Annotated in this window: 109 protein-coding genes and 1 tRNA gene (2 of these 110 only partly in view); 42 read left to right on the plus strand and 68 right to left on the minus strand. The window is 72.8% G+C overall.

Features of this window, described 5'->3' with window-relative positions; translation table 11 throughout:
* The 5 genes from O7607_RS10055 to O7607_RS10075 all read right to left on the minus strand — a co-directional run.
* A protein-coding gene (locus tag O7607_RS10055; protein WP_269702664.1) for a bifunctional glycosyltransferase/CDP-glycerol:glycerophosphate glycerophosphotransferase crosses the window boundary here: on the minus strand, positions 1–247 show its start. The gene continues 1,937 nt to the left of window position 1, outside the view; only the first 247 of its 2,184 coding nucleotides appear in the window; the start codon lies at positions 245–247; its stop codon lies beyond the left edge, outside the window.
* Between the two features lie 16 nt (positions 248–263).
* A complete protein-coding gene (locus O7607_RS10060) occupies positions 264–2,243 on the minus strand; it encodes a DUF5941 domain-containing protein (RefSeq protein ID WP_269702665.1) in 1,980 nt (659 codons plus the stop codon).
* The gene (locus O7607_RS10065) at positions 2,240–2,983 is read right to left on the minus strand and encodes an ABC transporter ATP-binding protein (RefSeq protein WP_013283732.1); all 744 of its coding nucleotides are present in this window, start codon (positions 2,981–2,983) and stop codon (positions 2,240–2,242) included. The genes O7607_RS10060 and O7607_RS10065 overlap by 4 nt, the downstream gene beginning before the upstream one ends.
* On the minus strand, positions 2,984–3,811 hold the full coding sequence (locus O7607_RS10070; RefSeq protein ID WP_047893864.1) for an ABC transporter permease: 828 nt from the start codon (positions 3,809–3,811) through the stop codon (positions 2,984–2,986).
* Positions 3,812–3,877: 66 nt separating this feature from the next.
* Positions 3,878–5,248, minus strand: coding sequence for an L-serine ammonia-lyase (locus O7607_RS10075; RefSeq protein WP_269702668.1), 1,371 nt, complete (start codon positions 5,246–5,248; stop codon positions 3,878–3,880).
* 951 nt (positions 5,249–6,199) lie between these two features.
* Here O7607_RS10075 and O7607_RS10080 point away from each other — a divergent pair.
* Positions 6,200–6,403 carry a PspC domain-containing protein gene (locus O7607_RS10080; protein WP_013473752.1) on the plus strand — a complete coding sequence of 68 codons (204 nt, stop codon included), beginning with the start codon at positions 6,200–6,202 and terminating at the stop codon, positions 6,401–6,403.
* Positions 6,404–6,485: 82 nt separating this feature from the next.
* On the opposite strand, the gene O7607_RS10085 is transcribed toward O7607_RS10080, so the two are convergent.
* The 7 genes from O7607_RS10085 to pdxH all read right to left on the minus strand — a co-directional run bounded on the left by O7607_RS10085 (position 6,486) and on the right by pdxH (position 12,390).
* On the minus strand, positions 6,486–7,256 hold the full coding sequence (locus O7607_RS10085; RefSeq protein ID WP_269702670.1) for a DUF4230 domain-containing protein: 771 nt from the start codon (positions 7,254–7,256) through the stop codon (positions 6,486–6,488).
* Positions 7,257–7,372: 116 nt separating this feature from the next.
* Complete coding sequence (locus tag O7607_RS10090) at positions 7,373–8,533, minus strand: acyl-CoA dehydrogenase family protein (protein ID WP_269702672.1); 1,161 nt, start codon at positions 8,531–8,533, stop codon at positions 7,373–7,375.
* A 31-nt stretch (positions 8,534–8,564) separates the two neighbouring features.
* On the minus strand, positions 8,565–8,870 hold the full coding sequence (locus tag O7607_RS10095; protein WP_013283726.1) for a type II toxin-antitoxin system VapB family antitoxin: 306 nt from the start codon (positions 8,868–8,870) through the stop codon (positions 8,565–8,567).
* A 53-nt stretch (positions 8,871–8,923) separates the two neighbouring features.
* Entirely contained in the window at positions 8,924–9,526 is a 603-nt protein-coding gene (locus O7607_RS10100; protein WP_269702674.1) for a nitroreductase family protein, read from the minus strand.
* 2 nt (positions 9,527–9,528) lie between these two features.
* On the minus strand, positions 9,529–10,455 hold the full coding sequence (locus O7607_RS10105; protein ID WP_269702675.1) for an aldose 1-epimerase family protein: 927 nt from the start codon (positions 10,453–10,455) through the stop codon (positions 9,529–9,531).
* 16 nt (positions 10,456–10,471) lie between these two features.
* Positions 10,472–11,764, minus strand: coding sequence for an MFS transporter (locus O7607_RS10110; RefSeq protein ID WP_269702676.1), 1,293 nt, complete (start codon positions 11,762–11,764; stop codon positions 10,472–10,474).
* Positions 11,761–12,390 carry a pyridoxamine 5'-phosphate oxidase gene (gene pdxH, locus O7607_RS10115; protein ID WP_269706934.1) on the minus strand — a complete coding sequence of 210 codons (630 nt, stop codon included), beginning with the start codon at positions 12,388–12,390 and terminating at the stop codon, positions 11,761–11,763. The genes O7607_RS10110 and pdxH overlap by 4 nt, the downstream gene beginning before the upstream one ends.
* Positions 12,391–12,662: 272 nt before the next feature.
* Between pdxH and O7607_RS10120 the strand changes: the two genes are divergently transcribed.
* The gene (locus tag O7607_RS10120) at positions 12,663–13,769 is read left to right on the plus strand and encodes a citrate synthase 2 (protein ID WP_210892938.1); all 1,107 of its coding nucleotides are present in this window, start codon (positions 12,663–12,665) and stop codon (positions 13,767–13,769) included.
* A gap of 66 nt (positions 13,770–13,835) precedes the next feature.
* Here O7607_RS10120 and O7607_RS10125 read toward each other — a convergent pair whose 3' ends face one another.
* Positions 13,836–14,234, minus strand: a complete 399-nt coding sequence (locus tag O7607_RS10125; protein ID WP_269702678.1) for a DUF3592 domain-containing protein — start codon at positions 14,232–14,234, stop codon at positions 13,836–13,838.
* 231 nt (positions 14,235–14,465) lie between these two features.
* Between O7607_RS10125 and serC the strand changes: the two genes are divergently transcribed.
* The 3 genes from serC (at position 14,466) to O7607_RS10140 (ending at position 17,923) form a co-directional block, all read left to right on the plus strand.
* Entirely contained in the window at positions 14,466–15,593 is a 1,128-nt protein-coding gene (gene serC / locus O7607_RS10130) for a phosphoserine transaminase (protein WP_269702680.1), read from the plus strand.
* A 191-nt stretch (positions 15,594–15,784) separates the two neighbouring features.
* Positions 15,785–16,873 (plus strand): septation protein SepH, encoded by a 1,089-nt coding sequence (sepH, locus tag O7607_RS10135; protein ID WP_269702681.1) that lies wholly within the window; start codon positions 15,785–15,787, stop codon positions 16,871–16,873.
* A 63-nt stretch (positions 16,874–16,936) separates the two neighbouring features.
* The gene (locus O7607_RS10140) at positions 16,937–17,923 is read left to right on the plus strand and encodes an aldo/keto reductase (RefSeq protein WP_269702683.1); all 987 of its coding nucleotides are present in this window, start codon (positions 16,937–16,939) and stop codon (positions 17,921–17,923) included.
* Positions 17,924–17,939: 16 nt separating this feature from the next.
* On the opposite strand, the gene thpR is transcribed toward O7607_RS10140, so the two are convergent.
* From thpR to O7607_RS10165, 5 genes are all read right to left on the minus strand, one after another.
* Positions 17,940–18,542, minus strand: coding sequence for an RNA 2',3'-cyclic phosphodiesterase (gene thpR / locus O7607_RS10145; protein WP_269702684.1), 603 nt, complete (start codon positions 18,540–18,542; stop codon positions 17,940–17,942).
* Positions 18,543–18,546: 4 nt separating this feature from the next.
* Entirely contained in the window at positions 18,547–19,056 is a 510-nt protein-coding gene (locus O7607_RS10150; protein ID WP_269702685.1) for a hypothetical protein, read from the minus strand.
* Between the two features lie 76 nt (positions 19,057–19,132).
* On the minus strand, positions 19,133–20,419 hold the full coding sequence (locus O7607_RS10155) for an MFS transporter (RefSeq protein ID WP_269702686.1): 1,287 nt from the start codon (positions 20,417–20,419) through the stop codon (positions 19,133–19,135).
* 68 nt (positions 20,420–20,487) lie between these two features.
* Entirely contained in the window at positions 20,488–20,937 is a 450-nt protein-coding gene (locus tag O7607_RS10160) for a MarR family winged helix-turn-helix transcriptional regulator (RefSeq protein WP_269702687.1), read from the minus strand.
* A 61-nt stretch (positions 20,938–20,998) separates the two neighbouring features.
* On the minus strand, positions 20,999–22,480 hold the full coding sequence (locus O7607_RS10165) for an NCS2 family permease (RefSeq protein ID WP_013283713.1): 1,482 nt from the start codon (positions 22,478–22,480) through the stop codon (positions 20,999–21,001).
* A 94-nt stretch (positions 22,481–22,574) separates the two neighbouring features.
* On the opposite strand from O7607_RS10165, the gene O7607_RS10170 reads away from it, so the two are divergent.
* On the plus strand, positions 22,575–22,838 hold the full coding sequence (locus O7607_RS10170; protein WP_135242968.1) for a DUF2530 domain-containing protein: 264 nt from the start codon (positions 22,575–22,577) through the stop codon (positions 22,836–22,838).
* A 4-nt stretch (positions 22,839–22,842) separates the two neighbouring features.
* Here O7607_RS10170 and O7607_RS10175 read toward each other — a convergent pair whose 3' ends face one another.
* The gene (locus O7607_RS10175) at positions 22,843–23,682 is read right to left on the minus strand and encodes a DUF3027 domain-containing protein (protein ID WP_269702688.1); all 840 of its coding nucleotides are present in this window, start codon (positions 23,680–23,682) and stop codon (positions 22,843–22,845) included.
* Between the two features lie 87 nt (positions 23,683–23,769).
* On the opposite strand from O7607_RS10175, the gene O7607_RS10180 reads away from it, so the two are divergent.
* Entirely contained in the window at positions 23,770–25,383 is a 1,614-nt protein-coding gene (locus O7607_RS10180) for an MFS transporter (protein ID WP_269702689.1), read from the plus strand.
* Complete coding sequence (locus O7607_RS10185; protein WP_269702690.1) at positions 25,380–26,084, plus strand: futalosine hydrolase; 705 nt, start codon at positions 25,380–25,382, stop codon at positions 26,082–26,084. The genes O7607_RS10180 and O7607_RS10185 overlap by 4 nt, the downstream gene beginning before the upstream one ends.
* A 54-nt stretch (positions 26,085–26,138) precedes the next feature.
* Here the strand turns inward: O7607_RS10185 and O7607_RS10190 are convergent, their stop codons facing one another.
* Complete coding sequence (locus O7607_RS10190; RefSeq protein ID WP_269702691.1) at positions 26,139–27,122, minus strand: NAD(P)-dependent alcohol dehydrogenase; 984 nt, start codon at positions 27,120–27,122, stop codon at positions 26,139–26,141.
* 118 nt (positions 27,123–27,240) lie between these two features.
* Here O7607_RS10190 and O7607_RS10195 point away from each other — a divergent pair, with 118 nt between their 5' ends.
* A complete protein-coding gene (locus O7607_RS10195) occupies positions 27,241–27,951 on the plus strand; it encodes a TetR/AcrR family transcriptional regulator (protein ID WP_269702692.1) in 711 nt (236 codons plus the stop codon).
* A 34-nt stretch (positions 27,952–27,985) separates the two neighbouring features.
* Positions 27,986–28,816, plus strand: a complete 831-nt coding sequence (locus tag O7607_RS10200) for a 1,4-dihydroxy-6-naphthoate synthase (protein ID WP_269702693.1) — start codon at positions 27,986–27,988, stop codon at positions 28,814–28,816.
* Here the strand turns inward: O7607_RS10200 and O7607_RS10205 are convergent.
* Positions 28,777–29,163, minus strand: a complete 387-nt coding sequence (locus O7607_RS10205) for a cold-shock protein (protein ID WP_030503574.1) — start codon at positions 29,161–29,163, stop codon at positions 28,777–28,779. The genes O7607_RS10200 and O7607_RS10205 overlap by 40 nt on opposite strands.
* A gap of 28 nt (positions 29,164–29,191) precedes the next feature.
* Entirely contained in the window at positions 29,192–29,815 is a 624-nt protein-coding gene (locus O7607_RS10210) for an HAD family hydrolase (RefSeq protein ID WP_262015387.1), read from the minus strand.
* A gap of 37 nt (positions 29,816–29,852) precedes the next feature.
* Here O7607_RS10210 and O7607_RS10215 point away from each other — a divergent pair, with 37 nt between their 5' ends.
* A complete protein-coding gene (locus O7607_RS10215; RefSeq protein WP_269702694.1) occupies positions 29,853–32,315 on the plus strand; it encodes a helicase-associated domain-containing protein in 2,463 nt (820 codons plus the stop codon).
* Position 32,316: 1 nt separating this feature from the next.
* Here O7607_RS10215 and O7607_RS10220 read toward each other — a convergent pair whose 3' ends face one another.
* Positions 32,317–32,553 carry a hypothetical protein gene (locus O7607_RS10220; RefSeq protein WP_269702695.1) on the minus strand — a complete coding sequence of 79 codons (237 nt, stop codon included), beginning with the start codon at positions 32,551–32,553 and terminating at the stop codon, positions 32,317–32,319.
* A 123-nt stretch (positions 32,554–32,676) separates the two neighbouring features.
* Positions 32,677–33,552, minus strand: coding sequence for a L,D-transpeptidase family protein (locus O7607_RS10225; protein WP_269702696.1), 876 nt, complete (start codon positions 33,550–33,552; stop codon positions 32,677–32,679).
* A 173-nt stretch (positions 33,553–33,725) separates the two neighbouring features.
* Between O7607_RS10225 and O7607_RS10230 the strand changes: the two genes are divergently transcribed.
* Complete coding sequence (locus tag O7607_RS10230; protein WP_269702697.1) at positions 33,726–35,405, plus strand: DNA repair helicase XPB; 1,680 nt, start codon at positions 33,726–33,728, stop codon at positions 35,403–35,405.
* A gap of 48 nt (positions 35,406–35,453) precedes the next feature.
* On the opposite strand, the gene O7607_RS10235 is transcribed toward O7607_RS10230, so the two are convergent.
* From O7607_RS10235 to O7607_RS10265, 7 genes are all read right to left on the minus strand, one after another.
* Positions 35,454–36,407 (minus strand): zinc metalloprotease, encoded by a 954-nt coding sequence (locus tag O7607_RS10235; protein ID WP_269702698.1) that lies wholly within the window; start codon positions 36,405–36,407, stop codon positions 35,454–35,456.
* Positions 36,408–36,550: 143 nt separating this feature from the next.
* Positions 36,551–36,892, minus strand: coding sequence for a type II toxin-antitoxin system HicB family antitoxin (locus O7607_RS10240; protein WP_269702699.1), 342 nt, complete (start codon positions 36,890–36,892; stop codon positions 36,551–36,553).
* Entirely contained in the window at positions 36,892–37,137 is a 246-nt protein-coding gene (locus O7607_RS10245; protein WP_269702700.1) for a toxin HicA, read from the minus strand. The genes O7607_RS10240 and O7607_RS10245 overlap by 1 nt, the downstream gene beginning before the upstream one ends.
* A gap of 27 nt (positions 37,138–37,164) precedes the next feature.
* Complete coding sequence (locus tag O7607_RS10250) at positions 37,165–37,467, minus strand: hypothetical protein (RefSeq protein WP_269702701.1); 303 nt, start codon at positions 37,465–37,467, stop codon at positions 37,165–37,167.
* Complete coding sequence (locus O7607_RS10255) at positions 37,460–38,317, minus strand: GNAT family N-acetyltransferase (protein WP_269702702.1); 858 nt, start codon at positions 38,315–38,317, stop codon at positions 37,460–37,462. Before O7607_RS10255 ends, O7607_RS10250 begins: the two co-directional genes overlap by 8 nt.
* 380 nt (positions 38,318–38,697) lie before the next feature.
* Positions 38,698–39,396: a TIGR03089 family protein gene (locus O7607_RS10260; protein WP_269702704.1), complete on the minus strand. Its 699-nt coding sequence runs from the start codon at positions 39,394–39,396 to the stop codon at positions 38,698–38,700.
* Positions 39,397–39,423: 27 nt separating this feature from the next.
* Positions 39,424–40,002: a TetR/AcrR family transcriptional regulator gene (locus O7607_RS10265; protein WP_269702706.1), complete on the minus strand. Its 579-nt coding sequence runs from the start codon at positions 40,000–40,002 to the stop codon at positions 39,424–39,426.
* A gap of 87 nt (positions 40,003–40,089) precedes the next feature.
* Here O7607_RS10265 and O7607_RS10270 point away from each other — a divergent pair, with 87 nt between their 5' ends.
* Positions 40,090–40,464 carry a DUF4267 domain-containing protein gene (locus O7607_RS10270; protein ID WP_269702707.1) on the plus strand — a complete coding sequence of 125 codons (375 nt, stop codon included), beginning with the start codon at positions 40,090–40,092 and terminating at the stop codon, positions 40,462–40,464.
* A gap of 95 nt (positions 40,465–40,559) precedes the next feature.
* Positions 40,560–41,714, plus strand: a complete 1,155-nt coding sequence (locus tag O7607_RS10275) for a hypothetical protein (RefSeq protein WP_269702708.1) — start codon at positions 40,560–40,562, stop codon at positions 41,712–41,714.
* On the opposite strand, the gene ligD (O7607_RS10280) is transcribed toward O7607_RS10275, so the two are convergent.
* Both ligD (O7607_RS10280) and ligD (O7607_RS10285) read right to left on the minus strand, forming a co-directional pair.
* On the minus strand, positions 41,641–42,555 hold the full coding sequence (gene ligD / locus O7607_RS10280) for a non-homologous end-joining DNA ligase (RefSeq protein WP_269702710.1): 915 nt from the start codon (positions 42,553–42,555) through the stop codon (positions 41,641–41,643). The two genes, O7607_RS10275 and ligD (O7607_RS10280), sit on opposite strands and share 74 nt — an antisense overlap.
* On the minus strand, positions 42,545–43,483 hold the full coding sequence (gene ligD, locus O7607_RS10285; RefSeq protein ID WP_269702712.1) for a non-homologous end-joining DNA ligase: 939 nt from the start codon (positions 43,481–43,483) through the stop codon (positions 42,545–42,547). Before ligD (O7607_RS10285) ends, ligD (O7607_RS10280) begins: the two co-directional genes overlap by 11 nt.
* Positions 43,484–43,570: 87 nt before the next feature.
* On the opposite strand from ligD (O7607_RS10285), the gene ku reads away from it, so the two are divergent.
* On the plus strand, positions 43,571–44,563 hold the full coding sequence (gene ku / locus O7607_RS10290) for a non-homologous end joining protein Ku (RefSeq protein ID WP_269702714.1): 993 nt from the start codon (positions 43,571–43,573) through the stop codon (positions 44,561–44,563).
* Between the two features lie 50 nt (positions 44,564–44,613).
* On the opposite strand, the gene O7607_RS10295 is transcribed toward ku, so the two are convergent.
* Positions 44,614–45,006 (minus strand): PPOX class F420-dependent oxidoreductase, encoded by a 393-nt coding sequence (locus tag O7607_RS10295; RefSeq protein ID WP_269702716.1) that lies wholly within the window; start codon positions 45,004–45,006, stop codon positions 44,614–44,616.
* Positions 45,007–45,069: 63 nt separating this feature from the next.
* On the opposite strand from O7607_RS10295, the gene O7607_RS10300 reads away from it, so the two are divergent.
* The 4 genes from O7607_RS10300 to O7607_RS10315 all read left to right on the plus strand — a co-directional run bounded on the left by O7607_RS10300 (position 45,070) and on the right by O7607_RS10315 (position 48,651).
* The gene (locus O7607_RS10300; RefSeq protein ID WP_269702718.1) at positions 45,070–45,819 is read left to right on the plus strand and encodes an FKBP-type peptidyl-prolyl cis-trans isomerase; all 750 of its coding nucleotides are present in this window, start codon (positions 45,070–45,072) and stop codon (positions 45,817–45,819) included.
* 139 nt (positions 45,820–45,958) lie between these two features.
* Positions 45,959–46,816: an SCO6745 family protein gene (locus O7607_RS10305; RefSeq protein WP_269706935.1), complete on the plus strand. Its 858-nt coding sequence runs from the start codon at positions 45,959–45,961 to the stop codon at positions 46,814–46,816.
* A gap of 106 nt (positions 46,817–46,922) precedes the next feature.
* Positions 46,923–47,573, plus strand: a complete 651-nt coding sequence (locus tag O7607_RS10310; protein ID WP_269702720.1) for an HAD family hydrolase — start codon at positions 46,923–46,925, stop codon at positions 47,571–47,573.
* 64 nt (positions 47,574–47,637) lie between these two features.
* A complete protein-coding gene (locus tag O7607_RS10315) occupies positions 47,638–48,651 on the plus strand; it encodes an NADPH:quinone reductase (protein ID WP_269702722.1) in 1,014 nt (337 codons plus the stop codon).
* A gap of 180 nt (positions 48,652–48,831) precedes the next feature.
* On the opposite strand, the gene O7607_RS10320 is transcribed toward O7607_RS10315, so the two are convergent.
* Entirely contained in the window at positions 48,832–50,481 is a 1,650-nt protein-coding gene (locus tag O7607_RS10320) for a fatty acid--CoA ligase (protein WP_269702724.1), read from the minus strand.
* 85 nt (positions 50,482–50,566) lie between these two features.
* Between O7607_RS10320 and O7607_RS10325 the strand changes: the two genes are divergently transcribed.
* A complete protein-coding gene (locus O7607_RS10325) occupies positions 50,567–51,058 on the plus strand; it encodes an NUDIX domain-containing protein (protein WP_013283681.1) in 492 nt (163 codons plus the stop codon).
* 7 nt (positions 51,059–51,065) lie between these two features.
* Here the strand turns inward: O7607_RS10325 and O7607_RS10330 are convergent, their stop codons facing one another.
* Both O7607_RS10330 and O7607_RS10335 read right to left on the minus strand, forming a co-directional pair.
* Complete coding sequence (locus O7607_RS10330; protein WP_269702726.1) at positions 51,066–52,733, minus strand: MDR family MFS transporter; 1,668 nt, start codon at positions 52,731–52,733, stop codon at positions 51,066–51,068.
* 56 nt (positions 52,734–52,789) lie between these two features.
* The gene (locus O7607_RS10335; protein ID WP_269702727.1) at positions 52,790–53,344 is read right to left on the minus strand and encodes a type 1 glutamine amidotransferase domain-containing protein; all 555 of its coding nucleotides are present in this window, start codon (positions 53,342–53,344) and stop codon (positions 52,790–52,792) included.
* A 118-nt stretch (positions 53,345–53,462) separates the two neighbouring features.
* Here O7607_RS10335 and rfaE2 point away from each other — a divergent pair, with 118 nt between their 5' ends.
* Positions 53,463–55,289, plus strand: coding sequence for a D-glycero-beta-D-manno-heptose 1-phosphate adenylyltransferase (rfaE2, locus tag O7607_RS10340; protein WP_269702728.1), 1,827 nt, complete (start codon positions 53,463–53,465; stop codon positions 55,287–55,289).
* Positions 55,286–56,158 (plus strand): glycosyltransferase family 2 protein, encoded by an 873-nt coding sequence (locus O7607_RS10345; protein ID WP_269702731.1) that lies wholly within the window; start codon positions 55,286–55,288, stop codon positions 56,156–56,158. The genes rfaE2 and O7607_RS10345 overlap by 4 nt, the downstream gene beginning before the upstream one ends.
* On the opposite strand, the gene O7607_RS10350 is transcribed toward O7607_RS10345, so the two are convergent.
* From O7607_RS10350 to O7607_RS10360, 3 genes are read right to left on the minus strand one after another with little or no spacing between them, the layout of a single operon-like run.
* Positions 56,133–57,281, minus strand: a complete 1,149-nt coding sequence (locus O7607_RS10350; protein ID WP_269702733.1) for a glycosyltransferase family 9 protein — start codon at positions 57,279–57,281, stop codon at positions 56,133–56,135. The genes O7607_RS10345 and O7607_RS10350 overlap by 26 nt on opposite strands.
* A gap of 6 nt (positions 57,282–57,287) precedes the next feature.
* Positions 57,288–57,824, minus strand: a complete 537-nt coding sequence (locus tag O7607_RS10355; RefSeq protein ID WP_269702734.1) for an Hsp20/alpha crystallin family protein — start codon at positions 57,822–57,824, stop codon at positions 57,288–57,290.
* Positions 57,821–58,327 (minus strand): DUF2231 domain-containing protein, encoded by a 507-nt coding sequence (locus tag O7607_RS10360; RefSeq protein WP_269702736.1) that lies wholly within the window; start codon positions 58,325–58,327, stop codon positions 57,821–57,823. The genes O7607_RS10355 and O7607_RS10360 overlap by 4 nt, the downstream gene beginning before the upstream one ends.
* Before the next feature lie 165 nt (positions 58,328–58,492).
* Here O7607_RS10360 and O7607_RS10365 point away from each other — a divergent pair, with 165 nt between their 5' ends.
* On the plus strand, positions 58,493–59,113 hold the full coding sequence (locus O7607_RS10365; protein ID WP_269702738.1) for a pyridoxamine 5'-phosphate oxidase family protein: 621 nt from the start codon (positions 58,493–58,495) through the stop codon (positions 59,111–59,113).
* Positions 59,114–59,128: 15 nt separating this feature from the next.
* Here O7607_RS10365 and O7607_RS10370 read toward each other — a convergent pair whose 3' ends face one another.
* Positions 59,129–59,677: a DUF3592 domain-containing protein gene (locus tag O7607_RS10370; RefSeq protein WP_269702739.1), complete on the minus strand. Its 549-nt coding sequence runs from the start codon at positions 59,675–59,677 to the stop codon at positions 59,129–59,131.
* A gap of 37 nt (positions 59,678–59,714) precedes the next feature.
* Positions 59,715–61,889: an acyltransferase family protein gene (locus O7607_RS10375; protein ID WP_269702740.1), complete on the minus strand. Its 2,175-nt coding sequence runs from the start codon at positions 61,887–61,889 to the stop codon at positions 59,715–59,717.
* A 129-nt stretch (positions 61,890–62,018) separates the two neighbouring features.
* Here O7607_RS10375 and O7607_RS10380 point away from each other — a divergent pair, with 129 nt between their 5' ends.
* Positions 62,019–62,846: a TrmH family RNA methyltransferase gene (locus O7607_RS10380; RefSeq protein ID WP_269702741.1), complete on the plus strand. Its 828-nt coding sequence runs from the start codon at positions 62,019–62,021 to the stop codon at positions 62,844–62,846.
* Positions 62,847–62,873: 27 nt separating this feature from the next.
* Here the strand turns inward: O7607_RS10380 and O7607_RS10385 are convergent, their stop codons facing one another.
* Together O7607_RS10385 and O7607_RS10390 are read right to left on the minus strand one after the other, a co-directional pair.
* Positions 62,874–63,296: an Atu4866 domain-containing protein gene (locus tag O7607_RS10385; protein WP_269702743.1), complete on the minus strand. Its 423-nt coding sequence runs from the start codon at positions 63,294–63,296 to the stop codon at positions 62,874–62,876.
* 1 nt (position 63,297) lies between these two features.
* On the minus strand, positions 63,298–64,020 hold the full coding sequence (locus O7607_RS10390; RefSeq protein ID WP_269702744.1) for an SDR family oxidoreductase: 723 nt from the start codon (positions 64,018–64,020) through the stop codon (positions 63,298–63,300).
* A gap of 96 nt (positions 64,021–64,116) precedes the next feature.
* Between O7607_RS10390 and O7607_RS10395 the strand changes: the two genes are divergently transcribed.
* Both O7607_RS10395 and O7607_RS10400 read left to right on the plus strand, forming a co-directional pair.
* Complete coding sequence (locus tag O7607_RS10395; protein WP_332367307.1) at positions 64,117–64,977, plus strand: helix-turn-helix transcriptional regulator; 861 nt, start codon at positions 64,117–64,119, stop codon at positions 64,975–64,977.
* 82 nt (positions 64,978–65,059) lie between these two features.
* Positions 65,060–65,716: a hypothetical protein gene (locus tag O7607_RS10400; RefSeq protein WP_269702748.1), complete on the plus strand. Its 657-nt coding sequence runs from the start codon at positions 65,060–65,062 to the stop codon at positions 65,714–65,716.
* Between the two features lie 52 nt (positions 65,717–65,768).
* Here the strand turns inward: O7607_RS10400 and O7607_RS10405 are convergent.
* Positions 65,769–65,842 (minus strand) — tRNA-Thr (locus tag O7607_RS10405).
* Positions 65,843–65,975: 133 nt separating this feature from the next.
* Here O7607_RS10405 and O7607_RS10410 point away from each other — a divergent pair.
* On the plus strand, positions 65,976–67,706 hold the full coding sequence (locus O7607_RS10410; protein ID WP_269702749.1) for a metallophosphoesterase family protein: 1,731 nt from the start codon (positions 65,976–65,978) through the stop codon (positions 67,704–67,706).
* Positions 67,707–67,822: 116 nt separating this feature from the next.
* Here the strand turns inward: O7607_RS10410 and O7607_RS10415 are convergent, their stop codons facing one another.
* The 6 genes from O7607_RS10415 to tmk all read right to left on the minus strand — a co-directional run bounded on the left by O7607_RS10415 (position 67,823) and on the right by tmk (position 73,846).
* On the minus strand, positions 67,823–68,665 hold the full coding sequence (locus O7607_RS10415) for a PSP1 domain-containing protein (protein ID WP_269702750.1): 843 nt from the start codon (positions 68,663–68,665) through the stop codon (positions 67,823–67,825).
* Between the two features lie 260 nt (positions 68,666–68,925).
* Positions 68,926–69,594, minus strand: coding sequence for a hypothetical protein (locus O7607_RS10420; protein WP_269702752.1), 669 nt, complete (start codon positions 69,592–69,594; stop codon positions 68,926–68,928).
* The gene (locus O7607_RS10425; protein ID WP_269702754.1) at positions 69,594–69,899 is read right to left on the minus strand and encodes a hypothetical protein; all 306 of its coding nucleotides are present in this window, start codon (positions 69,897–69,899) and stop codon (positions 69,594–69,596) included. Before O7607_RS10425 ends, O7607_RS10420 begins: the two co-directional genes overlap by 1 nt.
* 1 nt (position 69,900) lies before the next feature.
* On the minus strand, positions 69,901–70,230 hold the full coding sequence (locus O7607_RS10430; RefSeq protein ID WP_269702756.1) for a YbaB/EbfC family nucleoid-associated protein: 330 nt from the start codon (positions 70,228–70,230) through the stop codon (positions 69,901–69,903).
* A 128-nt stretch (positions 70,231–70,358) separates the two neighbouring features.
* Positions 70,359–71,627, minus strand: coding sequence for a DNA polymerase III subunit delta' (locus O7607_RS10435; protein WP_269702758.1), 1,269 nt, complete (start codon positions 71,625–71,627; stop codon positions 70,359–70,361).
* The gene (gene tmk, locus O7607_RS10440) at positions 71,624–73,846 is read right to left on the minus strand and encodes a dTMP kinase (protein WP_269702760.1); all 2,223 of its coding nucleotides are present in this window, start codon (positions 73,844–73,846) and stop codon (positions 71,624–71,626) included. The genes O7607_RS10435 and tmk overlap by 4 nt, the downstream gene beginning before the upstream one ends.
* Positions 73,847–73,994: 148 nt before the next feature.
* Between tmk and O7607_RS10445 the strand changes: the two genes are divergently transcribed.
* Positions 73,995–75,203, plus strand: a complete 1,209-nt coding sequence (locus O7607_RS10445) for an amino acid deaminase/aldolase (RefSeq protein ID WP_269702761.1) — start codon at positions 73,995–73,997, stop codon at positions 75,201–75,203.
* Positions 75,204–75,282: 79 nt separating this feature from the next.
* On the opposite strand, the gene O7607_RS10450 is transcribed toward O7607_RS10445, so the two are convergent.
* On the minus strand, positions 75,283–75,858 hold the full coding sequence (locus tag O7607_RS10450; RefSeq protein WP_269706936.1) for a TetR family transcriptional regulator: 576 nt from the start codon (positions 75,856–75,858) through the stop codon (positions 75,283–75,285).
* 219 nt (positions 75,859–76,077) lie between these two features.
* Between O7607_RS10450 and O7607_RS10455 the strand changes: the two genes are divergently transcribed.
* Both O7607_RS10455 and O7607_RS10460 read left to right on the plus strand, forming a co-directional pair.
* Positions 76,078–77,394 carry a D-arabinono-1,4-lactone oxidase gene (locus O7607_RS10455; RefSeq protein WP_269702762.1) on the plus strand — a complete coding sequence of 439 codons (1,317 nt, stop codon included), beginning with the start codon at positions 76,078–76,080 and terminating at the stop codon, positions 77,392–77,394.
* 112 nt (positions 77,395–77,506) lie between these two features.
* Positions 77,507–78,427: a DUF559 domain-containing protein gene (locus O7607_RS10460; protein WP_269702764.1), complete on the plus strand. Its 921-nt coding sequence runs from the start codon at positions 77,507–77,509 to the stop codon at positions 78,425–78,427.
* Positions 78,428–78,473: 46 nt separating this feature from the next.
* Here O7607_RS10460 and topA read toward each other — a convergent pair whose 3' ends face one another.
* The 6 genes from topA to O7607_RS10490 form a co-directional block, all read right to left on the minus strand.
* A complete protein-coding gene (gene topA, locus O7607_RS10465; protein ID WP_269702766.1) occupies positions 78,474–81,311 on the minus strand; it encodes a type I DNA topoisomerase in 2,838 nt (945 codons plus the stop codon).
* Between the two features lie 269 nt (positions 81,312–81,580).
* The gene (locus tag O7607_RS10470) at positions 81,581–82,189 is read right to left on the minus strand and encodes a hypothetical protein (RefSeq protein ID WP_269702768.1); all 609 of its coding nucleotides are present in this window, start codon (positions 82,187–82,189) and stop codon (positions 81,581–81,583) included.
* A complete protein-coding gene (locus O7607_RS10475; RefSeq protein WP_269702769.1) occupies positions 82,180–82,722 on the minus strand; it encodes a hypothetical protein in 543 nt (180 codons plus the stop codon). The genes O7607_RS10470 and O7607_RS10475 overlap by 10 nt, the downstream gene beginning before the upstream one ends.
* A gap of 101 nt (positions 82,723–82,823) precedes the next feature.
* Complete coding sequence (locus O7607_RS10480) at positions 82,824–85,172, minus strand: sodium-translocating pyrophosphatase (protein WP_269702770.1); 2,349 nt, start codon at positions 85,170–85,172, stop codon at positions 82,824–82,826.
* 306 nt (positions 85,173–85,478) lie between these two features.
* Positions 85,479–85,916 (minus strand): ATP-binding protein, encoded by a 438-nt coding sequence (locus O7607_RS10485; RefSeq protein WP_013283650.1) that lies wholly within the window; start codon positions 85,914–85,916, stop codon positions 85,479–85,481.
* Positions 85,916–86,266, minus strand: coding sequence for an STAS domain-containing protein (locus tag O7607_RS10490; protein WP_269702772.1), 351 nt, complete (start codon positions 86,264–86,266; stop codon positions 85,916–85,918). The genes O7607_RS10485 and O7607_RS10490 overlap by 1 nt, the downstream gene beginning before the upstream one ends.
* Positions 86,267–86,358: 92 nt before the next feature.
* On the opposite strand from O7607_RS10490, the gene O7607_RS10495 reads away from it, so the two are divergent.
* The 3 genes from O7607_RS10495 to O7607_RS10505 all read left to right on the plus strand — a co-directional run bounded on the left by O7607_RS10495 (position 86,359) and on the right by O7607_RS10505 (position 89,986).
* Positions 86,359–88,887 (plus strand): DEAD/DEAH box helicase, encoded by a 2,529-nt coding sequence (locus O7607_RS10495; RefSeq protein WP_442929523.1) that lies wholly within the window; start codon positions 86,359–86,361, stop codon positions 88,885–88,887.
* Between the two features lie 155 nt (positions 88,888–89,042).
* A complete protein-coding gene (locus O7607_RS10500) occupies positions 89,043–89,249 on the plus strand; it encodes a hypothetical protein (protein ID WP_269702775.1) in 207 nt (68 codons plus the stop codon).
* Positions 89,250–89,407: 158 nt separating this feature from the next.
* Positions 89,408–89,986, plus strand: coding sequence for a hypothetical protein (locus O7607_RS10505; protein WP_091414614.1), 579 nt, complete (start codon positions 89,408–89,410; stop codon positions 89,984–89,986).
* A gap of 71 nt (positions 89,987–90,057) precedes the next feature.
* Here O7607_RS10505 and O7607_RS10510 read toward each other — a convergent pair whose 3' ends face one another.
* The 7 genes from O7607_RS10510 to ssd form a co-directional block, all read right to left on the minus strand.
* Complete coding sequence (locus tag O7607_RS10510) at positions 90,058–90,456, minus strand: Rv3654c family TadE-like protein (RefSeq protein ID WP_332367308.1); 399 nt, start codon at positions 90,454–90,456, stop codon at positions 90,058–90,060.
* 122 nt (positions 90,457–90,578) lie between these two features.
* Positions 90,579–90,953 carry a TadE family type IV pilus minor pilin gene (locus O7607_RS10515; protein ID WP_269706937.1) on the minus strand — a complete coding sequence of 125 codons (375 nt, stop codon included), beginning with the start codon at positions 90,951–90,953 and terminating at the stop codon, positions 90,579–90,581.
* 98 nt (positions 90,954–91,051) lie between these two features.
* A complete protein-coding gene (locus tag O7607_RS10520) occupies positions 91,052–91,219 on the minus strand; it encodes a DUF4244 domain-containing protein (RefSeq protein ID WP_013283643.1) in 168 nt (55 codons plus the stop codon).
* 23 nt (positions 91,220–91,242) lie between these two features.
* Positions 91,243–91,971, minus strand: coding sequence for a type II secretion system F family protein (locus O7607_RS10525; protein WP_269702779.1), 729 nt, complete (start codon positions 91,969–91,971; stop codon positions 91,243–91,245).
* Positions 91,971–92,957, minus strand: coding sequence for a hypothetical protein (locus tag O7607_RS10530; RefSeq protein ID WP_269702781.1), 987 nt, complete (start codon positions 92,955–92,957; stop codon positions 91,971–91,973). Before O7607_RS10530 ends, O7607_RS10525 begins: the two co-directional genes overlap by 1 nt.
* Positions 92,954–94,165 (minus strand): TadA family conjugal transfer-associated ATPase, encoded by a 1,212-nt coding sequence (locus O7607_RS10535; RefSeq protein ID WP_269702783.1) that lies wholly within the window; start codon positions 94,163–94,165, stop codon positions 92,954–92,956. Before O7607_RS10535 ends, O7607_RS10530 begins: the two co-directional genes overlap by 4 nt.
* Positions 94,162–95,265 carry a septum site-determining protein Ssd gene (gene ssd / locus O7607_RS10540; protein ID WP_269702785.1) on the minus strand — a complete coding sequence of 368 codons (1,104 nt, stop codon included), beginning with the start codon at positions 95,263–95,265 and terminating at the stop codon, positions 94,162–94,164. The genes O7607_RS10535 and ssd overlap by 4 nt, the downstream gene beginning before the upstream one ends.
* 325 nt (positions 95,266–95,590) lie before the next feature.
* Between ssd and O7607_RS10545 the strand changes: the two genes are divergently transcribed.
* The 3 genes from O7607_RS10545 (at position 95,591) to O7607_RS10555 (ending at position 98,351) form a co-directional block, all read left to right on the plus strand.
* Positions 95,591–96,208 (plus strand): VHL beta domain-containing protein, encoded by a 618-nt coding sequence (locus O7607_RS10545; RefSeq protein WP_269702787.1) that lies wholly within the window; start codon positions 95,591–95,593, stop codon positions 96,206–96,208.
* 42 nt (positions 96,209–96,250) lie between these two features.
* Entirely contained in the window at positions 96,251–97,210 is a 960-nt protein-coding gene (locus O7607_RS10550) for a phosphotransferase enzyme family protein (protein ID WP_269702788.1), read from the plus strand.
* A 334-nt stretch (positions 97,211–97,544) separates the two neighbouring features.
* Positions 97,545–98,351, plus strand: a complete 807-nt coding sequence (locus O7607_RS10555; RefSeq protein WP_013283636.1) for an HAD family hydrolase — start codon at positions 97,545–97,547, stop codon at positions 98,349–98,351.
* Between the two features lie 15 nt (positions 98,352–98,366).
* On the opposite strand, the gene O7607_RS10560 is transcribed toward O7607_RS10555, so the two are convergent.
* Entirely contained in the window at positions 98,367–99,113 is a 747-nt protein-coding gene (locus O7607_RS10560; RefSeq protein ID WP_269702790.1) for an oxidoreductase, read from the minus strand.
* 222 nt (positions 99,114–99,335) lie between these two features.
* Between O7607_RS10560 and acs the strand changes: the two genes are divergently transcribed.
* The 5 genes from acs to O7607_RS10585 all read left to right on the plus strand — a co-directional run bounded on the left by acs (position 99,336) and on the right by O7607_RS10585 (position 108,676).
* A complete protein-coding gene (gene acs / locus O7607_RS10565; protein WP_269702792.1) occupies positions 99,336–101,324 on the plus strand; it encodes an acetate--CoA ligase in 1,989 nt (662 codons plus the stop codon).
* 231 nt (positions 101,325–101,555) lie between these two features.
* Positions 101,556–104,339, plus strand: a complete 2,784-nt coding sequence (locus O7607_RS10570; RefSeq protein WP_269702794.1) for an immune inhibitor A domain-containing protein — start codon at positions 101,556–101,558, stop codon at positions 104,337–104,339.
* A gap of 356 nt (positions 104,340–104,695) precedes the next feature.
* The gene (locus O7607_RS10575; protein ID WP_269706938.1) at positions 104,696–107,098 is read left to right on the plus strand and encodes an immune inhibitor A domain-containing protein; all 2,403 of its coding nucleotides are present in this window, start codon (positions 104,696–104,698) and stop codon (positions 107,096–107,098) included.
* Positions 107,099–107,273: 175 nt separating this feature from the next.
* Positions 107,274–107,612, plus strand: a complete 339-nt coding sequence (locus O7607_RS10580; protein WP_269702796.1) for a hypothetical protein — start codon at positions 107,274–107,276, stop codon at positions 107,610–107,612.
* A 131-nt stretch (positions 107,613–107,743) separates the two neighbouring features.
* Positions 107,744–108,676 (plus strand): alpha/beta fold hydrolase, encoded by a 933-nt coding sequence (locus O7607_RS10585; protein WP_269702798.1) that lies wholly within the window; start codon positions 107,744–107,746, stop codon positions 108,674–108,676.
* Position 108,677: 1 nt separating this feature from the next.
* Here O7607_RS10585 and O7607_RS10590 read toward each other — a convergent pair whose 3' ends face one another.
* Complete coding sequence (locus tag O7607_RS10590) at positions 108,678–109,043, minus strand: hypothetical protein (RefSeq protein ID WP_269702800.1); 366 nt, start codon at positions 109,041–109,043, stop codon at positions 108,678–108,680.
* Positions 109,040–112,321 carry an SseB family protein gene (locus tag O7607_RS10595; protein WP_269702802.1) on the minus strand — a complete coding sequence of 1,094 codons (3,282 nt, stop codon included), beginning with the start codon at positions 112,319–112,321 and terminating at the stop codon, positions 109,040–109,042. Before O7607_RS10595 ends, O7607_RS10590 begins: the two co-directional genes overlap by 4 nt.
* 152 nt (positions 112,322–112,473) lie before the next feature.
* Here O7607_RS10595 and mycP point away from each other — a divergent pair, with 152 nt between their 5' ends.
* Positions 112,474–113,361 carry the 5' portion of a type VII secretion-associated serine protease mycosin gene (mycP, locus tag O7607_RS10600; protein WP_269702803.1) on the plus strand. It continues 327 nt past the right edge of the window, so 888 of the gene's 1,215 nt are visible here — the first part of the coding sequence; the start codon lies at positions 112,474–112,476; the stop codon falls past the right edge of the window.

The following is a 113,361-nucleotide window of genomic DNA, read 5'->3' on the forward strand; positions in this document are numbered from 1 at the left end:
CGACGGCCCGGTCCAGCCCGATGTTGCGGGCCGGACCGAGCCCGACGTTCTCGGCGAGCCGCACCGGGCGGACCCGGGGGTCGCGCAGCGCGTACTCGGCCAGGATCTCGCCGCTGTCGTCGGGGGAGGCGTCGTCGACACCGATCACCTCGATGTCGCCGAACGGCTGGTCGAGGATCGAGTCGAGGCATTCCCGCAGGTAGCCCTGCACCTTGAAGGCCGGCACGACGAAGCTGATCAAGGTCACCCCGGCCCGCCCTCCGTCAGCCCGGCGAGCGCACACCCCCACGGGCGCGGGCCGGCAGGACCACCCAGGCGAGGACCACGCTCGCGACAAAAACCACGAGAAGGTACGCACCGAGTGTAGCCAGAGCGATACTCGCATATCCGGCGATCAGCCCGATTGCCAGTAACACCGAACGTGCCGGCCAGCCCAGCGTGGCGGCGTGCAGCGGCGGCGCCGACTGCCGCTTCTCCAGCCGGGCGGTCAGGTCGTAGTGGTGCAGCGTCAGCACCAGCACGTACCCGAAGATCAGCCACGCGGGCGCCCGGCCCGCCACCCCGATCGCGATCGCGAACAGGTACTCGGCGGCCCGCAACGCGGCCGGCACCAGCCAGTCCAGCGACCCGTCGTGCGACGCCCGCGAGCCCTGCGCCGCACCGAGCAGCAGCACCAGCGCGAGCACCGGCACCCAGACCGGCAGATCCCCGCCGCCGTGCACCGCGAGCAGCGCCCACACCAGCGTCCCGGCCGCGCCGAGCGCGCCGAACACCGCCAGCAGCAGCGGCCGTCGTGCGACCGGCAGCGTCCGGGCCAGCAGGCCGTCGTCCCGGTGCAGAGCCGCGTCCACGGTGGCCATCACCGGCACCCGCATCCATCGCGCCCGCAAGGTCCGCAACCCCCCGGTGTACGCGAACGCCAGCGTCCCCCAGACCAGCACCGCGACCAGCGCCACCAGCGGCCCGACCAGCGCGGCGGCGATCGCGATCAGTGCCCACCGCTCACCGATCGGGAACACCACCGTGCGCTTCAGCCAGTACGACACCGAGCCGGTGTCCGCCTGCACCCGCGTCGACGCGGCGTTCAGCTTCCCGCCGATACCGCCCGCGTCGGCGCTGACCACCTTCGGCCGCCGGGCCGCCTCGTCGTGCAGCGCGCCGTACCAGGTGTCGGTCATGTGCCGCACGGTCTGCAACGTCATCGCGGCCAGCGCCAGCGCCCAGCCGTACCGGAACCCGGCGTGCGTGGCGCCGTAGCCGAGACCGGCGTAGACCACGTACTCCTTGAAGCGGTCGGCCATCGTGTCCAGCCAGCCGCCCCAGGCGCTGAAGTGCCGGGTGTAGCGGGCGAGCTGCCCGTCCACGCAGTCGAGCACGAATCCCAGGTAGAGCAGGACCGCGCCGGCCACCAGCGCGGGCCGTCCCCCGGCGCCGAACAGCACCGCCGCGGCCACCGCGAACGCCACCGAGACCATGGTGACCCCGGTCGGCCCGATCCCGATCCGGGCCGCCGCCTTCGTGACGAACACCGACCAGGTGCTGACGAAGTACGTGGTGAAGAAGTCGTCCCGCTCCTTCACCGACAGCTTCAACTCGGCGCGGTCCTCGTCGACGGCCGCCACCGCAGCCTCGGCCGCCGCCCGCTGCGCCTCGTCGCCGACCCGGTGCGCCACGAGCAGACGTACCCTCTGGGCGAAGATCAGCGTGCCGCGGGCGGCGAGGTCGGCCACGAGCCGGTCCACCGCGCCCAGCGTCCCGCCCCCGGCGGTGCCGACGGCCGACGCGGTCGCCGGGTCGGTCAGGCGCGCGTCCGGCACGGGCGCCGGGTCGGGCGCGGCTCCTGCGGCGCGGCGGGCGGCCTCGGCGAGCGCCGGCAGGTCGGCCGCGCCCACCCGCAGTGCGCCGCCGAACACGCCGCTCGCGTCGGCGGCGCCGACCTCGACCACCTGGCCGCGCTCCTCGCGCACAGTGGCCTGCCCGGGCGCGGGCGGATCGGTGAGCACCAGCGCCACCGTCGGCCCCACCGGGCTGGTCGCGAGATGCTTGAGTACGGCCGTGTGCGCCACCAGGTCGGCGCCGCTCACCAGCACCGGGCCGGTCGCGGCGGCCACCAGGTCGGCCAGCTCGGTCAGGTCGGCGGCGATACGTACGTCGTCCGCCCCGGCCCGGCGCCACTGCGCGGCCAGGCGCTCGGTGAGCCGGCCCGCCGCCGGGTCGGCGGCGAGCACGATCGCGAGCGTCACCGCTTCGCCGCGTCGGCGTAGGCGGCCAGCGCCTCGTCGATCGTCCCGTCGACGATCAGCCGTCCGGCATCGAGGTAGAGCCCCCGACGGCAGAACCGGGTGAGGTCCTTGTCGTTGTGTGACACCAGCACCAGCGTGCGCCCTTCCGCGAGAAGTCGCTCGATGGTCGCATAGCACTTCGCGCGGAACTCCGCGTCCCCGACCGCTGTCACTTCGTCCACAAGCAGTACGGGGTGCGGCAGGTGCGCGATCACCGCGAAGCCCAGCCGCACCTTCATCCCCGACGAGTAGTGCCGCACCGACGTGTCGATGGCGCGTTCCACCTGCTCACCGGCGAACGAGACGATCTCGTCGAAGTGTTCCCGCAGGTACGCCGACGACAGCCCGTGCAGCCCGCCCACCAGGTAGAGGTTCTCCCGGCCGGTCAGGTCGCCGGAGAACCCGGCGGACAGTTCGAGCAGCGGCGCCACCCGGCCGTGCACCCGGATCGAGCCCTCGTCCGGGATGAGCACACCGGCGATCAGCCGCAACAGCGTGCTCTTACCGGTGCCGTTGCGGCCCACCACGCCCACCGTCTCGCCCGGCTCGACCCGGAACGACAGGTCGCGCAACGGCCAGAACCGGCCCGCGTCCGGGTCGCGGGCGCCCCGGTGCACGATCAGCTCCCGCAGCCGCAGCTGGCGGCGCCGGTTGCGGACGAACCGGATGCCGAGCCCGTCCGCCTCGATGATCGGGGCCATTCAGAGTTCCTTCAGCACTGCCGGTTCGAGGCGGTGGAACGCCCACCAGCCCAGCGCCAGCACCAGCACGCTGCCGGACACCGTGATCGTGAGCAGCCGGGCGTCCGGGAACTCGTCCGGATACCAGACCGCGTGGTGCAGCTGGAAGATCCCGACCAGCGGGTTCAGCTCGTACCCGATCTTGAGCCAGCCCGGCATGCCCGACTCCCGGACCAGGTCGAGCGGATAGATGATCGGCGTCGCGTAGAACAGCAGCCGGATGACCAGCCGCATGGTGCGCTCGATGTCGCGCATCAGCACATTGCCCGCCGACAGCAGCAGCGCCAGGCCCACCAGCAGCACGAACTGCACCGCCACCGCCAGCGGCAGGGCGAGCAGGCTCCAGCCGGGGCGGATCTTCCCCTGGCTCGCGTAGAGCGCCGCGACGGCGGCCAGGATCGGCAACCCGGCCAGGTACTCGGCAAACCGGCCGGCGACCCGCCCGATCGGGAAGATCGGCCGGGGCAGGTTCATCGTGGTGATCAGCCGGGACTGCCCGGTGAGCGCGTTCGCCGCCTCGGTCAGCGCCGAACTCGCCCACATCCAGGCGAAGATCCCGGTGATCAGAAACAGCGGGTACGACCCGGCCGCCTCGCCAAGGTGCCGCCGGGTGGCGCCGGAATAGAGCACGCCGAAGACGAACCAGTAGATCAGGCCCATGCCGAGCGGCTCGATCAGCGACCAGAAGTAGCCCAGCACCGACTGCTGGTACTTCACCGCGAGATCCCGCCGGACCAGGATGCGCAGCGAGGTGCGGGCGGACCAGAGCGCCGCGACGCCTGACGTCACCGCATGATGGTCGCTTTGTCAGTCGCGCTCCCGGGCCGGGTGCGGGCCGGGATCACCCCAACGAGGTCAGCACTCGATCACGTTGACGGCGAGGCCGCCGCGCGCGGTCTCCTTGTACTTGACCTTCATGTCCGCGCCGGTCTCCCGCATGGTCTTGATGACCTTGTCCAGCGACACGTGGTGCACCCCGTCGCCGCGCAACGCCAGCCGGGCCGCCGTGATCGCCTTGATGCTCGCCACCGCGTTGCGCTCGATGCACGGGATCTGCACCAGGCCGCCCACCGGGTCGCAGGTCAGCCCCAGGTTGTGCTCCATGCCGATCTCGGCGGCGTTCTCCACCTGCTCCGGCGTACCGCCGAGCGCCTCGGCCAGCCCGGCCGCCGCCATCGAGCACGCCGAACCGACCTCGCCCTGGCAGCCCACCTCGGCGCCGGAGATCGACGCGTTCTCCTTGAACAGCACGCCGATCGCGCCCGCCGCCAGCAGGAACCGGACCGCGCCCTCCTCGGAGGCGCCGGGTACGAACCGCGTGTAGTAGTGCAGCACGGCCGGGATGATCCCGGCGGCGCCGTTCGTCGGCGCGGTGACCACCCGCCCGCCGGCCGCGTTCTCCTCGTTGACCGCGAGCGCGAACAACGTCACCCAGTCCATCGCGCGCAGCGGGTCCTGGCTGCCGGTCTCCGCCTCCAGGCTGCGCCGCATCTCCGCCGCGCGTCGCCGGACCTTCAACCCGCCCGGGAGTACGCCGTCGCGGGTGCAGCCGCTCTCCACACACTCGCGCATCACGCGCCAGATCTCCAGCAGCCCCGCGCGGACGTCCGCCTCGCTGCGCCACGACAGCTCGTTGGCGAGCATCACCTCGCTGATCGACAGGCCGGTCCCGGAAGTGACGGTCAGCAGTTCCGCGCCGGTGAGGAACGGGTGCCGTACGCGGGTGGTGTCGGCCTTGATCCGGTCCGCCCCGGCGGCCGCCTCGTCCACCACGAACCCGCCGCCGACCGAGTAGTACGTGCGCGTCCGCACCTCGTTCCCGGCCGCGTCGTACGCCGCGAACGTCATCCCGTTCGGGTGGTACGGCAGCGAGCGCCGGCGGTGCAGCACCAGATCCGTGTCCGGGTCGAAGTCGATCCCCTGGCTGCCGAACAGGTCGAGCCGCCGCTGCGTGCGGATCCGCTCGACGCGCGGCCCCACCGAGTCGGTGTCGACGGTCTCCGGGACCTCGCCCTCCAGCCCCAGCAGCACCGCCCGGTCACTGCCGTGCCCGTGGCCGGTCGCGCCGAGCGAGCCGAACAGCTCCGCCCGCACCCGCGCCACGTCGGCGAGCTGTCCGTCGGCCTTCAGGCCCGCCACGAACGTACGGGCGGCCCGCATCGGCCCGACGGTATGCGAGCTGGACGGCCCGATACCGACGCTGAAAAGATCGAAAACACTGATCATGTGCTGCTTCCTCGCCGTCGTCCCCGTTGTGCGGAGCCGAGCCGGTGCGTGGGTGCCGCGCCCGCCGGGCGGGTGGACGGCCGGCGCCCGGGGTGGGGGCGCCCGACCGGCGAGCCTACCTCGCCCCCGTGAATACCCGCCCCCACTCCACGCCATGCCCGCCCTTGTTGCGCGCGGTCCGCCCCACCCTCCGCCGCTCCGTCCGGGCCGGCTTCCGGGGCGGCCACCTCAAGATCGCCCCCACTCACCCGTCGATCTTGGAGTTGTGGCGCCCAGAATCGACGTCTTTGCGGCATACACGAACTGCCACAACTCCAAGATCGCCGCTCCCAGCCCTGCCGGCTCCCGGCTCCCGGCTCCCGGCTCCCGGCTCCCGGCTCCCGGCTCCCGGCTCCCGGCTCCCGGCTCCCGGCTCCCGGCTCCCGGCTCCCGGCGAGATCTTGGTACAAAACGGCCCCCATAGGGGCACTTTCCTACCAAGATCTCCACCAATCCCACTTCGCGGAACGCTTGTCTCATAAGACGGAAGGCGCTCGACGCAGCAGGCAGCCGAACGAGGAGCCCTCGCCCAGCCCACCCCACAACTCCCGCGATCTTGCATTTACGGCCCTCAACAATGGTGCGAATCGGGCACCACGAGGGCCCCAAGTGCAAGATCACGGGGGCGGGGGCGGGGGCGGGGGCGGTGCGGGGCGGGGAGCCGGGAAGCCGGGAGCCGCCCGCGGCGGGGCTGGGTGCGGGCGGGTCGGGGTCGGAGCGGGTGGGCTGGGTGGGCTGGGTGGGCTGGGGAGCCTCTGCGGACAACCAGGTGGGTGCGTCGGTGGGGATGGTCCGGGGTAAGCACCTACGGGTGCCCGGGTCGCCGATCCTCCTCGGGGCTGAGGGCGCGGCGCGTACCCCTTTCTACCGTGGAATCAGCGCGGCGGATCGCCGCAGAAGTGGGAGACGACGATGAGTCGCAAACTGGTCCGGCCCCGCCAGGGGCGCATGATCGCCGGTGTCTGCGCCGGCCTGGGGCAGCGGTTCGGCATGTCGGCCGGGATGGTCCGGCTGCTGTTCCTGCTGTCGCTGCTGCTGCCCGGCACGCAGGTGATCATCTACTTGATCCTGTGGATCCTGATGCCGAACGAGGACCGTTACCTCGCCACCCGCTGACGCGACACGAGCCGGGACGCCGGTACGCGAACGCGCCCGCCCCGGACGATCGGGGCGGGCGCGCGGCGTCAGGGCACGAAGGTCAGGGCGCCGTGTAGGTGACTGTCACCTTCTCGTACCCGAGGGAGCGCAGCAGCCCTTCGAGCATCTTGCGGGTGTTCTCCTCGGCCCGGGCGGTGAGCCCGCTGTCCCGGGCGGCGGCGGTGATCCGGTCCTCGGCGAGCTTGTAGATCTGCTGCTGCCGGTTGGGATCGCCGGCGACCAGGTCGTTGAGCCGGTTGATCAGGCCCCGCTGCTCGGCGAACACGTAGCTCTTGTCCATGTCCAGGTCGGTCTCGCCGAGCTGCGGCGCGGGCAGCTTGATCTCGGCGGACTTGCCGTCCTCGGAGACCACCACGGCCCCGTCGGCGATCTTCGAGAAGTCGACGTACGCCTCGACCCGGCCCGCCCCGACGAACAGGGTGCGCTCGTTGAGCAGGAAGTCGGGCACGTTGCGCCTGTCGTTCTGCACGTCCACCACCACCTGGAAGTTGCCCTCGGCGGCGACGTAACGGCTCAGGTCACGGATCGACTTGAGCAGCGGCGGCTGGCTGCGGTCGGTCTGCTCCTTGGCGAACGGGTTGCGGAAGTCGGGCAGCAGACCGGTGGCCTGCACGCCGAGCAGCACCACCACCGCGAGCGCCGCCGCGCCGAGCACCCAGAGCAGGCCGCGCGCCGCACCGCCGCCCGACGCCGGGGTGCCCGGACCAAGGTCCGGATCGGGCGAGCCCTCCGCCCGGTCGCGAAGGGACTCGCTGGTGGGGTAGTCCGGGAACTCCCGGGTGGGCTCGTTGATGTCACCGTCGCGGGCCATCGCCCTCACCGTCCTAGTCCGACTCATGTCCTCGTCCGACACATCGACTGACAATGACGGTACGGCCACCGTGCGACAGTCGCGCGCCGAGCGACCCGATCGGGTGAACCCGCAGGTCAGGCGAACGCGGACACGCCTGTCAGCCGCTGGCCGATGACGAGCTGGTGGATCTCGGAGGTGCCCTCGTAGGTGAGCACGCTCTCCAGGTTGTTGGCGTGCCGCATCACCGGGTACTCCCCCGACACGCCGTTGGCGCCGAGGATCGTGCGGCACTGCCGGGCGATGGCGAGCGCCTCGCGGACGTTGTTCAGCTTGCCCACGCTCACCTGGTGGGGCTGCAGCGAGCCGGCGTCGGCGAGGCGGCCCAGGTGCAGCGCGAGCAGCATGCCCTTGTTCCACTCCACCGCCATGTCGGCGAGCTTGGCCTGGGTGAGCTGGAAACCGGCGAGCGGGCGGCCGAACTGGGTGCGCGTGGTCGCGTACTCCAGGGCCGTCTCCAGGCAGTCACGGGCCGCGCCGAGCGCGCCCCAGACGATGCCGTGCCGGGCCTCGGTCAGGCACCCCAGCGGCGCCTTGAGCCCGATCGCCTCGGGCAGTCGCGCGTCGGCCGGCAGCCGGACGTCGTCGAGCGCGATCTCGCCGGTCACTGACGCGCGCAGCGACATCTTCTGCCGGATCTCGCGCGCCGTCACCCCCGGCGTGTCCATGGGTACGGCGAAGCCGCGCACCCCGTCGTCGGTACGCGCCCAGATCACGCCCACATCCGCGATCGGCGCGTTGGTGATCCACAGCTTGCTGCCGTTGAGGATCCAGTCGTCGCCGTCGCGGTGGGCCCGGGTCGCCATCGAGGCGGGGTCGGAGCCGTGGTCGGGTTCGGTGAGCCCGAAGCAGCCGATCGCCTCGCCGGCCGCCATGGCGGGCAGCCAGCGCTGCTTCTGCTCCTCGCTGCCGTAGCGCCAGATGGCGTACATGGCCAGCGATCCCTGCACTGAGACCAGGGACCGGACGCCGGAGTCGCCGGCCTCCAGTTCCAGACAGGCCAGCCCGTACGCGACGGCGGAGGAGCCGGCGCAGCCGTACCCGGTCAGGTGCATGCCGAGCAGGCCGAGCTTGCCGAACTCGCGGGCCAGTTCGCGGGCCGGGACCTGGCCGTCCTCGTACCATCCGGCGACGTGCGGGCGTACCCGGTCGGTCACGAGCCGGCGCACGACGGCGCGGATCTGCCGCTCCTCGTCGCTGAGCGACGCATCGATGTCGAGCAGGTCGAGAGGAGTCATGGCGTCACCTTAACCATGACTCAGAAAGGCGTCACTCGCCCTGGTCACCGAGCACGAGCACCCGCGCGTGGATCTGGTTGCGCTGCTGGAGCGCCGCACGCAGCGCCCGGTGCAGGCCGTCCTCCAGGTAGAGGCCGCCGTTCCACTGGACGACGTGCGGGAAGAGGTCGCCGTAGAAGGTGGAGTCCTCCGCGAGAAGCTTGTCCAGCGCGAGTTCGCGCTTGGTGGTGATGAGCTGGTCAAGCCGCAGCGGGCGCGGCGGAATCTCGGCCCACTGCTTCAGCGTGAGGTTGTGCTCCGGGTAGGGACGCCCGTCCCGGACCGCCCTGAAGATCACGGCGTGCTCTCCTCCCCAGGCCAGGCTGACAATGTGGATGTCAGCCTAACCGCTCAGGTCCACCGTCCCCGCCGCACCACATCCTGCACCGGACGCCGCCCTCGGCGCAGCGACGGTGACCGGTGGTCGACGGCTCGATAACCGACAGTGATGGCGCCAATCGGGTGCAGTTCCGGCGGTACCCCGAACGCCTCCCGGTACGCCCCGATGCGCTGCGGCGGGATGCCGAAGAAGCAGGCGCCCAGCCCTTCGTCGACGGCGGTGAGCAGCATCAGCAGCGCCGCGAATCCGGTGTCCACGTACCAGTAGGGCACCGGCCAGCGGTTCTCGTCGCGGTCCGCCCAGCCCTTGTCCGCCTCGGCGTAGCGGTCCAGGTAGGCGTCGCGGTTGGCGTGCGGCACCACGATCAGCGGCGCCCGGCGCATCCCGGCGAGCCAGCGCTCCCGGCCGCCGCCACCGGGAGTGGTGGCGGCCCAGAACCGTTCCCGGTCCTCGGGTTCCTCCAGCACGAGGAAGCCCCAGCCCTGGGAGAACCCGGCCGACGGGGCCCGGACGGCGTGGTCCAGCAGCCGGTCGACGACCTCCGGCGGAACCGGCCGGTCGGGGTCGTAGTTGCGCACCATCCGGCGGCGCCGGACGACCTCGGCGAACTCCACGCTCAGGCCTCCGGGCGGACGCCCCAGGCGCCCCGCCAGGTCTGCCCCGGCTCCAGCATGATCAGGTCCTTGCCGGAGCGGAACGCGTCGGGCGGGCAGGTCATCGGCTCCACCGCCACCGACCGGCGGTGCCGTTCCCCGCCGAGGGTGTCGCCGGTGAAGACCTGCCACCAGCCGAACTCGCGGTCCGCCCAGATCCGCAGGCCGGACGAGCCGTCCGGCGCGCTGAGCACCACCGCCGAGCCGCCGTCGGCGTCCCGCTCGACGTCACCGAACGCGGTGTCGAGCACCAGGTCGCCGATCGGGCGCGGGCTGGTGAAGTCGTACTCGGAGCCGGCCACCTCGGCGGCGGCGACCGGTAGCAGGCGGCTGTCCACCAGCACCCGCCGCCGGGCCGGCAGGTGCAGCCGCAACTCGTCCACGCCGACCTTCGGCAGTTGCAGGTAGGGGTGCACGGAGAAGCCGAACGGCGCGGGCTCGTCGGCGAGGTTCGTCGCCTCGTGCTCGGCCCGAAGGCCGTCCGGGCCGACGCTCCACCGGGCCCGCAGCCGCAGCGCCCACGGGTAGCCGGGGCTCGGCGGCAGGTCGTAGCCGATGGTCACGCTGTCCGCGGACTGCTCGATCGGCTGCCACCGCACCCAGTTGACCAGGCCGTGCAGGGCGTTGTGCCGCTCCGGCTCGGTCAGGTCGAGCTGCAGCGACCGCTCCCCGACCGTGTAGACGCCGTCCCGGATGCGGTTCGGCCAGGGCGCCAGCACCTGGCCGGCCGAGCCGGGGCAGACCTCGTCCTCGGCGTACCCGTCGAGGTGGTCCACGCCGTCGTAGCGGTAGGCCCGCAGCCCGCCGCCCACCTCGACCACGACGGCCTCGTGGCCGTCGGCCGCGATGGTCCACTGTGTACCGGAAGGTGGCTGCACGTCGATCCCCATGTCGGCGACCCTACCGTCAGCGGTCCTCCTCGGCGGGGGTGGTCGAGCGATAGCGCAGCAGCGCCGGGAACGCCACCACCAGCGCCACCGCGAGGACGGCGGCGGCCAGGCCGCCGCCGACCATGGCGAATCCGGTGCCAAAACCGGCAGCCATCGCACCGGCCCGCAGGTCGCCCAGGCGCGGGCCGCCGGCCACCACCACCGTGTTCACGCCCTGGAGACGGCCGCGCATCCGGTCCGGCGCGTAGACGAGCAGCATCGACTGGCGCAGCGTGGCGCTGACCAGGTCGGCGGCACCGGCGACGCCCAGCAGCACCACGGCGACCCACAGCTGACCGGCCAGCCCGGCGAGCGCGATCGCCACACCCCAGCCGACCACCGCCACGGTGAGCGCGAGGCCCTGGCGGCGGACCCGGCCGATCCATCCCGAGGTCAGGCCGCCCAGCATCGCGCCGATGGCGATGGAGCTGTAGAGCCAGCCGACCGCCGAGGCGCCGCCGAAGCGTTCCTGCGCCAGCTCCGGGAACAGCGCCCGCGGCATGGCCAGGATCATCGCGATCAGGTCGATGGCGAAGGAGAGCAGCAGCACCCGCGTGGTGGCCAGGTAGCGGAAGCCGTCGACGATGCTGGCGAACCCGGCCTTGCGGACGCCGCCGTCCGGGTCCGGCGTGGGCGGCATCGCGGGCAGCCGCAGCGTGGCCCAGAGCGCCGCCGTGTACAGCAGCGCGTCCGCCGCGTACGCGATGGGCAGCGCCACCTCGACCTGCCAGGCGGCGAAGATCAGGCCGGCGGCGAGCGGGCCGAAGACGGCGGCGGCGGTGAACGTGGTGAAGTTCAGCGTGGTGGCCGCCGGAACCAGCTCGGCCGGCACGAGCCGGGGCAGGATCGCGCTGCGGGCCGGCGAGGTGATCGCGAAGGCCGTGGACTGGAGGGCGACCAGCAGCAGGAGCAGCAACGGGCTGCGCACACCGGCCAGCGACTGCACCAGCAGCCCGAGCGTGGAGGCCCAGAGCACGCAGCCGCCGACGAGGAGCACGCGGCGGCGGTCCCGGGCGTCTGCGACCGCGCCGCCCCAGAGCCCGAAGACCAGCAGCGGCACGAAGCCGGCGATGCCCAGCAGGCCCACCCAGAGCGAGCCGCCGGTCAGGTCGAACATCTCCACCGGCACCGCCACGGCGGTGAACTGGAAGCCGAACATGGCGATCGCGTTGCCGGTCCACACCCGCCGGTACGCGGGCACCCGCAACGGACGCAGGTCGATCGCCCAGCGGCGCGCTCCCCGCCGCCGTGGTGTTGTGACATCGGTCACGGCGCGAGCCGCTCGACGACGAATACCCCGTTCCCGGTACGCCGGAAGCGCAGCCGGTCGTGCAGCCGGCTGGCCCGGCCCTGCCAGAACTCGACGGTCTCCGGCCGGACCCGGAAACCGCCCCAGTGCGGCGGCGCGGGAATCGGGTCCACGGCGGCGAACCGCTCGGCCGCCGCCCGGTACGCCTCGTCGATCGCGGCCCGGTCCGGCACCACGGTCGACTGGGCGCTGGCCCAGGCGCCCAGCTGCGAACCGCGCGGCCGGCTGGCGAAGTACGCCTGCGTCTCGGCCCGGTCCACCTGCTCGACCCGGCCGGTCACTGTCACCTGCCGCTGCATCGGGAACCAGGGGAACACCAGGCTGGCCCACGGGTTCCCGGTCACCTCGGCGCCCTTGCGCGAGCCGTGGTTGGTGTAGAAGACGAAGCCCTCCGGGTCGTACCCCTTGAGCAGCACGGTGCGCCCGCTGGGCCGGCCCTGCGCGTCGGCGGTGCCGAGCACCATCGCGTTCGGCTCCGGCAGCGGATGGGCCACCGCGTCGGCGAACCAGCCGGCGAACTGGGTGTGCCAGTCCGGCGCCAGGTCGGTCTCGGTCAGGCCCAGGTCGGCGGCGTACTCGTTACGCATACCGGCCGGGGCGGGTGTGTCGCCTGTCACTGTGGCAGTCCCTCTCCCGGGCGTACCGGCGTCCCCCGACGCTGGCCAGGCCCCGGTACCCAGTCTTCTCCTTCCCGAACGGACGTCCAGCGGCGGGGATGTCGCGTGGCGCACAGTGGCTGTGGGTCGCGCAGCTGGTTACCCACCGGGCAAGATGTTCCGAACCACACCCTGAAGGGTCGCCTGAGCTGCGGGGCTCGATCAGCCCGCCCGGGCGCGCCGAGCCGAAGCCAGGAGACGACATGTCCGATTTCAAACCGGGCCTGGAGGGCGTCGTAGCCTTCGAGACCGAGATCGCCGAACCCGACCGCGCGGGGGGATCACTGCGCTACCGGGGCGTGGACATCGAGGACCTGATCGGCCAGGTCTCGTTCGGCAACGTCTGGGCGCTGCTGGTGGACGGCCGCTTCGGCCCCGGCCTGCCGCCGGCCGAGCCGTTCCCGGTGCCGGTGCACTCCGGTGACATCCGCGTCGACGTGCAGTCCGCGGTCGCCATGCTCGCGCCGTACTGGGGGCTCAACCAGCTTCTCGACATCTCCGACGAGCAGGCCCGCGAGGACCTGGCCCGGGTGTCGGTCACCGCGCTGTCCTTCGTCGCCCAGTCGGCGCGCGGCCTGGGCCTGCCGGCCGTCCCGCAGAAGGAGATCGACAAGGCGGAGACCATCGTCGAGCGGTTCATGAAGCGCTGGCGGGGTGAGCCCGACCCGCGGCACGTCAAGGCCGTCGACGCGTACTTCATCTCGGCCGCCGAGCACGGCCTGAACGCCTCCACCTTCACCGCCCGGATCGTCGCCTCCACCGGCGCGGACGCCGCGGCCTGCATCTCCTCCGGCATCGGCGCGCTCTCCGGCCCGCTGCACGGCGGCGCCCCGTCCCGGGTGCTCAGCATGCTGGAGGCGGTCGAGCGCAGCGGCGACGCCGACGGGTACGTCAAGGGCGTGCTCGACCGGGGCGAGCGCCTGATGGGCTTCGGCCACCGGGTCTACCGGGCCGAGGACCCGCGCGCCCGCGTGCTGCGGCGTACCGCCAAGGAGCTGGGCGCGCCCCGCTTCGAGGTCGCCGAGGCGCTGGAGAAGGCCGCGCTGGCCGAACTGCAGGCCCGCCGCCCGGACCGCGTTCTCGCCACGAACGTCGAGTTCTGGTCGGCGGTGGTGCTGGACTTCGCCGAGGTGCCGGCGCACATGTTCACCTCGATGTTCACCTGCGCCCGGATGGGTGGCTGGTCGGCGCACATCCTGGAGCAGAAGAAGCTCCAGCGGCTGGTCCGGCCGTCGGCCACGTACGTCGGCCACGGCTCGCGCAAGCCGCAGCAGGTCGAGGGCTGGGACGCCATCCCGCACGGCGTCTGACGCCTCGCCCGGAGCCCCGTTCCCCTGCCGGTGGAGCGGGGCTCCGGCACGTCCGGGGTGCCTCGGTCAGCGCCGCCAGAGGCCCAAGGTCATCACGCCCATGACCACCGCCCCGGTCAGCGCGATGGCCGGGAGAAGCAACGGCAGAAGGTGCGTGCGGGTGTCCATGGCGTACCGGGACGGGTCGTCCGAGTGGTACCGCAACGGCACCTCGTCGCCGACCCGGGTGCCGGAGTAGACGTCGATCACGGCGACCACCTTTCGGCCCTCGGCGGTGACGAAGGCCACCCGAGCCGAGTCGCCCCTGAACCCTTGCACGACGCCGGTGGCGGTGTGCTCCGCGCGGAGCAGGCGCGCCTCCTGGTCCGTCTTGTCGATGGCGAGCGCCAGGAAGACCACCGCGGCCACGGCGCCGAACGCCAGCGCCAGCCACTCCCCGAACGGGCGGCGGTGTCTTCGGCTCATCCGTCACCTCCGTCACCCATGATCGCGGACGCGGGCAACCCGCCGTCGCCGCCCGTGTGGCGGACGCCTCACCGACCGGGGTGGGACAGCCCGCCGGACGTGCCCGGACAGGTGCGAGGATGGCCGTGGCAGTGTCGCCGGAACGGGCTCGGACGCCCGCCGCCACGCGGCAGCACATCGTCCGCGCCCTGCCAGCTCACCTCTCGCCCATGCGGAAGGATCTTCAAGACCGTGGCTGACGCACCGACCATCCGGATTCCCGACGAGATCAGGCCCGCCGACGGACGATTCGGCTGCGGCCCGTCCAAGGTCCGTCCGGCCGCGGTCTCCGCCCTCGCCGACGTCGCCACCAGCTACCTGGGCACGTCGCACCGGCAGAAGACGGTCCGCGACGAGGTGGCGCGGCTGCGCCGCGGCCTGGCCGAGTTCTTCTCCCTGCCCGAGGGGTACGAGGTGGTGCTCGGCAACGGCGGCACCACCGCGTTCTGGGAGGTCGCCACGTTCGGCCTGATCCGCGACCGGGCCCAGTTCGCCAGCTTCGGCGAGTTCGGCGCCAAGTTCGCCAAGTCGGTCGCCGACGCGCCGTTCCTCGGTGAGCCGACGGTGCGCAAGTCCGACGCGGGCAGCGCCCCGGCGCTGGTGGCCGAGGCCGGCGTGGACGTCTACGCCACCCCGCACAACGAGACCTCCACCGGCGTCGCGGTGCCGATCAGCCGCGTCGCGGGCGCCGACGAGGGCTCGCTGCTGCTCGTCGATGCCACCTCCGGCGCGGGCGGGCTGGACGTGGACGTCGCCCAGACCGACGTCTACTACTTCGCCCCGCAGAAGTGCTTCGGCTCCGACGGCGGGCTCTGGCTGGCCCTGATGTCGCCGGCCGCGCTGGCCCGGGCCACCGAGGTCAAGGCGTCGGGCCGCTACATCCCGGCCTTCCTCGACCTGGTCACCGCGATCGACAACTCGCGGCTGGAGCAGACGTACAACACCCCGGCGCTGGCGACCATCTTCCTGGCCGCCGAGCAGACCGACTGGATGAACTCCCAGGGCGGGCTGGCCTGGGCGGCCAAGCGCACCGCCGAGAGCGCCGGCATCGTGTACGGCTGGGCCGAGCGCTCGTCGTTCGCCACGCCGTTCGTGTCGGACCCGGCGCTGCGGTCCAACGTGGTCGCCACCATCGACTTCGCCGACGGGGTGGACGCCACGGCGATCGCCAAGGCGCTGCGCGCCAACGGCATCGTCGACACCGAGCCGTACCGCAAGCTGGGCCGCAACCAGCTGCGGGTGGCGCTGTTCCCGGCCGTCGAGCCGGCCGACGTCGAGGCGCTGACCGCGTCCATCGACTACGTGGTCGAGCGACTCTGATCACTTGGTCACGGTGCGTGGCCGTCGGGGCTCCGGCGGCCACCCACCGTGATCGTTACCGCAGCTCAGTCACGACATGCCGGGGTGTCGCAGTCCCCATCGGCGGGTAGATGAGCGTACGGTGGTGCGAGACGCCCGGGTGGCCGGCTCCCGTGGCGTGACGGCCAGCGAAGCGGGACGGAGGCAAGCCCATGCGCCCAGTACGCTTCGTCGCCCTCTCCGAGGACGGCCAGGCCCTGGTGCTCGCCGACGAGGTGGGGCGCCTGCTGGCGCTACCCATCGACGAGCGGATCGCGTCGGCGCTGCACGCCGAGCCGGGCGCCCCGCCGCTCGCGGTGGTGCCGAGCGCCACCGACCCGACGCCGTCGCTGTCCCCTCGGGACATCCAGGCCCGGATCCGATCCGGCGAGTCCGCGGAGGACGTCGCCCGCATCGCCGGTGTGCCGGTCGACCGGGTGCTGCGCTACGCCGGCCCGGTGCTCCAGGAGCGGGCCATGCTCGCCCAGCACGCCCGCCGCACCCGGCTCAAGGGCGCGGAGAAGCCGACCCCGCTGGCCGAGGTCGTCAACGGCCGGCTGGCCCAGCACGGCATCGACACCGAGAAGATCTCGTGGGACGCCTACCGCCGCGACGACGGCACCTGGCGGATCATCGCGACCTGGCCGTCCGGCAAGGCCACCGCGCAAGCCGTGTGGGACCTCGACAAGACCCGGCAGCACGTCGCCCCGCACGACGACATGGCGCAATACCTGTGCGCCGAGCGGCCCACGCCGATCCTCGGCCAGGAGCCGGCGCCGGAGCGGGGCGGTCACGCGCTGCCCGGTCCGTCGCGCGGTGAGCCGAGCCGAGGTGGGCACGGCCTGCCGGCCGCCTCCGACCACGCCCGTCCGGGGCGTGACCCGATCCGCGCCGGCCGGGACGCGCTGCTCGCCTCGCTGGACCGGCCGCTCGGCGGCACGTCCGGGCGTGGTCTCGACACCCGCTCCCCGGCCGCGCTGGCCGGGTCGGAGGCGCCCCGTCAGCGGGCCGTCGCCGGTGGTGCCGCCGCGCTGCTCGGTGGTGGGCAGGGCTCGGCCTTCGACGACGACTCGGACGCGCCGAAGGAGATCCCGGCCGTACCCTCGCTTGCCGTGCTGCGGCCCCGCCGCACCGGCCCGGCGGCGGCGACCGGCGGTGCGACCACCGAGTCCACCGATGCCGCCGGCAAGCCGCGCAAGCGGCTTCCGAGCTGGGACGACGTGCTGTTCGGCACCGGCCCGGCGGCCCGCGAATCCTCCTGATCGCAAGCTCCACCCTGGCCCGTTGAGAGGGCACTCGAAGTGCCGGCGTGCCAGGGTGGAGTCATGGAGTACACGAACCTGGGACGCACCGGTCTGTCCGTGAGTCGACTCTGCCTCGGCACGATGAACTTCGGTCCGCAGACCGACGAGCCGGACAGCTTCGCCATCATGGACCGGGCGCTCGAACACGGGATCAACTTCTTCGACACCGCGAACGTCTACGGCTGGAAGCTCGGTGAGGGCGTCACCGAGCAGATCGTCGGCCGCTGGTTCGCGCAGGGCGGTGGGCGCCGCGACAAGGTCGTCCTCGCCACCAAGGTGTACGGCAAGATGGGCGAGTGGCCCAACGAGCAGGGCCTGAGCGCCCGGCACATCATCCGGGCCTGTGAGGACTCGCTGCGCCGCCTCCAGACCGACACGATCGACCTCTACCAGATGCACCACATCTCCCGGAGCACGCCGTGGGAGGAGATCTGGCAGGCGATGGAGACGCTCGTCGCGCAGGGCAAGGTGATCTACGTCGGCTCGTCCAACTTCGCCGGCTGGCACATCGCGCAGGCGCAGGCCGCGGCCGGTAAGCGCAACTTCCTCGGCCTCGTCTCCGAGCAGTGCATCTACAACCTGCTGACCCGGTACGTCGAGCTGGAGGTCGTACCGGCCGCGCAGCACTACGGGCTGGGCATCATCCCCTGGTCGCCGCTGCACGGCGGGTTGCTCTCCGGCATCATCCGCAAGATGGCCGACGGCAGCGCGGCGCGCGGCACCACCGGCCGCTCGGCGGACGCGCTGGCCGAGCACCGGAACACCATCGAGGCGTACGAGAAGCTCTGCGCGGACCTGGGCCACGACCCGGCGGATGTGGCACTGGCGTGGCTGCTGTCCCGGCCGGGGGTGACCGCGCCGATCATCGGTCCGCGCACCATGGACCAGCTCGACCGCAACCTGGGCGCCCTCGACGTCCAGTTGGACGAGTCCACGCTCACGCGCCTCGACGAGCTGTTCCCGCCGGTCGGCAACGGCGGTCCGGGCCCGGAGGCCTGGGCCTGGTGAAAGGAGGGGCCCCTTCTTAACGCCTCCGGTAGAGGAGGGGCCCCTTCTTAACGCCGCGCCGCCCACCCGCAAGCGGCCAGGCGGCGACGCGGGTGTGGCGCGGGGTTCGGCCCGGGTGGCTGCGGATCAGGCGCAGCTCGGTGGCGAACCACTGCGGCCCGGCGTAGTCGTGCAGCGTGTGCAGGTCCGAGCGGATGTCGGCCTCGGGCACCCGGTCGCCGGGGCGGGCGATGGTCAGGTGTGCCCGGAACGGCTTGTCGTCGCAGGGCAGCCCGGCCTCGCCCAGCCCGTCGCGGATCGACAGGGCGAGCGCGTCGAGCGCCTCGACCTCGCCGCGTACGTCGACCCAGAGCACAGTGGATCGGCCCTGGCCGAAGCAGCCTCCGCCCGCGAGGCGCAGCAGTGGCGAGCGTGCCGTCCGGGCGGCCGAGGCGAGCGCGTACTCCACATCGGTCAGCCGGTCGTCCGGCACCTCGCCGAGGAACGCGAGCGTGAGATGCAGGTCGGCCGGGTCGGCGAGCCGGGCGTGGCGAGCGGACGCGACCCGCAGGCCCTTGATGCGGGCGGTCAGGTCCGCGACCGCCACCGCGGGCGGGTAGATCGCCGCGAAGAGACGCACCCGGTCAGCGGTGCCGCTGGTGGTGCGCGGCGCGGGCCGCCGGCAGGGTCAGCCCGGCGGCGTGCAGCAGCCCTTCGACGCGTACCCGTTCGATCTCCCGGTCGACGCCGTCCAGCTCGGTCAGGTGCTCGGCGATGCCGAGCGCGTGGCAGGCGGCGCGCAGCCGTTCGTCGTACGCCTCGATGACCGCGCCGTGCCACACCACGCTGCGGTCGGCGGCGGCGAGCCGGTGGCCGCCGAGCCGGCGCAGGTCGGTGGCGAGCTGTTCCAGCGGACGGCGGCCGTCCCGGTCGAACTCGGTGAGGTCGATGTCGCGGGTCAGCGCCTCGGCCTCGATGGCCCGGTCGAGCCGCGCGATGGTACGGCGTTCCCGCCGCTGCTCCCGCCACTCGGCCCATCCGCAGGCGACCCGATCGATGATCTCGTCGGCGCAGAACAGCAGCGCGAACAGGGCAGGCAGGCAGCAGACGGCGAGGATCGCCAGCGCCAGCAGCAGTCCCTGCCCCACTTCCACACATCGACGCTAAGCCCTGCCGCACCGGCCCGCCACCCGTTTGGGTAATCGGGCCGGTACGACCGGCTATCGAGGGCTACTTCGCCCCGGGCGACACCACGTAGAAGCGGGGCATGGGCAGCACCCGCATGCGCAGCCGGGCGCCGGAGCGGCGCAGCTGCCAGGTGAGCGCGAGCAGCGCGGCGGTCAGCGAGATCAGGCCGCCGGCCCAGATGCTCGCGCCCGCGCCGTACTTCTCGGCGACCCAGCCGATCAGCGGCGCGCCGACCGGGTTGGTGCCCAGGAACACCAGCACCCACAGCGCCATCACCCGTCCCCGGAAGGAGGCGTCGACGCCGAGCTGCACGCGCTGGTTGGCGGCCTGGGCGAAGTAGATCATGAAGAACCCGGCGGGCAACAGCAGCGCTACCACCGCCCAGTAGGCCGGGGCGAGTCCGACCAGCGTGCCGAAGACCGCGCAGCCGATCGCGGCGCCGAGCACGAGCCAGACCGAGGGCCGGCTGCGCCGTCCGGTGCCGGCCAGCGCCCCGACCAGCGCGCCGGCCGCGAGGGCGGTGCTGAACAGGCCGAACGAGGCGGCGCCGGTGTTGAACACGGTCTTCGCGAGCGCGGCGAGGGTGAGCTGGAAGTTGAACAGGCTCATCCCGATCACCGACATGAGGACCATCGGCAGCAGGATGTCGGGGCGGCGTGCCACGTACCGGAGGCCGTCGACCACCCGGGCCTGGTCCCGCTCACCGACCGGCGGCAGGTCGTTGCGGTGCAGCTCCTCGGTACGCATCCGGACCACGTTCACCAGCGGGGCGATCGAGCTGAGCGCGGTGACCAGGAAGACCGGGCCGACGTCGACGACGGCGATGGCCAGACCGGCGACGGCGGGACCGACGATCCGGGCGGAGTTGAACACGGCCGCGTTGAGCGAGAGCGCGTTCGGCAGCAGCGGCATGCCGACCAGTTCGGAGACGAACGCCTGGCGGACCGGCGTCTCGACCGCGTTGGAGACGCCGAGCAGGGCGGCGAACGTGAAGACGTGCCAGAGCTGCACCAGGCCGGTGAGGACCAGGATGCTCATGGCCAGCGCGAGGACGGTCCAGAACGCGTTGGCGACGAAGAGCAGCATCCGCTTGTCGTAGCGGTCGGCGAGCCGGCCGGACAGCAGCGTGAGCAGGAGTACGGGCGTGAACTGCAACGCGGTGACCACGCCGAGCGCGGTCGCGGAGTTGTCGCTGAGCTCGAGGACGAGCCAGTCCTGGGCGATGAACATCATCCAGACGCCGATCAGTTTGATCAGCTGTCCGGTGGCGAAGAGCCGGTAGTTACGGACTCGTAGGGACTGGAACATCGTGCTCAGCTTGGCCTGCACTCTAGGTGCGCCTCCTTGCGTCGGTACGCTTCATCCACAGCTGACGAAGCGAACCGCGGGCGGCGGTGTCAGGCGCGAGCGATGCCCTGGAGGATCTCCGCGGCACGCCGTAGCGTCTCGCGTTCGTCCTCGGTCAGCGCGGCCAGCCGGGTGGCCAGCCACTCGTTGCGGGCCCGCTCGAACTGGTCGAGTACGGCCCGTCCCCCTTCGGTCGCCGCCAGGATGACCTGCCGTCCGTCGGTCGGATGGGGGGTGCGCTGCACGAGGCCGCGCTCCTCCAACTTCGCGACGATCTTCGTCATCGTGGGCGGCTGCACCCGTTCGACATCAGCCAGTTCCCGTGGCGTGAGGGCGCCCGCCAGATTGAGGCTGGTGAGCGCCGACAGCTGGGTGACCGTGAGGTCGCCGACCGGCCGGGCCTGTCGGACCCGCCGGTTGAGCCGGGTGATCGCATCTCGCAGCTGAGGAGCCAGCTGCGCCGGTGGCACGCGTCTCGCCGTCACCGTCCGCTCCGTCACACTAGTTAGCTTAACTAATGAGCCTGGCTAACGACATGCGTTATGACCAGGCTCACCAGCGTCAGAGCAACACGGACTCGACCGGCCCGCGCAGGAAGTACACGATGAACAGCACGGCGACCCCGTACAGGAGCGGGTGGACCTCCCGGGCCTTACCCTTCGCGACCTTCAGCAGCACGAAGCTGATCACGCCGGCCCCGATGCCGTTGGAGATCGAATAGGTGAACGGCATCAGCGCGATGGTGAGGAACGCCGGGATGGCGATCTCGTAATCGGTCCAGTCGATCGTGCGGACCGCCGTCATCATCAGGAAGCCGACCACCACCAGCGCCGTCGAGGCGGCCTCGAACGGCACGATCAGCGACAGCGGCGCCAGGAACATGGCCAGCAGGAACAACGCGCCGGTGACCAGGTTGGCCACGCCGGTCCGGGCACCCTCCGCGACACCTGCGGCGCTCTCGATGTACGACGTGTTGCTGGACACCGAGGCGGCGCCACCCGCGGCGGCGGCGATCGAGTCGACCAGCAGGATCTCCTTGGCCTTCGGCGGGGTGCCCGTCTCGTCGAGCATGTCCCCTTCCTGGCCGATCGCGACCATCGTGCCCATGGTGTCGAAGAAGTCCGTGATGAGCAGCGTGAAGATGAACATCAGCGGCACCAGCCAGCCGACCCGGCTCCACGAGTTCAGCACGTTGAACTGGCCCAGCAACGACAGGTCGGGCAGGTCCACGATCTGTTTGGGCAGCTCGGGCACGTTCAGCGCCCAGCCCTTCGGGTTCGGCTTGCCGTCGACGAAGGACGGGCCGACGTTGGCGATCGCCTCGACCACGATGGCCAGCACGGTGGAGGCCAGGATGCCGATCAGGATCGCGCCGCGGACCCGGCGTACCACCAGGACCAAGGTGATCAGCAGACCGACCACGAAGACGAGCATCGGCCAGCTGACGATCTTGCCGTTGATGCCCAGCCCGACCGGCACCGTGGAGTTCGCGGCGTCCGGCACGCGCCGCACGAAGCCGGCGTCGACCAGGCCGATGATGGTCAGGAACAGACCGATGCCGACGCCGATCGCGGTCTTGAGCTGCGTCGGCACCGAGCGGAACACCGCGGTACGTAGCCCGGTGAGCACCAGGATGCCGATCAGCACACCCTCGATGACCACCAGACCCATCGCGTCCGCCCAGGTCATCTGCGGCGCGATCTCGTACGCGACGAGCGCGTTCACACCCAGGCCGGCCGCGAGCGCGATCGGGAACCGGGCCACCACGCCCATCAGGATGGTCATCAGGCCGGCGACGAGCGCGGTCGCCGCGGCGAGCGCCGGGATGGCCAGCGAACGGCCGTCGCCGTCCTTCCCGCTGCCCAGGATCAGCGGGTTCAACACCACGATGTACGCCATCGTGAAGAACGTGGCGAAGCCGCCTCGCAGCTCCCGGCTCAGCGTCGACCCGCGCGCCGAGATCAGGAAGAAGCGGTCGAAGGCGTTTCGTGGATGCGCGGGATCGGGCGGCGTGCCGTGATCCGGCGGCGGAGCAATTGACATCGGGTCCTCATCTAGGTCATCGGCCGGATTTTGTCGCGCGCATCGTCCCAGATCACCTGGCAGACAGGGAAGAACGATCACGTACGCTGGGCCGGTGTCACAGGAGCAACAGCCGCGGCCGGAGCCGCTCGACCCGCCGATGGTGCCGTTCGCCGTCGCCGGGCTGATCGCCTGGGCGGTGGCCGGCCTGGTGCTACTGATCTTCTTCCGGGACTGGCTCACCGAATCCGGGCGTCAGAACTGGCTCTGGACCTGCCTGGCCGGTTTCCTGTGGGGCTTTCCCGGCTTGGCGGTGATGATGCGCCACGACGCCAACCGGCGTCGACGGCGCGCGGCCGCCGCGCAGCGACAGCGCTGACCGGTCAGGGGTGGCCGTACGGCTCCGCCGGCTCGGCCGTCTCCACCGAACCCGGGGCCCGGCTGACCGTCATGGCCTCGACCGCGCTGTCGTCGTAGACGGTCGGCAGTTCGTCGACGGGCGTCTCCGGCGTCTCCACAAGCGTCTCCGAGTGCGCGCCGCACCCGTGGTCGGCGCTCACCACCCGGCCGTCGTCGGGGGCGTAGAAGTTGCCGCAGGCGCCGAACGCCAGCCGCAGCGAACCGGCGAGCGGCAGGTAGAAGCCGCAGGTGCCGCAGCGGGCGGCGGCCGGCGCGGCGACCGAGATCGCGGCGTCCGGGCCGTGGTCGCCGTCGTACCAGCGCTGGGCGGCCTCGGCACGGCCCTCCCGGGACAGCACCCGGGGCCGGCCCAGGCCGAGTTCCCACGCGGTCTCCTCCACCGCCGGGTCGTCGGAGAGCAGGTAGCCGGGGGCGAGCCGCTCGTCGTCGGCCGGGGTGGGCAGCAGGTCACCCGGACCCAGGTCGCCCGGCTTGAGCCGCTCCTGCCAGGGCAGCCAGCCCGGCGCGAGCAGCGCGTCCGGGCCGGGCAGCAGCACCGTCTCGCAGATGGTGACGTGCCGGCTGCGCGGCACCCGGGTCACCGTGACGGCCCAGCGCCAGCCGCGGTAACCGGCCATCCGGCATTCGAAGTAGTGGGTGACGACCCGATCGCCCTCGGCGACCGCCTGGAGATGATCGCCGATGTCGGTGGGCTCCACCTCGGTGATCGCGTCGCGGGCCACCTCGACGGCGGCGGCGCAGACCTGGTCGAGCCGGGGAGCGCGGGCGGAGGCGGGCCTGGTCACCGGACCATTGTTCCCCATGCCCGTCCACGGGCGACAGGCACTCCCCGGAGTCATTCTCTCCGGGTGATGCGGCGCACGTGGAAGGGATGGGCGAGGATGGGACGCATGGCGCTGTCCTCCCGCTCCGGCCGCTCCTTCCTCGGGCGGACCGTCGGCACCGGCATCCGCGCCACCCGGCTGCTGCTGCGGGGCTCGCTGCACGGCGGGCGCTGGATGACCCGGCGGGCCGGCACCGCCCGGGCCCGCAGCGCCGGCAACGAGGTCGGCATGGTCCGCCTGTTCGACCTGCACGCCCTCTCCTGCGCCGGTGACACGCTCATCGCCATCGGCCTGGCCGGGACGATCTTCTTCGACGTGCCGCTGGGCGAGGCGCGCAACAAGGTGGCGCTCTACCTGCTGGTGACCATGGTCCCGTTCGCCATGCTCGCCCCGGTGGTCGGCCCGCTGCTCGACCACTTCCGGCACGGCCGGCGGTACGCGCTGGCCACCACCATGCTCGGCCGGGCGTTCCTGGCCTGGTTGATCTCCGACTACATCGGCGGCTTCGGGCTCTACCCGGCGGCGTTCGGGGTGCTCGCGCTCTCCCGGGCGTACGGGGTGGCCCGCTCGGCGGCGGTCCCCCGGCTGCTCCCCGAAGGGCTCGGGCTGTCCCAGGTCGGGGCGCGCGCGAGCGTCTACGGCACGGTGGCCGGCGCGCTCGTCGCACCGATCGGGCTGGCCGCGTTCTGGTTCGGGCCGCAGTGGCCGCTGCGGGTCGCCTCGGTGATCTTCCTGATCGGCATGGTGATCTCGCTGCGGCTGCCGCCGAAGGCCGACTCCGAGCCACCGGAGCGGATGCCGCACCCGTTGCGCGCGATGCGCCGCCGCGACGGGGAGCGCCCGCTGGGCCGGGGCCGCCCCAGCGGCCGGCTGGTGATCGCCACGCTGATCGGGGCGGCGGCGCTCCGCGGGCTGTACGGCTTCCTGCTGCTGTTCCTGGCCTTCGCGATCAAGGCCGGTGACCTGACCACCGATTTCTTCGGCCGCGACCTCGGCGCCCAGGGCGCGCTGGGCCTGGTCGGCGGCGCGCTGGCGGTCGGCACGTTCCTGGCCACCGCGATCGGCACCCGGCTGCGCATCCACCGGCCGACAGCGCTCCAGTCCAGCGGCACGATTGTGGTGGCCGGTGTGGCGGTGCTCGCCGCGCTGAAGTTCTCGCTGCCGATGGTGGCGCTGCTCTGCCTGGTCGCCGCGATGATGAGCGGCATCGCCAAGCTCGCGGTGGACGCCTCGATCCAGGAACGCATCCCGGAGCGGCTGCGCGCCAGCTCGTTCGCGCACTCGGAGACCGCGCTGATGCTCGCGTTCGTAGCCGGGGGCGGGCTCGGGCTGGTGCCGTTCACCGGCCTGATCGGCGTGACTGTCGCCGCCGCGGTGGCGGCGCTGGTGGCCGTACGCGGTGTGCTGGTCGCCGGCAAGCTGCGCGGTGAGCACCTGGCCGGCCGCCCGCTCGGTGACGAGGAACTGGCGGCGGAGCAGGCCACCCGGGCGAGGGAAACGGCCGACACCTCGTCGGACGACGTGACGCCCACGTCACCGGCACCCCAGCGCTCCGGCCCGCCGGACGACGACGGGCTGGCCCCGCCCGGCTTCCACATCTACCGGCCGTCGTCCTCGGTGGGCGGCCCCGGCGGCGTCGAGGACACCGAGCGGCGCGACCCCCGGGGGCCGGTGGCGTGACCGGTCTGCTCGTGGTCACGGCGGTGCCCGCCGAGGCCGAGGCGATCCGCGCCGGCCTCACCGCGTCAACCGCACAGACACCGCCGGACGGGACGGCACCGCAGGACGTGACAGCACCGCCGGACGTGACGGTGCTGCCGGTCGGGGTCGGCCCGGCCGTCGCCGGTGCCGCCACGGCACGGCTGCTGGCCCTGGCGGAGGCAGCCGGGCGGCCGTACCGGGCGGTGGTCAGCGCCGGCATCGCCGGCGGGTTCGTCGGACGGGTCGCGATCGGCGGCACGGTGCTCGCCGACCGCAGCGTCGCCGCCGACCTGGGCGCCGAGTCGCCGGCCGGCTTCATCCCGGTCGAGGACCTGGGCATGCCCCCCGAACTGCTTGGCGGCGGCCGGATCGTGCCCGCCGATCCGGGCCTGCTGGCCCGTCTGCGCGCCGCCCTGCCGGGGGCCACGGTCGGCACGGTCCTCACCGTCAGCACGGTGACCGGCACCGCCGCGAGCACGGCGGCCCTCGCGCAACGGCACCCGGACGCGGTGGCCGAGGCCATGGAGGGGTACGGCGTGGCGGTCGCCGCCGCGCAGGCCGGCGTGCCCTTCGCCGAGCTGCGGACGGTCTCCAACCCGATCGGGCCGCGCGACCGCAGCGCGTGGCGGATGCGGGAGGCGTTCGCCGCGCTCACCGCCGCGGCGGTCGCCTTCCACTGACGCGTCCACCTGTGGACAACCCTGTGGAGAAGTCGCCGGGCTGGGGACGACGGGTCAGACCGTGATGACGACCTTGGCTCGCGCGTGCTCGCTTTCCAGGTAGCGGATGGCCTCGGGCACCTCGCACAGCGGGTACGTCCGGTCGATCACGGGCGTGAGCCGGCCCGCCTCGGCGTGCTCGCGCAGCACGTCGAGGTGCGCCCGGCCGGGTGACGTGGCGAGGACGACGACGCGCTGCCGGACAACCGGTGCCAGCAACCGTCCCCGCGCCAGCAGCCCGATCGGGCCGAGCAGGCTGCCGCCGCGGTAGACGCCGCCACCGGAGAGCACGAGCGTCCCACCCGGCGTCAGCGCCCGCCGCAACGCGGTCAGGGAACGGTTGCCGACCAGGTCGAACACCACGTCGTGGCGGCGCCCGTCGCGCGTGAAGTCGTCGCGGGTGTAGTCGACCACGTGGTCGGCGCCGAGCGAGCGGACCAGCGCGACATTGCGGGTGCGGCACACGCCGGTCACCGTCGCGCCGAGCGCCTTGGCCAACTGGACGGCGAGCGTGCCTACGCCGCCGGAGGCCCCGTTGATCAGGACGCGGTGGCCGGGCCGGACCTGCCCGGCGTCGCGCAGACCCTGGAGCGCGGTGACGCCGGCGAGCGGCAGGGCCGCTGCCTGCGCCGGCGTCAGGTTCGCCGGCCGCGGCGCGACCAGGTGCTCGGGCACGCGGACGTACTCGGCGAACGCGCCGTCGGCCTCGCCGAGGTCGCCGAAGACGGCGTCGCCGGGGCGTACGTGCCGGACCTGGGCGCCGACGGCCTCGACCCGGCCGGCGACGTCGCGGCCACGGATGCGGGCCCGGGGCCGCCCGAGGCCGAGCGCCAGCCGCGACAGCCGGGGGTCGCCGCGCATGACGTGCCAGTCGTACGCGTTCACGGCGGCGGCCTCGACCCGCACGAGGACGTCGCCGGGGCCGGGTTCGGGCGTCTCGACGTCGGCGAGCGCGAGTGTCTCCGGGGGGCCGTACCGGTCCTGGACGATCGCCTTCATGTCCCTGCTCCCTCCCAGGTGTACGGCGTACACCCTGATGGGACCAGGCTAGGTGTACGCCGTACACCCGTCAAGACGGTTACTGTGTCAACGGCCACCGGGAGGGACTGGGGACGACATGGCTGAGCAGGTGGAGACGGTGCGCCGGACGCCGCTGACCAGGGATCGCGTCCTGCGTACCGCCGTCGCGCTCGCCGACCGGACCGGAATCGAGTCGCTGAGCATGCGCAACCTCGCGCAGGATCTCGGCGTCGTGCCGATGGCCCTCTACAAGCACGTGGCGAACAAGGACGAACTGCTCGACGGCATGATCGACATGGTCGTCGCGGAGATCGACCCGCCGACGCCCGGCGACTGGAAGCAGGCGGTCCGCCGCCGCATCCTGTCGGCGCGGCGGATGCTGCTCCGTCACCCCTGGGCGTCGCTGGCGATCGAGTCCCGCACCGCGCCCACGCCGGCCGTCCTGGCCTACCTCGACTCGACTGTGGGCGCGCTGCGGGCGGGCGGGTTCTCCACCGACCTGGCCCACCACGTCATGCACGCGCTGGGCAGCCGGGTGCTGGGCTTCAGCCAGGAGCTGTTCGACACCTCCCGGCAGGCCGGCCGGTCCGGCGCGCCCGCGCCCGAGGCACCGGCCGATCTGCCGCCGGAGATGGCCGCCCGGTTCCCGAACCTCGCGGCCATCGCCACGGCGGCGTCCCACGACGACGACTCGGTCGTCGGGCCGGGCTGCGACGACCAGTTCGAGTTCGAGTTCGCCCTGGACCTGCTGCTCGACGGCATCGAGCGGCTGCACCGGAACGGCTGGACGTCACACCGGACGCTGTGACGGGCGGCCCGGGTGCCGGGGTTACGGTGGGACCGTGGCGCTCTCCCTGGCGATCTCCCCCTGCCCCAACGACACGTTCGTCTTCGACGCCCTGGTGCACGGCCGGGTGCCGGGCGCGCCGCCGGTCGAGGTGACGTACGCGGACGTGGACGTCACCAACACGGCCGCCGAGCGGGGCGCGTTCGACCTGGTGAAGGTCAGCTACGCCGCGCTGCCGTGGCTGCTCGACGACTACCACCTGCTGCCCTGCGGCGGCGCGCTGGGCCGGGGCTGCGGCCCGCTGGTGCTGACCCGCGGTGACCGGACCGACCTGTCCGGCGCGACGGTGGCGGTGCCCGGCGAGCGGACCACCGCGTACCTGCTGTTCCGCCTCTGGGCGGCCGGGCAGGCCCCGGCGCGCATCGAGGTGGTGCCGTTCCACGAGATCATGCCGGGCGTGGCCGCCGGCCGGTACGACGCGGGCCTGGTCATCCACGAGGCGCGCTTCACCTACCCGCGGCACGGGCTGACCGCGCTGGTCGACCTGGGCGAGTGGTGGGAGGGCGACACCGGGCTGCCGATCCCGCTGGGCGCGATCCTGGCCCGCCGGGGCGCTGTCGAACCGGTCGAGGCCGCCGCCTGGATCCGCGAGTCGGTACGCCAGGCGTGGGCCGACCCGGCTGCGAGCCGCGAGTACGTCCTCGCGCACGCGCAGGAGATGGAGCCCGACGTGGTGGACCGGCACATCGGCCTCTACGTCAACGAGTTCACCGCCGACCTGGGAGAGGCCGGCTTCGCCGCCGTGGAGGCGCTGCTGGGCCGGGCCGCCGACGCCGGGCTCGTCCCTCAGACCTCCAGCTCGCGCGCCACCGCGTGGACCAGCTGAGCGATCTTCTGGGAGGTCTTCCGATCCGGGAAGCGACCCCGGCGCAGGTCCGGCTGGACCTTCGCCTCCAGCACCTTGATCATGTCTTCCACCAGGCCGTGGAGTTCCTCTGCCGGCCGGCGGCGCAGCTCCGCCACCGACGGCGGCGCCTCCAGCAGCTTGACCCCCATCGCCTGGGCGCCCCGCCGGCTGTCGACCACGCTGAAATCGACCCGCTGGCCACCCTTCAGGTCGGCGACACCCGCCGGTAGCGCGCCCTTCGGCAGGAACACGTCGCCACCCTCGTCACTGGTGACGAACCCGTACCCCTTGGCGGCGTCGTACCACTTCACTCGACCCGTCGGCACCTGTTGAACCCCGCTCCACTCGAACCGTCTACCCCTCCAAGGCTAGCCCGATGATCCGGTCCAGCGCCCTCGGGAATTCGACGAGATCATCAAGCACCAGGTACGCCCCGGCCTCGGTCAGTTCGTCGGCCGAGCACGGGCCGGTCGCCACTGCCACGCCTGGGATTCCCGCAGCTCGCGCGGCGGCCATGTCGGCCACGTGATCGCCCACGTAGAGCGTCGCGCCGTGCTCGCGCAACGCGACCGCCTTCTGCTCCGCGAACACGTCCCCGGCCAGCTCGTCCACGGGCAGCCCGAGGTGGTCCAGGTGCAGCTTCGCCAGCCGGCCCATCTTCGCGGTCACCACCATCGTCCGGCCGCCGCGCGCCTGCACCGCGCGCAGCGCGGCCTCCGCACCCGGCATCGGCACGGTCGGGGTGATCGCGTACGCCGGATACAGCTCCCGGTAGAGCGTCACCGCCTCCTCGACGCGCTCCGGCGGGAACCAGTGCGCCAGCTCGGTCCGCAGCGGCGGGCCCAGCCGCGACACGGCCAGTTCCCCGTCCACGTGCACCCCCGTGCGGGCGGTGAGCGCCCGGAACGCGGCGGCGATCCCCGGGCGGGAGTCGACCAGTGTCATGTCGAGGTCGAAGCCGACCATCAGCGGAGGCATGCCGAGAACCTACCCAGCGGGCTAGCGTGGTACGACGATGACCACCTCACTCGCCGACCACCTGCGGGCCCTCCCCGACGAGTCGCTTGCCGCCCTGCTCCAGCTGCGGCCGGACCTCGTCGTGCCGGTGCCGGCCGACGTGTCCGCCCTCGCCCTGCGCGCCCAGTCCCGGGTCTCCGTGGCCCGGGTGCTCGACGGGCTGGACCAGTTCACCCTCGGAATCCTCGACGCCGCCCGGCTCACCCGTGGCCCCGAGGGCACCACCTCCACCGACCAGATCCTGGCCATGGCCACCGCCGGGCCGCACCCGCCCGCACCCACAGCGGTCCGCGCCGCCGTCGACCGCCTCCGGGCCCGGTTCCTGCTGTACGGCCCCGAGCACGCCCTGTGCGTGGCCGGTGGCATCGACGAGGTGTCCCCGTACCCGGCGGGGCTCGGCCGACCGGCGGCGGAGCTGGACCCGCGCGCGGCGGCCCTCTGCGCGGACCCGGCGAAGCTGCGGCGGACGCTGCTGTCCGCGCCGCCCTCGGCCCGGGCGGTCCTGGACCGGCTCGCCGCCGGGCCGCCGGTCGGGACCGTGGCGCCCGGGGCGCTGGAGGCCCCCGCCACCGGCGCCGAGGACGTGCTCCCGCCCGACCTGGTGAACGGCGGCGCGCCGACCGGCTCCCCGATCCGCTGGCTGGTCGAGCATCGGCTCCTGGTCCGGATGTCCGGCGGCCGCAACGGCACCGTCGAGCTGCCCCGCGAGGTGGGGCTGGTGCTGCGCCGCGACTCCGGTCCGCTCGGCCCGCTGCGCACCAGCCCGCCGGTGGTGTCCGGCCCGCCGCGCGAGGTCAAGTCCGTCGACTCGGCCGGTGCCGGGCAGACCATGGAGGTGGTCCGGCACACCGAGGCGATGCTGGAGGCGCTGACGGCCGAACCGGCCCCGGTGCTGCGTTCCGGCGGCGTCGGCGTTCGCGACCTGCGGCGGCTCGCCCGTGGCCTCGGGCTGGACGAGACGACCACCGCGCTGCTGTTCGAGGTGGCGTACGCGGCCGGGCTGACCGGGGAGATGGAGCTGACCGGCGCGGCCACCACCCGGTACGGCGGCGACCAGCAGATCCTGCCCACCGGCGGGTACGAGGTGTGGCGCGCGGTGTCGCTGGCCCAGCGCTGGGAGCAGCTCGCCCGCGCCTGGATGTCGATGCCCCGCCAGGCCGGCCTGATCGGGCAGCGCGACGACCGGGACCGGCCCATCTCGGTGCTCTCCGCCGAGGCGGAACGAGCCGGTGCGCCGGCCGCCCGCCGTGCGGTGCTCGCCGTGCTGGCCGACCTGCCGGCCGGCACCGCGCCGACCATCGACGAGGTGCTGGAACTGCTGGACTGGCGTGCGCCACGGCGGGCCCGGGGCCGGGAGACGGCGCACCGGGAGGTGCTCGCCGAGGCCGCCACGCTGGGCGTGACCGGGCTCGGCGCGCTCACCACGTACGGGCGGCTGCTGCTCGCCGAGCTGACCGAGGCCGACGAGCGCGGTGACGACCCCCTCGGGTTGCGCTCCGACGCCGAGTCGGGCGACGCCTCGACGACGGTACGGGCGCTGGACGGGCTGCTGCCCGCCCCGGTCGACCACGTGCTGGTGCAGGCCGACCTGACGGTGGTGGTGCCCGGCCCGCCCGACCCGGCGCTCGCCGCCGAACTGGACGTGGTGGCCGAGCACGAGTCGGCCGGCGGAGCCAGCGTGCACCGGGTCACCACGGCGAGCATCAGGCGGGCGCTGGACGCCGGCTACACCGCCGACGACCTGCACGCGCTGTTCCGCCGCCGCTCGCGTACCCCGGTGCCGCAGGGCCTGACCTACCTGGTCGACGACGTGGCCCGCAAGCACGGCGGGCTGCGCGTCGGCTCGTCCGGCGCGTACGTGCGCAGCGACGACGAGGCGCTGCTCAGCGAGGTGCAGGCGGACCGGCGACTGGAGCCGCTGGCGTTCCGCCGGCTCGCGCCGACGGTGCTGGTCACCCCGTACCAGGTCAACCGGATGCTCACCGCGTTGCGCGACGCCGGGTACGCCCCGGTGCCCGAGGACGCCAGTGGCGCGACAGTGCTGGCGCGGCCGAAGACCCGGCGGGCGCCGGCCCGTACCGCGATCGGTCGTGCGGTCGACCCGCTCGCCACGCCGAAGCTGCCGATGCCCCGCCTGCTCGGCGTGGTGGAGCAGATCCGGCGGGGCGAGGCGGCGGCCCGGGCGGCCCGGCGCGCCCCGGCGGTGGTCCGCGGCGGCCCGGCGGCGGCCGGTCCGGCGCCCGTGTCCGGGCACGGCGACGCGCTGGCGGTGCTCCAGCAGGCGGTACGGGACAAGGCGCTGGTCTGGGTGGGCTACGTCGACGCGCACGGGGCGACCGCGTCCCGGCTGGTCCGGCCGGTGTCGATCGGTGCCGGCTACCTGCGCGCCGAGGACGACCGGACGGAGATGCTGCACACGTTCGCCCTGCACCGGATCACGGCGGCGGTGCTGGAGGAGTGAGCTACTCCCCGTTGCGGCGCAGCGTGCCGATCACCGACACTGCCAGCAGCAACGCGAACGCGGTACCGGCCGCCTCACCCACCGAGTCGACGAAGCCCTGCTGCTGCACGAGCAGCCCGAACAGGAACCAGCCGAACACCCCCGCGGCGGCAGCCGCGTAGGCGAGCACCACCGCCGTGGGCACCTCCTGCTGCCGCGCCCGTTCGTCCTCGGGAAGCACGTCCTGGTCAACGGTCATGGCAGCCCCTCCCCGTCCCGGCATGGACCCGGCTTCCAGGGTTACACCAACCGGAGCGCGCGGACAGGGGTTAAAACCCTGATCCGGGCGGTCCGGTCACGGGTGGGACGGGTTCCGGCGTGCTCAGGTGCCGGGGCGGCGGCCGATCACGACCACGCGGGTGCCGACCGAACCCAGCTCCCAGAGGCGTACCGCGTCGCGGTGCAGCAGGTTCACGCAGCCGTGCGAGCCGATCGCGCCGTTGTGCAGGTAGGTGGTGGTCTCGTGGAAGCCGATCCCGCCGTTGAACTGCTGCCAGTACGGCAGCCACACCTCGTACGGGTTGGACCACTCGCGCGGGTTCTTCCGGCCCACCGAGTACGTACCGGCCGGGGTGGCGTAACCCGACATGCCGGTGCGGGTGACGGTCGGACCCATCACCACCTTCCCGCCGCGCATCGCCCAGACCGTCTGCCGGGTCAGGTCGACGCAGAAGGTGAGCCGGGAACCGGCCTTGCACCGCGCGGTGTCGGTGGCGGCGAGCCGCTTCGCCACGTCGTACGTGGTGGGACCGGCGCGACCGGAGGACGGGCTGATCCCGTACCGGACCTGGAACTTCTTGATCGCCGCGCAGTCGGCGGCGGACTGCTCGCCGTCCACGGTCAGCGTCCCGAAGCCGCCCAGCCGGGTCAGGTACGTCTCCACGGCCCGCTGGTGCTCCCCCTGCGGGCACCCGGCGGACGCGCTCGGCTTCGGCTTGGGCTTCGTCGTCTTCGTCGCCTCCGGCGACCGGGAGGGTTTCGGCGAGGCCGTCCGGCTCGGCTGCGCCGACGGGGACGTGACCGGCTGTTCCGGCGTGGGCGACGCGCTCGCCCCCGATGCGCCCTCCGTCAGCCCGACCGGGCCGGGGGTGCTCCCCCCGGCGCCGTCCGCCTGCGGATCGAGCGCGCAGGCGCCGACACCGACCAGCACGACCACCGCCAGGGCGGTGGCCCGTGCGAGAAACCGGACACGCTGCATGGGCCCTCCCTGGACAGTCGTCCCGATTGCTAGACGTGTGGGACGAGTATGACGTTGCCTGTCCAGCGAGACTTTTTTGCGGCGCCCTCCGGCGTGCAACACTGGATGGTCGGCCTGCGGCAGGTCAGCCGGGGTCTGGGCGGGGGTTCCGGGCGATGCGAGAGGACGCTGGCGTGAGCGGTGGACCACTGATCGTGCAGTCGGACAAGACGCTGCTGCTGGAGGTGGATCACCCCGACGCGCAGGCGTGCCGGATGGCGATCGCGCCCTTCGCCGAGCTGGAACGCTCCCCCGAGCACGTGCACACGTACCGGCTCACGCCGCTGGGCCTGTGGAACGCGCGGGCCGCCGGCCACGACGCCGAGGGCGTGGTCGACTCGCTGATCAAATACTCCCGCTACCCGGTGCCGCACGGGCTGCTCGTCGACGTGGCCGAGACGATGGACCGGTACGGCCGGCTCCAGCTCGCCAACGACCCGGTGCACGGCTTGGTGCTGCGCGCGCTGGACCGGGTGGTGCTGATCGAGGTGGCCAAGAGCAAGAAGCTCGCCGGCATGCTCGGCACCAAGATCGACGACGACACGATCGCGGTGCACCCGTCCGAGCGGGGCCGGCTCAAGCAGGCGCTGCTCAAGCTGGGCTGGCCGGCGGAAGACCTGGCCGGGTATGTGGACGGCGAGGCGCACCCGATCGAGCTGGCCGAGTCCGGTAAGGACGGCGGCAAGCCGTGGACGCTGCGGTCGTACCAGCGGGAGGCCGTCGAGGCGTTCTGGGCCGGCGGCTCCGGCGTGGTGGTGCTGCCCTGCGGCGCCGGCAAGACGCTCGTCGGCGCGGCGGCGATGGCCGAGGCGAAGGCGACCACGCTGATCCTGGTCACCAACACGGTGGCCGGACGGCAGTGGAAGCGGGAGCTGATCGCCCGCACGTCGCTGACCGAGGAGGAGATCGGCGAGTACTCGGGCGAGCGCAAGGAGATCCGCCCGGTCACCATCGCCACGTACCAGGTGCTCACCTCGCGGCGCGGCGGCGCGTTCACCCACCTGGACCTGTTCGGCGCCCGCGACTGGGGCCTGGTCGTCTACGACGAGGTGCACCTGCTGCCCGCGCCGATCTTCCGCTTCACGGCGGACCTCCAGGCCCGCCGCCGGCTCGGCCTCACCGCGACTCTGGTACGCGAGGACGGCCGCGAGGGCGACGTGTTCAGCCTGATCGGCCCGAAGCGGTACGACGCGCCGTGGAAGGACATCGAGCAGCAGGGCTGGATCGCCCCGGCAGAGTGCACCGAGGTACGGGTGACGCTCACCGACGCCGAACGACTCGCGTACGCGACGGCGGAGGCCGAGGAGCGCTACCGGATGGCTGCCACCGCCCGCACGAAGCTGCCTGTGGTGCGGGCGCTGGTGGACCGGCACCCGGACGAGCAGGTCCTCGTCATCGGCGGGTTCCTCGACCAGCTGCACCAGCTCGGCGAATACCTGGACGCGCCGATCGTGCAGGGCTCCACCACGAACAAGGAACGCGAGCGGCTGTTCGACGCATTCCGCTCCGGCTCGTTGCGGACGCTGGTGCTCTCGAAGGTCGGCAACTTCTCCATCGACCTGCCGGAGGCGGCGGTCGCGATCCAGGTGTCCGGCACGTTCGGCTCCCGGCAGGAGGAGGCGCAACGGCTCGGCCGGGTGCTGCGGCCGAAGGCCGACGGCCGGCAGGCGCACTTCTACACGGTGGTCTCCCGGGACACCATCGACACCGAGTACGCCGCGCACCGGCAGCGGTTCCTGGCCGAGCAGGGGTACGCGTACACCATCGTGGACGCCGACGACGTGCTCGGACCGCCGCTGCCCACAGTCGACTGACCGGCGTGCCGGGCGGGCCGCTGTGGCGCGGCCCGCCCGGTCCCGCGGTCAGCCCTTGCCGCTGGCGCGGAACGCGACCCAGGCGTCGCTCATCCGGTCGGCCTGGCCCGGGGTGAACATGTTCATGCAGGAGTCCTGCGTGTAGTCCATGAAGTTGTGGATCGGGTCCAGCCCCGGCGCGGTGCAGGTGTCCGCCCCGATCGGGCAGTTGAACTGCGGCGCCGCCTCACGCGGCGTGTCGGCCACGAAGTCGCCGGACGCGGAACAGCCGTGCGCGAACGTGTGCTCCAGCATCAGCCAGTGCCCGACCTCGTGCGTCAGCGTGTCGCCGAGCGCGTACTTGCCGGCCGTGCCGCCCGGCATCGACTCGTCGAGCATCACCACGCCGTCGATGTAGTCGCGGCCGTTGTTGTAGCCCTTCGGGAAGTACGCCCAGCCGAGCAGCCCGTCCCCGATGTTCGCCGCGTAGACGTTCAGCGTGCGCGAGTCACCGGTGTAGAGCGCCTTCTTCATGTCCCGCTCGTTCTTGCCCGGCACCACCGTGTACCAGGTGCTGTTGACGGTCCAGGTGGTGTCGACCAGCGAGAAGCGGAACGGCGTGTCCGACGCGTCGGCCGCGGTACGACCCGCGAACGAGTCGTTGAGCACCGTCATCTGCGCCGAGATGAGCGTGTTCCAGCGGGCCTTCTCGGCCGCGCTCAGCTCGTGGTCGGAGATCATGTGGAAGATCGTCGGCACGGTGACGCTGCCGTTTGCGAGGCGCGGCGAGTCCTTGATGACGCCGTACGCCTTGGCCTCGTTCGTCGAGTAGAGCGCGGGCTCCTTGGCGGTGGCGCCCTCGCGTACCCGGGCGGCGCTGTGGTTGTCGGCGCCGGGCTCGCACTCGGCGGCGGCGGGCGAGGCGGCCACGGGTGCGGGCGTGGCGGAGGCTCCCCCGGCGGTCAGGAAGGTGGCGGCGGCAGCGACGAGCACTGCCAGGTGGATCGTCGGTTTCCTGTGCATCGTTGCACCTTTCGGAAGGCATGAAAGGAGTACCGACGCGGGGTTGTCAAAGCTGCGGGTCGATGACGTCGTCGTCCCGCCATAAGACCACGTCAATGGGCCTCGGCAACAGTGCCCGGCGGGGAGGCCCGTCCTGGGGCGGGTCAGGCGGCGCTGAGCTTCCTCAGCAAGTACTGGTTCAGGCTCATGCCTTCTTCGGCGGCGTGGATGGCCAACTCGCGGTGCAGGCTCTCCCCGACCCGCAGGTTGAACTTGCCCGAGTACCTGCGCTCGGACAGCGGCTCGGGGATCTGCTCGCCCTCTTCCGCCATGTCCGCGATCACCTCGCGCAGCATCTCCTGGAGCCCTTGGAGCGCCTCGATCTGGGTGCTGGCGAGCCAGGATAGAGACGGGAACTCGGCGCAGGTGGCCACGAACTCCAGGTCTTCGAGGGACCAGGTGACGCGGTACGTGTAGTGCGAGATCTCGGGACGGGACTCGGACATCACATGGCCTCCTTCTTGTCGATCGCCTTGAGCACCTGCCGTACCTGATAGGCGTTGGCCTTGCCCTTGTCGTCCTGGATGTTGACGCGCGGGTCTCCCGCCCACGGCATCTTGAACACGGCGTGCGACGTGCCGGCCTGCCGCGGCTTGCCGAAGTAGTGTTCGCAGACCCGATAGAGATCGTTGTACGCGACGTTCTGCTGGCTCTTGCGCATCGCTTCAACGAGCCTGGCTATGGACGGCACCAGACCATGGTACCGCCAGTAGTACCACTAGGGGTCCATCGGTGTCATCGCGTCGGCGATCACCCGCGCCACGCGCTCGTAGTCGCGTACCAGCGGCCCGACCAGCGCACGGTCCGGCTCGAACGCGGCGACCAGTCCGCGTACCAGATCTTGGATGCGCTGGTCCCGGCTGAGCCGCCGCCCCCGGTGCCGGCGCGCGACGCTGCGCCAGCGGCGCACGCCGACGTCGGCAACCCGTTCGTCCCACCGGGGATCGGCGACGATCGGGCAGCCCTGCGCCCGCAATGCCGCTAGCCCACGCAGGACGGCCTCCCGCGTCTGGTCAGTCATGGAGGTAGCGGGCGCGGCGGCCGAAGTCGCGGAAGCCGAGCCGCCGGTACAGCCCGGCCGCCGGGTTGTCGTCGTTCACGCAGAGCCACGCGGCGTCCGCGCCCGCGTCGGCGAGGCCGCGCAGCACACGCGCCACCAGGTACGCGCCGACTCGCCGCCCGCGCCACCCGGGCACCACGCCGATCTGGTCGATCCAGTTGTCGAGCACCGTGACGAAGCCGGCCGCCGCGCCGTCCGGGCCGCGCGCGAGCAGCGTCAGCTCCGGCCGGAAGTCCTCGTCGTCGCGCAGGTCACCCAGCCACTCGTCGGCCTCCGGCTCGACGAATCCGGGCCGGTCGGCGAACGACGCGCGGTAGGTGGCGAACAGCTCCGGCCCCAGCGCGGCAGGCTCCACCGTCACCCCGTCCGGTGCGGCGACCTCGGGCAACGCGTCGAGGTCGTGCCGCAGCACCCACTCCAGGAACGTCCGCGTGTAGCCGCGTGTGGTGAGCAGCTCCTCCGCGCCCGCGGTCCACGTCTCCGTGGTGACCAGCAGCCCTCCGTCGCCGGCGTGCTTCTCGGCCCAGTCCAGCAGCGCGCCGCCGAGCCCACGCCCGCGCCACGCCGGGTGCACCAGGCCGGTGGCGGTGGCGGGCGTCCGCCCGGCGCCGACCCCGACGGCCGCGACCAGGTCGTCACCGGACCACGCCCCATGGGTACGCGTCTGCAGCAGCCGCGCCCGCACCAACGGGGTACGCCCGAACAGCGGCAACCCGCCGTCAGTGGCGAGGCACGCCTGCGCCAGACCGGTCAGCGCGGGCAGGTCGTCGTCGCCGAACTCCCGCCACAGAAGCGCATCCGTCCCACCCACGCCCACTCCCGCCACTCCGCCCGACCCGACGGTCCAGCACTCCGACGCAGTAGGCCCCACCCGGTCCCCCACGGTCAACCAGATTCCCCACCCGCCCACCCCGCTCGCCGCCCACCCCGCCGCCCGCCCAACCCGCGCCGATCTTGGAGTTATGGCGCCTCAGATGCCCGCTTCGCGACTTACGCGAGGTGCCACAACTCCAAGATCAACGCGAGTACGTGGGCAGCCCGGGCGAGAGCCGCGCGCGGCCACCTCGCCGCCCGCAGCGAGAGACGAGGGTGTCGGGGGTCGACGCGAGACGCCAGGAACGCCGTTGATCTTGCAGTTACGGCCTCGGCAAGAGCCACAAAACCGGCACCTGAGGGGCCGCAACTGCAAGATCAGCGAGGCGAAGAGGCGGAGGTGGCGTGGATCAGGACTGTGGCTCGGGCGGACAGAGGGGCCAGCAGCCACTTCAAGGGCTGCTCGTCCTCGGTCGGGTCGACCACGAGGCGGTCACCGGGATGCAGGTCCATCTGGGTGGCGATCTCGGCGGCCAGGCGTCGCCACGCGCCGAAGCTGGTGCCGTCCGCCGTGGCCGGGCCGGACGGGTCGACGGCGGTGTAGTCCGGCGGGTCGGTGGGGTGCCGCAGCACCTCGGCCGACCAGTCCAGCCAGCCGGGCGGCACCTCGCCGAGCGACCCCGGCCCGGTGCCCACCAGGTAGCGGTGTGTCCCCTCGGGTACGTCCTCCAGCCAGTCGTCAAGGCGTTCCGGGGTCACGAACACCGCGTCGTACGGCCGGTCCGCGCCCGGCTCGAGCACCGGCAGCCCGGCCAGAGCGCGGGGACGGAACGACACCGTCAACCCGACCGACCAGGCGCCGAGCAGCACCGCCGCGGTACGCCAGTGCGGCGGCAGCAGCACCGCCACGCGGTCGCCGGGGCGCAGCCCGCACCCGTCGCGCAGGAGTCCGGCGCTGCGGGCCGTCCACTCGCCCAGTTGCGGCCCGGTCAGCTCGGTGCGCTCGCCGGTGGCGTCGTCGAGGTAGGTCAGCAGCGGCTCGTCGGTCGCGACGGCGGCGGGTGCGCGGGTGGCCATCGGGTGTGCTCCTCCCTGGCGGTCAGCTCACCCTAGCCGGGTGAACCGGTCGACCAGGAGGGCCAGCCGCCGCGCGTGTTCCGCCCGCCGCAGACGGCCGTCGCGCATCAGCGTGACCTGGCCGTGCAGCCCGCTCCAGAACGTCTCGGTGAACGTCTCGAGGTCGTCGTCACCGGCGAACGGACGCAGCGTCTCGGCCAGCTCGGCGAAGGCCCGGACCAGTTCGACCGGGGTGTCCTGGCTGGCGAAGGAGAGGGTGACAGGGAGGGTGAAGATCGCGTCGTAGAGCGCGGGCCGGCGTTCGGCGAACGCGGCGTACGCCGTGGCGATGCCGGCCACCGCGGCCCGCGGGTCGGTCGCGGCGGCCCGGGCGGCGGCGAGCTCGACGGCCAACTCGGCGCAGCCCTCCAAGGCGACGGCCGCCATGATGGCGTCCTTGCCCCGGAAGTGGCTGTAGAGGACGGGCTGGCTGTACTCGATCTCGGCGGCCAGCCGACGGGTGGTGACCGCGTCCCAGCCCTCCGACTCGGCCAGGTCGCGGGCGGCGGTGACGATCGCCCGTTCCCTTTCCGCCCGCTCCCGCTCCCGGCGCGCCCGAATCGACATGACCAGAACTCTAGCATCGCTAGCCAATCTATCGACGCTCTGCTAGCTTCGCTCTCACACCTAGCACTGCTAGAAATCGGAGCCGACATGCTCACCCCCATCGCCTACGGGCTCGCCGTCGTCCTCAGCCTGTTCATCGTCCTGATCGGCGCACGCTTCCTCCTGGCTCCCCGAGCCGCCGCCGCCGGCTACGGCGTCCCGGCCGCGGAGGGGACAGGAGATCCGGCGTACCTAACGGTCAAGGGGATGCGTGACCTCACCTACGGCCTGGTCGGCCTCGCCCTGATCGCCTTCACCAGCGCCGACGCCGTCGCCTGGTTCATGCTCGTCGTCGCGCTGGCGCCGCTGGGCGACACCGTCATCGTGCTGCGGCACGGTGGTTCCCGGGCGGTTGCCTTCGGCGTCCACTTCGCCACCGCCGTGGTCGTCCTCGTCAGCGCCGCCCTGCTGTTCGCGCTCTAGCCGGACCCACCGGTCCGCAGCTGTCGACTTTGGTCGCGGGTCCGGTCGCCCGACGGCCGTATCAAAGGGCTGGATGGCTGCGGGACCGTGCGGGCATGACGACCGAACCTCGGCGTGGGCGGCTGGTGCCGCCGATCGCGTTGCTGCTGCTCGCCCCGTGGACCGCCGAGTGCTCCTGGGGCGGCTTCACCCTCACCGGCATGCCGTTCGTCGTGCTGGTGCTCGCCCCGATGTACGGCGGAGCGGCGCTGCTGATCCGCGAGACGGCCCGGCGGCTCGGGCTCGGCTGGCCGGGGATCGCGCTGCTCGCCGCCGCGTTCGGCGTGATCCAGGCCGGCCTGGTCGACCAGTCACTGTTCAACCCCGGGTTCCTGGACGACACCGAGTTCGCCGGCACCCGGGCCGCTGCGGAAGCCACGCTGGTGCCCGGCCTCGGGTTCAGCGCCCGGCAGGCGGTCGACTACGTGGGCAACCACGTGGTGCTGACCATCTGCGCGCCGATCGCGCTCGTCGAGTCGTACCTCGGTGCGGGCCGCCGGGCGCGGCCCTGGCTGGGCCGACCAGGGCTGGTCGCGGCGGCGCTGCTCTGGCTCGGCGGCAGCCTGCTGGTGTTCGCCGACGACGGTGGCCGCAAGAACTTCCTGGCCTCGCCGGCCCAGTTGGCGTTCGCCACCGGCGTGGCGCTGGCCCTGATCGCCGCCGCACTGCTCCGCCGCCGGCACGCCGGGCCCCCACCCGACGCGCCAACGCACGCACCGACGCCCGCCCGACCAACGCACGCACCGACGTCCACCGAACCAACGCCCGTGCCGGCGTCCACCGAACCAATGCGCGCCGGCCGATCCCGCACCGAATCCGGCCCGCCCCGGCCGGTCTGGCCCGCCCTGGTCGTGGTGGGGGCGTACCTGGGTTCCGGGATAGCCCCGGGCCGGCCGGGAGTCGTACTCGCCCTCGCGCTCGCCGCGGTCGCCGCCGCCCTGCTCACGCGCTGGTCCCGTCGGCCCGGCTGGGGGCAGCGGCACGTACTCGCCACCGGCTCGGCCGGCCTGGTCGTCGCGGCCGCGCTCGCGTACACGGTGCCGACCTATGCCCCGGCGAGCCCGTCGGCGGCGCTGGTGGGTGACGTGGCGATCAGCGTGATCGTGTTGCTGCTCGTGGGCGGCGCGTGGTGGCGGGTCAGCGGGCGGGCAGCTCGGGACCGCCGTCGAGCAGCGGCGCCAGCAGGTCGCCCTCCTTCTCCACCCGCTTGAGCACCTCGCCCGCCGTGTACGGCCGCGTCGACGGCCGCTTCCCCGCCGCTCCGGCCTCCACCTCGTCCCAAGTCAGCGGCGTCGACACCGAGGGCACCGGCTGGGCCCGCAGCGAGTACGGCGCCACTGTCGTCTTCGCCGCGTTGTTCTGACTCCAGTCGATGAAGACCTTGCCGGGGCGCAGGTTCTTCGCCATCTTCGACACGATCAGCTTCGGGTGTGCCTGCTCCAGTTCCTGCGCGATCCGCTTGGCGTAGTCGGAGACGATCTCGGCGTCCTGCGTGCCGGCGATCGGGCAGCAGAGCTGCATGCCCTTCTTCCCGGACGTCTTCGGGAACGAGGAAATCCCGTCGGAAGTCAGCCGGTCGCGCATCAGCAGCGCCACCTGGCAGCACTGCTTGAGCGCAGCCGGGGCGCCCGGGTCCAGGTCGACGACCATCATGTCCGGGTGGGTGCCGATCTTCCACTGGGGAGTGTGCAGTTCCAGCGCGGCCAGGTTGGCCAGCCACACGAGTGTCGCCAACTCGTCGCAGACCACGTAGTCGATCGTCTCCCGCCCCTTCGTCGAACCGGGGGCGGGCAGGTTCTCGGTGCGTACCCAACCGGGGGTCGCGGCGGGTGCGTTCTTCTCGAAGAACGAGCCGCCGTCGACGCCGTTGGGGAACCGGATCCGGGTGAGCGCGCGGTCGCGCAGGTGCGGCAGCAGCACCGGGGCGATCCGTGTGTAGTAGTCGATCACCTCGCCCTTGGTGAAGCCGGCCTTCGGGAACAGCACCTTGTCCAGGTTGGACAGTTCCAGCGAGCGTCCCTCGACCTCGACCTTGAGCCGCTCAGCCGGCATCTTCGACCTCCTCGGGCGGCTTGTCCGGGCGCAGGCGCAGAATGCGCGGGAAGCGCAGCCGGCCGTCCGGCGTGCGCTGGCCGTACTTGACCTCCACCACGACTCGGGGAGTTACCCAGATCGCGCCCCGGGCATCCTCGCGCGGCACACCGGCGGCGAACGGCGTCGCCGTGGACCGCAGCGGTTCCAGTTCGCGCAGCAGTTCCCGTTCGATCGCCGCCCCGATGCCGCCGCCGACCCGCCCCCGGTAGATCAGCCGCCCGTCCGGGCCGGGCACGCCGACCAGCAGACCGCCGATGCGTCGCGCGCCCGGTCGCCAGCCGCCGACCACGAAGTCGCCGGTGACCTCCAGTTTGACCTTCACCCAGTCCGGCGAGCGCACGCCGGGCCGGTAGAGCGAGTCGACCCGCTTGGCCATCACCCCCTCCAGCCCGTGCTCACCGGCCGCCGCGTAGGTGGCCGGGCCGTCGCCGAAGACCGGCGGCACCGCCCACCGGGCGGCACCGAGCCCGAGCGACTCCAGCGCCGCCCGCCGCTCCCGCCAGGGCCGGGCGGTCAGGTCGACGCCGTCCAGCCGCAACAGGTCGAAGATCATGTACGTGACGGGTACGGTCGCCGCCAGCCGCGCCGCCTTGGCCGGGTTACGCACGTGCATCCGCTCGGCGAGCGCGGTGAACGAGGGCTGCCCGTCGGTGAAGAGGACCACCTCGCCGTCGAGCAGCGCGTCGTCTACCTGCTCGGCCAGGTTCAGCAGTTCCGGGTACGCGGTGGTGATCTCGACGCCGGAGCGGGCGTAGAAGTGCCTGTCGCCGCGGGAGATGTCGGCGAGCGCGCGGACGCCGTCCCACTTGAACTCGTACGCCCAGGCGGCGCCGGCCGGGAGCTGCCCGGTCGTCGCGAGCATCGGCTTCAACGGCGCGCCGGGCACCTCCTGACTGTAGTTGCGTAGCGAAGCGCGTGCGTCCCGTTCGATCGTTTGCGATTCTGGTGGTCAACCGGGGAGAGGAGCGCGGGTATGCGGGCGATCTGGAAAGGAGCGGTGTCGTTCGGCCTGGTGTCGATCGGGGTGAAGGTCTACTCGGCCACCGAGGAGAAGGACATCCGTTTCCACCAGGTGCACCGTGAGGACGGCGGCCGCATCCGCTACAAGCGCACCTGCTCGGTCTGCGGCGAGGAGGTCACCTACGACGACATCGCCAAGGGGTACGACATCGGCGGCGGCGAGATGGTCATCCTCACCGACGAGGACTTCGCCGACCTGCCGTTGAGCACCTCGCACGCGATCGACGTGCTGGAGTTCGTACCGGCCGAGCAGGTCGACCCGATCCTCTACAACAAGGCGTACTTCCTGGAGCCGGAGGGCTCGGCGACGAAGCCGTACGTGCTGCTGCGCGACGCGCTGTCCGACTCGGAGCGGGTGGCGATCGTCAAGGTGGCGCTGCGCCAGCGGGAGCAGCTGGCCACGCTGCGGGTCCGCGAGGGCGTCCTGCTGCTCAACACCATGCTGTGGCCGGACGAGATCCGCCGGCCCGACTTCGGCTTCCTGGACGAGGACCTGAAGGTACGCCCGCCCGAGCTGGCTATGGCCAGCTCACTGATCGACTCGATGGCCGGGGAATTCGAGCCGGACGCGTTCACCGACGACTACCGGGCGGCGTTGCAGGAGGTCATCGACGCGAAGGTCGAAGGCCGCGAGGTGGTGCAGCCCGAGGAGGAAGAGGCTGCCCCCGCCGCCGCGGTCGACCTGATGGCCGCGCTGAAGGCGTCCGTGGAGCGGGCCCGCGCCGCCCGGGGCGAGGCGCCGTCCGGCGGCGGCGCCGAGCCGACCCCGATCTCGTCGGCCCGCTCCGCCAAGAAGGCCGCGAAGAAGGCGCCGGCGAAGAAGGCCGAACCGGCGAAGAAGACCGCCGCCAAGAAGACGCCCGCGAAGAAGACGGCGGCGAAGAAGGCCGAACCGGCGAAGAAGACCGCCGCCAAGAAGACGCCCGCGAAGAAGAAGAGCGCCTGACGCGTACGGCGAAGGGCCCCGCCCTCGACGGACGGCGGGGCCCGCGCCGCTCAGCCGCGGCCGAGCTTCTCGGTCGGGGTGACGCGGACGATGACGCGTTCCTCGCCCGGGCGGCGCCAGGGGTAGGTGTCCTGGCCGAGGTACTTCTTCGCCATCCGGTCGATGTGCTCGTCGGCGCCCTCGGTGACGAACTCGACGGTGCCCTTGATCCACAGGGTGCGGTAGTCGTCGGCCTTGTCCGCCACCGACACCGCGACCACCGGGTTGCGGGACATGTTCAGGTACTTCTGCCGGCCCTTTGCCGTGTTGAACACGACGTGCTCGCCGTCGGTGTCGACCCAAACCGGGGTGACGTGCGGGGTGCCGTCGGCCTCGATCGTCGCCACGTGCGCGAGCTGCGGCTCGCCGAGCAGGGCCAGGTCTTCTTCGCTGAGGATCGCCATGGCCGGAACCTACCCCGCGCGGTGCCCTTGTATCGGGCTTCGTGTCCGGATCGTGGTGGCCGTATGGGCACGCTGGGCCTCCGGGCGGGTACCGTGTGCGCTGGCCTCGGCGGCGGCCCGCCGGGGGCGCACCCACCCACCCTGCAGGGAGTCGACGTGAGCGAGCGTGTGGAGAACCGGTCGGCGGGCCAGGCCCCGGCCACCAAGGCACAGCGGCGGCTGGCCGCCCAGCTGGCCGAGAAGAAGGCAGCCGAGGCGCGTCGTCGCCGGCAGTCGATCCTCGGCGCGGCGGTCGGCGTGCTCGCGGTGGTGGCCCTGGTCGGCGGCCTGGTGTGGCTGAACAGCGGGGACGACGACAAGGCGTCCACCGCCGGTTCCTCGGCCAGCCCGACCGCGCCGGCCGAGCCCAGCGCGCCCGCCCAGGAGCTGCCCGCCGACATCGACCCGGCGCTGAAGACCAAGCCGACCGTGCAGGCCGGCACCGGCGAGCTGAAGAAGCTCACCGTCACCACCCTCGTGAAGGGCACCGGGCCGGCGGTGAAGGCGGGTCAGAACATCACCACGAACTACGTGGGTGTCTTCTACAAGGACGGCAAGCAGTTCGACGCGTCCTGGGACAGTGGCCAGCCGGCCACCTTCCAGATCGGCGTGGGCCAGGTCATCAAGGGCTGGGACCAGGGCCTGGTCGGCGTGCCGGTGGGCAGCCGGGTCCAGCTGGACCTCCCGGCCGAGCTGGCGTACGGCAACGACGCCGCGGGCGGTCGTCCGGCCGGGCCGCTGCGCTTCGTCGTCGACGTGCTGGCTGCGCAGTAGATCACTCCGGGCTTCCGTCCGGTCACCCAGCGGCAGTAGGTTCATGGTCACCACGGGCGGCACATCCGTCCGTGGTGATCTGCCCACCGACGCGGAGGTGCACGTGGCGGCGCTGGACGAGGCCGGGGTGACCCGGCAGATGTGGACGCTCTACGAGCCGGTCCACGCGGTGACCTATTTCCACCCCCGTGCCCGGGCCGCGTTCGAGGCGGTCGGGCTGCGGGGCTACTGGCGCGGCTACTTCGCCGGACGGGCCGCGCCGCTCGGGCCGGTCGACGCGCCGGCGGTGACCGCGGCCTTCTTCAGCTTCGCGCCGGCCATGGTGGCCCGCGCGCTGCCGTCGGTGTGGCGCCTGGCCACCCCGGAGGAGGCGCTGCGGGCCCGGCTCACCGGTGGTGTGCAGGCGCTCGCCGAGTTCACCTACGAGCTGCCCGAGTCGCACCTGGTCGAGGCCGCCGACCTGCTGGAGGAGGCGGCCGGGCTGGTGGACACGGCCGGGCGGGTGCTCGGCGCGGTGAACGCCGCCCTGCCCCGGGGCGAGTACCCGCTGGCCCGCCTCTGGCAGGCCGCCGCGACGCTGCGCGAGCACCGCGGCGACGGCCACGTGGCGGCGCTGGTCACGACCGGGCTGGAACCGGTCGAGGTGGTGGCCTGGCGGTGCCGGGTCGACCAGTCCCGTGAGTTCCACCAGCCGGCCCGGGGCTGGACCGACGAGCAGTGGACCGCCGCCGAGCAGCGCCTGGTGGACAAGGGCTGGCTGACCGCCGACCTCGCCCCCACGCCGTACGCCACGGAGACGTTCCGCGCGGTCGAGGAGGCCACCGACCGGGCCGCGTCGGGACCGTGGCGGGCACTGGGCGCGGAGCGTACCGCCCGGTTGGCGGAGCTGCTGGAACCGATCGCGACGCGCTGCCGCACGATCATCCCGGCCAAGGCGCCGATCGGTCTTCCGGCGCAGCGCGGCGCCGGCACGGACGCGGCGGCGCGGGCACGCTGAGCGGCACGCCGCCGATCCGGCACAACCCTCGGCGTGACCGTCACCCGGATCCGGGAAGGGGCGGCCGTTCCTGACGGGAGTGCGGCCCGTCCGGCAGGATGGTCACGTGGTGGACGCGGTGCTCTTCGACCTGGACGGCGTGATCGTGGACTCCGAGCCGGTCTGGGAGGAGGTCCGGCGGGCGTACGTGGCGCAGCACGGCGGCGTCTGGCAGCCGGACACCCAGCGCCGGCTGATGGGGATGAGCACCGGCGAGTGGGCCGAGTACCTGAGCGGTGAGCTGGGCGTCGACAGGTCGCCCGAGCAGGTCGCCACCGAGGTGGTGACCGAGATGGCCCGCCGGTACGCGCAACACGTACCGCTGATCGACGACGCCGACGAGGTCGTGCGCCGCATCGCCGCGCGGTGGCCGCTCGGGCTGGCCAGTTCCTCACCGACCCGCCTGATCGCGGCGGCGCTCGACGCGACGCGCCTGGCCGGTTCGTTCGGCGCGACGCTGTCGACGGAGGAGACCGCCCGGGGCAAGCCCGCGCCCGACGTGTGGCTCGCGGTGGCCGGGCGGCTCGGCGTCGACCCGGCCCGGTGCGTGGCGGTGGAGGACTCGTCGAACGGGGTCCGCTCGGCGGCCGCCGCCGGGTGCCGGGTGGTGGCGGTGCCGCACGGGTCGTATCCGCTCGATCCGGACGCGGAGGCGCTCGCGGCGGTGCTGCTCCCCTCGATCGGCGCGCTCACTCCCGCTGTGGTCGAGGGGTGTTGACAAGGGGCCCTTCCTCTACCTGAGGCGTTAACAGGGGGCCCTTCCTTGAATGATCGGAGGGCGGATGAAGGCGATCGTGTACGAGCGCAGCGGGGACGCCTCGGTGCTCCAGGTGGTGGACCGGCCGGTGCCGGAACCCGGGCCGGGCGAGGTGCTGGTGCGGATGGCCGTGTCGGGGGTGAACCCGACCGACTGGAAGGCCCGCCAGGCGTGGCCGCTGCCGGCCGGCTGGCAGATCCCGCACCAGGACGGCGCCGGGGTGGTCGAGGCGGTCGGCGAGGGCGTGGACCAGACGCTCATCGGTGAGCGGGTCTGGGTGTGGGAGGCGGCGTGGCAGCGGCCGTGGGGCACTGCCGCCGAGTACACGCTGGTCCCGGTCCGGCACGCGGTGCCGCTCGGTCCTGCCTCGTTCGACCTGGGTGCGGCGCTCGGGATCCCGTTCATGACCGCGCACCGCTGCCTGACCGCCGGTGAGTTCATGCCGGACAAGCTGCACGCGGGTGCGCTGAGCGACCACGTGGTGCTGGTGCAGGGTGGTGCGGGCGCGGTGGGCAACGCGGCGATCCAGCTCGCCCGATGGGCCGACGCCTGCGTGATCACCACGGTGAGCAGCCCGGAGAAGGCGCAGCTCGCGGCGGCGGCAGGGGCCAGCTTCGTGATCAACTATCGCGAGCAGGACGTGGTCGAGGAGGTCCGCAAGGTCGCGCCCGACGGGGTGCACACGATCGTCGAGGTCTCCGCCGCCCGCAACGCCGCCGCCGACGTACGGATGCTGCGCACCGGCGGGGCGGTCTGCGTGTACGCCGACGACGGCGGCGACGAGGTGACGTTGCCGATCCGGCCGCTGATGGTCCCGAACGCGCGCTGGCAGTTCGTGCTGATCTACACCGCGCCGAAGGTGGCGAAGGCGCAGGCGGTCACCGACATCGCGGCGGCGGTGGCGCAGGGCGCGATCCGGGTCGGCGAGGAGGCCGGCCTGCCGCTGCACCGGTATCCGCTGGTGGAGGCCGCTGCCGCGCAGCAGGCGGTGCAGAACAGCGTGGTGGGCAAGGTGCTGGTGAGCACCGCCGACGAGTAGGCGACCGGATTTCCCCGACAGCCGGACAGACGCGAACAAGTTTCGCAACAATGACGGTGCGGGTCACCCCGTAACGGACGGGCGGCCCCGGCGCGGTGCGAACGCCGGGGCCGCCCTCTGGGAGGAATGTCTGTTGGGAACGCGTTCCTACCCGTGTAGGCGACGGTACGCCGCGAAACGTTACGACGCGGTCAGTTCCCGCACGTCGAGCCCGCCGTCGGCGTACCGCGAGCGCACCACCTTCTTGTCGAACTTGCCGACGCTGGTCTTCGGGACCGCGTCGATGAACGCCCAGCGCTCCGGCAGCTGCCAGCGGGCCACCGAGGCGGCCAGGAAGTCCCGCAGCTCCTCGGCGGTCACCGACGCGCCCTCGCGGACCACCACAGTGGCCAGCGGCCGCTCGTCCCAGCGCTCGTCCGGTACGCCCACCACGCACGCCTCCAGCACCGCCGGGTGCGCCATCAGGGCGTTCTCCAGCTCGACCGAGGAGATCCACTCCCCGCCCGACTTGATCACGTCCTTGGCGCGGTCGGTGAGGGTGATGAAGCCGTCCGGCGACAGCGTGCCGACGTCACCGGTCCGCAGCCAGCCGTCCCGGAACTTCTCCTCCTTCGGGGCGTCGTCGCCGATGTACCGGGCGGTCACCCACGGGCCGCGTACCTCCAGCTCGCCCACGGACGTCCCGTCGGCCGGCAGCGGCTCGCCGGCCGGGCCGACGATCCGCGCCGTCACGCCCGCCGGGACGCGGCCCTGCGTGTAGCGGTAGCGCCAGGCGTCGTCGCCGGTCGCGCCGGCCGGTGCCCGGGAGACCGAGCCCAGCGGCGACATCTCGGTCATGCCCCAGGCGTGGATGACGTCGATGCCGTAGCGGTCGTGGAACGCGTGCATGAGCGCGGGCGGGCAGGCCGACCCGCCGACGATCACCTCCTTCAGCGAGGAGAGATCCACCTCGTGCGCGTCCAGGTAGGCGAGCAGGTCGGTCCAGATGGTCGGCACCGCGCCGGCGAGCGTGGGCCGCTCGGCGGCGATCATCGCAGCGATCGGCTCCGCCTGGAGGAACCGGTCCGGCATGATCAGCGAGGCGCCGGAGAGGAACGCCGCGTACGGCAGGCCCCACGACATGGCGTGGAACATCGGCACGATCGCCAGCTCACGATCGTTCGGGCCGAGCCCGAAGCCCTCCGGCATGCAGACCTGGAGCGAGTGCAGGTAGATCGAGCGGTGCGAGTAGGCGACGCCCTTGGGGTTGCCGGTGGTCCCGGAGGTGTAGCAGAGCGCGGCGGCGTCGCGCTCGTCCACCTCCGGCCAGTCGAAGTGGTCCGGGCGGTCGGCCAGCAGCGCGTCCCAGTGGTGCACGGTGATCCGGTCACCGGCCGCGGCCAGCAGCGGGGCCGGGTCACCGCCGCCGACCACCACCACGTGCGCAACGGTGGTCATGTCGCCGATCACCCGGGCGAGCAGCGGGATGAGCGTGGTGTCGACGAGGACCACCCGGTCCTGCGCGTGGTTGGCGATGTAGGCGACCTGGTCGGGGAAGAGCCGGATGTTGAGCGTGTGCAGCACCGCGCCCATGCTCGGCACGGCGAAGTACGCCACCAGGTGCTCGTTGTTGTTCCACATGAACGTGCCGACCCGCTCGTCGCCGGTCACCCCGCACTCCTCGCGCAGCGCATGGGCCAGCCGGGCGGCGGTGCGGCCGACCTCCGCGTACGTCATCCGGCGGGGTTCCGCGCCGGTCCAGGTGACCACCTCCGCCGCGCCGTGCACGGTGGCGCCGTGTTCGAGGATCCGGGCGACCTGGAGAGGGGCATCCATCATCGTGCTACGCATGGGTAACAACGTAGTGGCGTCGGTCACATCTGCGGAACCCCCCGGAACCGCCGAGGTGATCACGGATGATGCGTAGATTGTCCGGGTGAGCATCTCGTGGGCCGACTCGTACGTCGGGCAGCTCCGCGCCCTGGCCGGTGACCGCACCCTGATGTTCGTCGGCGCACGCGCCGTCGTGCGCGACAACGCCGCCCGGGTGCTGCTGATCCAGCGGTCCGACAACGGCCAGTGGGCCCTGCCGGCCGGTGCCATGGAACTCGGCGAGTCCATCGCCGACTGCGCGGTCCGGGAGGTGCGGGAGGAGACCGGGCTGCGGGCGCTGCGGGTAAGCGCGTTCGCGCTCTACACCGGACCCGACCGCACCCACACCAACATGTACGGGCACACGTACCAGGTCTTCACCACGGCGTTCCGGGTCGACGAGTGGGACGGCGAGCTGGCCCGGTTCACCGACGAGACCACCGACTCCGGGTTCTTCCGCCCGGCGGACTTCCCGCACCCGCTGTCGTCGAGCGTGCACGAGACGCTCGCCGACCTCGACGTGTTCGAGCAGACCAACCGGTTGATCCTCAAGTAGCCGCCGGTCACAGCATCGTCTGCGACTTGGCCTCCATGTCGGCGGCCGCCTCCTCCTTCGACTCCTTGGTCAGCGGCTTGCCGCCGGGCGCGGGCGCCTTCCCGCCGATCGGGTCGGCGCCGCCGGTGGCGCCCTGCGGGCCGGTGCCCCGCAACTGAAGGTTCGGCATGGCCAGCGTGACCAGCACCGCGACGATCGCGATCAGCCCCGTGCTCAGGAAGACCAGGTGCAGCGACTCGACGAACGAGGCCTGGACGGCCGCGCGTACCGGGGCGGGCAGGGCGAGGATGGCCGCCGGGTCGTTGATCGAGAAGTTCCCACCGGCCGACACCGCGGCCCGCTGCTCCGGCGGGAGCTGCGCGAGCGCACCAGGCAGCCGCGTGGACAACTCGGCGGTGAGCCGGGACGACAGCACCGCGCCGAGGATGGCCACGCCGAACGAGCCGCCGAGCGACCGGAAGAACGTGGCCGACGAGGTACCCGCACCCAGGTCGCGGACGCTCACCGCGTTCTGCACGGCCAGGATCAGCGACTGCATGCACAGACCCAGCCCCACGCCGATCACCACCATGTAGCCGAACGCGGCCCAGAGCGTGGTGGCCACCTGGAGCTGCTGGAACAGCAGCATGCCGACCACCAGCACGGCAGCGCCCGCCACCGGGAACCACTTGTACCTGCCGATCCGGCTCATCGCCCGGCCGGTGATGATCGAGGTGATGATGACGCCGGCCATCATCGGCAGCATCAGCAGACCGCTGCGCGTCGGGGAGGCGCCCTTGACGATCTGGAGGTAGAGCGGGATGAAGATGATCGACCCGAACATCACCAGACCGAGCACGAACCCCGCGCCGTTGGCGAGCGCGAACGTGGCGCTGCGGAACAACCGCAGCGGCAGGATCGGCTCCTTGGTCCGGGCCTCCTGGACGACGAACAGCACGCCCAGCACCACGCCCGCGGCGAACAGCCCGACGATCACGCCGGAACCCCAGGCGTACTCGGCGCCGCCCCAGCTCAACGCCAGCAGCAGGCAGCTCACGCCGGCGACGAGCAGCGCCGCGCCGATCCAGTCGACTGTGTGCTCCCGGCGCTCGAACGGCACCAGCCGCATCACGTGCCAGCAGACCACGATGGCGAGGATCGCCAGCGGCACGTTGATGTAGAAGATCCACCGCCAGTTGGTCTCCGCGAAGTAACCGCCGACGAGCGGCCCGGCCACCGAGGAGACGCCGAACACCGCGCCGAACAACCCCTGGTAGCGACCGCGCTCCCGGGGCGACACCACGTCCGAGATGATGGTGAACGCCAGCGTCATCAGGCCACCCGCGCCCAGGCCCTGCACGCCGCGCGTGACGATCAGCTGGGTCATGTTCTGCGACAGCCCGGCCAGCAACGAGCCGAGCAGGAACATGCCGATCGAGAACAGGAAGACCGGCCGGCGTCCGTACAGGTCGGCCATCTTGCCGTACAGCGGCGTCGAGGCGGTCGAAGCCAGCAGGTACGCGGTGACCACCCACGAGTAGTGGTTGATGCCGCCCAGTTCGCCGACGATCGTCGGCAACGCGGTGCCGACGATCGTCTGGTCGAGTGCCGCCAGCAGCATGCCGGTCATCAGACCGAACATCAGCAGGCGGATCTGGCGGGCGGGCAATGCGGGCGGGGCGGCCTGGGCGGTCATCCCGCTTCCTATCCCACCGGGGGCGGATCATGCCCCCGGTGGGCCTGTGACTTTCCTCAGGCGGCGTGCCGGCCCTCGGCGAACTCCTCGACGATCTTCGCGCAGAACGCCGGCAGGTCGTCCGGCTTGCGGCTGCTGACCAGCCCGTTGTCGGTGACGACCTCCTGGTCGACCCAGTTCGCGCCGGCGTTTGTGAGGTCGGTGCGCAGGCTCGGCCAGGAGGTGATGGTGCGGCCCCGCACCACGTCCGCCTCGACGAGCGTCCACGGGCCGTGGCAGATCACCCCGACCGGCTTGCCGGCGTCGAAGAACGCCTTGACGAACCGGACCGCCTCCGGGTCCGTCCGCAGGAAGTCGGGGTTCGCCACGCCACCGGGCAGGACCAGACCGTCGTACGCCCCGGCGTCCGCCTCCTTGGTGGTGACGTCGACCTGGTACTGCTTGCCGTGGTCGAGGTGGTTGAAGGCCTGGATCGTGCCGGACTCGATGGAGACCAGCTCGACCTGGGCGCCGGCGTTCTCCACCGCCTCCCGGGGCTTGGTGTACTCGACCTCCTCGACGCCGTCGGCGGCCAGGAAGGCGATGCGCTTGCCCTGAAGTGTCGCTGCCATGCTGCTTCTCCTCTCCGGGGTACGTCTGCACGGTTCCCTGGGCCGATGCCGCGAAACCGGACGCATCGGGTGGCCCACGTCGCGTTTGGCCCGACGGCCCGGGGGGATCCGCAAAGGCATGGCAGGAGCAGCAGCGGAAGAGCGCCGGCTCGCCACCGTGGTGGCGAGCTGGCAGCAGCGTCCCGTGCTGGTCGTCGGGGACGCCATGCTGGACGAGTGGCGGTTCGCCGAGTCGGAGCGGCTCTGCCGGGAGGCGCCCGCGCCGGTCCTCACCCTGCGGCGGCGGATCTCCGCGGCCGGGGGCGCCGCCAACACCGCGGTGAACGTCGCAGCGCTGGGCGGCCGGGCCGCGCTCGTCGCCCCGGTCGGTGCCGACGTGGCGGGCGACGAACTGCACGACTGCCTGGACCGCGCGGCGGTCTGGGACCGTACGGTGAGCCAGCCGGGCCGGCCCACGCCGGTCAAGCGGCGGATGCTCGCCGGCAACCAGATCCTGCTGCGGGAGGACTCCGGCGGCCCGGAGGACGGGCTGGACGCCGACGGGGTGGCCCGCCTGCTGACCGCGCTGCACTGCGCCACCGAGGAGCTGCGCGCGGTGGCCGCCGGTCAGCCGCTCACGCTCGTGGTCTGCGACTACGGCCTGGGCGCGCTGCCCTCGGCGGTACGCGCCTGGCTGGTCGCCAACCGCGACCGGTACGGCACCGTGGCGCTCGACGCGCACGACCTGGCCGACTGGCGCGGGCTGAACCCGACTGTGGTGACGCCGAGCTTCGCCGAGGCGACCCGGCTGCTGGCCCGCGCCGCCGCCGGGTTCGCGCACGCCGAGCGGGGTGCCGTCCCCAGCGGCGACGTGCATCTGGACCACCCGGCCGAGGCCGACGGCCCGTCCGAACTGATGGTGGGCGCCGCGCCCGGCGGGTCCGGTGAGCGCGCACCCGGCAGCCCGCACCCGACCTCCGGCACGCCCGCCGCCGAGGCCCCCGCCGGGCCGACCGGCGAGCCGATGCCGGGCGAGGAGCGGGTGGCGCTGACCGGCGACGGGCTGAGCGTCACCGGGACCGGCGTGACGGTGAGCGCGGCGGCCGGCACCGGCGTGGACCGGGCCGTGCTGGCCGAGTCGCGCCTGTCCGAGCTGCGCGCGCACACCGGCGCCGACGTGGTGGCGGTGACCCTGGACACCGAGGGCGCGGTGGTCGGTGGCGCCGAGGGCGAGCCCCGGCGCAGCCACAGCACCCCGGTCCCGGCCAGCCACGCGGTGGGTGCCGGGGACGCGTACCTGGCGGCCATGACGCTGGCGCTCGCCGCCGACGCGGGCCTGCCCACCGCCGCCCAGCTCGCCCAGCTCGCCGCCACCATCACGGTGGCCGACACCGGCACCTGCGTGTGCCGCCAGCAGGACCTGCTGGCCGCGCTCGGCACCGGCGCGGACGAGGGCGGGCACCCGGCCCTGGTCGGCGCGGACGAGCTGGCCGCGCTGGTGGACGAACACCGGCAGGCCGGGCGGTCCGTGGTGTTCACCAACGGCTGCTTCGATGTGCTGCACCCGGGGCACGTCCGCTACCTGACCCAGGCCCGCGCGCTCGGCGACCTGCTGATCGTGGCGGTCAACTCGGACGGCAGCGTACGGCGGCTCAAGGGCCCGGACCGGCCGGTCAACCCGGTCGAGGACCGGATCGCCCTGCTGGCGGCGCTGGCCTGCGTGGACCACGTGGTGATCTTCGAGGAGGACTCCCCGGCCCGGCTGATCGAGGCGGTCCGACCCGACGTCTACGTCAAGGGCGGCGACTACCCGCCGGAGATGGTGCCGGAGGCGCCGCTGGTACGGCGGCTGGGCGGGCAGGTACGCACGCTCGGCTACGTGCCGGACCGCTCCACCTCGGCGATCATCGACCGGATCCGCGCCCAATCTGTCACCGACACGGTCGGCGAGGGCAGGCCGGCGTGACCCGTCCGCTCGACCCGGGCACGCCCGAACGGTTCCGGCACCACCGGCGGCTGGACGTGCTGATCCCCACCCGCAACCGGCCCGCCGAACTGGCGGTCACGCTGTCCGGGCTGGCCGCCCAGGAGGGCATACCCGGGTTCGGGGTGGTGGTCAGCGACCAGTCCGACGGCGAGCCCGCGTACGCGCACCCGGCCGCCGCCACGATGGTCCGGGCCCTGCGGCACCGGGGGCACCCGGTGCTGCTGACCCGGCGGCTTCCCCGGCGCGGCCTGGCCGAGCACCGGTCCTACCTGCTGGCCCAGTCGGCGGCCGACGCGGTGCTCTGCCTCGACGACGACGTGTGGCTGGAGCCGGGCGCGCTGGCCCGGCTGGTCACCGCGCTCGGCGAGCTGGGCTGCGGATTCGTCGGCAACGCGGTGCACGGCCTCTCCTACGCCGACGACGTCCGCCCGGAGACGCACGAGCACTACGAGGAGTGGACCGGGCCGCCGGTACCGGAACGGATCATGCCCGGGACGCCGGAGTGGCACCGGGCGTCCATCCACCCGGCGGCGAACCTGTTGCACGTCACCGAGAAGCTGGACCTGGCGGCGGGCGAGTGGCGGGCGTACAAGATCTCCTGGATCGGCGGCTGCGTTCTCTACGACCGGGCCAAGCTCGTCGAGGCCGGCGGCTTCGACTTCTGGGAGCGGCTGCCCGAGCGGCACCAGGGCGAGGACGTCGCCGCGCAGCTCGCCGTGCTGGAGCGCCACGGCGGCGCCGGGGTCCTGCCCAGCGGGGCCTACCACCTGGAGTCGCCGACCACAGTCACCGAACGCGACGTGGAGGCGTGGGAAGTGGTGCTCAGCGAGTCGCCCGCGGAGGTGTGAGCAGCTCCCGGGCCGCCTCGAGCACCTCGGCGGCGGGCACGTCGGCGACGAACGAGACGCGGTGCGGGCACTCGCCGTCGCCCGGCCGGTGCGGGTAGATCCCGGGTGTGCAGTCGACACCGCAGACCGGGCAGTGGGTGGTCCAGGCGGCGATCGGGCGGTGCCGTCCGCGCAGCGGCGACGCCCCGTTGATCAGGTTGCCGACCCAGAAGACGCCCACTGTCGGCGCGCCCACGGCGGCGGCCAGGTGCAACGGTCCGGTGTCGTTGGAGACCACGAGCGCGCAGTCCGCGTACGCGGCCGCGAGCGCGCCCAGGCTGAGCGTCCCGACCTGGGGACGTACCGGCACCCCGGCCGCCGCCACCACCGCGTCGACCGTCTCCTGCTCGGCGGGGGTGCCGGTGACCAGCACCTCGTACCCGTCTCCGGTCAGCTCCCGGGCGACCTCGGCGAAGCGTTCCGGCGGCCAGCGCCGCCGCGTGTCGGTGGCGCCCGGGTGCAGCGCGACCCGAGGGCGGGTGGGTTCGCCGAGCACGGCGGCGGCCTCCGCCCGGTCGGCGGCGGTGACCGCGAGCGCCGGGGTGATCGTGGTGGCGGGCGCCCCGACCAGGGCCGCGACCTCCAGGTAGCGGATCACCTCGTGCTGGTAGTAGACGTAGCGCAGCCACCGGTCCAGCGGCGGCGCGCCCTCGGCGCGCAGGCCGGCGGTCACCCGCGCGCCCAGCCCGGCCACGAACGGGTTCGAGTTGGCCCCGCCGCCGTGTACCTGCAACGCCAGGTCGAACCGTTCGGCGCGGGCGGCGGCGAGGAACGCCGGGACGTCACCCGGCGACTCGCCGGGCCCCGGGTCGCGGATGCCGGGCGCCGCCGGCACCACCAGCACCCGGTCCACCGGGCCGGGCCGGTCGCGCCAGAGCGCCGCGTGCCACGGCGCGCCGAGCAGCACGATCTCCGCCGACGGGTACGCGCACCGCAGCGCGTCGAGCGCCGGCAGCACGAAGATGAAGTCGCCGAGCGCGTTGGCACGCAGCACGGCGATCCGCTCGACGTCAGGGACGCGCTCGCCGACCGGGCCGAGCACCTCCGGGTCGCGGCGCGGCGAGCTGGCGGGCGGGCTGGTCACGCGGCCCTACGGCCTGTCGATCTCGTCGAGCGCGGTGTCCGGGTGGTGCAGCTCCCGGTCGGCGGCCGGGTCGGCGGGCATCGGCGTACGGTCGGCGCCCGGCCGCGGGCCGGTCCGGCCGACGGTGATGGTGCGCGGCGCGGGCCGGGTCGCCCGGGGCAGGCGCACCCGGAGCAGGCCGTGGTCCATCACCGCGTCGATCCGGTCCGGGTCCACGCGGGACGGCAGGTCCACGCGGTACTCGAAGCCCCGGGTGGTGAACCCGCCCGGTATGCCGTGGTCGGCGTTGACCTCGGCCTCGGACCGGGCGCGGACGCACAGCTCCCGGTCGTCCAGCTCGACGGCGACCTCCTCCGGCGCCACACCGGGCAGCCGGACGACCACCTCCCAGCCGTCGGCCGTCTCGGCCAGGTCCACGTCCTGGCTGCCGGAGCGCCCGCCGACCAGCCGGCTCAGCTCGGAGCGCAGCGACTGGAGTTCGCCCATCGGATCCCAGCCCTGCTGACGGCCCCGCCAGCCCCGCCCGCCGCTCTGTTCGGTCATCGCGCGTCTCCGATCCGCTGTGTCGCCGAGTGGGGTCGCAGCGAGCTGGGCGCGTTGAGATCGTGCTCCGGGTCGACGCCGACACCGAGCCGGTCCACCAGTTCGCCACCGAGCCAGGCACTGACGCCGAGGATCGCCAGCGCGACCACCTCGATGGCGATCAGCGCGCCACCGGCCGCGCGGGAGTCGGCGTTGAGCCGTACCGCCCAGACCGCGGCGAACAGCAGGATGACCGCCACGTTGGCGGCGGCGTGGGTGAGCCCGACCCGCTTGGCGCGGGTGCCGGCCGGCAGGGCGAGCAGGTCGAACGCCCCCGCTGCCGCGGCCAGCAGGCCGCCGATCAGGCCGACGGTGATGTTCCAGTACGCGACCTCGGCGAGGAAGCCGGGCCCGCCCACTGTGTCCACCACGTCGAAGATCACCGCGGTCACGAAGAGCGCCACCGGGAACATCACGAGCATCGGGTGCACGGGATGGCCGAGCACCTTGAGCCGGCTCTCCATCTCGGCCTCCATCCGTCACGTCCGGACGCACGCTGCGAACCGGTCCCTACCCGCCGGCTCCGGGGGCAAACCGGCACTCGACGCGTCTCCTAGGCTGACAGTGGCGGAAACCAGGCCGTCGCGGGCCGGAACCGTCGTGACGATCAACGGACGGGGGAGGAAGACGTGACGACCCGGGAGATCACCAACGAGGCCGAGCTACGCGAACTGATCGGCACACCGATGCCGAGGGCGGCCGCCAAGGACCGCCGTACGCTGCACGAACGCGACCGGGAGTGGCTCGCCGCCTCGCCGTTCTGCCTGATCGCCACCGCCGGCGCGGACGGCACCTGCGACGTCTCCCCCAAGGGCGACCCGCCCGGTTTCGCGCTGGTGCTCGACGACACCACGATCGCGATTCCGGAGCGGCCCGGCAATCGGCGGGCCGACGGCTACCGCAACATCCTGGCCAACCCGCACGTCGGGTTGATCTTCCTGATCCCCGGCCGTACCGACACGCTGCGGATCAACGGGCGCGCCCGGCTGATCGCCGACGCGCCGTGGTTCGCCGACATGGAGGTCAAGGGCCACCGGCCGGTGCTCGCCGTCGAGGTCGCGATCGAACAGATCTTCTACCACTGCGCGAAGGCGTTCCTGCGCTCCGAGCTGTGGCAGCCGGAGACCTGGCAGCCGGACGTGCTGCCGACCCGGGCCCGGCTGATCAAGGAGGTGGAGGCCCCGGCGGAGAGCCTGGCCGACCTGGAACGCCACTACGGCCCGGCCTACCTGGAGACGCTCTACCGCTGACCCGGTCGCGGACGGTCAGCGCCGGACGTTGCGCTTGCGTTTGCCCCGGCCGACATAGCCGCGGCCGTCTGTTGCCGGTGCCACCGGGCGCGGCCGACGGGGGCGGGCGGCGCGCCGGCGCTGGATGCGGGACAGCATGAGCGTCACCCCGGTGCCCAGGGCGACCAGCCCGACCGCACCGAGTACGCCCTGCACGCGCCCGCGGTGCCCGCTGAGCTGCCCGAAGTCGGTGACGAAGTCGCCCGCGTCCGCCGGGTTGACCCAGATCGGCACCTCGGTGCCCGCCGCCCGGCACACCTCGAAGCAGGGCACCTCCTGCGAGTGCGTGCGGCCGTCGACCACGTAACGGAAGTACATGGTGCGCGACGAGGAACTCCGGTTGCCGCCACTCTTCGTCACCTGGTCGACGACGAGCGCCTGTGCGGGCGTACCCCGCTCGCGCAGCGTCACCCCCCAGTCGTCGAGCGCCGACTGCGTGTGGAACGGCAGCCAGAGCAGGACGCCACCGGCGACCGCCAGCAGCACGTACGCGATGCCGAGCGGTGACGGCCGGCGGATGGTCACGACGCCATCGTGGCCGGACGCCGCAACCCGAGGCGAGCTACTGGGCCGGGCTGAAGCGCGCCGGCACGCCCACGTCGGACAGGGCACGGGCGAGGTGCGGTGCGGTGGTCTTCACGTACGCCGCGCCGATGTGCGAGCCACCCCGGTAGATGAGCACGTTGCCGAACACCACAGGGCACCTGTCGGTCGGGCAGACGGCGTCGAACAGGTCGATCATCTTGACCTTCGGCGCGCCGGACACCGCCTGCCGCTGCATCCGGTACGCCGGGTCCTGGTCGTGCCGTTCCCTGTCGAACGCGCACCGGGACAGGCGCTTGCGGTTCTTGTCGGCGCACGTCACCGCCGGCCCGGGGCCGGGGTTGTTGGCGAGCACGACGACCTGCGTGCCCACGGCGTCGAGCTTCTTCCACGCCGACCGGACCCCGGCGACCATCGCCTCGACCGTCGGCTCCTTCGCGCCGCTGTCGAAGGCGCGCGCCGCGCCCTGCGAGGTGACCAGGTAGTCGGGTCGCTCCTCGACCAGTTTGCGCATCAGCGACCGGTTCCAGTCGATGCAGTCGGTGTAGAGCTTGCTCGGGTCGTCCGCCCGGACCGCGGGCGCGCTGGTGAACGGGCACGACGCCTTCGCGGCGATCAGGATCTTCCAGTCGTTCTGCTCGGCCAGCACCTGGAACGCCGGCAGCCACTGGTCCATCTTCGAGTCGCCGACGAGCGCGACGGTGGTGGCGGCGTTCGGGTTGCCGTACGTGCAGGACAGCACCTCGGCGCCGTCGACCTGCTGGAAGCACTTGTCCCGATTCGTGTCGGGCACGTCCATGAAGCCCTGCCGGATCTGCAGCGGGTCCGGTTTGATCACGTCGAACCGCTCCGGGACCGGGCCGATCGGGGCGGTGCCGGGCGCCGTCGACAGCAACGCGGCCCCCGGGGCGTACTGGCCCTTGGTGGTGGTCGCGGCGGCGGCCCACGCGCCCATCAGCACCAGGACCATGCCGGCGCAGATGCCGGCGAGCGTGAAGTTGCCGCCCAGGCTCAACGCCAGACGCGGCGACGTGGAGATCTTCCGCGAATAGCGCAGCGGGTTCTCCACCAGCCGGAACGTGATCCAGGCCGGGATCACCGAGGCGAGCGCCACCAGCAGGCCCTCGGTCAGCGACAGGTCACCGAAGTGCGCGGCGGCCACCACGAGCATCGGCCAGTGCCACAGGTAGAGCGAGTACGACAGGTCACCGATCCACTGGAACGGACGCGTACCGAGCACCATCACCGGCCCGCGGGGGCCGGCCGCCGCGCCGGCCGCGATCACCGCCGCCGCACCGAGCGTGGGCAGCGCCGCCGCGTACCCGGGCCATGCGGTCTTCCCGCTGACCAGCAGCGCCGCCGCGACGATCGCGGCGAGGCCGAGCCACCCCAGGACGACCGCCACGGACCGGGGCATCCGCGCGGCGCGGACCGCCAGCAGCGCGATGGCGGCGCCGACCCCGAGTTCCCACAGCCGCGTGGTGGAGACGAAGAACGCCCGCTGCGGCGAGTTGGCCGTCTCGATGATCGACCAGACGAACGACGGCACCGCCAGCACCGCGAGACCGACCCACAGGACCGGCCGTACGTTCGCCCGCCGGAGCTTGCGCGCGGCGAGGATGGCCAGCACGATCAACAGCGGCCAGAGCAGGTAGAACTGCTCCTCCACGGCGAGCGACCAGAAGTGCTGGACCGGCGACGGCGCGACGTCCTCGGCCAGGTAGTCGACAGCGCGGTCGGCGAAGCGCCAGTTCACGATGTACGTCGCCGCGGCGGCGATGTCACCGCCGACGACCTGCCACTCACCCCGGGGTACGAACAGCCGGACCGCGACGGCGGTGGCCGCCAGCACCACGGTTGCGGCGGGCAGGATGCGCTTGGCCCGGCGCGCGTAGAAGCCGATCAGCGAGACCCGGCCGCTGCGCTCGATCTCGGAGATGAGCTGCCCGGTGATGAGGAAACCGGAGATCACGAAGAAGACGTCGACGCCGACGAAACCACCGGGGATGAACGGCAGCCCGGCGTGGTAGAGCAGCACCAGCCCCACGGCGACGGCCCGGAGCCCGGCGACGTCGGCCCGGAACCGGCTCGGCGTCGCCTCCTTGCCCGGCTCGCGCGCGGTCGCCGTACCGCCCGGCTCCTCGGAGGGTGAACCTTCCCGATCGGCAACCTTCGTCAACGGCGGGGAAGTCATCGCGATCCTCAAACTCTGCGGCTGGGGGCGAGGGAACGATAGCGGCTGGTCACTCGGCGGGACAATCGCGCCGCGTCGTACGCCTCACCGCCGCGTGGCCGCCGATCCCGATGCGGTTGAATCGGCTGCGTGGCGAAGACCCTGACGATCACCACCCGCAACGCGAGCTTCCAGCAGTGGCAGGCGCTGCTGACCAATCGCACCAAGCGGCAGCGTACGGCGGAGTTTCTGGTCCAGGGGGTACGCCCGATCACCGTGGCCCTGGAGCAGGGCTGGCAGATCCGCGCCCTCCTGTACCCGGACCGGCAGCCGCTGTCCCGCTGGTGTCGTGACCTGCTCGACCGCGCCGACGCCCGGCGGGTCGCGCTCGCGCCGGAGCTGATGCGGGAACTGAGCGGCAAGAACGAGGAGTCCCCCGAGTTGCTCGCCGTGGTGGCGCAGCCCGCCGACGACCTCGCCCGGATCCCGGTCGGGCCGGCCATGCTCGTGGTGGTCTTCGACCGCCCCAAGACCCCGGGCAACATCGGCACGCTCATCCGCTCCGCCGACGCCTTCGGCGCCTCCGGCGTGATCATCACGGGCCACGCCGCCGACCCGTACGACCCGAAGGCGGTCCGGGCCAGCACCGGCTCGCTGTTCGCCGTACCGGTGGTGCGCGCCGCCGGCCACCGCGAGGTGCTGGACTGGGTCGCCGCGGTGCGCGCGGACGGACGTCCGCAGATCCAGATCATCGGTACGGACGAACACGGGGACGTGGACGTCGCTGAGCACGACCTGACCGGTCCCACTCTCCTGCTGATCGGCAACGAGACGCACGGACTCAGCAAGGGCTGGCAGGAGGCCAGTGACCGGATGGTGCGCATCCCGATCGTGGGGGCGGCGAGTTCGCTGAACGCGGCGGCGGCCGGGACGGTGGCGCTGTACGAGGCCGCCCGGCAACGCGCCGGGCGCCGGTAGCGGGCGCCCGGCGCTCCCCTGTCCGGCCTATCCGGACGGGCGATTCGACGCCCGGTCCGCGACGGCGTTTCGGTGGGCCGCGCTGCCCTCTCGGTAGAACAGGTAGCCGCCGTGGTGCAGGACGTCGCCGTCGAACCGGCCGTCGGCGGTGAACCCGCTGTCGTCCCAGTAGTCGATGTGCTCGCCGGTCACCTCGTACCGGCCGGTGTAGGCGCTCCTCCGGTCGCCCCGCGCCTCGTCGTACCGGCCGTCGGGCAGCAGCTCCTGCCGGATGTGGCCGTCGGCGGTGACCCACATCCCGACGTACGGATGAACGGTCCCGGAGACCGGGAACCGCGCCTGCGTCGCGGACGGAGTGGCCTGCGGTCCGGGCGGTGTCTCCGTGCCGCAGCCGGTGAGCGCCGCCGCCAGGAAGACGGTGGCGGCCTTGCGATGGTGGGAACCTGACATGTCAGCCTCGCTGCCGGGTCGGACGGATGATGATCTCGTTGACGTCCACGTCCGCCGGCTGGCCGACGGCGAACGAGATGGCCCGCGCGATCGCGTCCGGCGAGATCGAGTTCCGGCGGTACTCCCGCATCGCCTCCCGGGCCACCGGGTCGGTGATCGACTCGGCCAGTTCCGACTCGACGACGCCGGGCGTGATCGTGGTGACCCGCAGGCTCGGATCGGCCTCCAGTCGCAGACCCTCGGTGATCGCCCACGCCGCGAACTTCGTCGCCGAGTACACCGCGGAGGTCGGCACCACCTCGTGCGCGCCGACCGAGGCGACGGTGACCAGGTGGCCGCTGCCCTGCCGCTGGAAGACCGGCAGGACGGACGCGACGCCGTGCAGCAGGCCCCGGACGTTGACGTCGATCATCCGGTCCCACTCGTCCACCAGCAGGGCGTCGAGCCGGGACAACGGCATCAGACCCGCGTTGTTGACGAGCACGTCGACCCGTCCGAACTCGGCCACCGCACTGTCGACGAACGCGGTGACGTCGTCGCGGTCGGTCACGTCGAGCCGCCGTACCCTGATGTTGTCGTGCCGTTCGGCGAGCGCGGCGAGCCGCTCGCGGCGCCGCGCGCCCGCGACCACAGCGTGCCCCTCGGCGGCCAGGCGTAGTGCGGTCGCCTCGCCGATGCCGCTGCTCGCGCCGGTGACCAGAACGACCTTCTGTGTGGATTCCATGAGTCCACGGTGCGGAGTACGGCCGGCCGCAACCAGGGTGCGTCACACCCCGGCTGAGCCGCCTGGCGGCCGGTCGATCGCGGTTATGTTGGGGTGGTGGACGGCATCAATCCGCTCGGCGAGTTCCTGCGCGCCCGGCGGGAGACGACCAGCCCGGCGGAGGCCGGCATCGTCTCCTCCGGCCGGCGCCGGACGCCGGGTCTGCGGCGCGAGGAGGTCGCCCAGCTGTCCGGGGTCAGCACCGACTACTACGCCCGCCTGGAGCAGGGGCGGGAACAGCACCCGTCGGAACAGATGCTGAACGCGCTGGCCCGCACCCTCGGACTCGACGCCGAGGAGGCGGCGCATCTGCACCTGCTGGCCAGGATCGGCCGCAAGCCTGTCCGCCGGGGTACGCGGGAGACCGTCCGGCCGAGCCTGCTGCGCCTGATGGACGGCTGGTTGCACACACCCGCGCTGATCATCGACCGCAGGATGGACGTGCTTGCCGCCAACCGGCTCGGACGCGCCCTGTTCGCCACGCTGTTCGAGGCCGACGAGCCCAACCTCGTCCGGTTCGTCTTCCTCGACCCGGCGGCCCGCTCCTTCTATCCCCACTGGGACCGGGTCGCGCAGTCCAGCCTGGGCGCGTTGCGGGCCGCCGCAGCCGACATGCTCGACGACGCGCGGCTCACCGAACTGGTCGGGGAACTCTCGCTGAAGAGCCCGGAGTTCCGCCGGCTGTGGGCCCGCCACGACGTACGGGGAAAGACGCACGAGGCGAAGCTGTTCCACCATCCCGACGTCGGCGAGCTGACCCTCACGTACGACTCGCTCACCGTCGCCGGTGCGACGGGCCAGCAACTGGTCGTCTACCAGGCCGAGGCCGGCAGCCGTTCGGCGCAGGCGCTGGCGCTGCTGGGCACGGTCGCCGCCGACCTGCCCGCTCCGGGCAGAAGAGCACGGGCGGCCTCGTAACCGCGATTACAGCCGAAACGCTACTGGTGATCCCGACTGTTCTCCTGATGGGATTTCCCAGCGGCGCGAGGACGATCATCCGATGCGACAGGAGCATCCGCGGCACGTACCCGATCGCGCCGACCCGGGCAGATGGGCGGTCGCCCGCTGGCGGCGCGCCCTGGCGATTCTCGCGCCGCTGGTCGCCGCGGTGCTCGGCGCCGCGATGGCCACGCAGTGGGAGGTCGGCGGCGGCCGAGCCGTCAGCTCTCTCCCCGCTCCAATGCGATGGCTGGCAGAGAACCTGCCGTTGTTCGACGGTGGGGAGCCGGCGTGGATCTGGCGTGGGCCCTTCTTCGTGTCGGTGCTGCTGACGCTGCCGCTCGTCTGGACGGTGACCGGCCACGCCACCGCGACGCCCCGGCGCCTCACGCGGTACGGGCTCCTCGCCGCCGCCATCGCGATCGGCCTGGAATACAACAGCCCCGGGTACGGGTGGATTTTCGACCTCGTGGCTCTGCTGACGGCGCTGGTGGGCACCGTCTGGTGTGGCCTGCAAGGGCTGCGTCGCGGTGTGCTGCCACGCCGCGTCGCGTGGGCGCTCGTCGCGGCACTGCTGTTGACGCCACCGGCCGGCTTCCTCACGTTCTGGTACCTGCCGCCCGGCCTGACCATGGGCGTACTGCTGGCCTGGGCGGCTGCCGCAGGCTGGTCCGGCCGACCGCGTTCGCGGACCGGCACCCCGTCGGCGGCGGGGTGATCGGCCTCGGCAAACGGCGAAGCCCAGGCCGATGACCTGGGCTTCTGTACCGAGCCGCCTGACGGAATCGAACCGTCGACCTACGCATTACGAGTGCGTCGCTCTAGCCGACTGAGCTAAGGCGGCAACGATCGTCAAGTGTACGGCACGCCCCGCCGGAAGCCGAACCGGATCCCCCCGCCCCCGAACCCGGACATCGGACCACATCCACCCCGCCACGGGAGAGACTTTGCGCCCGGTCCGGACTACCCTGCGGCGGGTGACCGACGAACCGCCGCGACCACCGGCTCCCGAGGCGCATCCCGGCGAGCGGGCGACCCGCCGCCCCCGCAGCATCGACCCCCGGGAGCTGGGTTTCACCCCGCGCCGGCCGGTGCCCTGGCTCGCGCCACTGCTGCTGATCAGCACCGGCCTGCGGACGTTGCTGGCGATGCTGTTCGGGGCGTACCTGGACAAGCGCGAGTTGCAGAATGCGTTCGGCGACGGCACGTTCCGGCAGGTCGGGCCGGACGGCGGGCTGTGGCTGGACTACGTGGCCGACCTGGGTGACGGCTTCGACGCCACGTACTCGGTGGCGTACCTGCTCGCCCAGCCGGAACTGACGGTGGACGGGCATCGCCTTCCTCGCGCGCAGACGCTGGTGATGGGCGGCGACCAGGTCTACCCGGCGGCGGGCTACGAGGCGTACGAGGACCGCTGCAAGGGCCCGTACCAGTCTGCGCTGCCTGTCGCCCCGCCGGAGCAGCCGACGCTGTTCGCGGTGCCGGGCAACCACGACTGGTACGACGGGCTGACCGCGTTCCTGCGGCTGTTCGTGCGTACCCGGGACCGGCACTTCGGCGGCTGGGGCACCGGCCAGTCCCGCTCGTATTTCGCCGTCGAGCTGCCGGCCGGCTGGTGGCTGCTCGGCCTCGACGACCAGTCCGGCTCTTACCTGGACGACCCGCAGCTCACCTACTTCGACGAGGTGGCCCGCAAGCTCACCCCGGAGTCCAAGGTGATCCTGGCGGTGCCGGCGCCGACGTGGGTCAAGGCCGTCGACCACCCCAACGCGTACGACTCGATCGACTACTTCATCCGTACCCTCGTCGCGCCCACCGGCGCGCAGGTGCGGGTGCTGATCTCCGGCGACCTGCACCACTACGCCCGCTACGCCGGGACGGACCGGCAGCTCATCACGTGCGGCGGTGGCGGCGCCTACCTCTACCCCACGCACCGGCTGCCGGAGAAGCTGGAGGTCCCGCCGCGTGACACGCTGACCCGCCGGGCCAGCAACACCCAGGAGTACGACCTGGCGGCGCGCTATCCGGACAAGGCGCGCTCCCGCCGGTACGGCTGGGGGATCTTCGCCCGGCTGCCGTTCCGTAACCCGGGCTTCACCACGCTGCTCGGCACCCTGCACACGCTGCTGATGCTGGCGATGGCCGGGGTGGCGGTGCAGCGGGTGGGCACCACCGAGCAGCGGCTGTTCAGCGTGCCGCTGGCGATCATGCTGGTGGTGGCAATGATGGGCGCGGTGTTCTTCGCCAAGCCGCCCACGGCGGGCGGGAAACGGCACGCCCGGCACTGGATCCTCGGGGTGGCGCACGGGCTGGCCCAGATCGCCCTCGCCGCCGGCGGCACGTGGGTCTGGTTGCAGTTGCCGTTCTACGACTGGCCGTGGCCGCTGCCGGCGGTCGCCGCCGTGGTGCTGTACGGCCCGGTGAGCGGGCTGGTCGCCAGCCAGGTCGTCGCGCTCTACCTGTTGGTGGCGGGCGCCTTCGGGGTGAACCTGAACGAGCTGTTCGCGGGGCAGGGCATCGAGGACTCGAAGGCGTTCCTGCGCCTCCGGATCGACAGGGACGGCACGCTGACGATCTACCCGATCGCCGTCGACAAGGTGTCCCACGACTGGCAGCTGAACCCCGACCAGTCCCCCACCGCCTCCTGGCTGACGCCGAAGACCCCCCTGACCCCCCGCCTCGCCGAACCCCCCATCGTCATCCGCTGACCCCACCCGGCCGACTCACCCCGTTGACCATGAAGTTGGCGGCGAAGTCGATCACCATTTCGACCGCCAACTTCATGATCGACGGAGAAAGACGGGGTGGGAGGGAAGGCAGCGGGTCAGGGCTGGGGGTAGTGCTGGTCGTGGGCCTGCCTGGGGCCGCACACCGACGCGCGGGAGCACATCGAGCGGGAGCCGTCCGCGTCCAGCCGGACCGTCACCGCGTCGCGCGGGACGCTGTGGCCGACCACCTTGCCCTCGCCCTGTGGCGTGGACACCCGGCTGCCCACCGCCGGGGCCGTCTCCTGGAACTTCTGATACAGCGGGTGCTCGTACTTGAGGCAGCACATCAGCCGCCCGCACGCCCCCGAGATGCGCAGCGGGTTGAGCGGCAGGTCCTGGTCCTTCGCCATCCGGATGGTCACCGGCTCGAAGTCGGTCAGGAACGTGGCGCAGCACAGGTCACGACCGCAGGAGCCGATGCCGCCCTGCACCCGGGCGGAATCGCGGGCGGAGAGCTGCCGCAGCTCGACCCGGCAGTGCAGCGTGGCGCCCAGGTCGCGGACCAGCGAGCGGAAGTCGACGCGGTGCGGCGCGGTGAAGTAGATCGTGGTGCGGTCACTGCCGTTCTCCGGCGTGGCCAGGACGTGGTCGACGGCGACCACCTTCATCGGCAGGCCGTGTTCGCGGATCAGCCGCTTGGCGGCGACCTTCGCCTCGGCCTTGCGCCGGCGCAGCATCTCGTCGCGGCGCAGGTCGTCGTCGCCGGCGATCCCGGCCAGTTTCGGGAAGCCGTCGGTGTCCTCGCTGACCCACTGCGCGGCCCACACGCACTCGGCCACCTCGGGCCCGTCGTCGGTGGGCACCAGCACCCGGTCGCCCACCTGCGGGCGCAGCTCACCCGGGTCGAGGTAGTAGAGGCGCCCGTACCGGTTGAAGCTGACCGCGCAGAGCATGCCCATACGCCCCACCCTACGCGGATCGACGCCCGCCGCACGGCGCACCAGTCGCCGCCCGGTCACCCACCGCAGCGATCATCGTCGTCGACCCGGCCGAACCGGCCCCATCGCCTCGCCCGGACGGCTGAATCTCCGACGGGCCCCTGACAAACACCGCCCGGGCGCGTTGAGTGAAGGCATACCTGCGGGGGGTGCAGGGGAAGGCCACGGCGTCGCCGCCGTCACCCGGCCGCGGCCGGATCGGCGCGCGACGCCGTGGACCGTCAGTAGCCGATGCGGGTGGTGCCGCCGTAGCGCGGGCCGGTAATGGCGCGGTCCCGCCACTGTGTCTCGGCCAGGCTCGGCCCCCACTGGCGCAGCAGCGTCTCCGCGCCGTCGTAGGCCACCCCGAGCACACCCAGGATCCGGGTGGCGATCTCGGCCGCGGCCGACGCCCCGGCCCGTCCGGCCCCGGCACCGGGCCGTGTCGCCGCGTGCACCGCCACCGCCTCCGCCGAGCCCAGCACCTCGGCCAGCGCCCGGGCAAGCGCGGCCCGGCTGCCCTCCACCCAGCCGGCCAGCGCGTCGGCGTAGCCCGCCGTCGACTCCAGCCGCCCGACCAGACTGTCCGGGCCTTCGTCCAGGTGCCGCAGCAGGGCGGCACGCGCTTCGTCGTACGCCGACGCGGCGGCACCGGACCAGGCGACCTGGTCGGCCAGCAGGGCGCAGGTGTCGTCGTACCCCCGGACGAGCCGGCGCACGGCGTGGCCGGCGCCGGTCAGCGGCGCGGGATGCAGGTCGAGGAACTCGCGCACGGCCGCGCCGGGGAGCACCTGCATGCGGCGCAGCAGCGGCCAGAGCCGGTGCCCCTCGGGTGCGCCGGCGGCCAGCAGCGTGTCGACGCGGGCGAGCAGGTCGAGCCCCGGCTCGGCGAGGCGGTCGAGCGCGTCCATCAGGCCTCCCGGGCCATCCGCCGGGCGACCGCGTCGTCGGCCGCGGCGTAGCGGTCGGCGGCGCTGCGCAGTGCCGCCGCGGCGGCGGCCAGCCGGACGGCGGCGGCCTGCGCCTCGCGTGCCCGGTCGGCCGTGGCCAGGGTCCACTGACGGTGCAGCGCGCGGCCCACCTCGCCGGGGCGGCCGGTGGCGTCCGCGCCGAACGCGGGATGCGGCGGGTCGGTGGCGGTCACCGTGCGGGAGAGGGTGGCGAGGGTCGCGCCGGCCTCGTCGAGACGGGCGGCCAGCGCACGCAGCGTCTCCATGTCAGGCCCCCGCCAGCGGCCGGTAGGCCGCGAACGTCTCGTTGTGCAGCTTCTCCCGCGCCCACTGCGCCGCGTCGGCGGCAGCCGTCACCGCGGCCTGCACCGAACCGGCCACGTCGCGCGGGCTGCGGTGGTGCAGCGCCCCGAGGAAACGCACGTCGGTGATCCGCCCGCCGGCGGTGACCACCACCTCGACGAGCCCGTCGGGTGAGCGGACGGTGACCTCGACCGTCGCGACCGCCTGGTCGAACTCGGCCTGCAGGTTCTCGATCCGGCGGTAGCGCCGCACCGCCTCCTCGATCCAGGCCTCGTCGATCTCGCCCCGCGGCATCGGCGGACTCCTCCCGGCCGGTCCGGCCTTCACTGAGCGTGCCGCCTCGGTCACCGCGGCATCACCGGACCGTACCGCACGCCAATCGCGCGTGTCGATGCCCTGTGGACAGTGCGGAAGGGGCCGGTTCAGCCGCGCCAGAGGGCCAGCATCATCGCCTCCACCGCGATCCGCGGCTTGACGTTGGCCTCGATGGCCGCGCGGCACTCCAGCACCGCCTCCAGGCGGCGCAGCGAGCCCTCGGCGTCCCACTTCTGCGCGCCCGCCCCGGCGAGCGACGCGGTGTCGGTGTGCACCGGGGCGACCGGCGCCCGCAGCGCCATGACGATCGCGTCCCGGTAGAACCCGGCCAGGTCGACCAGGGCGCGATCGAGCGCGTCCCGCTGGGCCCGGGTGGCCCGCGACTTCTGCCGCTTCTCCAGGTCCTTGAGCTGGCCGGCCGCGCCGCGCATCGCGCCGGCCGCGCCCCGGCCGGTGCCGCCCGCGCCGAGCGCGGTCTGCAACGCCGTACGCTCCGCCTCGTCGATCTCGGCGACCGAGGCGGCGGCCTCCGCCTCGGCGGCCTCGATCAGCGCCGAGGCCGCGTCGAACGCCGCGCCCACGCCGGTCAGCCGACGCGGTACGGCCAGCACCGCGTCCCGCCGCTGCCGGGCCTCCGGGTCGCGGGCCAGCCGCCGGGCCCGGCCCACGTGCCCCTGCGCCGCCGCGGCGGCCCACTCGGCCACGTCCGGCGCGATGCCGTCGCGGCGGACCAGCACCTCGGCCACCGCGGCCGGCGGCGGCTGCCGCAGCGGTACGACGCGGCAGCGCGACCGGATGGTCACGGAGATGTCGTCCGGGTGGGTGGACGGGGCGCAGAGCAGGAAGACGGTACGCGGCGGCGGCTCCTCGATCGCCTTGAGCAGCGCGTTGCCGGCTGCCTCGGTGAGCCGGTCGGCGTCCTCGATGATCACGATCTGCCACCGGCCGCCGGAGGGCGCGCTGGCCGCCCGCAGCACCAGCGCGCGCATCTCGTTGACGCCGATGGACAGGCCCTCGGGCACCACGAGGCGGACGTCCGCGTGGGTGCCGGTGAGCGTGGTGTGGCAGCCGGGGCAGCTCCCGCACCCGGTGCCGTGCACGCACTCGAGGGCGGCGGCGAACGCGCGGGCGGCCACCGAGCGGCCCGATCCGGGCGGGCCGGTGAAGATCCAGGCGTGGGTCATGCCGGCGCCGGGATCGGCCGGCGCCGGAGCCGGGTCGCCGTCGTACTCCTCGGCGAGCGTGTCTAGGTCGTCGTGCCCGCCCGCGGGCACCGTCACCGGCGCGCGCAGCAGGGCGGCGGCCGAGGCGGCGGCCCGCCGCAGCATGGCCACCGCCTCGTCCTGCCCGACCAGATCGCCGAAGACGTCGGTCATCGTCGGGGTTGCTCCATCGTCACCAGCTCCGCGTCGGATAACTCGGGCTGGACCGAGGTGTCCGGGCCCTGCGCCGGACGGGGGTGCACGATGCCGGCCGGGTCGGTGAGCAGCTCGCCCACCCGGCGGGCGACCGCGTCGGCGGTCTCGTCGATCGGGCGGGACGCGTCGAGCACCAGGTATCGCTTCGGGTCGCCGGCGGCGAGGTCGAGGAAGGCGTACCGGACACGCTCGTGGAACGTCAGCGACTCGGCTTCCAGCCGGTCGGTGCCCTCGTTGCGGTCCTCGACCCGGCTCAGGCCGGTACGCGGCTCGACGTCGAGCAGCACCACCAGGTCGGGCTTGAGGCCGCCGGTCGCCCAGGACGAGAGCCAGGAGACCTCGTCCACCGGAAGCGTCCGGCCGGCGCCCTGGTAGGCGAGCGACGAGTCGACGTACCGGTCGCTGATCACCACCGCGCCGCGCACGAGCGCCGGACGGACGACGGTGGCGACGTGGTGCGCCCGGTCGGCGGCGTAGAGCAGCGCCTCGGCGCGCGGCGACGGCGCCTCGCCGGGAGTGGTGCCGAGCACCAGGGAGCGGATCCGCTCGCCGACCGGCGTGGCGCCCGGCTCGCGGGTGACCACCACGTCGCGGCCCTGCGCGCGCAGCCGCTCGGCGAGCGCGGCGAGCTGGGTGGACTTGCCGGCGCCCTCGCCGCCCTCGAAGACCACGAACAGGCCGCTGGACACGAACGGCTCGGCCGGCATCAGCGGACGGCCCCGGATCGAGCCCCAGAGGTCCGCGAGGACCGGTACGCCCTTCTTGTCGTCCATCTGGCCGAACGCGCTGATGCCGGCGATGATGCCGGCCGCGCCGGCGGCGAGCAGCAGCAGCCGGGTCGAGGAGATGGAGATGCCCAGGTCGGCGATGGTGAGCTGGCGGGAGCCGCCGACGCCGACCAGGAGGCTGCTCAGCGCGATGGCCAGGATCAGCACCAGCCGGGTACCGATCTGCACCACCGCGAAGACCCGGCCGCGCACCTCGTCGGCCACCTCGCCGCCGAGCAGCGTGGTGCCGGCCAGGAACGCCATGCCGGCGCCCGCGCCGACCAGGATCGCGCCGAGGATGGCCATCGACAGGTGGATGGCGAAGGCGAGCACCAGCACGGAGGCGCTGGCGAGCACGATGCTCATGCCGAACCAGCGGCGGCGGGACATGTCCCGCACGATCATCGGCCCGAGCCCGATGCCGAGCGCCAGGCCGACGAAGATCGCGCCGAAGAGCAGCGAGAACGCGGCGTCACCGGCGCCGAGCGAGTTGGCGAAGAACTTGGCGGTGCCGACCACGATGCCGCCGCCGGCGAAGGCGCCGAAGATGCCCAGCACCAAGCCGCGCACGAGCGGGGTCTGGCCGATGTATTTCCAGCCCTCGGAGAACTGCCGGAACATGCTCTGCTCGGAGCGCTCCGCCTCGGCGCGCTGGGCGTGGCTGATCTCCTTGATCCCGAACGCCACCACGAGCGCGGTGGCCAGCCGGGAGAAGGCGTTGAACCAGAGCGCGAGCTGGGCCGGTTCGGCCCAGTCGGGCAGGTCGCCGCCGACCGCACCCCGGACGCCACGGTCCAGCACGGCCAGCGCGATGGCCGCGGCCACCGGTGTCAGGCCGTACGTGGTGATCAGCGTGAGCTGGTTGGCCGCCTCCAGCCGGGTACGCGGGATGAGGTTGGGGACCGCCGCCTCCTTGGCCGGGATCCACATCAACGTGATCGACTCGATCAGGAAGGTGGCGATCAGCGCCCAGCCGACCACCAGCCCGCCCGCGGCGCCGGTGAGCGCGTACAGCGGGATCGAGGCGAACAGCACGAAGCGCAGCAGGTCGCAGATGACCATGGTCCACCGGCGGTCGAACCGGTCGGCGAACACACCGGCCACCGGGCCGAGCACCAGCGCCGGGAGCAGCCGGATCGCGGTCACGCCACCGAACGCGGCGCCCTGGGCGGTGCTGCCGGAGACCTGGGAGGCGGCGAACAGCGCGGTGGCCAGCAGGCCGAGCCAGTCGCCGAAGGAGGCGGCGCTGAGCACGATCCACAGCCTGCGGAACGGCCGGATGCGCAGCACCGACCGGATGGCGGCGACCCCGGAGTGGTCGGCGGCTGTCCCGGACGACACGCCGGGCGACTCGCCGTTGTTCTGGCTTTCGATGGCCGTACCTCCACGTGCCGGCCCAGGTCTGGGCATCCCCGGTGGAACACTCTAGTCGCGCAGGAAGGGTCGTCCCCCGCGACATTCGCCTGCTCGCCGAGCCTAGGCCGCCGGGACCACCGCCCGCAGCCCGGACAGACGCGAGGGTATTTCGCATTGCCGTCCAGACAGTTAGCGTGCAGACGTGGCCATCGACCGTGACAAAACTCGCGATCGTCTCGACCGGGCGACCGCTCATCTCGACCCGCCGTACGCCGTTGTCGACCTCACCGCGTTCGACGCCAACGCCGAGGCGCTCGCCGGGCGGTCCGGCGGCAAGCCGCTGCGCGTGGCGAGCAAGTCGGTACGGGTCCGCGAGCTGCTGACCCGGGCGCTCAAGCGGCCCGGGTGGCACGGCGTGATGGCCTTCACGCTGCCCGAGGCGCTGTGGCTGGTCCGCTCCGGGGTCAGCGACGACGTGCTCGTGGCGTACCCGACGGCCCACCGGGGCGGCCTCGCCGACCTGGCCGCCGACCCGGCGCTCGCCGACGCCGTCACGCTGATGGTCGACGACACCGCACAGCTCGACCTGATCGACCAGGTGTGCCCGCCCGCGCGCCGCCCCGCGCTGCGGGTCTGCCTCGACCTGGACGCCTCCTGGCGCCCGCTGGGCGGCCGGGTGCACGTCGGCGTGCGCCGCTCCCCGGTGCACAGCGCCACGGCGGCCGGCGCGCTCGCCGCCGCCGTCGCCGGGCGGCCGGGCTTCCGGCTGGTCGGCCTGATGTCGTACGAGGCACAGATCGCCGGCCTCGGCGACGCGCCGCCCGGACAGGCGATGCTCGGCTCGGCGATCCGGGTCGCGCAGCGCGGGTCGTACCGGGAACTGCTCGCACGCCGATCGGCCGCGGTCAGCGCGGTACGCGAACACGCCGACCTGGAGTTCGTCAACGGCGGCGGCACCGGCAGCGTGGCCGCCACCAGCGCGGACCCCGCGGTCACCGAGGTCACCGCGGGCTCCGGCCTGTACGGGCCGACGTTGTTCGACGCGTACCGTGCCTGGCGGCCGGCCCCGGCGGCGTTCTTCGCCTGCGCGGTGGTCCGCCGCCCGGCGCCCGGGCTGGCCACGGTGCTCGGCGGCGGCTGGATCGCCTCCGGCCCGGCGGCGGACAGCCGGCTGCCGCAGCCGTGGCTCCCGGCCGGGCTGAAGCTGCTCGGCGCGGAGGGCGCCGGCGAGGTGCAGACCCCGCTGGCCGGAAAGACCGCCGACGACCTGCGCGTCGGAGACCGGGTGTGGTTCCGTCACGCCAAGGCCGGCGAGCTGTGCGAGCACGTCAACGAGGTGCACCTGATCGAGGGGGACGCGGTGGTCGCCACCGTGCCGACCTACCGGGGCGAGGGGCACGCCTTCCTCTGAGCCACCCCGGGCTCCGCCCTACCGCGTGACGACGGCGGGTCCCGGCGCACTCTCGGGAACCCGCCGCTCGGCGTGCCGCTCAGCCCTGGTGGACGGCCTCCGTGGGGGCGTTCACCTGCCGGTGCAGGTACTCCCGGATGAGCGCCTTGGCCTCGGCCAGCACCCGCTCGTCGCCGTCGGTGCGGCGGCGGAAGGCCAGCTTGATCAGGGCGTCGGCGGCCTCCACCGCGACCTCCAGGTGGAACCGCAGGTCGGGCACCCCGGCCAGGCCGAAACGCTCGGTGAGTACGCGGGCGAGCTGCTCCGCGATCACCCCATTGTTGTCCCGCTGGTCGTCCAGCAGGTGCAGGTCGACCACGTCACCGAAGTGCAAGGTACGGAAGCCGGGCACGGTGCGGTGCATCGAGATGTACTCGTCGATCGCCGCGTCGACCCCGTCCCACCAGTGGGTCAGGTCGTCCGAGGAGAACCGCTCGTCGAGCCGCTGGAGGTAGGACTCCATGGTGCGCAGGGTCAGTGCCTGCACGATTGCCCGTTTGTCCGGAAAGAACTGGTAGACCGACCCGATCGCCACCTCGGCGCGCTCGGCGAGCAGGGTCGTGGTCAGCCCTTCGTACCCCACCTCGTCGACGAGCTCGGCGCAGGCGTCCAGCATCCGCTGGACCCGCGCGACACTTCGACCCTGCACCGGTACCCGACGCAGCGGCCCGGTCGTGGCGGCTGGTGTGGACACTCGGCGCCACCCCCCTTCGACGGATGAACATATCTGCACGTCACGAGTCTGTGACTACCGGTACAACGAGCCGGGCTCGATTGCGGTATTTACCAGGCACAACGTTCCTGATATGAATTCAGTTCATATTCATGTCGAGGAGTGGCAGCCATGTCCGGTACCACCGCCACCTGGTCCAACTGGGCCGGCAACCAGCACAGCACCGCGCTCCTCACCGTGCGCCCGCACAGCGTCTCCGACGTCGTCGAGGCGGTTCGCCAGGCCGCCGCGGCGGGCCGGACCATCCGGGCCACCGGCAGCGGCCACTCCTTCACCGCCACCGCCGTCGCCGACGGGCACCGGATCGACCTCGCCGCGCTGGAGACGGACGTCACAGTCGATGTGGCGCGCCGCCTGGTCACCGTACCGGCCGGGATGACGTTGCACACGCTCAACGAACTGCTCGCCGGGCACGGCCTCGCCATGCCGAACCTGGGCGACATCGACGCCCAGACCATCGCCGGTGCGCTCTCCACAGGCACCCACGGCACCGGGGCGAAACTGGGCTGCCTGTCCACCTTCGTGGCCGGGCTGACGCTGGTCACCGGCACCGGCGAGGTGCTGCGCTGCTCGGCCGAGGAGAACCGCGACGTCTTCGACGCCGCCCGGGTCGGGCTCGGCGCGGTCGGCGTGCTGGTCGAGGTCACGCTGCGCTGCGTGGACGCCTTCGTGCTGCGCGCGCACGAACGCCCGGCCCCGCTCGCCGAGGTGCTCGACGACCTGCCCGGCCTCTACGACGCGCACGATCACGCCGAGTTCTACTGGTTCCCCTACACCGACCGGGTGCAGGTCAAGACCAACGACCGGGTACCCGCCGACGACCGGCCGCTGCCCGGCTGGCGCGGCTGGCTGGACGACGAGTTCCTCTCCAACACCGTCTTCGCCGGCGCCTGCCGCCTCGGCCGCGCCGTACCGGCCCTCGTGCCCACGATCAGCGCCGTCTCCGCCCGCGCGCTCACCGAACGCACCTACACCGGCCGCTCCGACCGCGTGTTCTGCACGCCGCGCCGGGTCCGCTTCGTGGAGATGGAGTACGGCCTGCCGCGCGAGGCGCTTCCGACCGCGCTGGCCGAGTTGCGCCGGATCGTCGACCGGCTGCCGTTCAAGGTGCTGTTCCCGGTCGAGGTGCGGTTCACCGCCGCCGACGACATCTGGCTGTCCCACTCGTACGGGCGGGACTCGGCGTATATCGCCGTGCACCAGTACGTGGGTATGCCGTACGAGCCGTACTTCCGCGCGTTCGAGGAGGTGGCGACGGAGTTGGGCGGCCGCCCGCACTGGGGCAAGCTCCACTGGCGCACCGCCGAGTCCCTGGCGACGGCCTACCCGAAGTTCACGGCTTTCCAGTCCGTCCGCACCCGCCTCGACCCCCACAACCTTTTCAAGAACCCCTACGTGTCCCAGGTCCTGGGCTCCTAAGGATCTTGGTACGAGGGCGCCCGTGGAAGGGCGTTTCCGTACCAAGATCTCGGCGGCTGTCCACAGGGACAGCCAAGACGGGTGCTGTTCGGGTGGGGTTGCCGGTGTGGAGATGCCGGGGGATTTCGCGGACGAGCTGAGCTGGTTGCTGTTTCGTCAGCGACGGGTGCTGGGAGCGGCGCAGGCTCGACGGTTCCTGTCCGAGAAGGCGATCCGGCACCGAGTCGCCAGCGGACGGTGGCAGCAGGTGCACCCCCGGGTCTACGTCACCCATGACGGTCCCGTCGGCCCGGAGGAGCAACGCTGGGTCGCGGTGCTGGCGGCGGGCCCGGCCGCGACGTTGGGCGGGCTGACCGCGGCACAGTGCTGGGGACTCAGGCGCTACGAGAGCCGCCTGATCCATCTGCTGCTGCCTGCTCGGCACCAGACCCGGGTGCTGCCACCTGGGGTACGGATCCACCGCACCACAGTCCTGCCGCCGGAGGATGTACTCACCGTCGGCCAACCCCGCCGGACCATGCCGGCCCGCTCGCTCGTCGACGCGGCACAGTGGGCGGCGACCGACGAGGAGGCACGGGCTGTCATCGCCGCAGGATTCCAGCAACGCCTGGTCTGGGGTGACGACCTACACCGGGTGCTGGAACGACTCCCCCGCGCACGGCGGCGTCGGCTGATCCTGGCGACCGCCACGGACGCGGCGGGCGGCGCCCACTCCCTCGCCGAACTCGACTTCCTCGACCTCGTCCGCCGGGCCGGGCTGCCCGAGCCGTCCCTTCAGGTCGTCCGCCGGGACGCCAACGGGCGGCGGCGTTACCTGGACGTCTGGTTCGAGCGGTGGCGGGTGCACGTCGAGATCGACGGCGGGCAGCACCTCGATCCGAGGGCCGCCTGGGCGGACATGCAGCGGCAGAACGACATGTGGGCCGCCGGTGACCGGGTGCTCCGCTTCCCGGCCTGGGCCGTCCGCACCAACCCCACCCGAGTCGTGACCCAGTTACGAGCCGCCCTGCGATCCGCAGGCTGGCCCGGCTGAGATCTTGGTACGGACACGCCCTTCCAGGGGCGGCTCCGTACCAAGATCACTCCTTCGGGGTTGAGGTCGCCTTCTTGGGGGCGGCCTTCTTCGCGGGAGCCTTCTTCGCCGCCGTGGCCTTGGCAGCCGCCGTGGCCTTGGCGGCCGTGGTCTTCTTCGCCGTGGTCTTCTTGGCCGCTGTGGTCTTCTTCGCCGGAGCGGCCTTCTTCTTCGGCGCCGGGCCCTTCGCGCGCTTCTCGGCCAGCATCTCCGACGCCTGCTCCAGCGTCAGCTCCTCCGGCGTCTGCCCGCGCCGCAGCGACGCGTTGAACTCGCCGTCTGTGACGTACGGTCCGAAGCGCCCGTCCTTGATCATCAGCGGCTTCTCGGTGAGCGGGTCGTTGCCCATCTCCCGCAGCGGCGGTGCGGCGGCCCGGCGCTGACGCGTCTTCGGGGCGGCCAGCACCGCCAGCGCCTCGTCCAGCGTGACGGTGAACATCTTGTCTTCCGAGTCCAGCGAACGGAACTCGTCACCGCGCTTGACGTACGGGCCGTAGCGGCCGTTGTTGGCGAACACCTCGGTGCCGTCCGGGGCCACGCCGATCAGCCGGGGCAGGCGCAGCAGCTGCAACGCCTGCTCCAGGGTGAGGCTGTCCGGGGACTGCGAGCGCAGCAGCGAGGACTTGCGCTCGCCGCTGGCCACGTACGGGCCGAACCGGCCGGACTTGAGCACGATCGGCTCGCCGGTCGACGGGTCGTCGCCGAGCTTGCGCTCACCGCCGCCGCCGAGGAACAGCTCGTGCACCTTCTCCGGGGTCAGCTCGTCCGGCGCGAGGCCCTCCGGGATCGGCGCCCGGTCACCCTGCGAACCGCCCTCCTCGCCCTCACCCTCACCCGAGGCCGAGCCCGAACCCGGGCCCGGAACCGAGCCGGGCAGCGCCCGCTGCAGGTACGGCCCGTACCGGCCGACCCGGACGACGACCTCGCGGCCCTCGTCGTCGGTGAACAGCGGGATGGAGTTGACGCTGCGCGCGTCGATCTCGCTGAGGTTCTCGGTCACCAGCTTCTTCAGCCCACCGGCGTGCGCGATGGCCTGGTCACCGGTGCCGTTGGTGCTGCCGAAGTAGAAGGAGGTAAGGAAGTCGACGGCGGCGTGGTCACCACCGGCGATCTCGTCCAGCTCGTTCTCCATGCTGGCGGTGAAGTCGTAGTCGATCAGGCGCGGGTAGTGCCGCTCCATCAGCCCGATCACCGCGAACGCCAGGAACGACGGGATCATGGCCTGGCCGCGCTTCACCACGTATCCGCGGTCCTGAATCGTCTGCATGATCGACGCGTACGTGGAGGGCCGGCCGATGCCCAGCTCCTCGAGCGCCTTGACCAGCGACGCCTCGGTGTAGCGGGCGGGCGGCTGGGTGTGGTGGCCCTGCGCGGCCAGCTCGTCGGCGGTGAGCGGCTGGTCCTTGACCAGCGTGGGCAGCCGCCGCTCGGCGTCCTCCGCCTCGGCGTTCTCGTCGTCGCTGGACTCGACGTACGCGCGCAGGAAGCCCGGGTCGGTGATGGTCTTGCCGGTCGCGCCGAAGTCGGCCTCCTCCTGGGCGGAGGAGACGGCACGGATGCGCACCGACACGCTGGAGCCGACCGCGTCGGTCATCTGCGAGGCGATGGTGCGCCGCCAGATCAGCTCGTAGAGCTTGTACTCCTCGGCGGACAGCTCCTTGGCCACCTCGCCGGGGGTGCGGAAGTTGTCGCCCGCGGGGCGGATCGCCTCGTGCGCCTCCTGCGCGTTCTTCACCTTGCCGGTGTAGCGGCGCGGCTCCGGCGGCACGCTGCGCTCGCCGTACAGTTCGACGATCTGCCGGCGCGCGGCTGCGATGGCCGTCTCGGACAGGTTCACCGAGTCGGTACGCATGTATGTGATGTAGCCGTTCTCGTACAGGCGCTGCGCGGTGCGCATCGTCTGCTGCGACGAGAACCGCAGCTTGCGGGCCGCCTCCTGCTGGAGCGTGGAAGTGATGAACGGCGCGTACGGGCGGCGGCGGTAGGGCTTCTCCTCGACCCGGGTGACGGTGAACGGCTGGTCGGCCAGTCGGGCGGCGAGCCCTCGGGCCCCGCCCTCGTCGAGGTGCACGACACCCGCGCCGGCGCGAACGCGACCCGTGGTCGGTTCGAAGTCCTTGCCGGTGGCGATCCGGTCGCCGTTAAGCGCGACGAGCGTGGCGTTGAACGTGCGCGGCCCCTCGCCCGGCTTCGCCACCGCGAGCGTGGCCAGGATGTCCCAGTATTCGGCGGTGCGGAACGCCATCCGCTGGCGCTCCCGCTCGACCACGATCCGCGTCGCCACGGACTGCACCCGGCCCGCCGAGAGCTTCGGCATGACCTTCTTCCACAGCACCGGCGAGACCTCGTACCCGTAGAGGCGGTCGAGGATGCGCCGCGCCTCCTGGGCGTCGACCAGGTCGCGGTCGATCTCCCGGGGGTTCGCCACCGCGGCCTGGATGGCCGGCTTGGTGATCTCGTGGAAGACCATCCGCTTGACCGGCACCTTGGGCTTGAGCGTCTCCACCAGGTGCCAGGCGATGGCCTCGCCCTCGCGGTCCTCATCCGTCGCCAGGAAGATCTCGTCGACCTCCTTGGCCAGCTTCACCAGCTTGCTGATCTGCTGCTTACGGTCGGGCGAGACCACGTAGAGCGCGTGGAAGCCGTTGTCGACGTCGACGCCGAGGCGCGCCCACGGCTCACCCTTGTACTTCGCCGGGACGTCGGCGGCGTTGCGGGGCAGGTCCCGGACGTGGCCGAAGCTGGCCTCCACGACGTACCCCGGGCCGAGGTAGCCCGAGATCGTCTTGGCCTTCGCCGGAGACTCGACGATGACCAGACGGGTGGTTCCAGCGTTGCTCGGCACGTCTCTCCCCGACCTCACTCCTACGCCATGCCCGCTTCGGGCCGTGTTGCGCCACCCGGACCACAGGCGGTCCGGATGTCCAACGTAACGCGCCGTCCGCGTTCCGGGTTTCGTGGGCGGCAAACGGGCCGCCCTCCCGGCGACCGCCGGCCGCACCCTGCCGGACGGCGTCACGGTACACCGTGGGTAGGGCGGCAGGCGTGTCACTGTGACGATCGCGTACACCCGGCGGAGTCGTCGCCGGGTGTCCGGGTTCGGACACCGGACGGTCAGCCGTGCGACCCGGGCCACTCCGTCGCCGGCGCCGTGGCCGGCCGTTCGCCCACCAACTCGGCGAGTCGCGACATGCGCCGCCCGCCGATCCGGAACGCGGGCCCGCCCTCGTCCGGTTCCACGAACGCGGCCGGCAGGCCCACCGCCGCCAGGGCGGCGCGGACCACCGGCCAGGACTGCTCGTCGGCCGGTCCGAGCCGCAGCCGGAACCCGCCCGGCTCGGCCGTGCCGGCCGCCGCCGCCCACAGCCGCAGCCGACGTCCGTCCAGGTGGAAGCGGGCCGGTGGCCGCTTCGCCGCGCCGCGCAGCCAGGCCCGCGCGAGCGGCGCCAGCATGCTCGTGTACGCGGTGCGCACCCGGTGTCGCCCGTCCTCGGTCGGCTCCCAGCTCGCCGGCACGCCCCGGGCGGCCAGCTCGGCCACCAGCACGTGCACCCGCCAGGCGGCGTCCACCACGACGGAGATGCGGGCCGTGCCGCCCATCCGCCCCACCTCACCCGGCCCGGCGAGCAGGCCGGCGAGATCCGCCAGCGCGGGATCGGCCGCCTCGGTGGAGAACAGCGAGGGCTGGCGGGCCGGTTTCGGGGTGGGAGGGGTCAGCGACACTCCGGGACCTCGTCGAAGGCCTCTTTCAGCTCGGTCGAGTTGAGCTTGCTGGTGTCCAGCGCGCTCGCGTCGTACTCCTTGTTGAGCGTGTCCACGGCGGCGCGCACGCCGTCGTAGAACGGACCGGCCTGGGCGGTGTCGAGCCGGTCGACGGTGTCCCGGGCCCGGCCGTACGCGTCACGCATCTTGCTCAGCGACCCCAGGAACCCGGCGGACACCTCGGCGCCGCGCTCGGCCTCGGGCACGCCCGCCTCCTCGACCTTGCGCCGGGCCGTCTCGCTGGCCTGTTCGGCGCCGGCGAAGAGCCGGACCAGGTTCTCCTTGGCCTGCGCCGGAGTGGTCTGCGCGGTCATCTGCTGCTGCGTGCTGCTGGTCAGCTTGGAGATCTCCGCGCGCCACGGGGTGAGCGCCTGGCACACCGACGCGGCCCAGACCCGGGGGTTGGGACCGCCGCCGCATCCGGTGACCACGAGGACCAGCGTGGCCAGGACCACCGTGAGCTTTCCGGCGGTTGCCGCCCGGCGCGTACGCATGCGTTGCAGCGTACGACCTCCGGGCGGAACCGCCACCGGTCAGGTTTGCCGGACCCGGGGTTCCCGGCCGGCCGGGGCCGGCCGGGAACCGTCGCGTGCGATCAGGCGTTCACCGTCTCCGGACGCTGGTCCGGGGTGCCGGCGTCGCTGTCCGAGTCGGACATCGCCACGCCCTTGCGCTTGCTGAACACCACCGCCGCCGCGATGATCAGCGCGGCGACCACGGCGATCGTGATGCGCAGCGGGTTGTTCTTGTCGTCGCCCACGCTCCAGGCCACCACGGCCGGGGCGATCAGCAGCGAGACCAGGTTCATCACCTTGAGCAGCGGGTTGATCGCCGGGCCGGCGGTGTCCTTGAACGGGTCGCCGACGGTGTCGCCGATGACCGTGGCGGCGTGCGCGTCGGAGCCCTTGCCGCCGTACGCGCCGTCCTCCACCAGCTTCTTGCCGTTGTCCCAGGCGCCACCGGAGTTGGCCAGGAACACCGCCATCAGCGTGCCCGCGCCGATCGCACCGGCCAGGTACGCGGCCAGCGCGCCCGGGCCGAGGCCGAAGCCGACAGCGATCGGGGCCAGGATGGCCAGCAGGCCGGGGGTCATCAGCTCGCGCTGCGCGTCCCGGGTGCAGATGTCCACGACCTTGCCGTACTCGGGCCGCTGGGTGCGGTCCATGATGCCCGGCATCTCGCGGAACTGCCGGCGTACCTCCATCACCACGGCGCCGGCCGAGCGGGAGACCGCGTTGATGGCCAGGCCGGAGAAGAGGAAGACCACCGCGGCGCCGATGATCAGGCCGACCAGGTTGCGCGGGTTCGACACGTTGAGCGAGTTCAGGATCTCGCTCCCGACGTCGCCCACGCCCGCGTCCTCGTAGGCGGAGCGCAGCGTGTCGGTGTACGAGCCGAACAGCGCCGTGGCGGCCAGCACCGCCGTGGCGATCGCGATGCCCTTGGTGATCGCCTTGGTGGTGTTGCCGACGGCGTCCAGCTCGGTGAGCGTCCGCGCGCCGTGCTCGTCGATGTCGCCGGACATCTCGGCCACGCCCTGGGCGTTGTCCGAGATCGGGCCGAACGTGTCCATCGCGACGATGACGCCGACGGTGGTCAGCAGGCCGGTGCCGGCCAGCGCGACCGCGAACAGCGACAGCGTGATCGAACTGCCACCGAGCAGGAACGCGCCGAACACGCCCGCGGCGATCAGCAGCGCCGAGTAGACGGCCGACTCCAGGCCGACGCTGATGCCGGCGAGGACGACGGTGGCCGCGCCGGTCTGCGAGCTCTTGCCGATGTCCTGCACCGGGCGCCTGTTGGTCTCGGTGAAGTAGCCGGTGAGCGCCTGGATCGCGGCGGCCAGCACGATACCGATCACGACCGCGCCGATGGCCACCAGCCGCGGGTTGCGGTCGACGTCGGTGAGCCCGCCCTCCAGCTCGGCGAACGTGGCCGGAAGGTACGCGAACGCGGCGATCGCGACGAGCACCGCGGCGATCAGCGCGGACAGGTAGAAGGCCCGGTTGATGGCGGTCAGGCCGTTGCGGTCGCCGGCGCGCAGCCGGGTGATGAAGACGCCGACGATCGCGACCAGCACGCCGATCGTGGAGATGATCAGCGGGAAGACCAGACCGGTCTCGCCGAACGCGGCCCGGCCGAGGATCAGCGCCGCGACGAGCGTGACCGCGTACGACTCGAACAGGTCGGCGGCCATGCCGGCGCAGTCGCCGACGTTGTCGCCCACGTTGTCGGCGATGGTGGCGGCGTTGCGTGGGTCGTCCTCCGGGATGCCCTGCTCGACCTTGCCGACCAGGTCGGCGCCGACGTCGGCGGCCTTGGTGAAGATGCCGCCGCCGACCCGCATGAACATGGCGAGCAGCGCGGCGCCGAAGCCGAAGCCCTCCAGCACGGTCGGGGCGTCGCCCCGGAAGATCAGCACTACCAGCGCCGCACCGAACAGGCCGAGGCCGACGGTGAGGAAGCCGACCACGCCGCCGGTTCGGAAGGCGATCTTCATGGCGCCCTCACGGCCGCCTTCTCGCTCCCGCGCGGCCGCCGCCACCCGCAGGTTGGCGCGGGTGGCCAGCCACATGCCGGCGCCGCCGATGAACGCGCTGAACAGCGCACCCACCACGAAGAACGCCGAGCGGCCGACCTTCACCAGCGTTTCGTTGCCGTCGGTGTCGTGCACCGGCAGCAGGAAGAGCAGCACGACGGCGATCACCACGAAGATCGCCAGCGTGCGGAACTGCCGCAGCAGGTACGCCGACGCGCCCTCCTGCACCGCGCCGGAGATCTCCTGCATGTTGGTGGTTCCCTTACCGGCCGCCAGGACCGCCCTGGTGAGGGCGGCCGCGAAGACGAGCGCCACCAGCGCGATGACCGCGGCGATGACGACGTACGTCACGTTGGCTCCGGTAAGGGACAGTGCGCCGCCGTCGGCGGCCAAGGTCCCGGACATCTATGTCCTCCTGTACCGAACAACTCGCGCCGACCCGTGGAGACGCACGGGCCGACGCCTGAATGCGGACTCGCAAGCGCGCGCCAACTCACCCCGGCGGACCGTTCCCGCTGGCTACGGGACGGGATCACTTGCTGACAACCCGGGTACTGTAGCCCTCCGGCGTGGCGGAGGTCACACCGAGGGGCCACCGTGTCTCGATGATCTTCGTAACTGTGTTATGCGAAGAAATCTGATATATGGGGCGGCCAATACGACGAGGCCGCGCCCCCTCTGCGGGAACGCGGCCTGCGTGTGCGATTCGGGTCAGGCGCGGCCGGCCGGCCAGGACATCCGCACCTCGGTGCCGACGCCGTCGTCCACCGGGCGGACCTGGAGGTCCTCCACGAAACCGGCGAGCAGCGCGAAGCCCACGCCGGTGGTGAGCGCGTCCTCGCTCAGCGACTCCTTGGCCAGCTCGTCCGGGCCGAGCGCGGCCAAGCCGAGGCCCGCCTCGATCGGCGCCCGGTCCACCACCCGGACCGTGTAGCCGCCGCCGTCGGACATCTCCACGTACACCGGGTCGGCCAGACCGTACTGCCGGTGCAGCGCGACCGCCCGGGTGCACGCCTCGCCGATGGCCAGGCGCACCTCGTCCAGCAGGTCCTCGCGTACGCCGGCCCGCCGGGCCACCGCGACGCCGACCAGGCGGGCGGTGCGCACGTGCACCGGGGCCGGAGAGAAGGACAGCTTGACGGTCGCCATCACGCGCCGGTGGAGTCGGCGGCGATGGCCGCGTCGACCGTCGGATGCAGCGGGAAGACCTGGTCCAGGGCGGTGATCCGGAAGATCTTGAGCAGCGGCTCCTTGTCGCACACCAGCGCGAAGGAGCCACCGGCCGTGCGCAGCCGCTTGAGCGCGCCGACGAGCACACCGAGCCCGGTCGAGTCGAGGAAGTCCACCCGGCCGAGGTCGACCACCACGTGGCGGGCCCCGCCGTCGATCAACTCCAGGAGCCGTTCCCGCAGGCGGGGGGCGGTGTAGACATCCACCTCACCACCGACCTCGAGCACCGTGTGCTCCCCCACGGCGCGGGTCGCCAGCGACAGCTCCATCGGTCCCTCCTCGGTAAACTCTCCTGGGCATCTAACCATCCCCCCGCGCGGCCCTCTCGGGTCACCGGCCACGCCCTCCCCATACCCCCACCCTGCGGTTCCCAATTCCGAACACCAGTGCGAGAGTGCAGGACGTGACCGACCACAGCCCCGGCCCGCGGCGTGCTCCGGGCGAGCTGCTGCACCGGCTGCGGCTGCGTCACCCCGCCGACCCGGTCACCCACGTCGAACGCGTCCCGGCCCGCGCCGGTGAGCCGGTCGGGTGGCCCGGCTGGGCGCCGGAGGAACTGCGGGCGGCGTTCGCGCGGCGCGGCGTCGTCGCCCCGTGGCGGCACCAGGCCGAGGCCGCCGAGCTGGCGTACGCGGGCCGGCACGTGGTGGTGGCCACCGGCACGGCGTCCGGCAAGTCCCTGGCGTACCAGCTCCCGGCACTGAGCACGCTGCTCGCCGACCCGCGCGCCACGGTGCTCTACCTGGCGCCGACCAAGGCGCTCGCCGCCGACCAGCTCCGCGCCGTCGCCGGTCTCGAACTCGACGGGGTACGCCCCGCCACCTACGACGGGGACACTCCGCGCGCCGAGCGGGAGTGGATCCGCCGGCACTCCCGGTTCGTGCTGACCAACCCGGACATGCTGCACCACGGCATCCTGCCCGGGCACGCCCACTGGTCCGGGTTCCTGCGCCGCCTCGCGTACGTGGTGGTCGACGAGTGCCACACCTACCGGGGCGTCTTCGGCTCACACGTCGCGCACGTGCTGCGGCGGTTGCGGCGGCAGTGCGCACGCTTCGGGCGTACCCCCGGTCAGGCGCTCGCAGGCTCGCGCGGCACCCCGACCTTCCTCCTGGCATCGGCCACCTCGGGTGACCCGGCGACGGCGGCCGGGCGGCTCACCGGCCTGCCCGTCACCGCCGTCACCGAGGACACGTCGCCGCGTGGCGGCGTCACGTTCGCGCTCTGGGAGCCGCCACTGCTGCCGCCCACCGACTCCTCCGTCGACGCCGACCTCGTCCAGGTCCGGCGCTCGGCGCTGCGGGAGACCGCCGACCTGCTCGCCGACAGCGTCGTCGAGGGGGTACGCACGCTCGCGTTCGTGCGGTCCCGCCGGGGCGCCGAGGTGGTGGCCGCGAACGCCCGGCGGGCGCTCGACGAGGCGGTACCCGGGCTGGGCGACCGGGTGGCCGCCTACCGGGCCGGCTACCTGCGCGAGGAGCGCCGCGAGCTGGAACGGGCGCTGCTGCACGGCGACCTGCTCGGGCTCGCCTCCACCAACGCGCTCGAACTCGGCGTCGACCTGGTCGGGCTGGACGCGGTGCTGATCTGCGGCTGGCCCGGCACCCGCGCGTCGCTGTGGCAGCAGGCCGGGCGGGCCGGGCGCTCCGGCGACGAGGCGCTCGCCGTGCTGGTCGCCCGGGACGATCCGCTCGACACCTACCTGGTGCACCACCCGGAGGCGTTGTTCGGGCGGCCCGTCGAGGCGACGGTGCTCGACCCGGCCAACCCGTACGTGCTCGCGCCGCAGCTCGCCTGCGCCGCCCACGAGTCCCCGCTCACCCCGGCCGACCTGGACCTGTTCGGCGAGGGCGCGAAGGAGGCGGTGGACTCGCTGGTCGAGGCGGGGGCGCTGCGGCAGCGGCCCACCGGCTGGTACTGGCGGCACCGGGAACGCCCCGAGGTCGACCTGCGCGGCGAGGGCGGCGCACCGGTGTGCGTGGTGGAGGAGTCCACCGGCCGCCTGCTCGGCACCGTCGACGGCGGGTCGGCGCACTTCCTGCTGCACACCGGGGCGGTCTACCTGCACCAGGGCGTCTCGTACGTGGTCGACTCGCTCGACCTGGCCGACGGGTGCGCGCTCGTGCACGCCGAGGAGCCGGACTGGTCCACCCACGCCCGCGACGTGACCTCGCTGTCGGTGGTGTCCGTGCGCTCGTACGCGGACGCCGGACCGGTCGGGCTGTTCCTCGGCGAGGTGGACGTGACCAGCCAGGTGGTGTCGTACCAGCGGCGGCGCATCGCCACCGGCGAGGTGATCGACACCCGCCCGCTGGACCTGCCGGCCCGGGAGCTGCGCACTGTCGCGGTCTGGTTCACGCTCTCCCCCGAGTCGCTTGCCGCCGCTGGTGTCGAGGCGCCGGACGTGCCGGGCGCGCTGCACGCCGCCGAGCACGCCGCCATCGGCCTGCTGCCGCTGATGGCGACGTGCGACAGATGGGACATCGGCGGGCTGTCCACCGCCCTGCACCCGGACACCGAGGCGCCCACAGTCTTCGTCTACGACGGTCACCCCGGCGGGGCGGGTTTCGCCGAGCGGGCGTACGGCACCGCCGCCGCCTGGCTGCGCGCCACCCGGGACGCGATCGCCGAGTGCGGCTGCGAGACCGGGTGCCCGTCCTGCGTCCAGTCCCCGAAGTGCGGCAACGGCAACAACCCGCTGGCCAAGGCGGAGGCGGTGAAGGTCCTCGACGTGATGCTGGCCAACCTCGCCACGGCCGGGCGCACGGGCGGCGTCACATCACCGGAGGCGGACGGCGGCGCGTCGCCGGAGGCTGGGCGCGGTGGGCCGCTGCCCCGGCAGGGGGACCGGGTGGCCCACTCGGTGCCGACGGCGGGCCCGCCGGCCTGACCCGCTCCGGGCGGCCTTCCAGAGGCCGGGGTGTCTGCTTGGTGGGAAGAAGGCATGAGCGTGGGGCGGTCGGGGCATTGATGTATGGGAGCGCTTCCATGCATCATTTCCGGTAGCGCAGGTGACCCGAGACCCGTCCCGCCGGAGGTGCCGCCGTGGCCGACACGATCGCCGAGACCGTCGAGCTGCTCTACACGATCGACCAGGAAAACCTCACCCCCGACCAGCAGATAGCGCTGGGCACCGCGATGGCCACGCTCGCCCAGGCCGAACGGCTGGAGCAGATCAACGAGCGTCTGCGCGGCATCCATCAGGTGCTGAACACCTGGGCGATGAAGGCCACTGTCGACGGCGGTCGCTGACCCTCACGTCCCGCACGGCGTGCCGGTGCCGCGGTCGGCCGGCCCGCGCCAGGGGCGGCGCTCGACGCACCCCCGGCAGCGGCTGCTGGGTGGGTGCGACCGGGCGAGCGGTGGTCGCCCTGCTGTGCAAGACTCCGGCGACCCTCGAAGGAGATCCCATGTCGCCCGACAACCTGCAGGCCCAGCACCGCTTCATCATCCGTCAGCGGCTCCGGATGATGGTCAACCAGTACGAGGTGCACTCGGTGGCACCCGACGGCTCCGAAGGCGGGCTGCTCGCGTTCGCGCAGCAGAAGCGGCTCGCCTTCAAGGAGCAGGTGACCATCTACACCGACGACTCCAAGCAGTACCCCCTTCTCGGCTTCAAGGCCCGTCAGCGGCTCGACCTCGGCGCCACCTACGACGTGACCGATCACGCGGGCAACCCCATCGGGCTGTTCCGCAAGGACTTCGCCCAGTCGCTGCTGCGCTCGACGTGGCACGTCGAGCAGCCCGGCCTGCCGCCCGCCACCGGGCAGGAGCGCAGCCTGCCGGTGGCGCTGCTGCGCCGGTTCGTCGACTCGCTGTCCTGGCTGCCGTACCACTTCGACTTCATGGCCGGCGGCCAGCCGGTGTTCTCGGTCGACCGGAAGTGGGGCCTGCGGGACCGGTACTCCGTGGAGATCCAGCACCCGCAGATCGACCGCCGTCTGGTGATCGCCATGGCGGTCGGACTGGACGCGCTCCAGTCCCGCTGACCCGGCCCGGCGCCTGCTGAGCCGGGCTTGGTCCTCGGCCTTGCCCTCGGTTCAGGCGCGGCGTCCGCCCGTCAGGTCCGGGCCGGGCCGGCCCGGGACGTCGCGGTGGCGTCCCGGCTCAGCCCCGGCAGCGGCGCGACACGGACCCGCGCCGTGACGATCAGGTCCAGCCCGTCGGCCCGGCATCCTGTCATCCGGCCGCCGTTGGCCGAGACCAGGTCGGCGGCGCGAGCGCAGGCGGCATCGGCGCCGTCGAGCACCTGCCCGGCACCCGCCAGCGCACCGAAGTCCGCCGCGTTGCGGGCCTGATGCCGTGCGCACCGGGCTGCCCCGAGCGCGGCGCCGAACGTCCCGACCAGCACGAACACCAGCCCGATAGCGAGCAGGCACACGGTCGCGCCGCCTCGGTCGGCCGAGGGCGCCCTACCACCGGGCTGCCCGCGCTCTCCGCTCCCCACGGTCGCGTCCACCCGGGATGTGGTCGTCCCGGGCCCGCTCGTTCTGAGCCTGCTTGTTCTGAGCCTGCTCGTGTTGGCCGGCCCTTCCACGGCGAGCCGGCGGAACGAGGAGTCGGCCCCAGCACTGCTGGGGCTCACGGCACCGGCCCCGGCGCACCGGGTTCCACTGCCGCCACCGCCTCAGCCGACACGACCAGCCGGGGCAGCCGCGCACCGAGCGTCCGGACCGGCGCCCGGACCGTCGCCGTGACCCGATCGCCTGTGACCGTCACGGTCACCTCGGCACCCTCCGGGGCGTACCGGCTTCCAGCGGCAGTGCCGGTCTCGCCCCGGGCCGCGGCGAGAGCCGCCTCCCGGGCCGCGTCGACACACGCGACCCGCACGCCCACCGCGTTCACCGCGGTCAGACCGGCGACGAGGAGCAGCATGAGCGCCGGCAGGCCGGCCGCCAGCTCGGCGGTGAACGAACCCCGCTCGCACGCGACCCACGAACGCCACCGGCGCCACACCGTCCCGGCCCGGCGACCGACGGTGTCCTGGACGGAATCGGTCGGCACGTCGAGCAAGTGGAGCCGCCGGCCACCACGGCCGGCCCGCCGGCGCCCGATCACTTCAGGGCCCGGTCGATGACGGCGGTCAGCGCGGACTGCACGTTGCCGGAGGTGAGCACCTTCAGCAGGATCCCGGCGAAGGCGACCGCGGCGAGGGTGCCCACGGCGTACTCGGCGGTGTTCATGCCGGCGTCACCCCGCAGGCGGGTGAGGAGCTTGCGCATGTCGTACGTCCCTTCTCGATGGTTCACAGCACATCGCCGAGAACGGCGACGATCACCGGCACCAGACCGGCGAGAATGAAGGCGGGCAGGAAGCACAGCCCGAGCGGCAGCACGATGAGCACTCCCGCGCGGCGGGCCGCCGCCTCGGCCGCGGTCGAGCGTTCGGCACGCAGGTCGTCGGCCAGCCGGGTCAGCGCGCGAGCCAGGGCGGCGCCGCTGTTCGACGAGCGCACCGCTGCCGCGACCACGGGCTCGGCCCCGGTCACGCCGTCCAGGTGCGACCAGGCTTCGCCAGGGCTGCCACCGAGCTGCAGAGTCCGGCCGACCCGGCCGAGTCGCTCCGCGAGTGGGCCGCCGAGCGCCTCCGCGACGGCGAGCACCGAGCGGTCGACCGGCGCGCCGGCCCGCAGCGCGGCGGCCAGCAGGTCCGCGGCCAGCGGCAGGTCGGCGGTCTCCCGCAGTCGCCGTTCCCGAGCGGCGCGTGGCTCGATCCGGCGCAGCAGACGGTCGGCGGCGACACCGGCCAGCAGCCCGAGGACCAGGCCCGTCGCACCGCCGACGACCACCGCCACGGCGACCCCGGCCAGCGCTGCGCCGAGGCGTACCCGATCCGGCCACCATGCTGGGCGAGTCGGCGGCGGCGCCGGGGCGAGCCGGCGCAGCCGCCGCGCCGGGCGGACGACCGGACCGGCGACGACCAGGAGCGACGCGGCGCCGCCGAGGCACACGGCGGCCAGCACCTGCCGCGACATCAGGCGGCCTGCCCGGGCGTGACGCCGAGCCGCTCGGCCCAGAGCAACCCACCGACCTGCAATACGACTGCCGCCACCGCGCTGCCACCGCCCACCGGCGTGTGCAGGAGCACCGCCACCGGGTCCACCCCGATGCCGTAGCCGAGACCGATCCCGCCGAGCGGCAGTGCGGCGAGCAGCCAGGCGGTCGCCCGCGCCCCGGCAGCCTGGGCGGCGGCAGCGGCAAGGCCCCGGTCGGCGGCGCGGGCGTCGGCCTCGATCCGTTCCAGGAGATCGGCCAGCGGCGCGCCCGTCCGGTCGGCCAGCCTCCCGGCGGCCAGGGCCAGCCGCGCCACGCGTCCCGGGCCGTCGTCGATGCCGCCGTCGGCGGGTAGTCCGGCCCGCAGGTCGGCGGCGACAGCGCCAAGCCGGTCGAGTTCGCGGCGGTGCGCGAGCGCCGCCGTCCGATGGGTACGCCGACGCAGCACCGCCCGGGCCGCGAGCACGCCGTAGGTGGCGAGCACCAGGGCTGCCACCGGACCACCGAGCAGCGCCCCCGTCACGGCGCCGCCCAGCGCCGCCACCGGCAGCACGCGTCCGGCGGAGAGCGCCGGAGCGGCAGGCGAGTGCTCGGCCGATCGATGTGAGGCGGCGCCGAGGCCGGCCCACCGCCGGATCCGCTGCGCCATCGCGGGAGCCGATACCGGCGACCCTGAGGCCGTAGCCGGTTCGAGGTCCGGCCACCGTCGTGCTTGGTGCTCGGCTCCGGGGCGACGCCGTTCCCGGCCGCGGCCGGGTGGCCGGGCAGACGCCTTCGGCCCGGAGTCGAGCGGACGTCGTGGCGGCCGGGCCGGCGATGCCGGACCCGCACCCCTCGCCCGCTCAGCCGGGGTGCCGGCATCGCCAAGGATCGCCAGGCGCCGGGCGCGACCGGCCCGTACCGGCCAGGCGACGGCGACCGCCGCTGCGGCCAGGAGCAGGACCGCCGGCCAGAGGTGGCCGGTCACGACGGTTCCGCCGGGGTGGGCCACGCCGCCTGGAGGATCGGCGGCACCGGCGCTCCCCGCTCCCGCAGCAGGCCGGCGAGCAGCCGGGCCGCCGGGGCAGGACCTCGGCCGCGAGTCCAGGCCGGGACCACTGTCACCACCCGGTCGGGCCCGTCGGGCAGCAGCAGGCCGATGGAGTCCAGCACGCGCCCCTCGCCGGTACGGCGGAGCTGGAGGACGACCTGCAACGCGGCGGCGACCTGGGCGTGCAGCGCGAGCCGGGGCAGGCCACCGAGCATCCCCAGCGCCTCCAGCCGGGCCGGGACGTCGGCCGGGGCGTTGGCGTGCAACGTTCCCGCCCCGCCGTCGTGGCCGGTGTTCAGTGCGGCCAGCAGATCGACCACCTCGGCGCCCCGGCACTCGCCCACGACCAGCCGGTCCGGCCGCATCCGCAGCGCCTGCCGCACCAGATCACCGAGACCGACGGCACCGGCACCCTCGACGTTGGCCGTACGCGCCTGCAGGCCGATCACGTGCGGGTGCACCGGGCGCAGCTCGGCGGCGTCCTCCACCAGCACGATCCGCTCGGTGCCGGGCACCAGCCCGAGCAACGTGTTGAGCAGCGTCGTCTTGCCGGAGCCGGTACCGCCGCTGACCAGGTACGCGAGGCGGGCCGCCACGACTGCGGCGAGCAGTGGCGCGACCGGCCGGGGCACGGTGCCCCGCTCGACGAGTTCGTCCAGTGTGAACGGCCGCTGCCGGAAGGTGCGCAGCGACAGGTACGGTCCGTCGGTCGCCACCGGAGGCAGCACCGCGTGCAGCCGGGTGCCGTCAGGCAACCGCGCGTCGGCGTACGGCGAGGCGTCGTCGAGCCGCCGGCCGGCGGCCGAGGTGAGGCGCTGCGCCAACCGGCGTACGTCGTCGAGCGTGCCCAGCGGCACGGCGACCTGTTGCAGTCCCCGGCCCCTGTCGACCCAGACCCGCACCCCGTTCACCAGCACGTCGGTGACCTGCGGGTCGGCGAGCAGCGGCGCCAGTGGCCCGGCGCCGACCAGATCGTCGTGCACCCGGTCGGCGATCCGTAGCAGCGTGGTGTCACCGAGTACCGCTGTCGCCGGTTCGGCGCGTACCGCGGAGACGATCGCGGCGGGTGTGACAGGGGTGGCTTCGGCGGCGAACCGGTGCCGGACCCGGGCCGCCAGCTCCCCCGGGTCGGCCGGCACGGTCATGCCGCACCCGCTGCGGACGACCCGACCAGTTCGTCCACGAGCCGCTGGCAGAGCGCGGCGAGCGGCCCCTTCCCGCTCGCGCCCGGCGCCTCGCCCCGCTCAAGCCCGCGGCACAGTCCCGGCTCGGGTCGCAGCGTGCCGGCGAGCGGCAGTCCCAGCGCCCGGGCCACCTCTGCCGCGCGCAGCCGACCGGGCGCCGGGCCGCGCACGACTACAGACAGATCGACGCAGTGCGGCGCGGCGACCGCGGCGACCCGTGCCGCCGCAGCCGCTGCCCGCAGCTCCGCCGGTACGACGAGCAGCGCGCGATCGGCGGCCTGGAGCGCGACCACCGCCGCGTCGTCGAGGTGGCGGGGCAGGTCGAGCACGACCAGGTCGCGCCCGCGCCGGCCGGCGTCGACGGTGGCAGCCATCGCCTCGGCCGGCAGGTGCCGCAGGTCGCCCCGGTCCCAGGAGAGCACCACCAGGTCGCCTCGGCTGGGCAGCGCGCGGATCAGCGACGGCGGGTCGACCCGCCCGTCCGTGCCGGCCAGTTCGGGCCAGCGCAACCCGTCGAGCTGCTCCCACCCGAGCACCAGGTCGAGACCGCCACCGAGCGGGTCGGCGTCGACGAGCAGCGTCCGCAGCCGGGACCGGGCCGCGCTGACGGCGAGCCCACCCGCCAGCACGCTGGCTCCGGCGCCGCCCCGGCCGCCGAGCACCGCCACCACCCGGCCCGAGCCGGGGCCGACCGGACCGGCCACGCATTCGGCGAACCGGTCGACCAGCCAGGGCTCGGCCGCCGGCAGCGTCGCGACGTGCTCCGCGCCGACGAGTTCGGCCAACTCCGTACCCGGATCGAGCTCCCCGCAGCGACCGACCAGGACCGTGCGGGCGCGGCGGGGAAGGCGTGCCCGCAGGCAGGCCGCCGCCTGGTCGGCGCCGATGAGGACCAGCGGCGCCGGGGCCCAGCGGGCCCGGGCGGCGGCCGGATCCGCCGCCAGCTCGACCTCGGTGCCGCCGGCGGCCGCGAGTCGCAGCAGCTCGTCGAGAAGGTCGCCGTCCGAGGTGACGAGCAGTGGCAGGCGACGGTACGGCGGGAGCGGGGTACGGGGCGGCATGGCGGCCTCCAACTGTCGAACTCGGACGTGCCGGGGTGCAGCCTGCCCGGCCGGAGGAGGCGAGATCTGTGCCCTGTGGACAACCGAAGGGGTTGTGGACAGACCTCGGCGAGCCGGTTGATCTGCTATGTGCCGGAGACGGGAGAAACGATTCGCCCACCGGGCATTGACGGCAGGGATGATCAGGAACGGATAATCGGGGCCCCTCGCCGCTCAATGGACGGCACCGGCTTGCGGAATCGAGGCCATGACCGATTCACCGCGCCCCCTCGCGACCCCCTCGGTTCGACCCCACTCGCGGTCCGCCCCGACGGCCGGTGGCCAGGTGTGGCTACGCGATCCGTCGCCGATGCTGCTCGCCGCGATCGCACTCGGGCTCGTAGTCGTGGTGCTGGCGAGCATCGTCAGCGTCTTCGCCGCACCGCGTCGCCCCGACCTCCCGCCGCCGCTCGAAGGTCAGGCGATCCTGGCCTCCCCGACCCGGGCGGAGTCGGTGACGGAGACGCCGGAGAAGTCCTACGCGCCGCCGTCGGTGTCGTTCTCCAGCCGCGCCGTGGCGCCGACCCGCACCACCGCACCCACTCGCCGCGCCGCCCCGAGCAGCCGCGCGGCCTCTCCGGCGCCCACGCGTCCCCGGCCGAAGCCGCCGGTGGTCAGGCCCGGGGATCTGGCTCCGCTACCGGCCTCGCGCGAATCGCGGCTGCGTTCGCACGGCGGTGGCCCGTCGACGTTCATCGACTTCGTCAACACCCGGGAGTCGACAGTCGTGGTCCACTGGATCAACTACGACGGCCGCCGACAGCAGTACGCGGTGCTGCGGCCCGGGCAGTCGTACCGGCAGCAGACGTACGTCGGTCATCCGTGGGTCGTGGCCGACGAGCGGGGCCGAGGGCTGGTGTGCTTCGAGCCGGCCCGGCAGACGCTGCGCGCGGTGATCCGGTAACTCCCTTGCCGGGTCCCGCCGGCGGCTGCGACGCTCCGTCGGGTGATCGACAAGCCTGACATCGACGAGCGGATGCTGGCGGCGGAGGTCGCCGCCGCCTGGTCGGTGGATGTCACCCACCTGGCGTTCATGCCGGTCGGACTCGACGGGCACGCGTGGGCGTACCGGGTGGAGACGTCCGACGGCGGACGCTACTTCCTGAAGGTGCGGCGGGGCGACTTCACCCCGGCCGCCGTCCTGCTGCCTTCTTTTCTGCGCGCGCAGGGCCTTCGGCAGGTGGTCGCGCCGCTGGACCACGGTGGCGCTGGGCGCGGGTACGGGGACTACCGGCTACTGCTCTACCCGTTCCACGACGGCGGCAGCCTGTGGGGGCGTGGTCTCACCGACCGCCAGTGGATCGAGTACGGCGAGTTCCTGGGCCGGCTGCACCGGGTCACGCCGAGCGCGGAGGTCGCCGCCGTCCTGCCGGCCGAGACGTACCGGTCGAGCGCGGGCGAGCGGTTGCGCACCCTCGGCGGGCAGGCCGCGACGAGCGAGGTCCTCGGCGCCTTCTGGAAGCGGTACGGTGACGCGCTGCACCGGTTGGCGGAGACCGTCGACGACCTGGCGTCGCGCGTGACGCCGGGGCAGCACGTCATCTGCCACGCCGACATCCATCCCGGCAATCTGATCGCCGACGGCGACGGGCCGCTGCACGTCGTGGACTGGGACGCGCCGATCCTCGCGCCGCGCGAGCGGGACCTGATGTTCGTCTACAGCGCCGACTTCGGCGACCATCCGGTCGACCGGCGCCGGGCCGAGCTCTTTCGTGCAGGGTACGGAGCAGTGGAGCTGGACCGGGCCTTGCTGAGTTACTACCGCAGCGAACGGCATCTCGACGACGTCGCGGTGTTCCTGGGCAGCATTCTCGATCCGGGGGCCAGTGCGGAGTCGCGGGCCAATGATCTGCACTGGCTCACCCGCATCGCCGACGCCGTCGCCGACCCCGGTTACCGGCCCTGATCCCGGGGCGGAACGCGCACGGCGCAAAGGGACGACCCCCGTCGGGGGGAGACGGGGGTCGTCTTGTGGTTCGGCTCCGGGGGGGTCGAGCCGAACCGACTCAGCGGTTACGGGGGGTGCAACCGCCGAGGCCCATCGACGCCGGGTATGCGAACTCCCGTCGCGAGGACAAGCATGCCGCAGTCGACCCTTATACGTCGAGTGTTGTTCACTCCACGCAAAGCTAAATTCATCGATAGCTGCCTGTGACCGCCGTCACTCCACCGGGTGCTCATCGGCTTTCCCGACCCGCGCGGACGCCTCCGCGTCTCCGGTCGGGCTAGACTTTCGCGCCGTGGGCCGTAGCGCCGCTTTCTTCGATCTCGACAAGACCGTCATCGCCAAGTCGAGCGCCCTGGCGTTCGGTCGGCCGTTCTACCGGGACGGGCTGATCACTCGGCGTGACGTGGTCAAGTCGGCGTACGCGCAGTTGATGTTCCGGCTGGGCGGCACCGACGAGCAGACCATGGCCCGCACCCGGGACTACCTCGCCACGCTCTGCAAGGGCTGGCCGGTGGAACAGGTCCGCCAGATCGTCGCGGAGACACTCCACGAACTGATCAACCCCTATGTGTACGCCGAGGCAGCCGCCCTGATCGAGGAGCACCAGGCCGCCGGGCGGGACGTCGTACTGGTCTCCGCGTCCGGTGACGAGATGGTCCGGCCGATCGGTGAGCTGCTCGGGATCACCGACGTGATCGCCACCCGGATGGGTGTGGTGGACGGCCGCTACAGCGGCGAGGTCGAGTTCTACGCGGCCGGCCCGAGCAAGGTCGAGGCGGTCAGCGAACTGGCTCTGGAGCGCGACTACGACCTGGCCGACTCGTACGCGTACTCCGACTCGTACTCCGATCGGCCGCTGCTGGAGTGCGTGGGGCATCCGACGGTGGTCAACCCGGACCGCGCGTTGCGCAAGCTGGCGGTGGAGAACGCGTGGCCGGTGCTGGAGTTCCGGCACCCGATCCCGCTGGGCCGGCGGCTGCGCGAGCGGCCGGCGGTGCCGGTCGCGGCGGCGGCACTCGGTGTGGGCGTCGGCGTGGCCATCGGCATCGCCTGGTACGGCCGGCACCGGCGCACCCGCGCCGCCGCACCGACCGCCTGACACCCCGCGCGCCCGTCAGGACGCGGCGAGGATCTCGTCGCCGATCAGCGTGATCTGGTCGGCGCCGACCTCCACCGCCGTCATGTAGTGCCGCAGCCAGGAGCGCAGGCCGTCGGGCGTGCCGGTGGCGAACGCACCGGCCGCGCCCACGTACTCCGGTTCGCGCTCACGGTGACCGACGTCCACCGCGACCAGCCCGCGGGGATCGAACCCGGTGGAGATCAGCACCAGCCGGGCGGCGGCGCGGGCCACCACCCCGGACGGGCCCGGGAACGGGCGCAGGTTCAGCAGCTCGCCGTGGACGACGGCGGCCAGCACCAGCGGTGGCACCTTGGTGCCGCCGGCCACCAGGGCGGCCAGGCCGTCGAGGCGGGCCGCGACCACCGGGTCGGCGACCGGGCGGCCCAGTTCCTCCTCGGTCACCACGTCGCGGGCGGCGAGTACGTGCAGCCGGGCCATCACCTGCCGGGGCGCCTTGGGCCAGAGGTCACTCAGCCCGGGCAGCGCCCCGGCGACCCGCAGCGCGCCCTGGAGCACGGGGTCGGTGACGGTGCCGGCGCGTACCTCCTCGCGGTCGTGGACGCGGCCCTCCAGCGCGGCGCTGGCCACGGCGGAGCGGAGGCTGACCTCGGCGGCGACCTGGCCGCCCTGGCGGCGCAGCGCGCGGTGCCGGTGGGCCTGGTCGACCCGCTCGCGGGCCTGGTCGACGGCGGTGGCGACGTCGGCGAGCGCGAGCAGCGGGGCGAGCGGATCGGTGGTCACCCCGTCACGCTAGCGACCACCGGACTCCTCCCGAGCCCGGGGTTGTTAATAAGGGGCCCTTCCTCTACCGGAGGCGTTAACAAGGGGCCCTTCCTTACACCTCGGCGCGGGGAGGAGGCCGCTGGGCGCGCGGTGCGGGGCGGGGCGGTCGCGGCCGGGGTACGCCGGGACTAACCTTCCCCGCATCAGGAGACGCAGGTCACGCGACGAAGGAGTCACCGCATGAGCGAGGCATTGGCCAACTTGCTGAACGAGACGCGCCAGTTCCCGCCGCCGGCTGAACTCGCCGCGAACGCCAACGTGACCGCCGAGGCGTACGAGGAGGCGGCCGGTGACCGGCTGGCCTTCTGGGAGCGCCAGGCCGGCCGGCTGGCCTGGGCCCAGCAGTGGGAGCAGGTGCTCGACTGGTCGAACGCCCCGTTCGCGAAGTGGTTCACCGGCGGCAAGCTCAACGTGGCGTACAACTGCCTGGACCGGCACGTCGAGGCGGGCCTCGGCGACAAGGTGGCGATCCACTGGGAGGGCGAGCCCGGCGACACCCGTACCGTCACCTACGCCGACCTGCACCGGCTCACCTGCCAGGCGGCGAACGCGCTGACCGAGCTGGGCGTGACCGCCGGTGACCGGGTGGCGATCTACCTGCCGATGATCCCGGAGGCGGCGGTGGCGATGCTCGCCTGCGCCCGGGTCGGCGCCACGCACAGCGTGGTTTTCGGCGGCTTCTCCGCCGACGCGCTCACCAACCGGATCCAGGACGCCAGCGCCAAGGTGGTGATCACCGCGGACGGCGGTTTCCGCCGGGGCAAGCCGTCGGCGCTCAAGCCGACGGTGGACGAGGCCGTGGCGAACTGCCCGTCGGTGGAGCACGTGCTGGTGGTCCGGCGCACCGGTGAGGAGGTCGCCTGGTCGGCCAAGGACCACTGGTGGCACGAGACGGTGGAGACGGCGTCGCCGGAGCACGAGGCGCAGGCGTTCGACGCCGAGCACCCGCTGTTCATCCTCTACACCAGCGGCACGACGGCCCGGCCGAAGGGCATCCTGCACACCACCGGCGGCTACCTGACCCAGGCGTCGTACACCACCCACGCGGTGTTCGACCTGAAGCCGGAGACGGACGTGTACTGGTGCACCGCCGACATCGGCTGGGTGACCGGGCACTCCTACATCGTGTACGGCCCTCTCTCCAACGGCGCCACCCAGGTCATGTACGAGGGCACGCCGGACACCCCGCACAAGGGCCGGTTCTGGGAGGTCGTCGACAAGTACAAGGTGACCATCCTGTACACCGCGCCGACGCTGATCCGCACCATGATGAAGTGGGGCGAGGACATCCCGGCCGGGTACGACCTGTCGTCGCTGCGCCTGCTCGGCAGCGTCGGTGAGCCGATCAACCCGGAGGCGTGGATCTGGTACCGGCAGCACGTCGGGCGCGGCGAGCTGCCGGTGGTGGACACCTGGTGGCAGACCGAGACCGGCGCCATCATGATCTCGCCGCTGCCCGGTGTGACCGAGGCGAAGCCCGGCTCGGCGATGAGCCCGCTGCCCGGCATCGTCGCCGACGTGGTCGACGACCAGGGCCAGTCGGTGCCGAACGGCGGCGGCGGGTACCTGGTTCTGAAGGAGCCGTGGCCGTCGATGCTGCGGACGATCTGGGGCGACGACAACCGGTTCCTGGAGACGTACTGGTCCCGGTTCGGCGCGGGCGCGAACACCGGCGACGAGTGGGTCTACTTCGCCGGTGACGGCGCCAAGAAGGACGACGACGGGCACATCTGGCTGCTCGGCCGGGTGGACGACGTGATGCTGGTGTCCGGTCACAACATCTCCACGACGGAGGTGGAGTCGGCGCTGGTGAGCCACCCGTCGGTGGCGGAGGCGGCGGTGGTCGGCGCGACCGACCCGACCACCGGCCAGGCGATCGTTGCGTTCGCCATCCCGCGCGGCAGCACGGAGATCTCGGGTGACGCGGGCGAGCAGCTCATCGCCGAGCTGCGCAACCACGTGGCAAAGACGCTCGGCCCGATCGCCAAGCCGCGGCAGATCATGCTGGTGCCGGAGTTGCCGAAGACCCGCTCCGGCAAGATCATGCGCCGGCTGCTGCGGGACGTGGCGGAGAACCGGTCGCTCGGCGACGTGACCACGCTCCAGGACTCCTCGGTGATGGATCTGATCTCGTCGGGGATGAGCGGCGGCAAGTCCGACGAGGACTGACCACAGCCCGACCAGGGGGCGGACCGCACTGCGGTCCGCCCCTTCGTCGTACCCGGAATCCGCGCTGGTCGATCGGTGGACCCGAGCTGACCTGATCGGCCAGAGCACTTTTCCACCACTGTCGATGTCGCTGCTTGTCGGTTACGTTCAGCCGCACCGGCGGATTTCGACGAGCGTCAGTGAGACGGCCGGTTCCCCACCATTCCCTACGAACGGAGTGGCATGCTCCCCATGTCGCAGCACAGGGCACGGCGACGCTTACTCGTCGCGCTGCCCGCCATCGCGCTCGCGGCCACGTCGCTGACCGTGACGGGCAGCGCGGCGGCTCAGCCGGCCCGGTCCGCACCGGTCACGATCGGGGCGGACGAGCACTACATCAACTACGCCGAGCCCGAGGTCCAGCCGGACACCGGCGGCAAGGAGATCAAGGGCCGCGACGGCGTCTTCTCCTCGCCCGCCGACGAGGCCCGCGCCTACGACCGCAAGTACGCCGGGGGCAACCCGGTCGCCGCCCGCGAGCTGGCCAAGCTGGAGGCCAAGTCCATCCGGACCGGCCACAGCCCGCGGAAGATCAAGAAGGCCAAGAGCACGCAGACCGCCAAGCTGCTGACGCTGCTCGTCGAGTTCAACGACAAGGCCAACGACGACTTCACGAACGTGATGGTCCCGAAGACGGTGTTCGAGGACCGCACCTGCGTTCCCGGCACCGTGCAGAACGGGCCGCGGCACAACACGATCCCGAACCCGGCCACGCTGCCGCACAAGGACAACAACTCGATGTGGGTGCCGGACTTCTCCCCGGCCCACTACGACAAGATGCTGTACAGCAAGAAGGGCATCACCGAGCGGGTCCGCAAGGACCTGAAGGGGCCGGACGGCAAGCCGGGCATCAGCCTCGCCGGACGGACCATGCACAACATGTACCTGGAGATGTCCAAGGGCGCGTACACCGTGGACGGGCAGGCCAGCCCGTGGATCACGGTGCCGCACTCGGAGGGCTGGTACGCCGCCTCACGCTGCTTCCAGGACGAGAACGGCAACTGGGTCGCCGGGCGTGAGCAGTCGATGAACGGCCACCCGGACAACCCGCAGGGCGCGGGCCGGCTCGCCACCGACGCGATCGACGCGCTGGCCGCCGCCGACCCGAACTTCCCCTGGGCCGACTACGACATCGAGGACCAGAGCGACCGCGACGGCGACGGCAACTACCACGAGCCGGACGGCGTGATCGACCACCTGGTGCTGGTGCACGCCAACCAGGGCAAGTCCCGTGGCGGCGGCGACGTCGGGATCTATTCGGTCTGGGCGCACTCCTCGACCGTGACCGGCGGCTACACGATCCCGGGCACCAACCTGAAGGTGTCGAACTACATCGTGCAGCCGGAGGACGCCGGCGTCGGCGTCTTCGCCCACGAGTTCGGGCACGACCTGGGCCTGCCGGACCTCTACGACACCTCCGGCAACGCCGACTCCGACGTGGACTTCTGGGACCTGATGGCGTCCGGCTCGCACTCCGGCGAGATCTTCCAGGCGCTGCCCACCCACATGGGTCTCTGGGACAAGTGGGTGCTGGGCTGGGCCGAGCCGAAGACGTTCGGGCCGGGTGACCGGGCCAAGCTGGTCAAGCTCGGGCAGACGTCGCGTACGCCGGTCGGCACCGAGGACGGCATCAAGATCGACCTGCCGGACAAGGTGATCTCGCTGGCCACGCCGCACAGCGGCGGGAACATGTGGTACTCCGGCGCCGACCAGAACTGGGCCGACGTCAAGCTCAGCCGCACGGTGACCGTCCCGAACGCCGCTGACGCGAAGTTCTGGATGTGGAACAACTACGTCATCGAGGCGGACTGGGACTTCGGCTTCGTCGAGGTCTCCACCGACGGCGGCGCCACCTGGAACGAGCAGAAGGTGTACGCCGAGGGCGGCGCGCTGGTCTCCACGAATGACGGCTACGCCGACCCGAACGGCCGCATGGTCGACTTCGGCAACAAGAAGTACGGCCTGACCGGCAGCACCGGCGGCTGGCGGCACGACTACGTCGACCTGTCGTCGTACGCCGGGCAGACCGTGCAGGTGCGGCTGCGGTACGCGACCGACGAGGCGTTCGTGGAGCGCGGCTGGTTCGCCGACGACTTCTCGGTGACCGGCGGCGGCGCGACCACGTGGAGCGACGACGTGGAGAGCGGCGCGGCGGGCTGGACCCAGACCGGCGGCACCTTCACCGACACCAGCGGCGCGGGTTGGTACATCGACTCGGGCACGCAGGTGAAGTCGCACTACTACCTCGCCGAGTGGCGTAACTTCGACGGCTTCGACAAGGGCCTGAAGTACACCTACGACACCGTCTACTCGCACGAGGCGTGGAAGGTCGACCGGATCGCGTACAACGCGCCGGGCATGCTGGTCTGGTACCGGGACACCCAGCTCGGCGACGTCAACCACGTCACCGCGCAGATGACCGCCCTGCCCAGCTACGGCGCGAAGGGCGGTCTGCTGATCGTCGACTCGCACAACGACCCGCTGCGCCGCAAGGGCGTCGCGGCCGAGAAGGACCCGTCGGTGCTGAAGAACCTGCCCAGCCGGCCGCAGTCCTCCAACGCCGCGTTCGGCCTGAAGCCCACGTACCCGTTCAAGGAGTGCCTGGAGGCGGCGGACGAGCCGTACAGCGAGTACTGCACGAAGTTCGGCCCGCAGGCTCCGGTGCGTGGCTTCACCGACGCCAAGGGCTGGTACCCGGGCATCGAGATCCGCGACGGCGCCGCGTACGCGCGGGACAACGACGCCTCGGTGGTCATCCCGTCGCGGGGCAACCAGCAGTACACGACCCGGGTGGTGAACCCGGACGGCACGCCGGCGACGGACTACTACGGTTCGACGCTGGGTGGCGGGGCGATCGTGCTCGGCACCGGCAACCCGGGTGACGCGGGCGTCCAGTACGGCGTCTCGATCATCATCAAGCGGGCCGCGAAGGACAACTCGTACGCCCAGGTGTACGTGGTTCCGCCGCGGAGCTGAGCCGTACGTTCAAACCGGAACCGGAATGACCGGAAAATGAGCTGAAGATGCTCGATGGGGGAAGGGTCGGGAGCGCGAGCGCTCCCGACCCTTCCGCGCACCCGGTTAATCCATGATTGTCACTGCACTCCATGATCGAGACATCGTTGCTGGTCAACGGCTCGGCGACGGGCCGGCGTGTGACGGTGGAAAGCATTCCCAACAAAAAGTTGCTACAAATCGACGCACACATCTTCCCACCAGTCGCAGCAGTGTCTATGTTCACCATTGGTCCCACTAGTGGGACGTTCCACCGGCCCGTACCCCCAGTTGGGCCGGTTCCCTCACACCGGAGGTACCACGTGCGCAAAGTCGCAGTGGGTCTGCTCGGGCTTTCGCTGACCGCGACGGGGCTGGTGGCGGGCACGTCCGCCAGCGCCGCGCCGACGCCGAAGCTGCCGGCCGCCGCTCCGTCGGTGGCCGAGCCTGCGCAGGCTGAGCACGACCTGCCCAACCCGCTCGAGGAGAAGCGGCGCGCGCTGCGCCAGGAAGGCCTCAGCGAGGTCCTGTCCGGCAGGGCGAAGGCCCAGAAGATCAACGGCAGCACCGTCGTCAAGGTCGGCGAGAAGGCTGCCGCCGGTTCCGCGGCGGGCAGGTCCGCCAAGAGCACCAAGGCCGGCAAGGGTCCGACCGAGGACCAGTACGTCGAACTCTCCCGCGAGCGGACCGACAAGATCTTCGTCATCCTCGCGGAGTTCGGCGACGAGCGGCACCCGAACTACCCGGACCAGGACACCGACCCGGACACCCCGGGCCCGACCCGGTTCGACGGTCCGCTCCGCAACCAGATCCCCCAGCCCAACCGTGCGGTGGACAACTCCACGGTCTGGCAGGCCGACTACAGCGCCGACCACTACCGGCAGCTGTACTTCGGCACCAACCCGGGCGACGAGTCGCTGAAGCAGTACTACGAGGCCCAGTCCTCGGGTCGGTACAGCGTCGACGGCGAGGTCACCAACTGGGTGAAGGTGCAGTACAACGAGGCTCGCTACGGCCGTTCCGACGGCTACCCGTGCGCCTCGAACGTCTGCACCAACACCTGGGCGCTGGTCCGCGACGCCGCCAACCAGTGGGTCGCCGACCAGAAGGCGCAGGGCCGCTCCGACGCGGAGATCGCCGCGGACGTCAAGGCGATGGACGAGTGGGACCGGTACGACTTCGACGGCGACGGCAACTTCAACGAGCCGGACGGCTACATCGACCACTTCCAGATCGTCCACGCCGGCGGCGACCAGGCCGACGGTGACCCGTACCAGGGTGAGGACGCCATCTGGAGCCACCGGTGGTACGCCTTCGCCAGCGACCAGGGCAACACCGGCCCGGAGAACTTCCCGGCCGGCGGCACCCAGATCGGCAACACCGGCGTCTGGATCGGTGACTACACGATCCAGCCGGAGAACGGTGGCCGGAGCGTCTTCTACCACGAGTACGGCCACGACCTCGGTCTGCCGGACGACTACAACGTGGTCAGTGGTGGGGACAACAACAACGAGCACTGGACCCTGATGGCCCAGAGCCGGCTCGGCGCCAAGAACGACGGCGGCATCGGCGAGCGCGGTGGCGACCTCGGCGCCTGGAACAAGCTCCAGCTCGGCTGGCTCGACTACGAGGTGATCGTGGCCGGCCAGAAGCGCACCCTGGAGCTGGGCCCGCAGGAGTACAACTCCCCCAAGGCCCAGGCTGCCGTGGTGGTGCTGCCGCAGCGGGAGTACACGTTCCAGAACGGCAAGCCGTTCGAGGGTACGAAGCAGTTCTTCTCGGGCAACGACGACGACCTGAACAACACGATGACGCGCACTGTCGACCTCACCGGGAAGACCAGCGCCGCGCTGTCGATGAAGGGTCGCTACAGCATCGAGGCGGACTACGACTACCTGTTCTTCGAGGCGTCCACCGACGGTGGCCAGACCTGGGCCTCGCTGCCCGGTACGGCCAACGGCACCCCGCTGAAGGAGATCTCCCCCGGGCGCTACGCCCTGGACGGCTCCAGCAACAACCAGTGGGTCGACGTCAACATCCCGATGGACGCGGTCGCCGGCAAGGTCGTGCAGTTCCGGCTCCGCTACCAGACGGACGGCGGTGTCTCCGAGGGCGGCTTCTACGGTGACGCGATCACCGTGACCGCCGACGGTCAGACCGTCCTCACCGACGGCGCCGAGGCCGGTGCCAACGGCTGGACCCTCAGCGGCTTCAGCATCGTCGAGGAGACCTACACCCGTAAGTTCGACAACTACTACATCGCCGGCAACCGGTCGTACGTCTCGTACGACAAGTACCTCAAGACCGGCCCGTACTTCTTCGGCTACGCGAACACCCGCCCGGACTACGTGGACCACTACGCGTACCAGGAGGGTCTGCTGATCTCCTACTGGAACCTGCGGTTCGCGGACAACGACACGTTCGCGCACCCGGGTGAGGGTCGGAACATGATCATCGACGCGCACCCGCGGCCGATCTACAACCTGACCGGCCAGCCCTGGCGGGCCCGTGTCCAGGTCTACGACGCGCCGTTCAGCCTGAAGAAGGCCGACTCGTTCACGCTGCACCTCAACAGCCAGCCGCAGTACATCCGCGGCCAGGCGGCGCAGCCGCTGTTCGACGACACCAAGCAGTACTGGTACCCGGAGCTGCCGAACCACGGCGTCAAGCTCCCGGCCACCGGCACCAAGATCAAGGTTCTGGAGCAGAACGGCACCTCGCTGAAGGTCCGCTTCTCCTGATCCACTGATCGACGCACCACGCGATGCCCGGGCGGTGAACCGCCCGGGCATCGCCCTTTCCGGGGAACCCGGCACACCGCACCGGCGTCCCATCCCGGTGACGCCCCGCACCACGCTGCCGGCCGCGTTCGCGACGGCCTTGCCCGCCGGCGCTCGCAGCCGAGACGGAGGATCCGTGTCCGACGACCACCAGCCCGCCACCGGCGACGCGGCCTCGCCCGCCGGTCGCCCCACGCCGCGCTCCGCCGGCGACCTGCCGACGCTTCGCCGGCCCGCCGGCCCGCCGAAGAAGCCGACCGACAACCGGCCGACGGGCGTCGTCGCCGGCTGGATCACCAGGGGCGGGTCCGGGCCGTGCTACGGGCTGATGGACGAGAACGGCATGGAGTACGCGGTGTACGGCCCCAACGCCGGCGAGCTGCGCAAGGGCGACCTCGTCACGCTGCGGCTCACCGCACGGGACCGCTCCGTCGACTGCGGACCCGGCATCCCGATGCGGATCATCGAGGATTGACAGCCGGTAGCGGCGCGTTCACACGCCTCCGAAGCATCGGGGTTCGCGGTTCCGGGTGACCGCCCGGAGAAATCCCTGATCCTCGTCACCTGCGGGGCCGGTGGGTGACCGGCAGCCCTAGGCTGTGCCCCATGACCGACCAGCGCGGCGGACCCGTCGACGAGTCCTGCGTCCTGCCCGAAGGGCCGTGGACGCACCGGTTCGTCGGCGCCAACGGCAGCCGGTTCCACGTCGTCGAGGCGGGCACCGGCCCGATGGTGCTCTTCCTGCACGGCTTCCCCGAGTACTGGTACGCCTGGCACGAGATGCTGCCCGCGGTCGCCGACGCGGGCTTCCGCGCGGTCGCGGTCGACCTGCGCGGTTACGGCGCGAGCGACAAGCCACCCCGGGGGTACGACGGCTACACGCTCGCCGCCGACGTCGCCGGCCTGATCCGGGCGCTCGGCGAACGGTCCGCCACCGTGGTCGGCACCGGCGCGGGCGGGCTCATCGGCTGGACCGCCGCCTCCTTCCACCCGACCCTTGTGCGCCGGCTCGTGGTGCTCGGCGCGCCGCACCCGCTGCGGCTGCGGGCGGCCATCTTCGCCGACCCGCGCGGCCAGTTCACCTCGGCCACCGCGACCCTGAAGTTCCAGCTCCCCCGCTACGAGCACGTGCTGACCCGGGACGACGCCGCCGAGGTGGAGGAGATCCTGCGCCGGTGGGGCGGGCCGCGCTGGGTGTCCGGCCCCGACTTCGCCGACTACGCGCACTGCTGCCGGGTGGCGATGCAGATCCCGCAGGCCGCGTTCTGCGCGATGGAGGGCTACCGCTGGGCGTTCCGCTCGGTGCTGCGGCTGCACGGCTACCGCTTCGTGAAGCTGATGCAGAAGCCGCTGGTCACGCCGACCCTGCAACTGCACGGCGCCCTCGACCGTGCCTCGCTCCCTCGTACCGCCCAGGGCTCCGGCCGCTACGTCACCGCCCCGTACGAGTGGCGGCTGCTCGACGACGTGGGGCACTTCCCGCACGTCGAGGCGCGGGACCTGGTGCTCGGCGAGATCCTGCGCTGGGCGAAGTCCTGACTCAGACCCGCTGCTCGCCCAGGTCGGCCACCTCGGCCGCCGGCGCCCAGCCCTGGTAGACGCCGAAGTCGAACGCCTCCAGCCCCATCGCCTCGGCCACCGGCCAGCGCCCACCGGTGTACTCCAGCCGCAGCCAGCCGTCGTGCTCGGCCAGCACGATGAACGGCTGCCCCTGCCAGGTGCAGGTGGTCCGCACGTACGCCAGATCGTCGACCTCGGCGGCCGGCACCACCCGGACGTACCGGCCGGGGCGTACCTCGGTGAAGCCCTCGTCCGGGCCGGGCTGGTACAGGCGGATGTCGTCGCCGTCGGGGCTGGCCTGGTACTCCCGGCCCTGCCAGCGGGCCACGTAGCCGTCGCGGGTCACGCCTCGGCCGCCTTCCGCCACAGCAACTCGTCGGTGTCCAGCACCGCGACCAGCTTGCTGTCGCCGTCCGCGCCGACCCGCCACAGCTCGGCGCCGTGCGGGAGCCGGGCACTGTCCACCTTGAACTCGGCGATCACGTCGCTGCTCTCCCCCGGCGCGAAGCCGTTGCCACGGAACGGGGGCCGCTCGATCACCCAGCCCTCCATCGCCCGCATCGCCGTCTCGGTCGGACCGCCGTACGGGATCCGGTAGAGGCTCGGCCGGTAGGCGGGCCAGCGCAGCAGGTAGATCTCCTCGTCTTCCGGCGAGAACGGCGAACCCGGGTGGCCGAGCCCGAGCGCCCGGTACAGCTCCGCCGGGGTACGCAGGTGCGCCAGTTCCCCGGCCCGGTGCACGAAGCCGGAGACCCGGTCGTAGCCACGCTCCAGGTAGTACGCGAGCTGGCTCGCCGCAATCGCCTTCTGCATGGTCACCGGCCGGTTCGCGGCGATCGTGGGTGCCTCCGGGCGCTGCCGTTCCGCCGGCTGCGGCGCGGCGGCCGGCTCCGGATCGTCGCCGAGGCCCACCTCGGCCGCCCAGTTGGCGAGCGCGAGGACCTGCTCCCCCGGGTACGTCGCACCGACCGGGCTGCCCGGGTTGACCCGGAACGACCACGCCACGTCCGGCCACCTGCGGATGAGCTGGACGAACTTGACCCGTACCGTCTCGACCTGGCCCTCGGTGTGCTCGGCCAGGCGTTCCGGCGAGGTGTAGACCGAGACGCACCGCTCGCCGTCGACCCGGTCGGCGTGCCAGACGAAGCCGGGGTCTCCCGGCCGGCTGCCGGCGGCCGAGTCGGGCGCGACCGGCAGCAGCACGCGGGCCAGCAGCAGCGTGGTGAGGAATCCGTCGGTGCTGCCGCTGCCCGCGGCGGCCAGCAGGTCTTCCTCGACGTCGTTCGCCGGTACGAAATCGGCGGCCGGTCCGTCGTCGGACGGCGGGACGTCCGGAGCCGCGGGCTCCGGTGTGGACAGCGGCGCTTCGGTCGGGTCGTCGGAGGCGAACAGCGACGTGGTGACCGGTTCGTCGGCGGTCGCCGGCTCGAAGAGGGACACGGTCGGCTGGTCCGCCGGCACGTGTCCGGACAACGACACGGTCGGCTCGGCCGAGACCGGACCGGTCAGCGGGGCGGTGAGGTCGTCCGGCACGGAGAACGCTGTCGTCGGCTCGGCCGAGACCGGGTCGAACAGCGACACTGTCGGTTCGGCCTCCGCCGGGGCGGACAACGGCGCAGCCGGTGCCGGATCGAACAGCGACACCGTCGGCTCGGCCGACGCCGACGGCGTGAACAGCGGCGCGGTGACCTCGCCCGCCGGGGCCGGCGACTCGAACAGTGACATGGTGGGTTCGGCCGCCGGCGCGGACGACACCGCCGGCTCGGCCCCGGCCGGACCCGACAGCGACACGGTCAGCTCGGCCTCAGCGGGACCTGACAGCGACACGGTCGGCTCGGCCGACGGCGACGGCGACGGCGACGGCGTGAACAGCGGTGCGGTGACCTCCGCTGCGAGGGCCGACGGCTCGAACAGTGACGTCGTCGGCTCGGACGACGACGCGAACGACACCGTCGGCTCGGCGGGCGGCGTGCTCCGGTCGGGCGTACCGGTGGCGTCGAGACGAGTCGGCACCGGCTCGGCGAGGTTCACCGTGTCGTCGGCGACCGGCGCCGCGGAGAGCGGCATCGTCGGGTCGGTGGTGCCGGCCCACGGCGTGGTCGCGTCCTCGGCCGGCTCCGGACGTATCGGGCCGGCCTGCTGCGCGGACCAGAACGGCGCGGGCTCGGTCAGGTCGCGGGCCTCGATCACGGTGCCCTCGATGACGATGGGTGTGAAGTCGCGGCGCGGCGCGGGCGGCGCGGAGACCGGCTCGGCGATCGACGGGGGCAGTTCCTCCACCGGCTCGGCGAGCGTCTCCCACCGCACGGTCTCGCCCTCGGTGCCGTCCGGTGCGGTACCCCACCCGTCGGCGGCGGCCGGTCCGGCGTTCGCTGTCGTAGCCGGTCCGGCGTGCGTCACGGTGCCCGGTCCCGCGTGCGCGGCCGGGCCGGCGGGCCGCCGGGGCAGCGTCTCGGTCGCGTCCTCGGCCGGACGGGTCGGCCGGAACGCCTGGGTAGCCTCCTCCGACCGGGACGTCGGCGGCGGCTCGTCCGGTTGCGCCGGGAACGCGTGGGTCGGGCCCTCGCGTACCGGCTCGTTCAACGGCCGCCGCCGTGGGAACGGCTGCCCGCCGGCGAACCGGGTCGGCGGGGTGGCCCGGTCACCGGCCCGGCGCGACGGGTCCAGCGACGACGGGCGCCGCGCCGATCGGCCACCGGACGAGGGCTCGAAGAAGGAGCGGGACGGCGGCGGCACGGAGGTCGCCGGTGACTCGTCGGGCGGCGCCGCCGGGGCGGCGGCGAAGGGGTCCGGCTCGTCCGGGCGGCGGCGCAGGTCGGTGAGCCAGCCGTCGAGGGCGTCCGTATCGGGCTCGGCACCGGGGGCGGTCCGGCTCGGGACGTCGTTGTCCGGTGCCCGGCGGCGGGGCGGCACGGTGGGCAGCCGCCGTCCCAGGACCGAGGCGGCCCGCATCGGCACCGTGGACGGCTCCTCGCCGCCCATCAGCCGCTCGGAACGGCCCGGCACACCGGCAGCCGGCGGCACGGCCGGGAACGGCACCGCGGGCGGCGGCACGGCGGGAGGCGGCACCGCAGGCGGCGGCACAGCGGCCGGCGGAAAGACGGCAGAAGGCACCGGAGCAGGCGTGACGGCGGCCGGCGGGACGGGAACGGCCGGCGGGCGGGGTGCGGGCTCGGGCACCGCGTTGCGCGCCCCCCGGGTGGCGTTCTCCACCCGTTCTAGCCGGGCGCGGGCGCCCATGGTGCGGCCGGGAAGCCGGATGTCGCCCCGGGAGAGCTGGGCCACGTACCAGGCGGGCAGGTAGCCCTCGATCGGCAGGCCGGGGTTGACCGCCAGCCACCATTCGGGGTTGGGCCATCCGGCCGCCAGGTCCGGGTAGGGGACGCGACGGGTCGGCCCCGCGTTCTCCCCCAGGCTCGCGCGCAGCGCGGCGGCCGACGTGAAGGCCAGCACGTGGGTCCGGCCCCCGGCGGTCCAGGTGCCCCACCCGGCGGACGGCCCGCTCGCGACCGGAAGCAGGAGATCGACGCGCGTCAGCACGCGGAAGTACTGCTGCTGGTCCTGCGCGCGCAGCGCGTCCCGCATCGCCACCTCGGCCTCGGTGGCCGGCTCCCATCCGGTCACGGCCACCTCTCCTTCCGCGAACAGGCCACAGGCATCGCCTACAACCTACAAGGTGGCAGCAAGATCAGGACTTCTGGCCATCGACGGGCGGCCCCGGACCGAGCGAGGCGCTAACATCCCGTTCCGGAGCCGACACGTTACGGAGGTCATCGATGCCTCGGCCAGTCGCGTACCCCGCCGTGGCCGCCCTGGCGACGCTCCTCGTCACCGCATCGCCGGCCGCACCGGCGGCGGCCCGCGCGCCGGCCGGCTGCGCCAACCCGCCCGCGCCGGCCCGGACGGTGGCGGACCAGCCGTGGCCGCAGCAGCGGTACGCACCGGACCGGCTCACCCCGCTCGCGACCGGCGCCGGAGTGGTGGTCGCGGTGGTCGACTCCGGAGTGGACAGATCCCATCCGCAGCTCGCGGGCCGCGTACTCGACGGCTCCGACTTCCTCGACCGGGGCGGGGACGGCACCCGGGACTGCGCCGGGCACGGCACCGGGGTGGCGAGCATCATCGCCGCCGCCCCGCAGCCCGGCGTCGCGTTCCGCGGCCTCGCGCCGGACGCGCGCATCCTGCCGGTACGGGTGAGCGAACAGCAGGTGGTCGAAGGGCGGGAGTCGGGGCGTACGGTCGACGCGGCCGGATTCGCCCGCGCCATCCGCTGGGCCGTGGACCACGACGCCGACGTGCTCAACCTCTCGGTCGTGCTGTACGCGGACGACCCGGCGGTACGCGCCGCCGTCGCCTACGCGGTGCGCCGGGACGTGGTGGTCGTGGCCGCCGCCGGGAACCTGCACGACAACGGTGATCCCCGGCCCTACCCGGCGGCGTACGACGGGGTGCTCGGCGTCGGGGCGATCGGGCGGGACGGGACGCGCTCGGCGTTCTCCCAGACCGGTACGTACGTGGACGTGGTCGCCCCCGGCAGCGAGGTGCTGATGGCGGCGCCCCGGGCGGGACACCAGCGGGCCGAGGGGACCAGCTACGCCACCCCGTTCGTGGCCGGCACGGCGGCGTTGCTGCGTCAGTACCGGCCCCGGCTGAGCGCGGACGAG

This window comes from Micromonospora sp. WMMA1949 (genome assembly GCF_027460145.1).
In the GTDB taxonomy this organism is placed as follows: domain Bacteria; phylum Actinomycetota; class Actinomycetes; order Mycobacteriales; family Micromonosporaceae; genus Micromonospora.

Excerpts from the sequence above, each read along its gene's own strand:
- O7607_RS10480 (WP_269702770.1), bottom strand. The coding sequence starts at position 85,172 with ATGTCCGGGACCTTGGCCGCCGACGGCGGCGCACTGTCCCTTACCGGA.
- O7607_RS10475 (WP_269702769.1), bottom strand. The coding sequence starts at position 82,722 with ATGCGTACGCGCCGGGCGGCAACCGCCGGAAAGCTCACGGTGGTCCTG.
- O7607_RS10175 (WP_269702688.1), bottom strand. The coding sequence starts at position 23,682 with ATGGGGAACAATGGTCCGGTGACCAGGCCCGCCTCCGCCCGCGCTCCC.
- O7607_RS10065 (WP_013283732.1), bottom strand. The coding sequence starts at position 2,983 with ATGGCCCCGATCATCGAGGCGGACGGGCTCGGCATCCGGTTCGTCCGC.
- ssd (WP_269702785.1), bottom strand. The coding sequence starts at position 95,265 with ATGCCGCCCCGTACCCCGCTCCCGCCGTACCGTCGCCTGCCACTGCTC.
- O7607_RS10105 (WP_269702675.1), bottom strand. The coding sequence starts at position 10,455 with ATGGGGATCGACGTGCAGCCACCTTCCGGTACACAGTGGACCATCGCG.
- pdxH (WP_269706934.1), bottom strand. The coding sequence starts at position 12,390 with ATGCGTAACGAGTACGCCGCCGACCTGGGCCTGACCGAGACCGACCTG.
- O7607_RS10435 (WP_269702758.1), bottom strand. The coding sequence starts at position 71,627 with ATGACCGACGTCTTCGGCGATCTGGTCGGGCAGGACGAGGCGGTGGCC.
- sepH (WP_269702681.1), top strand. The coding sequence starts at position 15,785 with ATGCGCCCAGTACGCTTCGTCGCCCTCTCCGAGGACGGCCAGGCCCTG.
- O7607_RS10390 (WP_269702744.1), bottom strand. The coding sequence starts at position 64,020 with ATGGAATCCACACAGAAGGTCGTTCTGGTCACCGGCGCGAGCAGCGGC.
- O7607_RS10165 (WP_013283713.1), bottom strand. The coding sequence starts at position 22,480 with ATGTCAATTGCTCCGCCGCCGGATCACGGCACGCCGCCCGATCCCGCG.
- O7607_RS10460 (WP_269702764.1), top strand. The coding sequence starts at position 77,507 with ATGCCGGGGGATTTCGCGGACGAGCTGAGCTGGTTGCTGTTTCGTCAG.
- O7607_RS10570 (WP_269702794.1), top strand. The coding sequence starts at position 101,556 with ATGTCGCAGCACAGGGCACGGCGACGCTTACTCGTCGCGCTGCCCGCC.
- O7607_RS10215 (WP_269702694.1), top strand. The coding sequence starts at position 29,853 with ATGACCACCTCACTCGCCGACCACCTGCGGGCCCTCCCCGACGAGTCG.
- O7607_RS10400 (WP_269702748.1), top strand. The coding sequence starts at position 65,060 with ATGCGACAGGAGCATCCGCGGCACGTACCCGATCGCGCCGACCCGGGC.
- O7607_RS10375 (WP_269702740.1), bottom strand. The coding sequence starts at position 61,889 with ATGACTTCCCCGCCGTTGACGAAGGTTGCCGATCGGGAAGGTTCACCC.
- O7607_RS10330 (WP_269702726.1), bottom strand. The coding sequence starts at position 52,733 with ATGACCGCCCAGGCCGCCCCGCCCGCATTGCCCGCCCGCCAGATCCGC.
- O7607_RS10275 (WP_269702708.1), top strand. The coding sequence starts at position 40,560 with ATGACGACCGAACCTCGGCGTGGGCGGCTGGTGCCGCCGATCGCGTTG.
- O7607_RS10140 (WP_269702683.1), top strand. The coding sequence starts at position 16,937 with ATGGAGTACACGAACCTGGGACGCACCGGTCTGTCCGTGAGTCGACTC.
- rfaE2 (WP_269702728.1), top strand. The coding sequence starts at position 53,463 with ATGGCAGGAGCAGCAGCGGAAGAGCGCCGGCTCGCCACCGTGGTGGCG.
- O7607_RS10425 (WP_269702754.1), bottom strand. The coding sequence starts at position 69,899 with ATGGAGACGCTGCGTGCGCTGGCCGCCCGTCTCGACGAGGCCGGCGCG.
- O7607_RS10195 (WP_269702692.1), top strand. The coding sequence starts at position 27,241 with ATGGCTGAGCAGGTGGAGACGGTGCGCCGGACGCCGCTGACCAGGGAT.
- O7607_RS10535 (WP_269702783.1), bottom strand. The coding sequence starts at position 94,165 with ATGACCGTGCCGGCCGACCCGGGGGAGCTGGCGGCCCGGGTCCGGCAC.
- O7607_RS10240 (WP_269702699.1), bottom strand. The coding sequence starts at position 36,892 with ATGTCCGAGTCCCGTCCCGAGATCTCGCACTACACGTACCGCGTCACC.
- O7607_RS10080 (WP_013473752.1), top strand. The coding sequence starts at position 6,200 with ATGAGTCGCAAACTGGTCCGGCCCCGCCAGGGGCGCATGATCGCCGGT.
- O7607_RS10300 (WP_269702718.1), top strand. The coding sequence starts at position 45,070 with ATGGGCACGCTGGGCCTCCGGGCGGGTACCGTGTGCGCTGGCCTCGGC.
- O7607_RS10585 (WP_269702798.1), top strand. The coding sequence starts at position 107,744 with ATGACCGACCAGCGCGGCGGACCCGTCGACGAGTCCTGCGTCCTGCCC.
- O7607_RS10420 (WP_269702752.1), bottom strand. The coding sequence starts at position 69,594 with ATGGACGCGCTCGACCGCCTCGCCGAGCCGGGGCTCGACCTGCTCGCC.
- O7607_RS10355 (WP_269702734.1), bottom strand. The coding sequence starts at position 57,824 with ATGACCGAACAGAGCGGCGGGCGGGGCTGGCGGGGCCGTCAGCAGGGC.
- O7607_RS10415 (WP_269702750.1), bottom strand. The coding sequence starts at position 68,665 with ATGGGCATGCTCTGCGCGGTCAGCTTCAACCGGTACGGGCGCCTCTAC.
- O7607_RS10315 (WP_269702722.1), top strand. The coding sequence starts at position 47,638 with ATGAAGGCGATCGTGTACGAGCGCAGCGGGGACGCCTCGGTGCTCCAG.
- O7607_RS10505 (WP_091414614.1), top strand. The coding sequence starts at position 89,408 with ATGTCGCCCGACAACCTGCAGGCCCAGCACCGCTTCATCATCCGTCAG.
- ku (WP_269702714.1), top strand. The coding sequence starts at position 43,571 with ATGCGGGCGATCTGGAAAGGAGCGGTGTCGTTCGGCCTGGTGTCGATC.
- O7607_RS10385 (WP_269702743.1), bottom strand. The coding sequence starts at position 63,296 with ATGTCAGGTTCCCACCATCGCAAGGCCGCCACCGTCTTCCTGGCGGCG.
- O7607_RS10235 (WP_269702698.1), bottom strand. The coding sequence starts at position 36,407 with ATGCACAGGAAACCGACGATCCACCTGGCAGTGCTCGTCGCTGCCGCC.
- O7607_RS10075 (WP_269702668.1), bottom strand. The coding sequence starts at position 5,248 with ATGATCAGTGTTTTCGATCTTTTCAGCGTCGGTATCGGGCCGTCCAGC.
- O7607_RS10180 (WP_269702689.1), top strand. The coding sequence starts at position 23,770 with ATGGCGCTGTCCTCCCGCTCCGGCCGCTCCTTCCTCGGGCGGACCGTC.
- O7607_RS10125 (WP_269702678.1), bottom strand. The coding sequence starts at position 14,234 with ATGAGCCGAAGACACCGCCGCCCGTTCGGGGAGTGGCTGGCGCTGGCG.
- O7607_RS10430 (WP_269702756.1), bottom strand. The coding sequence starts at position 70,230 with ATGCCGCGGGGCGAGATCGACGAGGCCTGGATCGAGGAGGCGGTGCGG.
- O7607_RS10085 (WP_269702670.1), bottom strand. The coding sequence starts at position 7,256 with ATGGCCCGCGACGGTGACATCAACGAGCCCACCCGGGAGTTCCCGGAC.
- O7607_RS10525 (WP_269702779.1), bottom strand. The coding sequence starts at position 91,971 with ATGTCGCGGCAGGTGCTGGCCGCCGTGTGCCTCGGCGGCGCCGCGTCG.
- O7607_RS10450 (WP_269706936.1), bottom strand. The coding sequence starts at position 75,858 with ATGCTGGACGCCTGCGCCGAGCTCGTCGACGAGGTGGGGTACGAAGGG.
- O7607_RS10090 (WP_269702672.1), bottom strand. The coding sequence starts at position 8,533 with ATGACTCCTCTCGACCTGCTCGACATCGATGCGTCGCTCAGCGACGAG.
- O7607_RS10360 (WP_269702736.1), bottom strand. The coding sequence starts at position 58,327 with ATGGAGAGCCGGCTCAAGGTGCTCGGCCATCCCGTGCACCCGATGCTC.
- O7607_RS10270 (WP_269702707.1), top strand. The coding sequence starts at position 40,090 with ATGCTCACCCCCATCGCCTACGGGCTCGCCGTCGTCCTCAGCCTGTTC.
- O7607_RS10190 (WP_269702691.1), bottom strand. The coding sequence starts at position 27,122 with ATGAAGGCGATCGTCCAGGACCGGTACGGCCCCCCGGAGACACTCGCG.
- O7607_RS10305 (WP_269706935.1), top strand. The coding sequence starts at position 45,959 with ATGTGGACGCTCTACGAGCCGGTCCACGCGGTGACCTATTTCCACCCC.
- ligD (WP_269702710.1), bottom strand. The coding sequence starts at position 42,555 with ATGCCGGCTGAGCGGCTCAAGGTCGAGGTCGAGGGACGCTCGCTGGAA.
- O7607_RS10250 (WP_269702701.1), bottom strand. The coding sequence starts at position 37,467 with ATGACTGACCAGACGCGGGAGGCCGTCCTGCGTGGGCTAGCGGCATTG.
- tmk (WP_269702760.1), bottom strand. The coding sequence starts at position 73,846 with ATGCCCAGACCTGGGCCGGCACGTGGAGGTACGGCCATCGAAAGCCAG.
- O7607_RS10335 (WP_269702727.1), bottom strand. The coding sequence starts at position 53,344 with ATGGCAGCGACACTTCAGGGCAAGCGCATCGCCTTCCTGGCCGCCGAC.
- O7607_RS10210 (WP_262015387.1), bottom strand. The coding sequence starts at position 29,815 with ATGCCTCCGCTGATGGTCGGCTTCGACCTCGACATGACACTGGTCGAC.
- O7607_RS10320 (WP_269702724.1), bottom strand. The coding sequence starts at position 50,481 with ATGCGTAGCACGATGATGGATGCCCCTCTCCAGGTCGCCCGGATCCTC.
- O7607_RS10485 (WP_013283650.1), bottom strand. The coding sequence starts at position 85,916 with ATGGCGACCGTCAAGCTGTCCTTCTCTCCGGCCCCGGTGCACGTGCGC.
- O7607_RS10490 (WP_269702772.1), bottom strand. The coding sequence starts at position 86,266 with ATGGAGCTGTCGCTGGCGACCCGCGCCGTGGGGGAGCACACGGTGCTC.
- O7607_RS10295 (WP_269702716.1), bottom strand. The coding sequence starts at position 45,006 with ATGGCGATCCTCAGCGAAGAAGACCTGGCCCTGCTCGGCGAGCCGCAG.
- O7607_RS10520 (WP_013283643.1), bottom strand. The coding sequence starts at position 91,219 with ATGCGCAAGCTCCTCACCCGCCTGCGGGGTGACGCCGGCATGAACACC.
- O7607_RS10260 (WP_269702704.1), bottom strand. The coding sequence starts at position 39,396 with ATGGCCACCCGCGCACCCGCCGCCGTCGCGACCGACGAGCCGCTGCTG.
- O7607_RS10120 (WP_210892938.1), top strand. The coding sequence starts at position 12,663 with ATGTCCGATTTCAAACCGGGCCTGGAGGGCGTCGTAGCCTTCGAGACC.
- O7607_RS10220 (WP_269702695.1), bottom strand. The coding sequence starts at position 32,553 with ATGACCGTTGACCAGGACGTGCTTCCCGAGGACGAACGGGCGCGGCAG.
- O7607_RS10265 (WP_269702706.1), bottom strand. The coding sequence starts at position 40,002 with ATGTCGATTCGGGCGCGCCGGGAGCGGGAGCGGGCGGAAAGGGAACGG.
- O7607_RS10225 (WP_269702696.1), bottom strand. The coding sequence starts at position 33,552 with ATGCAGCGTGTCCGGTTTCTCGCACGGGCCACCGCCCTGGCGGTGGTC.
- acs (WP_269702792.1), top strand. The coding sequence starts at position 99,336 with ATGAGCGAGGCATTGGCCAACTTGCTGAACGAGACGCGCCAGTTCCCG.